Here is a 115,343-nt window from a genome sequence, read left to right on the forward strand (position 1 = left end):
CTACCTCGACCACCGAGCCGCCGATCACGACCACGACAGGGACCGAGACCGATCCGATCACGGGCACGAGCACCACCGAGACGGTCACGACGACCGACAGCGAGACCGACACCGAGACGACGACGACCGGCGGGCAGCTGGCCTGCACGAGCCACGGCGAGTGCGTGGCGGCCCTCGGCGGCGATCACGTGTGCGGCAAGACGGGCGTGTGCGTGTCGGCGCTGACGGCCGAGTGCCAGACGTTCCACTGGCCGGACGAACAGCCGACCGACAAGGTCGTGTTCATCGGCTCGATCATGGCGACCTCGCCGCCGTTCGACGCGCTGGTGCTGCCGCTGCAGAACGCGGTCCAGCTGGCGGTCGAGGACTTCAACGCCAACACCGACCTGCCCGGCGAGTTCAAGATCGCGTGGATCGGCTGCGACGACGCGGGCTCCGGCGCGAAGGCGACGGCCGCGCTGACGCACCTCGGCGAGACCATCGGCGCGCCGGTGGTGGTCGGGCCGATCTTCAGCGAGCTGGTGCTGCACCTGGCCGAGCAGGCCAAGGCCAGCGGGACGCTGCTGATCTCGCCGACGGCGTCGGCCAAGGAGATCACGGGGCTCGACGACGACGGCCTGGTGTGGCGCACCATCCCGAGCGACGTCTATCAGGCCAACGCGTTCGCCGATCGCATCCCGCAGCTGACGCCGAAGCCGGAGAAGGTCGCGCTGCTCTACAAAGACGACGCTTACGGCACCTCGATGCACGAGGACGCGGTCGACCGGCTGGAGCTCGACAACCCGGCCATCGAGGTCACGTCGCACGTGTACCCGAACCCGGTCGGCCTGACCGAGGCCCAGCTGCTGCAGCAGTATGGCACGGTGATCGCCAACGCGTGGGGCAGCCCCGGCGATCACCCGGACACGATCGGCATCATCGGCACGACCGAGGCCACCCGCATCATCCTCGGCTTCATGAACGCGTGGTCGGCCGAGAACCCCGATCCGCCGCTACCGCGCTTCGTCGTGTCGCACGGGGTCGTCGCGGCCTTGCCCGACCTCATCGCCGCCGCCCCGGGGCCGCTCAAGCCGGCGCTGCTGCAGATCACCGAGGGGGTCGCGCCGATCATCTTCGATGAGGCGAACTTCAACAACTTCAACATCCGCTACAAGATCCGCTTCAACGACCAGGCCCCGATCACGGCCGCGTCGCTCAGCTACGACGGCGCGATGGTGATGATGTTGGCGATGGCCGGCGTGCCCGAAGGCGAAACCGTGACCGGCAAGGGCGTCGCCGCTGCGATCGCCAAGCTGGTCGACAAGGAAGAGGGCACCGCGGTCAGCTTCGGCGAGGTGATGGGCCTGTCGCTCACCTTCATCAAGAAGGCCCGCGACATCCTCGTGACCGGGGGGACAGTGGACCTCAAGGGCGTCAGCGGTGCGCTCGACTTCGACCTCGCGACCGGCGAGGTGCGCGTGAACCTGCTCGGTTGGGGGATCGACGAGGACATGGGCATGCCCGGCTTCGGGGTGCTGGACCCCAAGCGCATGTACGTGCTGGCGCCCCCGCCGAGCACGGAGGGCATGTGGGTGGATCTACCGTAGTGGGCGCCGTCGCTCCCGCGGTCGCGCTATAGTCGGAAGCTGAGGCTTCCGTGGAACCCAGTCGCTTCCGCCATTCCCTCGATCCGGCCCCCAGGGCGCGGATCGGGGGCAAGTATGAGATCGATCGCCTGATCGCTCGCGGCGGCGTCGGGGTGCTCTATCTGGCACGCGACCTCGAGAAGCAGCGCGAGGTCGTGATCAAGTTCCTCGCAGGGCACCTGGCCGGCGAAGAAGAAGCGAGCGCCCGCTTCGATCGCGAGGTCGAGCGCCTCGGGGCGATCCAGCACCCCAACATCGTCGAGGTCCTGGATCACGGGCACGAGAACGGGGCGCCGTTCCTGGTCATGGAGTACCTGTCGGGCGAGCCGCTGCTGACGTACCTGAACCGCAGGGGCCACCTGCCGCTGGCGGAGTTCGTGCCGATCGCGGCGCAGATCCTGAAGGCTCTCGGCTACGCGCACGGACGCGGGCTGATGCACCGCGACATCAAGCCTGCCAACATCATGCTCATCACCCGCAAGGGTCGGGCCAACTTCGTCAAGCTGCTCGACTTCGGCATGGCCAAGCTGGTCGAGGGCGAACGCGACATCACGTCGGAGCAGGTGCTCGGCACGGCCAACTACATGGCGCCGGAGCAGGTCCGCGGCGAGCCGCTCGACGAGCGCGTCGACGTGTACGCGTGCGGCCTGCTGTTCTACCGCATGCTGGCGGGCGCGCTGCCGTTCGTGGCCGACAACAACTCGGCGCTGCTCTACAAGCAGGTCCACGAGCTGCCGCCGCCGCTGGCGGACAAGCTGCCGCCCGGCAGCGAGGTGCCGTCCGCGCTGGCGCAGCTGATCGATCGCTGCATCGCCAAGGACCCAGAGACGCGCCCGCTCGACGCCAACGTGCTGACCGAGGCGCTGGTCGCCTGCGTGCCGGCGCAGCTGTTCCGCCTGCCGCTGGCAGAGGGCGGCGATCCGAGCGCGACGGCGTCGACGCTGGCGATGACGCCGGAGCTGTCGCCGGCGATGAGCACGGCCGGGCGCGAGCTGCCGTCAGGGTCGATGCGGCCGATGTCCCGCAAGCGGCGACAGTCGGCGGTGGTGACCCGCAGCGTCAGCGGGGCCGACCTGACGCTCGACGGCGAGGGTCCTTCGATCACCGCGGCGATGCCGACGCAGTCGCCCAGCTCGGCGACGCGCTGGATCGCTATCGCAGCGGCGGTGCTGGCAGCCCTGGCGGTGGTGATCGTGATTCGGGGCGGCGGGGCAGGGGACGCGCCGAGCGCGGTCACCGACAAGATCGATCCGTCGCGGGTGGCGGCGCGCCTCGATCAGGTCGACGCGCGGATCCTCGACGGTGATTTCGGCAGGGCGCGCGAGCAGCTCGAGGCGGTCCGCGATCAGCTGCACGCGCTGCCGGGAGGCGAGAGCCGGGCGTCGGCGCAGGAGCGCAAGATCGCGGTGCTCATCGGCCTGCAGGTGGCGCGGCAGTTCGAGCAGGCGGGCGACCGCGGCGCGGCCGAGAAGGCGTACCGCGACGTGCTGGTGCTCGACGGCGGCAACGTCGACGCGCGGGCCGGGATGGCCCGCGTGCAGGCGGGGCCGAAGCTGGCCGAGGTCGTGGAGCTCGAGGAGCCGAAGCCGAAGCCGAAGCCGAAGCCAAAGGCCGGCGAGGCCAAGCCGGCGACCAAGACCGGGGCGGCGAAGGCCGACCCCAAGCCCGATCTGCCGGCGAAGAAATCGACGGACTCGATCTTCCTGCCGACCAGCAAGAAGTGACAGCGCCACTCAGCCGTGCAGGCTGAGCACGTAGACGTCGTAGAGCGCGTGGGTCCAGGCGGCCACGGCGAAGCCGCGCAGCTGATAGATGAGGGCGAAGAACAGGCCGGCGAGGGTGCGGTAGACGAAGGCGGCGTAGGTGAAGGGCTCGCCCGCGGGGCCGACGTGGTGCGCGAGGCTGAAGATCAGCGACGACAGCACGAGGGCGCCGAGCCAGGCCCGCCGCCGGCCGGTCAGGCCCGACAACAGAAAGCCGATGCCGCCCATGCCGATCACGCGGAAGATGAGCTCCTCGTGCAGGCCGGCGCCGGCGGAGATGACGGCGATGTCGGCGACGCTGGTGCGGGCCTGGATCGCCAGGCCGGGCACGAGCTCGGCGAAGCGGTGGATCACGAGCAGGATGAGGGTGCCCATGGTCGAGGCGTAGAAGCCCGACTCGACCAGCATCGGCACGAACCGCTGGGGACTGAAGCGGCCGTAGCTGCGCAGGATGACGAGGATCGCGGCGTAGCCGAGCAGCCCCGCCCCGAGCGCGGCCATGTAGTTGCCGAGGTCGCGGGCGCACAGCTCGATCAGCGACTTGGTGACGAAATCGACGCCGTTGAGCCCGAGACCGCCGGAGCCGAGGATCCCGAGCTGATAGACGAGCAACAGCGGGAACACGAGGACGGCGCTGGTGAACGGATCGATCCGCGCCGAGAAATGGTCCCAGAAGGCGCTCCGCGCGCGAGGCGGCGGCGGCCGAGGCGGCTGTGCACGGGCCATGTCCAGCCAAGCCTGCGCGAGCCAGCGTCAGCCGCCAAGCAATCGGCCAAAACGACCCGGCTGCGGGGAGAGAGCCCGGCGGACCCGGGGAGTGCGCCGGGGCGGCCAGGCGCGGCGGCGGGGCGGCGCGCATTTGCGCGGGAGCCGGGAGCGCGAAATCGGGCGGCGCGTGACGGCCAAGAGGCAGCGGGCCCTGGGGGCGCGGTTTGGAGCGTTGCGCGGGCTCGCGTGACGAGCGGCCGACGGGCGCGGTCTGGGGGCGCTGCACCGGCCAATGTGGCCGAGAGCGGCGAGCCCCGACGGGCAGGGCTCGGAGTTGCTGCGTGGACCAGTGTGGCGACCAAACGCAGCGAGCCCCGACGGGTTGGGCTCCGAACTGCTCGGTCAGCGTGGCGACCAACGCAGCGAGCCCCGACGGGCGGGGCTCGGAGCGCTGCATGGGTCAGCGTGGCGACCAGACGTAGGCGAGCCCTGAGGGGCGGGGCTCGGAGCGCTGCAGTGGTCAGCGTGGCGACCAAACGCAGCGAGCCCCGACGGGCGGGGCTCGGAGCGGGCGCGGGGAGCTACTTGCGCTTCCCGGGCTTTTTGACGGGCTTCTTGGCGGCCGGCTTCTTGGCAGCCGGCTTCTTCGCCGCGGGCTTCTTCGCCGCGGGCTTCTTGGCCACGGGCTTCTTGGCGGCCGGCTTCTTCTTCGCGGCGGCCTTCTTCGCGGCGGCCTTCTTGGCGATCGGCTTCTTCGGGGCCGGCTTCTTGGCGGCGGCCTTCTTGACGATCGGCTTCTTCGCCGCGGGCTTCTTGGCGACCGGCTTCTTCGCCGCGGGCTTCTTGGCGACTGGCTTCTTCGCCGGGGTCTTCTTGGCGACCGGCTTCTTCGCCGCCGGCTTCTTCGCGACCGGCTTCTGCTTCTTGGCCTTCTCGGCTTCCTTGACCTTCTTGGCCTTCTCGCCCTCTTTTTGCTTCTTGGCCTTCTCTTTGGCCTTTTCGGCGTCCTTGGCCTTCTTCGCCTTGTCGGCCTCCTTGGCCTTTCGGCCGGCCTCCTTCTCGGCGACCTTCTTGACCTTCTCGGCCTCCTGGGCCTTCTTGCGGTCCTCGGCCTCGCGCTTGGCGGACTCCTTGGCCTCGATGGCGTCTTGCTTCTTCTGCTCGGCGTCGAGGCGCTTCTGCTCGGCGGCGCGGGTGCGCTCCTCTTCCTTGCGGCGCTTCTCGTCTTCCTTGGCCTGCTTGGCGGCGTTGCGGGCCTGCTCTTTTTCGAGCTTCAGGCGCTCGCGGTCCTCTTCCTTGCGGCGCTTCTCGTCTTCCTTCTCCTTGCGCTTGCGGTCGCGCTCGGACTCGCGGCGGACGCGGTCTTCCTCGCGGCGCTGGGCCTCCAGGACCTTGCGCTGCTCGGCGGCGGCCCGCTTCTCGGCGTCTTCTTCGGCCTGGCGGCGCTCGCGCTGGGCGGCGATCTCCTCGGGCGAGGGGCCCATCTCGAGGCCCAGCAGCTGGCGGACTTCGTCGCCCGAGACCCGCTCGCCGCGGCGCTCGTCCGCCGTCTCGCCCCGGCCGTGGACCAGGAGTCGCGCGAGATCGCTGCGGAACATCAACTCCGCCTTGTTATCGCCCATCAGCTCGCTGACGTAGCCGACGCCGAACGTGGGATGGACGATGATCTGATGGAGCTGGAGAAGCGCCTTGGGGCTGTACCGAACGGCGTTATTCACGTCGTACGTGTGGACCCCGTCGAGCCAGGACAATTTCTTCATACTCTTGCGCCGGGACACGCTCAGCGGCTCCGGGCTCTCGTCGTCCCGGCCCCGCGGAGGCTTGAAGGAGTGGATATCGCCGCAGACGCCGCACTGAACGCGGCGAATTTCGTCGCCGTAGCTCTCGAGGATGACGTGCGTGGTATCGGCGCGACACTTGGGGCAGTAGGCCTCAGTTTCGCCGCCGTTCGAGCTCTGGTTGCCACCAAAGTGGCTCTCGAAGATCTGGTCCATGGCTTAATCTCCGGACCGAAGCCGCTGGGCCAGTGACGTAGCATGCCCGGATTTGGAAGTACAAGCCCAAACGAAAGGATTTTGCCGAACCGGACCTGTCCGACCGGGCAGGCCACGGCCGATGCTCATAAGGCCGTCCGCTCGCGCGATTGTCTGCAAGGGCCGCGAGTGCCCGCGATTCTCGGGTTTGGAGCGGGAGTCTCTTGGATCCGTGCCCATGGGACAGGTCCTCCGGGTCATACGGAAAGCGGCGGATCGCCCTCGCTGGTGCCCGCAGCGCCGCTCCCCCGCGCTCGCCCGAACTCTTCGCCGTGGCCCTCGCCAGGCTCGAGGCCCATCGTCTGCATCAGCTTGCGAACGTCGGTGACGGTGCCTTTGGCCCGATCGGCGAGCGTTCCGAGCTCGCGGCAGACGACGCGGAATGCGCGGCCGTACTCGCCCGCCTGCGCGGCGATGATGTTGCCGTTGAGCGCCAGCAGCTGCAGTCGGCGGGCGACGTCGTCGAGGAAATGGATCACGCCCTCCATGCCGTCGGCGGCCTCCTCCTGGGCCGCCGTGCGCTGCTCGACGCCGATCCGCGCCGCCGCGACCAGCGACTCGTAGAAGGACTGCTCCGACTGGAACGCCTCGATCATGCCGATCGGGGCCGTCTCGTCGGGCGAGGTGGTCGGGTAGAGCGGGCGCGCGGTGACCAGGTAGACGAGGCCGTTGCGCTTCAGCGAGCCCTTGAAGATCTCGCGCTTTCGCAGCACCACGTCGACAAGCTCGGCGTCGGCGTAACCGCCGATTTCACCGGGCTTGCCGACGCCGAGGGCCGACGTCGAGGCGATCCGGCGGTTGCCGTGGTAGAGCGTGATGCCGAGGCTCGTGGCGCGGGCGAGCAGCGGCAGCAGGGTGTTGTCCTGATCGAGGACGGTGTCGCCCGCGCGCAGGCGACCCTCGACGCGGTGCAGCCGACCGAGCCGCCGGATCACGTTGTCGCACAGCTCGGTGGCCGAGACCCCCCGGTCGAGGATGCGGCGCCGGATCACCGACCACACCGCGTTGAAGATCTGGGTCTCGGTCGTCATTTCGCTCACGTACCCGCAGTGTACTGGGCCCTGCGGCCCCGTGGTAGGAGCCCGTCATGACTGCACAAGACGGCGCGCGGCCGCCTGGGCGCCTGCCTCCGCGCGTGCGGATCGCCCCGAGCCCGACCGGCGACCCGCACGTCGGCACGGCCTACATCGCCCTGTTCAACTACGTGTTCGCCCGCAAGTACGGCGGCACCTTCATCCTCCGGATCGAGGACACCGATCAGGAGCGCTACACCGCCGGCAGCGAAGCGGCCATCTTCGAGGCGCTGCGCTGGCTCGGGCTCGAGTGGGACGAGGGCCCCGACGTCGGCGGCCCGCACGGCCCGTACCGCCAGTCGGAGCGGCTGCCGCTGTACCGGCGGGAGATCCAGAAGCTGGTCGAGAAGGGCGAGGCGTACCCGTGCTTCTGCACCAAGGACCGGCTCGATCAGCTGCGGCGCGAGCAAATCGCGGCCAAGCAGTCGACGCTCGGCTACGACGGCAAGTGTCGCTCGCTTTCGCCCGCCGAGGCCTCGGCGCGCATGGCCGCCGGCGAGGCCCACGTGGTCCGGCTGCGCGTGCCCGACGACGGTGAGACCGTGTTCGTCGACCACCTGCGCGGCGAGCTGCGGTTCGAGAACCGGCTCATCGACGATCAGGTGCTGTTCAAGTCGGACGGCTTCCCGACCTACCACCTGGCCAACGTGGTCGACGACCATCACATGGGCGTGACCCACGTGATCCGCGGCGAGGAGTGGATCACTTCGACGCCGAAGCACGTGCTGCTCTACCGGGCCTTCGGCTGGGACGCGCCCGAGTTCTTCCACCTCGGCCTGCTGCGCAACGAGGACAAGTCGAAGCTCTCGAAGCGCAAGAACCCGGTCTCGGTGTTCCACTACCGCGACCTCGGCTACCTGCCCGAGACCCTGCTGAACTTCATGGCCTGCCTCGGCTACAGCATGGGCGAGGACCGCGAGCGCTTCACGGTCGACGAGATGATCGCCCACTTCGACTGGTCGCGCGTCAGCGCCGGCGGGCCGGTGTTCGACCAGAAGAAGCTCGAGGCGTTCGACGGCGCCGACATCCGGGCGATGTCGGTCGACACGCTCTACGACCGGCTGATGGAGCGCACCCTGTCGCGCGAGCGCATGCTGCCGCTCCTGGCCCAGGCGCAGGAGCGGGTCAACCGGCTCGACGACTTCATCCCGTACCTGACCTTCTTCTTCGGCGGCAGCCTCGACTACGGGCCGGTGCTCGACAAGCTCAAGGTCAAGGACCGCACCCCGGCCGAGGTCGCGACCACGCTCGAGGCGTTCGCGCAGGACATCGAGCGCGACGCCGAGGCCCGCGCCTTCACGGCGACCGCCCTCGACGCGTTCGCGCGCGGGTTCTGCCAGCGGAGCGGGTGGAAGAACAAGGACCTGTTCATGCTGCTGCGGATCGCCATCACCGGCCGCACCGCCTCGCCGTCGCTGTTCGACACCATGGCGCTGTGCGGCAAGGACCGCTGCCGCCTGCGCCTGCGCGACGTCGTCACGCTGCTGCGGGCGCAGCCGGGCTGATAGCGCATGTCCGAGGGGGCATGTCCTCGCGGGCATGCTCCTCGGGACATGTTCTCGAGGGCATGCGCGAAGCGACATGGCCTCGTTCGTACGTGAACGAAGGCCATGGACTGCTGCGGGGCGCAGGAGGCTCGCCGCGCGCTGCCCGCGTCGGCCGGCTCAGGGCGTCAGCTCGATCGCCAACACGTCACCGAAACCCTTGGCATAGACCAGGCGGTCCTTGCAGGCGGACCCGAGGGACATGTTCTGCAGGAAGCCCGGCTGGGTCAGCAGGCGGCCGGGCGTGGCGGCGGCCTCGAGGCGGGCGGCGAGGTTGACCGTCTCGCCGATGACGGTGTGCTCGAGGCGGGCGGGCGAGCCCATGTTGCCGTGGATCAGCGGGCCTGCGGCGACGCCGATCCGCAGCTCGAGCGGGTCGCCGCCCTCGGCCGCGATGCCGGCGTTGCAGGCCGGCAGCTCGGCCAGCATCGCCAGGCCGCAGCGCACGGCCGCGACCGCCAGCTCGGCGACCGGCTGCAGGCCGCGCGGGTCGATGAAGACGACCATGATGCCGTCGCCGAGCCGCTTGTCGATGATGCCGCCGTGGGCGAGGATGACGGCGTCCATGTGCTCGAAGTAGCGGTTGAGCTGGCGGACGACCGCGCCGGGCCCGAGCTCGCTGCAGCGGCGCGTGAAGTCCTTGAGGTCGGCGAACAGCACCGCGCCCTCGGTCACCCGCCCGCCGACCCGCACCTCCTCCTCGGGGTTGATGCGGATGGCCTCGATGACGTGCGCCGGCAGGTAGTGGGCGAGCTTGCGCTGGGTCAGCTCGGCGTCGCGGCGCTCGAGCGCGGAGGCGTCGAGGCGGCGCAGCAGGTCGGGCAGGGTCGCGCGCACGTAGGCCCGCAGGCGCTGCAGCTCGGCGGCAGGGTCGTCGATGACCCGCTCGTCGTAGTAGATGTCGTAGGCGCAGTGGCGCACGCCCGGGTCGAGGTGGATGCACTCGCGGTGCTCGACCCGCGCCGGCGGCAGGCTCCAGATGGTCGGGATGGCCTCGAAGAAGCCGCGGCGGCTCCAGCAGGCGCCCGGGCGATCGGCGATCTCGTGCTCCATCACCGCGCGCACGCGGGCGACCCCGAACCGGCGATCGACGAGCTGCATGCGGGTGATGCGGTTGCCGCGGGTGTACATGCGCTCGATGTCGCCGAAGAACTCGCCGGGGCCCTGCATCGCCCACAGCAGCAGCCACATCGGGCCCATGTCCTGGCGCTGCATCATCGCCGCCGAGGCGTCGCGCCAGTGGTTCCACAGCGGGTGATCGTAGGCCGGGGAGCTGTCGAGGCCGCACAGGTGACGGGCGGCGGAGTCGCACAGGCGGCGGTCGAACTCGACGGAGGTCCACCGCTCCGGGTCTTGCAGGTACTCGCGGCTGAGGCCCGCGCCCTCGACGATCCGGTCGGCGACTTCTTCGCCGAAGCGCTCGCAGAAGTAGTGGACCAGCGTGAGCGCGAAGCGGTTGCTCAGGTGCGCCTTCGTCAACGCGGGGTCGTAGACGCGCTCCGGCACGCGACCCAGAGTACCGCGCCGTCGCGGCGCTGGCGAGGCTGGGCCCGCTGCAGGCGGCGCCGACGGCGAGCTGTCCCCGGGGACATGTGCGTACTCGCCCTGAATGTGGGCGTCAGGGGTTCTGCGCGGTCACCCAGGCGCCGATGAAGCCCTCGGGTGGGACGCCGCAGTTGGTGCCCGCGTAGTTGGGGCCGTTGAAGCCGACGCGGAACACGACGCCCGCAGGGTTGACGAGCTTGACGCGGTAGGAGCGACCCGCGATGTAGGTCTTCTCCTTGGCGAAGGCGAGGGTGACGAGGAAGCGCTTCGACGCGCCGGCGTTGACCTGGGCGAACGCGCTGCCGGCGGCCGGACCGAGCACGCCGTTTGCGGGGAACGAGAACGGGTTGGCGGTGAGGTGCACGTACTGGTCGCCGACGCTGAACTCGGCGCCGCCGCTGTCCTGGTAGATCTTGGCGGACGAGACGTCGAAGGCGCTGCCGCCACCCATGGTCTCGAGCGTGAGCGGGATCTTGTCGAGCCGCAGGGCGTCGCCGGTGTTGTTGGCGACGGTGAAGGCGAGGGTGGCGACCTCGCGGAAATCGACGCCGTCGGGCGGCAGGAACCGCTTGTCGACCGGTGGGTCGTCGGTCTGGGTGAACACGACGCCGGCGTTGCAACTACCGCCCTTGGTGACGCCGCAGTTGCTAAGCGCGTTGAGCTCGCAGGTCTTGCTCGGGTTGCAGAACCATTGCTGGCAGCCCTGGAACACCCCGCACTCGCTGTTCACGGCGCACGGCATGAACAGCGGGCAGCGCTGGCCGGTGGCGGGATCGGCGGGCGCGGAGATGCAGGCTGCCTGCGGCGCGACGCACAGGCCGGCCTCGCACTCGCCAGTCAGGCAGTCGGCGTCGATCTGGCAGTCGTCGCCAGCCTGGCACTTGGGACAGGTAGGGCCGCCGCAGTCGACGTCGGTCTCCTGGCCGTTCTCGAGGCCGTCGTTGCATTTCGGCGGCTGGCAGACCTGGCCGGTGCACACGCCGCTCGAGCAGTCGGCGCCGGTCTGGCAGCTTTCGCCGTCCTGGCACTTGGGACAGGTGGGGCCGCCGCAGTCGACGTCGGTCTCCTGGCCGTTGAGCTTGGCGTCGCCGCAGTTCGGGCTCTGACAGAGCTGGAGGGTGCAGACCTGGCTCTGGCAGTCGAGGTCGTCGTCGCAGCCGTCGCCGGCGCCGCACGGCGGGCAATCACCGCCGCAGTCGACGTCGGACTCGCTGCCGTTGGCGACCCCGTCGTCGCAGGCGGCGGCCTGACAGACCTGGCCGGTGCACACGCCGCTGGCGCAGTCGCCGTCGTCCTCACAGTCGCTATCGGGGGCGCACGGCGAGCACACCGGGCCGCCGCAGTCGAGGTCGGTCTCCATGCCGTTTTTGGCCCCGTCGTCGCAGGTCGGCGGGACGCAGTGCTGGGCGACGCAGAGCTGTCCCATGGGACAGTCGAGGGCCACGAGGCAGTCGACGCAGGTGCCCTCGCCGTCGCACACGCCGGCCGCACAGGTGGCGCCGGGTGGGAGGGAAACTTCGTCGCACACGCCGAGCTCGCAGGCGGGCGCGTGGCACTCGGAGGCCTCGTCAGGGCAGTCCGAGGCGTCCTGGCAGCCGCCCGGACCGGTGGTCGAGGTGGTGTCGAGCGTGGTGTCGCCGGAGGTCGTGTCGGAAGTGGTGGCGGTGCCGTCGGTGGCCGGGCCGGTCGTGGAGGTCGTGGTCTCGCCGCCGGTGGTCGGCGTGACGGTGTCGCTGGAGGTGCCGCTCAGCGAGTCCGAGGCGCCGGTGGCCGGGTCGGCGGCGTTGCTGGTCGTCGGGACATGTCCGGAAGTGCTGGTCGTCGTGGTGCCGGTGCCGCTCGCGGTGCCGCCGTCGGTGGAGGTGGAAGTGGCGTCGCCACAGGCGACGAGGAGGGCGAGGACGAGGGCAGGAGAGAGCCGGGGCGACATCGAGGTTCGACGCTACTGCCTGGACCCGCGGCCGCGGAGACCCGCGCATTTGTCCTGCATCACGCGCGGCGGCCCCGCGCCGATACGCGCCCACCCGCGCCCGCGCGCCGGGGTCGCGGCGGGGCGCGATCGTGCTCGCATCGGGCTGTCCTTCGGGACATGTCCGCGGCGGCGTGAGATCGACCGCGCGCGGCGGGGGAGGTCCGGATGGCCTTCAGGACATGTCGTGGCGGACAGCATGCGGAAGGGTCCCGGGGTCGGGCCGCGGCTGGCGTGGCGCATCGAGACCTGGACACAGAGACTCGCGGCAGTCCGTGGAATTTCCGAGGTGCGCCGGAGCCGCGAGCGCTCGCGGCCTTTCTGCGAGATGTCCTTCGGGACAGCCTCGAGGGCCGACCGGCGAGGGGCGCGAAACATCGCGGCGGACGCGCGGGACCTCGCTCGGACCACGATCGAGATCGGCTCCCCGTCGCCGACGTCGCTCGAGCTCTCACGTCGTGCGAGCGTGTGTGCGTCACGCATGTCGGCGGTCGACGCGTGGCGCTCTCGCATGTCGGCGCTCGCGCGACCCGCCGAGCTCACGAGGATGCGCGCCGATCGGCGCCGGCGTCCTCGATGGTGGGCCGACGCTAGACGCGTTCGGGCAGGGCCGCGGGGCTGCGCAGGGCCGAGACGGCCTGCAGCAGCCACACGAGGACGAAGCAGCTGCCGAGGCCGAGGCCGACGGCGGCGGGCCCGAGCGGCAGCAACAGCGCCAGGATCGCGGCGGCAGCGATCCACGCGTGCCGCAGGGCTCGCGCGGCGCGGGCGGTGCGGCCGAGGGCGCGGACCAGCGTCGCCAGCTGGGCCTCGTCCTCGGGCTGCAGCGGCGCCTGGGTGCGCGCGGGCAGCGAGCGATGGTTGTACCAGAGCAGGCGGGTGGCGATCTGATGCAGGCGGGCCAGCTCGACCACCGGCTCGGCCTCGCTGGCGGCGATGACCGAGGGCGTGTGGCTGAAGACGCCGGGCACGAACACGCGGGCGCGGTTGAGCGCGTTGACGGCCTCGGCGAGGAAGCTGCGGGCCTGGGCCGCGGCGCGCTCCGGGTTGTCCTCGGCGTCCTGACTCTCCAGGGTCAGCAGCGCGAGGTGGAGGGCGTCGCAGGCCTCCCCCAGCGGGCGCTGCGCGGCCGGAACCAGCGACTCCGCGTCGGGTTCGCAGCGGCGATACGCGCTCATCTGGGGCGGGGCCATCACCCTTTCAGCATAGCGGACGGCGGTGCGCGGGCCAGGGAGGGCGAGGGCGCGGCGGTCTCGGCTGTGATCGCGGCCGCCGGGCCTCAGCTGTCCTTCGGGACATCCGGCTCGCTGGCTCGGCCGGCGCGCGCGCGCGCCTTGGCCTCGTCCCACCAGCCGTCGAGGCGCTCGAGACCCGCGGCCTCGGGCTCGATGCCGGCGGCGTGGCAGCGCTCCATCACGAAGGCGAAGCGCGACTCGAACTTGGCGCAGGTGGCCCGCAGCGCGTCCTCGGCGGCGATGCCGAGCTTCTGGCCGTAGCGGACCAGGACGAACAGCAGGTCGCCGAACTCCTCCTCGATCGCCTTGGGCTCACCCTCGGCCCGCGCTCGCTCGAGCTCTTCCCACTCCTCGCGGATCTTGTCGACCGGGCCCTGGATGGTCGGCCAGTCGAAGCCGACGGCGGCGGCCTTGTCCTGCAGCCGCCACGCGCGCTGCAGCGCCGGCAACGAGCGGGGGACGCCGGCGAGCGGTCGAGCCGGGCCGCGTTCTGTCCCTTCGGACATGTTCTCGGCGCGCTTGAGCTGGGCCCACTGGCGCGCGACGTCGTCGGCGTCGAGCGGCGCATCATCCGCGGAGCCGGCCGCGGGCGCGAACACGTGCGGGTGGCGACGGATCATTTTGTCGCGGATGGCCGCGATCACGCCCTCGAGATCGAAGGCGCCTTCGCGCTCGCGCAGGGCCGACTGGAAGACGATCTGGAACAGGAGATCGCCGAGCTCGCGGCGGTGCGCCTCGGGGTCGTCCAGAGCGTCGAGGACCTCGTAGGCCTCTTCGATGAGGTAGGGCCGCAGGGTGTCGAGGGTCTGGGCGCGGTCCCATGGGCAGCCGCCCGGGTCGGCGAGCAGCCGGTCCATGAGGTCGCGCAGGCCGGCGAGGCCGTCGCGTAGGCCGTGGGCGCGGTGACCCTGCGCAGCGGGCTCGTCCGCGCCCGTCGGTGCGTCCGCCTTTGCCTCCGAAGAGTCGCGTGGTAGCTTCACGGGCAGCCCATTACCACGGGCGGCTCACGCCTGAACCCCCCAGTGACGATCCGACTCAGCTTCGAAGATCAGGTCCCGCTCCAGCTCGTCCTCGGCTCGGTCGGCGGTCAAGCGATGGAGGAATTGCAGCGAGCGGCGGGGGTGACGCTCCACGTCCGCGGCGGCGACGTCACCATCGAGGGAGACGACGGCTCGGCCGCGCTGGTCGAGCGCCTGCTCCGCCAGATGGTGGCGATGGCCCGCGCCGGCACGCCGATCCATCCGGGCGACTTGCCGCGCGCGCTCGAGGTCATGCGCAGCGAGCCGCGGGTCGACCTGCGCTCGCTGTTCGACGACACCCTGATCGCCCGCAGCGGCAGCGGCCGGCCGATCGCTCCGCGCAGCCTGGCGCAGAAGCAGTACGTCGACAGCCTGCGGCGCTTCGACCTGACCTTCGGCGTCGGGCCCGCCGGCACCGGTAAGACGTACCTCGCGGTGGCGATGGGCGTGCGCATGCTGCTCGACAAGCGGGTGCGCCGGATCATCCTCGCCCGCCCGGCGATCGAGGCCGGCGAGAGCCTCGGCTTCCTGCCCGGCACGTACGAGGAGAAGGTCAGCCCGTACATGCGGCCGCTCTACGACGCCCTGCACGACATGCTCGACGTGCAGAAGGTGATGCGGATGATGGAGCAGGGCATCATCGAGATCGCGCCGCTGGCGTACATGCGCGGGCGGACGCTCAGCGAGACGTTCGTGATCCTCGACGAGGCGCAGAACACCACGCCCGAGCAGATGAAGATGTTCCTGACGCGCATCGGCGCCGGCACGCGCGCGGTCGTCACCGGCGACCCGACCCAGAACGACCTGCCGTACGGCCGGCGCAGCGGCCTCGGTCACGCGCTGCGGGTGCTCCGCGGGGTCGAGGGCATCGCGTTCTGCAGCTTCTCGCACACCGACGTGATGCGCCACCAGCTGGTGCAGCGCATCATCCTCGCCTACGACCGCGAGGACCAGCGCCGCCGCGCGACGGGCCCGGGCAAGCCGACGCGGTCCGGCGACGGCCGCCGCGACGACGACCTCCGCCGCGACGGCGATTCCTTGCAGGACGAAGAAGGGCCCGGCGACGGCCGGGCCTGAGCGACGCCCGAGCTGACACGCCGGGGCCGTCGCACTCGCGGGGGCAGGCTCGGCGTGTCGCCGCCTGAACGAGTGACTCGGAAGGCGAGTGATTTGCGGATGCTCGCGCTCCGCGGCGCGAGGGTCGGGCGTCACGCCTGTGAGCCCAGTTCCGGGGATGCAGTCGCGTCGCCGTGCGCCCGGCTCTGGTTCTTTCGTCGCGGCCGCCTTCGCATCCGCGGCTGCCCCTCGCAGCCCGCGGCGCGAATGACCGGTCCGCGGCTGCCCCTCGCAGCCCGCGGCGCGAATGACCGGCCCGCGGGGCTGCCCCTCGCAGCCCGCGGCGCGAATGACCGGCCCGCAGCGCGAACGACCGGTCCGCGGCGAACGAGCTGCCCGCGGCGTGGACGACCGGTCCGCGGCGAGTGAGCTGTCCGCGGCGAGGACGACCGGCGCGTGAGCCAAGGGGCAAAGCGGCGGGCCTCGCATGACTTCGGCTTCATCCGGACAGTCGTCTCGCGCAGGAGGTGAGCGTGACGGTCGCTCCAGACCCCGGAGCGGGTCACGGACGCGTCGCGGTTTTGAGTGGATCGGCTCGCGGGCGTTCGAGTAGTGTGACGTGGTGAAGTACGCCTGTCGTCTCGCTGTCACATTGCCGCGGCCTGCGGGCCTCCTCGCCCTCCTCTTCGCCGTCGGTCTGCCGGCGTGTGGCGAGACCGAGGACGCCAGCGCGACCGCGCCGACCAGCGAGGGCAGCAGCAGCGACACGAGCGGCGGCACGATCGGCACCGGCGACCCCGATCCGACCACTACCGACGGGCAGGTCACCGAGACGGGCGGCAGCGAGGGCGCGACCGAGGGGTCGACGACCGCGCCGACCACCGGCGACGAGACGACGAGCACGACGGGCACGACGAGCACCACCAGCCCGGTGACCTCGACCGACGGCACGACCACGACGACCTCGACGACCACGGACACCACCGGCGAGGACACCACCGGCACCACCGGCGAGCCGTCCGACTCCGACTGTCTGCTCGCGGGCTTCGCCGACCCCGACAACGCGCTCAAGCTCGATTATGATCAGTTCGGCCCGGTCATCGGCTCGCACTGCAAGGGCACCAACCACCAGGACATCACCGACATCGAGCGCGTGGTGTTCCTCGGCGACTCGGTCACCGTCGGCACCCCGCCGGCGCTCGGCGACGACTACTACCGCTCCAAGCTGGCCGACGTGCTGGTCGACCGCTTCGGCCTGACCCCGCCGAATCCGCTGTGGAAGCAGGTCAACCCGATCGACGGCGTGGCTCTGGTCAAGGAGTCGGGCGACTTCGTGTCGTGCTCGAAGTGGGGCGCGCGCACCGATGACTTCCTGCCGCCCGGCAACCAGGTCAACGATTGCTTCCCGCCGGACATGTTCGACAAGCGCACGCTCGTCATCACCACGATGGGCGGCAACGACATCGCCGCGATCGCCAAGGACGGGGCCAACGGCACCCCGCTCGACGAGGTCAAGGCCAACGCCGCCGAGGCGGCCGACCTGCTGCGGCAGACGGCCCACTGGTTCGTCGACGACCCGGCCAAGTTCCCCAACGGCGTGTTCCTGGTGTTCGCCAACGCCTACGAGTTCACCGACGGCACCGCCGACCTCATGGCCTGCCCGGCGGCGGGGCTCGGCGGGTTCGACAAGCCGTGGGCGAACCCGGCCGACCTCATCGACGTGATGGTCGGCTTCAACGAGCAGTTCATGAGCGTCGCCGTCGAGACCGGCACCGACATGATCTTCATGCTCGAGACCTTCTGCGGCCACGGCTTCAAGGCCGGCGACCCGAGCGCCCCGTGTTACCGCGGCCCGGGCCAGCAGAACTGGTTCGACCTCACCTGCATCCACCCCACCGGGCAAGGCCACTCGGTCATCGCCGACCTCTTCACGGCCGTGATCGACGAGTAGCGCGTTCGCCGCAAATGTGCGCGGCGGACGACGCGCGAAGCCGCGCGCCGAGCGTTTTCGCGCCCGGCCGTGCCGACGCGTCCGGTCACGCGTACCGCCGCGCATCGCTCGCCGGGGCCGCCGGGAGGGTTTGCGGCGGGCCAGGCGGGGTTGCTTGCCTTGGGATCGGGGCACGGCTATGCGTGCAAAGCTCTTCCCCCGGACACCCCAATGACCGCCGTATCGCGTCTTTCGCCGCCCTACAACCCGAATCAACCCTTACCGGACCCCGAGGCCGTGCTCGAGGTGCTGCAGCGGGAGCTCAAGCGGTCGATGGGCGGGCTGGTGGTGCCCGGCTCGCCGCGGCCGTACTTCATGCAGTACTCGCTGCGCCGGGTCCACGCGCTGCGCCTGCGGGCGGCCCACGGGGCCCTGCTGCGCTCGCGCGAGACCACGGCCGGCCAGCTCTGGGCCGATGTCCGGGTCGGCAGCCACAAGTTCGACAACGTCATCGACGGCGGCCTCGGCGACCGCTCGGAGGAGCGGGAGAGCAGCGACTGGGTCGACGCCCCGGACGACCTCAACCTGCAGGCGCTCCAGATCGGGCTGTGGAAGCTGACCCAGATCAAGTTCGACGAGGCGCTGGAGGACTACTACGAGCACCGCAAGGCGACCGTCAGCGAGTACCTGCGCGACGAGATCAGCTCCTTTACGCGCGAGCGCCCGGTCGTCCACAAGGAAGAGCTGCACCACGACCCGTTCCCGCGGGCCCACTGGGAGAAGACGCTGGTCGAGCTGTCGCGGCGGTTCCTCGACCACCCGGAGGTGTTCGACCCGAGCATCACGCTGTCGGCCGAGCGGGTCCACCGCTGGCTGGTGACCAGCGAGGGGACAGCGGTCATCACCGAGGACGTGTTCGTCCAGCTCGGCATCGAGGGCTGGGTCCTGACCGAGGACGGCGTGTACGTCGAGGGCTCGCGCCAGCTGTACCTGCGGGCGGTCGACGAGGTGCCCGAGCGCGCGCACCTCGAGCGGCTGCTGGCCGACGTGCTCGAGGAGCTCGGGGCGCTGCGGGCGGCCGACAGCCCGGGGGCCTTCATCGGCCCGGCGCTGCTGTCGGGCCAGGCCGCGAGCACGCTGTTCCACGAGGCATTGGGCCACCGCCTCGAGGGCGAGCGGCTGACCGCCCGCGGCGAGAGCAAGACGTTCGCCCGCATGCGCGGCGAGCGGATCCTGCCCCGCGGGCTGCACGTGTTCGACGACCCGACCCTGACGCACTGCGGCCGCGAGCCGCTGTGGGGCCACTACCGCGTCGACGACGAGGGCGTGGCGGCCCGGCGCACGCTGCTGGTCGACGACGGGGTGCTGAAGGGCTTCTTGCAGAGCCGCAGCCCGATCCCCGGCAGCGACCACTCGAACGGCCACGGGCGCCACGACGGCAACGAGCGGCCGATGGCGCGCATGGGCACGCTGGTAGTCGAGGGCGCCCCGGGCTCGGGCGAGTCGTGGGACGCGCTGCGGACCCGCCTGATCGAGCTGGCGCGGGCCCAGGGCCGCCGCCACGGGGTCATCATCCAGCGCGTCCTGGCCGGCGAGACTTCGACCTCGGACTACGACTTCCAGGCCTTCAAGGGCAGCCTGGCCGAGGTCTATCTGGTCGACGCCCAGACCGGCAAGGTCCGCCGGATCCGCGACGTCGAGCTGATCGGCACGCCCCTGGCGGCCCTGCAGAAGATCACCGCGTTCGGCCGCGACCGCGAGACCGACCAGGGCTTCTGCTACGCCGAGAGCGGGTCGATCCCGGTCAGCGGGATCGCGCCGCCGATCCTGCTGTCGGAGCTGGAGCTGCAGCAGAGCAGCACGACCGGCTACCACGACCCGCTGCTGCCGCCGCCGTTCGCCGACGATGGCTCGCGCGGGCGCAAGGGCGGGCTGCGCGAGCGCGGCAAGCGGAAGAAGCCGCTGAACTGACGGGCCGGGCGCTCGGGCCGCCGGGAGCGCGGTAGCGACCGGGGCTCCGCTGCCGACCGCCCGGATCGTCAGGCCCGCGGCGGGCGGCGCAAGCGAGGCCGCTCGAGGATGCTCGGGGCGCTGTCGACGCCCGGATCGCCAGGTCCGCGGCGGGCTGCTTCAGGGGGCGCCCCGCTCGCGTGCTCGCGGGCGCGCCCCGTGACGGCGTCTGCCGGGCCCGGCAGGCCTTGACGAACTCCTGTTGCCGGCGGCGGCCGCCTCTGCGAGCCTCGAAGCGATGTGGACCCTCGTGTTCGCCGGGCTGTTCTTCGTCTGGAACCTCCAGGCGTCGCTGCGGAGGGCCCACGAGCGCGCCAGGGGGCGAGGCGGCGGTCCGGTGCTCGGGCCGCTGATCGCCAACTCGCTGATGCTGGCGACCGCCGTCGTCGGGGTGTTCGTGCGGGCGGAGGCCCTCGGCCGGGCCAGGCCGTGGGGGCTCCTGGTGATCACGGCGGCGGTGGCGGTCGGGCACTGGGCCGCGATCGTGGGGATCGACCGGCTGGGCACGCGCCGGCGCGAATGGAGCGGGGCATGAGCGAGCTTTACAGCGTGAGGGTCGAGGCCGTAGACGGCGTCGAGGTCGTCCTGCGGGTCACCACGGTGCATCCGGACGCGGGGCCTCCGCCCGACACCGCGACGTTCGCCGTCGAGGTGCTGGTGGAGCTGTGGTCGCTGCTCGACCGCGGGCTCGTCGGCCTGATCGAGGGCTGCGAACTGGACGGTGCCGCGGCTCAGCAACTGGCGCGCGACCCGGCCTGGGCGCCCCGCTGCAAGCGGCTGCGCGAGCTGGGGTTCGGCCGCCAGGTCGAGTGCACGGCCGAGGAGCACGCCGCGCTGGCGGCCGTGATGCAGGCCGGGCAGTCGACGCTGTTCCGCGGCGAGCCGGTCGGCGGGCTGCTCGGCTACGGCGAGCAGTCCTACGTGTTCATCCCGGCCGACCGGGTCGCGCTGGCCGCCGCGGTCGCGCCGCTGGTGGCCGCCCACGGCGTCGACGAGCGCGAGTTCGACGCGGCCTACGAGGACTGGCCGGACGAGCCGGAGCAGCTCCCGCGCGCCCGGGTGCACCTGCGGGTCCACGACGCCGGGTGGCTGGGCTTCGTCCGCCCGGGCTGGAGCTGGGACACCGGCGCCCACTGAGGGCTCAAAACCTCAGCGATCGCGCGGCGGATTCTCGGGCACGATCTCCGAGTAATCTCGCAGCTTTGCGTCGTAGGTTTTAAACTTCCACTCGAAGCCAGATCGCGCCGCCACGTAGCTCGGACCGAGCGGGATCTTGCCGTCGCCGCCGGGCAGGTCGAGCACGTAGTGGGGCAGGCAGAGGCCAGAGATGTGGCCGCGCAGGGCGGTCATCAGATCGAGGCCGCGGTCGATGGTGGTGCGGAAGTGCGACAGGCCGCGGGTCGAGTCGCAGTGGTGGAGGTAGTAGGGCCGGATCCCGAGCGCGTAGACCAGCTCACGGAACAGCGTCCGCAGGGCCTCGGCGTCGTCGTTGACGCCCTTCAGCAGGACGGTCTGGTTGAGCAACATGAAGCCGGCCTCGCGCAGGGTGCGGGCGGCGAGCACGGTGGTGTCGGTGATCTCGCGGGCATGGTTGAAGTGGGTGACCACGCAGACCATGAGCCGGCCCTTGAGCGCCCGGACCAGGCCGGCGTTGATGCGCTCGGGCAGGACGACCGGGATCCGGGTGTGGAGGCGCAGCAGGCGGACGTGGGCGATGGCCTCGATCCGCCGCCGCAGCTCCTCCAGACGCTCGTTGCCGAGGATCAGCGGGTCGCCGCCGGTGAGGATGACCTCGCGGATCTCGGGGTGCGCGGCGATGTAGGCCAGGGCCGGTTCGAGGGCCTCGATCGCGTAACCGGCGGCGTCGTCGGCGGCCAGCGACTCCTTGCGGAAGCAGTGCCTGCAGTACACGGCGCACTGATAGGTCGGGTAGAGCAGGACGCGGTCGGGGTAGCGGTGGGTCAGCCGCGGGGCCGGGCTGTGGGCCGCGTCGCCGATCGGGTCCTCGCGCTCGCGCGGGTCGACGACCAACTCGTCGGCGCTGGGGATGACCTGGCGCCGGATGGGGTCGCGCTCGTCGGCCCAGTCGATGAGGTCGAGGTAGCGCCGCGGGGCCTTGACGTTGAAGCTGGCGGCGGCAGCGGCGTCGCGCGCGAGGTCGGCCGGGGCGATGGGCAGGGCGGCCAGGTCGGCGGCGTGCTGGAGCTTCAAAGGCTTGCGGGGCTCGGAGACCGCGCCGCTGGGGGGGGCGACGGGCAAACTGGGGGGCGTCGCGTCGGCGGCCGCAGGCGGCGAGGGTGGCACGACGTGGGTCGCCTGGGCGGCCGCAGGCGGCGAGAGCGGCGGTGAGACGGGAAGAGGCGGGGCGACGGGCGGGGGCGCGGCGTGGGTCGCGTCGGCGGCCGCGGGCGGCGAGGACGGCGAGGGCGTCGCGGCGGGCTGCGCGGGCGAGCCGCGTCCGGCATGCGTGCGCCAGGAATCGCTGCCCTGCGCGTCGTCGTCCCGGTCGGCCACGATCGCGCGGAGGCTAGCCCTGGCGCCGGGGGGCGTCAACACGGGCCCGTCATGGGGTCGCTCGTGCGACGCGAGGGTCGCCTAGGGAGCGACGAGGGCCGACGCGAACCTGCCGCCGGGCGACCTCATGAACGCAGTCTTCGGACCGCCGGAGCGTGGGGGGCAGCGCCGGCCCCCTGGCGACGCGAGCTTTCGCTACCCTCGGCGTGGAAGTGCCTGTCGTGGAGGAGACCGACGGAGAGGCCGACGAGCAGCGCCGGATCGGCGTGATGCTCGACCGGATCTTCGTCGCTACCGCGGTGGCGATCGGCGCGGCGACGGTGTTCCAGGCGGCGAGCCAGGCGATCGACCCGCTGATGAGCTTCAACCTGGTCGTCATCGCCCTGTTCCTCGGGCTGCGCGTGGTGGTCCGTCGCGGCCACGTGCGCGCCGTCAGCGTCGGCATGGTGGTGACGCTGTGGATCCTCGTGACCGCGGCGGTGTGGTTCGACGGCGGGCTCAAGAGCCCGTCGCTCGCGGCCTACCTGACGATCCTGATGCTGGCTGCGCTGCTGCTGCGGGCGCGGGCGCTGTGGGTCTACCTGGCGCTGTCGGCCGCGGCTGCGCTGGGGTTCGTGCTGGCCGAGAGCATGGGCATGCTGCCGGCGCGGCAGTCGGTCGACACGCTGGTGCGGCCGTTCTTCGTCCACCTGATCCACCTGCTGGCGTCGGCGCTGTTCCTCTACATGGCGGTCGACAGCCTCGAGCGGGCGCGGGCGCGGGCGCGGGCCAATCAGGAGCGGGCGGCGATGCTGCTCCGCGAGCTCGAGCTCGAGAAGCAGCGCGCCGACGAGCTGCTGCACAACATCCTGCCCGAGCGGGTGGCCGAGCAGCTCAAGCGCAAGATGCACCCGATCGCGGAGCGCTTCGAGGCGGCGACGGTGCTGTTCGCCGACATCGCCGAGTTCACCCGCTTCGCCGCCGAGCGCCCGCCGGACGTGGTGGTCGAGCTGCTCAACGACATCTTCTCGCGCTTCGACGCGCTGGCCGGGGAGCTCGGGCTCGAGAAGATCAAGACCATCGGCGACGCCTACATGGTGGTGGCCGGGATCCCGACGCCGCGGGCCGATCACGCGCCGGCGATGGCCGAGATGGCGCTGGCGATGCGGGACGAGTTCGCGCGCTTCGTGGCCGCGCGCGAGCTCGCCCTCGGGCTGCGGATCGGGCTCCATTGCGGACCGGCGGTGGCGGGGGTCATCGGCCGCCGAAAGTTCATTTACGACCTCTGGGGCGACACGGTGAACACCGCCAGCCGCATGGAATCGCTCGGCCAGGTCGGCGAGATCCAGGTGACCGAACCGGTCGCCACGGCCCTTCAGGGGCTGTTTACGTGCATTCCGCGGGGCAGCATCGCGGTCAAGGGCAAGGGCGAGCTGCAGGTGTTCTGGCTGCAGGGCCCGGTGGAAAAGCCGGCAGTCGTGGGGTCTTGAGTCCTCACGCCGCCGGGGCGCCGGAAGGTGTGCATGGGGCTGCGCCGCGCGGGTGTACGCTGGGCCGGATGGACGAGGGGCTGCTGCGTTACCCCGACGTGCTCGCGTATCTCCGGCACCTGGCCAGAGATCCGGCGTTCGGGCGGGTGCAGTACGTCACCGACCTCGGCGGAACACTGCGCGCCGCGGTGGTCGGGCGCGGTCGGGCCCGGCTGGCGATCGTCGAGGCGCTCGGGTTCGTGCCGCAGGAGTTCGACGTGGTGCTGGTGGTCGGGCCCGAGCGCTCGCTGGCGGCGGCGCTGGGTCGGATGCCGGCCCACCGGGCGCACGCGCTGGCGCTGCCGACGTCGCCGCCGCGCCTGCGCCGGGCCATCGACGAGGCGCTGCTGGCCGTCGAGGCGATCCTGCAGAGCCGCGTGGCCGACCAGTTGGTCGAGGTCGGCCTGGCGCTCAACCGCGAGCGCGACCCCCGACGCGTGCTCGAGCTGATCGTCCGCCACGCGCGGGCGATCACCGGCGCCGACGCCGGCTCGATCTACGTGGTCGAGGAAGACGGGACCAAGTTGCGCTTCCGCGTGGCCCACAACGACTCGGTCGCGGCCGACCTCCGCGACCACACGCTGTCGGTGTCGGACGCCTCGGTGGTCGGGGCGTGCGTGCTGAGCGGGCAGATCATCAACCTCGAGGACATGTACTCGGAGACAGGTCGCACCGCGCTCGGCCGCACGTTCGCGCACGACCGCTCGTTCGACGAGCGGTTCGGCTACCAGACGCGCTCGCTGCTGACGGTGCCGATGCGCGCGCCGGAGGGCCAGGTGATCGGCGCGGTGCAGCTCATCAACGCCAAGGACGGGCGCCACCCGCTGGCGTGGCCGGCCGACTTCGGCCGCCGCACCCGGCCGTTCTCGGCCACCGACGAGCGGGTCTGCCTGGCACTGGCGACCCAGGGGGCCGTGGCGCTCGAGAACGCCAACCTGTACGCGGAGGTGCAGGCGCTGTTCGAGGGGTTCGTGCGCGCGAGCGTGACGGCGATCGAGCAGCGCGATCCGACGACGAGCGGGCACAGCCAGCGCGTGGCCGACCTGACGGTGGCGCTGGCGAAGGCGGTCGATCGCAGCGACGGGCCGCTGGCGGCGGTCAAGTTCTCGAGCGACGACCTGCGCGAGATCGAGGTCGCAGGGCTGCTCCACGACTTCGGCAAGGTCGGGGTGCGCGAGCACGTGCTGGTCAAGGCGAAGAAGCTGTTCGACTGGGAGCTGACGCTGGTCGAGGAGCGCCTCGACCACCTCCGCACCGCGGCGCGGCTGCGCCTGGCGGAGCGCGAGCTGGTGGCGCTGACGACCGGGACGATCGATCTCGAGGCGGCGCGACGAGCGTTCACGGCGGAGCTGCTGCAGATCGAGCGCTGGCGCGAGGTGGTGCGCCGGGCGAACGAGCCGGCGCTGCTGCCGGAGGCGGTCGAGGCCGAGATCCACGAGGTCGCGGCGGCCCGCAGCCAGACGCCCGACAAGGTGCTGCGGATCCTCGACGACGCCCACCTGACAGCGCTGAGGATCGCCCGCGGCAGCCTCACCGAGGACGAGCGCTCGGAGGTGCAGAACCACGTGCGCCACACGTTCGAGTTCCTGCGCCAGATCCCGTGGGGCCAGCGGCTGCGCCGGGTGCCGGAGATCGCAGGGATGCACCACGAGTATATGGACGGCAGCGGCTACCCCCGCGGTGCGGCCGCCGCGGCGATCCCGATCCAGGCCCGCATGATGACGGTGGCCGATATCTTCGACGCCTTGACCGCCGCCGACCGACCGTACAAAAAAGCCGTGCCCGTGCCCCTGGCGCTCGACATCCTCCACGCGGAAGCCCGCGCCGGCAAGCTCGACCCGGTGGTGCTCGAGGTGTTCGTCGGGGCGCGAGTGTTCGACCGGATCGACCTCTCGGGAGGTCGCAAGTGAGCCGCGTACGCAGGCAAGGGCCGGGCGCGCCGGGGCAGGGTGATGTGAGCGGCGACGAGGCGATCGGCGAGGACGATTTCGCCGCGGAGGACGACGCGGACGACGATGACGATTTCGCCGCGGAAGACGACGCGGACGATTTCGCCGCGGAGGATGACGCGGACGACGATGACGATTTCGCCGCGGAGGATGACGCGGACGACGATGACGATTTCGCCGCGGACGACGACGCGGACGACGGCGTGACGGACGCAGAGGAAGACGATGCGCTCGGTGACGAGCAGGGCGACGACGTGCCGGACGCGGAGGAAGACGACACGCTCGACGACGACGTGACGGATGCCGAGGAAGACGACGCGCTCGAGGATGACACGAGCGACTTGAACGACGCGGAAGACGAAGACACGCTCGACGACGACGCGACGGACGCAGAGGAAGACGACGCGCTCGAGGAAGACGTGGGCGACGACGCGGAAGATGAAGACGCCCTCGAAGACGACGCGAGCGACGCAGAGGAAGACGACGCGCTCGACGACGACGCGAGCGCCATGGACGAAGGTGACGCTGACGCCGATGTGAGCGACGCGGAGGAAGACGACGAGAGCGACGATGTGGGCGACGCGGACGAGGATGACGCGATGGACGAGGACGCCGGCGTCGCAGCGAGTGACGCTCATGAGGTGGCGGGCGACGCGGACGACGCGATGGACGAAGACGCGGGTGTCGACGATGAGATCGACGCTGACGACGACGAGCTCGCTGACGACGACGAGCTCGCTGACGACGACGCGTATGAGTCCGACGATGACGACGCGCACGGCCTCCCCGGTCTCGACGCTTTTGAAAACATGTCCCTCGCGCCAGGTCGCAGCCGGATCCGCTTCACCGTCGCGCCGCGGCGCAAGGCCCCGCGGTGGTTCGTGCAGGCGCTCGCGCGGCGGGTCGCTCGCGCCGCGCGGCGGCTCGGGATCGGCGGCGACGCGGCGGTGACCTGCCACCTCGTCGACGACCCTGCGATCGCCCGGCTCAACGCCGAGCACATGGGCAAGGTCGGCCCGACCGACGTGCTGTCGTTCCCGGCCGGGCCGCTCGGGCCGGGCGAGGGGGCAGGGACCGCGGGCGACATCGTGATCAGCGTCGACGCCGTACGACGCCAGGCGCGGGCCCGGCTCGGGATCTCGGACAGGTCCGAGAGGACAGGTGTCAAGCGCCAGGTCCTCTGGGGCCTGGTCATCGAGACCGGGCCGAAAGAGCCTGTCCTTCCGGACATGGTCGAAGGGTCTGCCGAGGCAGCGGCGGCGATCGACGAGGCGACCGTGCTCGCCGTCCACGGCCTGTGCCACCTGCTCGGCCACGACCACGGCGGGCGCGGGGAGGCGCGGGCGATGCACCGGGCCGAGCGGCGCGCGCTCAAAGCGGCCGCCACGCCCGACGTGCCGCGGCCCTACGGCATCGACGCGCGCCGCCAGCGGCGCGAGAGGAGGGCGCGGTGACGACACCTTTCATCGTGGTGCACGGCGGGGCCGGCACGGTGGCCGAGGACCTGCGCGACGGGGCGGTGACCGGCACCAAGGCGGCCGCGGCCGCGGGCCAGGCGGTGCTGCTCGCCGGCGGCAGCGCCGAGGCGGCCGTGATCGCGGCCGTGCGCGCGCTCGAGGACGACCCGGGCTTCAACGCGGGCCGCGGCGCGTGCATGAACGCCGACGGGGTGTTCGAGGCCGACGCGGCGATCATGCGCTCGCGCGACCTGCGTTCGGGCGCGGTCGCCGGGGTCCGCGAGGTCCGCGACACCATCCTGCTGGCGGCGCTGGTGATGAACGAGACCCGCCACTGCCTGCTGGTCGGCGACAACGCGGCCCGCTTCGCCCGCGAGCGCGGGGTCGGTCAATTCGGCCGCGAAGAGGTGTGGACCGCCAAGGCCGAGGCGCACTTCACGGCGATCCGCGCCGGCCAGCGGCTCGACAACCGCGCCGACACCGTCGGCGCCGTGGCCCTCGACGCGCGCGGCGAGCTGTGTGCGGGCGGCTCGACCGGAGGCGTGCTCTACAAGCTACCCGGCCGCGTCGGCGACACGCCGATGGTCGGCTCCGGCCTCTACGCGCACCCCGAGCTCGGCGCCTGCGCGACGACCGGGCTCGGCGAGGCCATCCTGACCCACGTGCTCGCCTACGCGGCGCTGCAGCGGGTCCGCGGCGCTGCGAGCGACGCGGTGACGCCGCTGGCCGCGAGCCTGGTGGGCGATGTCTCGGCGCGCTGGGAGGGCGCGGCGGTCGGGCTGGTCCTGCTGCGGCCCGACGGCACGCCGGCGATCGTGCACGCGAGCGAGCACATGAGCTGGGCGCTCGCGCGAGGCGACGCGCCCGTCACGGGCGGGCTGTCGGCCTGACGCGACCGCGTCCGGACGGCGTCCTCCGCGAGGGCATGCAGCAGGGGGCGCGTCGCTTGCTCAGCCGGAGCCGCCATTCGCCCGTCTGCGGCGGACGGGCGGTGATCTGGGCACTGGACGCCGGGGCCCGGGGGCGCCTATAACCGGCCTGTGCTTCGCTGCGCGCTGATCGTCGCCCTGGCCGCACCGCCGGCCGCCGCCGGTCAGGGCGCGTCGCCGGTCGCCTGGGGCCCGCTGCCGGGGCAGGGGGCGCCGGCCGGCGAAGGTGTGAAGGGACAGGCCCCTTCGGACATGTCGCCCGAGACAGGTTCTTCGGGACATGTCGAAACGGACAGTCCCGTGGCCGCCGGGCCCGAACCTGCGCCCGCGCCGGTCGAGCCGCTGGGTCCGACTGGTCCAGCGCCGTCGCTGGTCCCGCCGCCCGAGCCCGGCGAGGCGACGCTCGAGCTGTCCGGCGCGGGGCAGGGCGGGCAGGTCGTCGTGACCTCCCCGCGCGGCAAGCTGCTCGGCGCCTACGCCGTCGGCCCCGGGCAGACGATCCTGCTGCGCGGGGCGCCCGGCGAGTATGTGGTGCGCAGCCCGGACGCGCCGCACGGGTTGGTGGTGCCGGTGGTCGAGCGCACGCACGTGCAGATCGGGCCGTCGGGGCTCGCGGTGGTGCGTGACGAGGGCCCGACGCCAGGGCCCGTGGTGCGGATCGGGCGGACCGCGGCCGCGCGCGACGGCAACTGGCGCCGACCGGTCTCGCCGATCCTGTCCGCGCTGGTGCCGGGCCTCGGGCAGATGGTCAACCGCGAGTACGCGCGCGGGGCCGGGTTCTTGCTCGGGGCCGTGTCGCTCGGCGCGGGCGCTCTCGGGCTCGCGCTCACCCGCGACCGGTCCGACGCCGCGACCGCGGGCGCCCACGGCCGCACGTTCGCCGCCGACGTGGTCGGTGCGGCCGGGCTCGGGCTTTTGACCGGCGGGCTGCACCTCCTCTACATGGCGCAGGTGATGGACGCCTACGCCGGCGCGATCGGCAAGCGCTCGCCGCGGCCGCACAGCCGCCACAAGGTCTCGCTCGAGCTGCGCCGCATGGCGACCGTGGGCATGCGCGCCGGCGATCCGGCCGCGCAGCTGTACGCCGACTGGAACGTCGGCGTGCTCGGTCAGGTCGCGCCGCGCCTGAGCGTCGGCCTGACCGACCTCGGCCTCAAGTTCGGCCCCGGGCGCGCGGCGCTGCAGGGCGGGCCGCGGCTGCAGTACCGCGTGCTCGAGCGCGGCCGCGTGTGGCTGTCGCTGGCCGCCGGCGCGATCGTCCAGGGCGCGTTCGCCAGCGGCTCGCCGCCGGTCGTGCCCGAGGGCGACAAGCAGCCGCGCACGGCGGTGGTCGCCGCCGTGCCGTACGGCCAGCTCGACCTGCGGCTGTTCATCCTCGATCGCTGGTCGATCGACATCGTCCCGCGGATCAGCGCCCCGCTCGGCGCCGCCCGCTACTACCGGGGCGACGGCGCGATCCCCAAGCAAGCGGTCACGCTCGAGCTCGGCACCGGCGTGGGGGTGTATTTCTAATGCTGGCCTTCGGGACATGTCGTTCGGGACACTGGCTCAGGGGACATGCCCTCAAGGCCATGTCACTGACGCTCGCGCTGGCGGCCGGCTGCGTGTTCGGCTACCGCAGCGAGGCCGAGGTCGAGGCGACCTGGCCGCTGACCGAGGTGCAGGCGGTGCGGGTCGCCCTGCCGGACACGCCGCTGACGGTGGTCGGCGACCCGATGGCGACCGGCCTCGAGCTGCGCGGCGAGTGGCGGGCGGCCGGCGGCAGCAAGAAGGTGGCCAGGGCCAACGCCCGCACGCCGCAGCTGGTGTTCGACGTGACCGGCGGGTTCGCCCGGCTCGGCGCGGTGGTGCCGCTGGCGGTCGATGACCAGGTCGATCTCGAGGTCGAGGAGATCCGGCTGCCGCCCACGCTCGACCTCGAGCTGCAGACGGGGCTCGGCGACGTCGACGTCGTCGGTGTGCGCGGCAACATCGGCGTCGACGTCGACATCGGCGACGTCGACATCGAGGGTGGCGACGGCGGGGTGGCGGTGCGCACCGGCGAGGGCCGCGTGCGCGTCGAGTCGGCCGGCAACCTGGACCTGCGCACCCGCCACGGCACCGTCGAGGTGTGGCAGGCGGGCGCGGGCGGCAACGACGTGGTCGTCCGCGCCACCGGCGACGTGCGCGTGTGGCTGCGCTCCGACGCCGACCTGGACCTCGACCTCGCGGGCGATCAGATCCGCGTGCAGACAGGCACCGTGTCGACGATCACCAGCGGCTCGTTCCGCCGCGCGGTCGGCGGCGGGCACGTGAAGATCTGGCTCGACGCCGGCCCGGGCCGGATCGAGGTCCGCCTCGGCGAGCCCGAGACGCCGTGACGCGCCCCGGCGACGCCGGCCGCACGGACGAGCCGCGCGAGCGGGCTCGTCGTCAGCGGGCGTCAGAGGCGGCGCACGGCGCGAGCGGGTTCGCCGCGAGCCGGACACGCCGGTCGTGAAGACGCAGCGAAGTCCACGGCGAACCCTCGGGCTCGGCGTCCGTCGGTGGGTCACACTCCGAGGCTTGCGAGCAGCCCGGCGCCCGTGCTAAACGCATCGCCGCTCCTCGCGCCAGAGTGGCGAAATCGGTAGACGCGGCGGACTCAAAATCCGTTGAGGTAGCCCCTCGTGTCGGTTCGAGTCCGACCTCTGGCACTCCCCCGGGCTTCGTGCCAAAACGATGCCCGTGACTATCGATGTCGTGCGATCGCCGGCTGAACGCTCCCTCGCTGGAGACGCCGGTCTCTCGCGGCATCTGCTGTGCGCGGTGCCGCAGCTCATCGATCCCAACTTCGTGCGCTCGGTGGTCCTCATCATCGATCACTCGGAGCGCGGCGCGTTCGGCCTCGTCATCAACCACCGCCTGCCGACGACGATCGCCGAGTTCGCCGACGCCGTGACGATGCAGTGGGAGGGCCCCGCCGACCAGGGGCTGCGCCTCGGCGGCCCGGTCGAGCCGGTGCGCGCGTTCCTCCTCCACGACCAGTCGGAGTGGGACCCGCTCGCCGAGGGCGTCGCGCCCGGGGCGTTCCTCACCGCCTCGCTCGAGGGCGTGCGCCGCGTCCACGACAACCGCTTCGGCGGCGACGGCCGTAACTACCTGGTGTTCCTCGGCTACGCCGGCTGGGGCCCCGGCCAGCTCGAGTCCGAGATGGCGCAGGGCAGCTGGTTGGCGGTGCCGCTGCGCGAGCCGGTCAGCGATGTCCCCGGCGTGCCGGTGCCGTGGCTGTTCCACACCGCGCCGGAGATGATGTGGCACGACGCGCTCGCGGCCGTCGGCATCGACCCGGCGCGGCTCATCGGCGCAGGCGTCGGCTCGGGCCGCGCGCCCCAGGCGTGAGCCAGGCGGGTCGCCCTCGCAGCCCGCGCCTGCCTCGCGTCCGCGAGGCGCCCGGGACGACGAGCGCGCTGCATCGAGCATGTTCAATAGGACATGCTCTCATGAGCATGTCCTTCGAGTCATGTCCCAAGGATAATGATCTTTCGAGCATGTTCGAGAGGACATGCCTGCGCCGGTCCACGCGCCCGACGATCGTGCAGCGAACGCCGCCTCAGCGATCGTGCAGGCGCGTGCCGAGCGGCCGCTTCGCCTCGTCGCGCAGGCCGACGAGCACGCTGTCGCCGGCCTCGGCCAGGGCCAGCTCGCCGTAGCGGGCCGCCTCGAGCGTCGTGGCCTCGCCCTCGGGGAACAGGAACGTCTCCGCCCCGAGGCTCACTTCGTCGCCGCGCTTGTGGTAGCGCAGGCGCAGCTCGCCGGGCCGCAGCGCGCGGCCGTCGTCGACGCGGACGAACTGGGCCACGTCGTCGGCGTCGCGGGTGACGACCAGCGCCCCGCGCGAGGCCATCGCCTGCACGTCGTCCAGCTCGGACACCAGCGCGTAGCGCAGCTCCATGTAGTCGCCCTGCATCAGCGAGCGCGGATCGACCGGGGCAAGGCGCAGCAGCACTCGCTCGCCCGCCGCCAGCACGCGCTCCTTCTCGAACACCACCCACCCGGGGATCGCCAGCCCGAGCGCCAGCGCCAGCGACAACCACCGCAGGTCGCCGCCCCGCGTCGCCAGCCGGCCCGCCTCCGTCTCGCGCGGGCGCGCGGCCGTGCGCCGCAGCAAGCCGGCCAACAGCAGGAACATCAGGCCGTGGCTGACGGCCACGAGCGACTTGGCCAGCAGCGTCGTGCCGTGCTCGTAGTACCAGAAGCCGAGGAAGCCGCCGATCGCGCTCAGGCCGAGCAGGCGCAGGTTGAAGCTCGCGCGCAGCTGCCCGAGGATCAGCAGCGTCAGCCCGGCGCTGAGGCCCGGGGTGTCGAGGCCGAGCAGGGCGGTCAGCCAGATCCCCACACACGCGGCCGCCTGGGCCCGCCCGCGCAGCTCCGGCCGCTCGCGCCCCGCCTGTACGATCAGCCAGGTCGACAGCGCCGCCCAGCCCGCCGACAGCGCCATCGCTTCGAGCGCCCACGCGTCGCCGAGGAACATCGGCAGCCCGTCGGTCGCCCCGTCGCCGGCCCCGACCGTGATCGGCCCCAACAGCGCGAGCGGGAGGGTATACGCCAGCGGCTGCCACAGCCGGCCCAGCCGCGGCAGCAGCTGCGCCTGCAGCACCCACAGTCCGCACAGACATGTCCCCATGAACAGGGCCAAAAGACCATGTCCGAAGGGACCTACGTCGAGCTCGGCGGCCAGCACCAGCAGCGCCCAGGCGCCGACCAGGACCGCGGCGCAGCCGATGCTGAGGTCGCGGATCAGCCCCAGCGTGATCGCTTGCAGGATCATCGTGGCGACGCACATGGCCTCGTCGTCGCCGATGACCTCGGCCAGGCTGACGAGCAGCAGGATCTGGCCGCCGATGGCGGCGATCCACCGCAGCTGCAGCTCGAGCAGGGTGGTCGCGCCGCGCGCGAGCACGGCCGCCAGCCCGAGGCCCGCGGCGCCGAGCGTGAGGCCGAGCGGCGCCACCTCGGTGACATCCATCTCCACCAGGAAGACCGCCAGCAGCAGCGCCCCGAGCCACACCGAGACCGAGGCGCCCGCCTGCTGCAGCCGCAAGCCCTCGCCGGTGAGCCCGGTCAAGGCGTCGCGGGTCCGCTGCCCGAGCGGCGTGTCGGCGTCGAGCGCCGCGGGGTCGACGTGGCCCTCGCGGGCCAGCTGCTCGAGCAGCGCCCGGGTGCTCACGCCTCGTCCTCCTCGGGCTCGGCCGGGCGGCGGGCGCGGAACCACTCGCCGCCGACGTAGCCCTGCGCGCCGAGCAACATGCTCATGATGAACAGGCCGCTGACCCCGGCGTCGAGCACGTCGAACACCAGCTTGCCCTCGGCGATGGCGAGCAGGCCGAACAGGTGGGCCACCGCCACGCGCTCGAGCTTGAAGTCGCCGAGCTCGCGCCCGAAGTGCAGCAGCGCGGCCGGCTGCGCCAGGGCCACCAGCAGCGCGAGCGCCTGTCCTTCGGGCCAGCCGTTCATGACGATCGCCGCCGCGCCGTGGGCGAAGCCGATGCACCAGCCGAGCATCAACGCCGTCGCCGCGGGGCCCTCGAGCGCGCCGCGGCGGATCCGGAGGAGCAGCGCCAGGGCGGTCAGGGCGGCCGTCACGGCCAGGCTGACCCAAAGACCAGGTGTCTCGAACGGGTTGCTGCCGAGCGCCTGATCGATCCACAGGTAGGCGGTCGTCACCGCCAGCAGCAGCGCCGTGATCCACGCGCCGCTGAACCGGGTCGCCAGCGCGTAGCCGGCCAGCACCACCGACCAGGCGAGGAACAGCTCGAACGCGTCGGCGCCGGTCTGGTAGACCTGGCCGACCAGGGCCAGCAGCGGCCCGAACAGCAGCCCGCCGGCCAGCGCCGCGGCCCGCCCGCTGAGCTTGTCGAGCCCGAGCCTGCCGCCCGCGAGGGTGGCGACGGCCATCGCCGCGGCCGCCATGCCGATCCGCGCCTGCGGCGAGAACATGTCCCAGTTGGCGGCGACGAAGAAGATCGCGCCGGCGACCGCGAGCACGGTGCCGAGGATGATCAGGTGGAAGCGCGCGAACCGGTACCAGCTCTCGGCGGTCGGCTTGTGGCCGATCAGCTCGAGCGCGCGCTCGAGGGCCGCGGGCTCGAGCACGCCGGCGGCCGCGAGCGCATGCACGCGGACTGCCAGCGGCGCCCCTGCCAGCGGGTCGTTCACGCGGCGACGGTAGCACGCCGGCCCGGAGCCCGCGACGCCGGCGGCCATCCTGCGCCAGGGCGTCGGTCGACGCGGCGACGCGCGAGACCGCGAGACGAAGATGGGCACGGCAGGACAGGCCAGGTATCGACCGCAAAGGCGGATGCACGGGTACGCCGGCAGGATGAGGGGACCGTCGCACCGCCGACCGCGCACCGGGAGCGCATGCCTCGGGCGACAGGACATGGCGCGAGGGACAGGTCGCGTATTCGACCGCGAAGCCTGGCGTCCTGGCTGGCCCGCGGTCGCGAGCGCCCCCGGCTGCCGCGCTCGGGTATCGTGGCGGCATGCGACGGACTCGTTCTTCCTTACCGCTGGCCCTCACGCTGGCCGGGTGCAGCGTCGAGATCGGGCAGCCCACCGACACCTCGACGAGCGAGGGCTCCGCGACCACCGAGTCTCAGGGCGAGAGCACGACGGGCACGTCGACCGTCGATCCGACCGGGGCCCCGACGACCTCGACCGCTTCCACCTCGAGCACGAGCACGGGCACGACCGAGGCCGCGACCACTGACGTGCCGGCCGAGACCGACGGGCCGGTCCTGCCGGGCTGCGGGGATGAGTCTCATTTCGCCACGTTCAAGCAGCCGACCACGCTGATCCACGTGGCGACCGACGGCGCCGACGGGCCCGACTGCGGCGGCGAGGCGACGCCGTGTCAGACCCTCGCCGCGGCCGCGGCCAAGGCCACGCCGGGCACCGGCATTCGCCTGCTCGGCGAGACCTTCGGCCCCGACATCTTCCTCACCGACCTCGCCGGCACCGAAGATGCGCCGATCTGGATCGGCGGCGAACCGAATGGCACGCGCCCGCTCATCAGCGGCGGCGGCGAGGGCCTGCACCTGTCGCGTGTCCGCCACCTGGTCCTGCACGACCTCGAGATCACCGGCGCCACCAGCAACGGTATCAACGTCGACGACGGCGGCGACGTCGACGATCCGGAGGCGACCCGCTTCGTCGCGTTCGAACGCCTCTACATCCACGACATCGGCCAGGGCGGCAACCAGGACTGCCTCAAGCTGTCGGGCGTGCACGATTTCTGGGTGCTGGGCAGCCAGTTCGAGCGCTGCGGGGCCGGCGGCAGCGGCATCGATCACGTCGGCTGTCACCGCGGCCTGCTGGTCGGCAACTGGTTCCACGACAACGGCGGCAACGCGATCCAGACCAAGGGCGGCAGCGAGGACATCGAGATCCGCGGCAACACCATGGTCGACTGCGGGCAGCGGGCGGTGAACATGGGCGGCTCGACCGGGTTCGAGTTCTTCCGCCCGCCGCTGACCCCCGACGGCGTCAACGCGGAGGCGCGAAACATCCGCGTGGTCAGCAACGTGATCGAGGGCGGGGAGGTGCCGCTGGCGTTCGTCGGCTGCGTCGACTGCCTGGCGGCCCACAACACGATCATCCGCCCGCAGCAGTGGCTGCTGCGGATCCTGCAAGAGACGGTGACGGACCAGCAGTTCACGTTCGCGCCGGCGAGCGGCGGCCGTTTCTTCAACAACCTGGTGCTGTTCGACCGCGCCGAGATCTCGACGCACGTGAACATCGGCGGCGACACGGCGCCCGAGACGTTCAGCTTCGCCAGCAACCTGTGGTTTGCCGCCGACGCGCCCGATCAGTCGAGCCCCGCCGGCGATCTGCCGGTCGTCGAGACCGATCCGCTGACCGGCGTCGATCCGCTGCTGGTCAACCTCACCGACGACTACCGCCTCACGCCCGCCAGCCCGGCGCTCGGCACGGGCACGCCGCTGCCGGAGGTGGTCGCCGACCGCGACGGGCTGTGCTGGCGCGATCCGCCGAGCCGCGGCGCCTACGAGCTGCACTGAGCGCGGCGGCCGGGCCGCCGCGCACCTCGGGACATGTCCGTCAGCACATGTCCGTCAGAGCATGTCCCGCAGCACATGCCCTGCAGGCCAGCTCATACGCACGCCGCCGCGGTCTTGAGCAGCTCGCTGTAGGCCTCGGCATCCAACAAAGTGGTGAACTCGCTGAGGTCGGGGGGGCGCACCGCGATCATCCAGCCCTCGCCGTAGCAGTCGTCGCTGATGGTCGCGGGCGTCAGGTCGAGGCCCTCGTGCACGCGGACTACCGAGCCGCTCAGCGGCGTGAACAGCTCGATCTCCGCCTTGGCGCTCTCGAGCACCGCGAAGCACTGGCCGGGCGCGAGCTCGTCGCCGGGCTGGACGCGGAGGGCGAAATCGGTGATCTCGCCGAGCTGATCGAGGGCGCGAGCGCTGAGCCCGACGAGCACGCTGTCGCCGTCGAGTTCGGCCCAGACATGATTGCGCGCGTACCGGCGGGAGTGAACGGGGGGCATCGGTTTCGCGTTATCCCACGCGAACCTGGCGCCAGCAACGGCCCCACTGCGCCGCAGCAGAACCGCGTTCGGGGGTCAGCGGCGGCCGGTGGTGGCCAGCTGCACGGCGATCCCGAGCAGCGCCAGCGCGGCCCACGCGACGACCTCGGGGACCGCGTCGGGCAGGCCACCGGTCCACGGCAGGGCCGTCAGGTCGGTCAGCCACCGGATCGGGCTCTCGGCCATCACCTCGGCGCTGCGCACCACCAGCGCCGCGCCGGTGATCGCGGTGGCGACGATCAGCACCACCCGCGTCACCACTACGCTGGCGCTGCCGGCCACGCAGGCCAGCAGCAGCTGGACCTGCCACGAGACGCCGCCGACGGCCGGCGCGGCGGCCCAGGTCAGCAGCAGCGCCGCGACCGCGCCGATGGCGAAGACGCCGATCCGGAAGTACGCCAGCACCGTGCCGAGGCCGAGCAGGCCGGCGCCGATCTGCATCAAGCTGGCCGTGAGGACCTGTCCCGGAAACCAGATCGCGGCCAGAGCGGCGCCGGCGCCGACGCCGAACACCAGGCCGTAGATGCCGAGCACCAGCGGGAACAACCTGTATCCGGCGATGCAGTGCACGAGCCCCACCAGGAGCGCGACGACGGGGGGCAGACCGAGCGGCACGCCGGGACCCTAGCGACCGCGACCGCACAGGGCAAAATAACGGCCGGCCCGGCCGGGGGCAGAGGGCCGGCTCGCCGGTCGCGGCCGTCGCGGAGGCCAGCTCCGGCAGCGCGCCGGCGAACCCATCCTGGGGGCTGCGAGATCGCGAACGGCCCGTCACGCTCCGCGAAGCCGCGGTCGCGGGTCCGGATGTTTCACCGTTCGCTGCGAGGACGGACACATGAGGGGTTCCCCCTCGTGACAGGCGATCGTGGTATGGCAGGTCGAACGCGCCATGCGCACCGTCCTGCTCCTCGCACTCCTGGCCGTGACTCCGCTCGCCTGCGGCGGTGAAGCTGGCGCGGGTGGTCCGGGCGGCCCCGGCGGTCCCGGAGGCAAGGGTCGCCGCGGCGGTGAGGCCGAGCCGCTGGCCGTCGCCGTCACCACCCTGACCCCGGCCACCATCGAGCGGCACTACCGCGGCGCCGGCACCCTGCGGGCCCTGCGAGCCGCCGACCTGGTCGCGCTGCAGCCCGGCGTCGTGCTCGATCTCAAGGCCGAAGAGGGCGACCTCGTGGCCGAGGGCCAGCTGCTGGCTCGCCTCGACGGCCGCGCGTATCAGCTGCAGGCCGCGCGCGACCGCCTCAGCGCCCAGAACGCGGCCAAGGAGCTCGGGCGGCTCGAGCAGTTGACCGGCGTGCTGTCGCGCGAAGAGCTCGACAAGCAGCGCTACGCCGCCGAATCGGCGCTGGCCAGCGCCCAGGTGTCGCGCCACCAGGCCTCGCAGACGACCGTCTCGGCCCCGTTCGCCGGCACCATCACCCGCCGCCACATCGACGTCGGCAACCTCGCCACCACCTCCAAGTCGCTCTTCACGATCGCCGACCTCAGCGCCCTCGACCTCGAGCTGCACGTGCCCGAGCGCGAGGCCAGCGCGGTCCAGGCCGGGGCGCCGGCCGTCGTCGAGCTGCAGGACGGCAGCACGTTCGAGGCCCGGGTCGAGCGCCGGGCGCCGGTCGTCGACCCGCTGACCGGGACCGTGAAGTTCGTGGTCCGGGCCCGCAGCTTCCCCGCGGGCGCGGTGCCCGGGGCGTTCGCGCGCGCGACCCTGCGCGTGGCAGTGCGCGAGGCGGCGCCGAGCGTGCCGCGCAGCGCGATCGTCGAGGTCGAGGGCAAGCCGCACGTGTACGTGGTCGAGGAGGGCCGGGCTCGCCGGCGTCCGGTCGAGCTCGGGCTGGTCGGCGAGGACCGGGCGGAGATCCGCGGCGGCGTGGCCGAGGGCGCCTCGATCGTGCTCGACGCCGGCACCGGCATCGCCGAGGGCATGCCCGTGCGCGCGGTCGCCGAGGGCGAGGCCAAGGGAGCCACCAAGGCGACGGGCGAGGGCAAGGCCGACGCTGCCGCGGGCGGCGAGGGCAAGGCCGCGGCGGGCCAGGCAGGCGCCGCGGCTGCGGGCCTGTCCGCCGAGGCAGGTCCGAAGGGACAGGTCCCCGAGGCCAGGTCCGAAGGGGCAGGTCCCGAGGGCCAGGTTCCCGCGGCCAGGGCGCAAGAGACAGGTCCGAAGGGGCAGGCGGCCGCGGCGCCGCCAGGGGTCCGGTGACGGGCGAGGCGCGGCCGCGCGGCATGGTCGCGGGCGCGGTCGGGCGGCCGGTCACGACCACCATGGTGCTGGTCGCTCTGGTCGTGTTCGGGCTGGTCGCGCTGACGCGGCTGCCGCTGGCGCTGCTGCCCGACCTCAGCTACCCGAGCGTCACCGTCCGCACCGAGATGCCGGACGCGGCCCCGCAGGAGGTCGAGGAGCTGCTGACGCGGCCGGTCGAGGAGCTGGTCAGCGCGGTCCCGGGGGTGGTGCAGGTCGAGTCGGTCTCGCGCGAGGGCATCAGCGAGGTCGTGCTCGATTTCGGCTGGGGCACCGACATGGACCGCGGGCTCGACGACGTGCGCGAGAAGCTCGACCGCGTGGCCCTGCCGACCGGCGTGCAGCGGCCGGTGGTGCTGCGCTACGACCCGTCGCAGGAGCCGATCCTGCGCCTGGCTCTGGTCTCGCGCGACAACATGCGCCCGGCCGAGCTGTGGGAGCTGGCCGATCGCCGGGTCAAGCGCGCGCTCGAGAAGATCCCCGGCGTCGCGGCGGTGCAGATCCACGGCGGCGACAAGGAGGAGGTCCGGGTCGAGCTCGACCCGCAGCGGCTGTCGGCCCTGCGCGTGACCGCCGACGAGGTCGCCCAGGCGATCCGCCGCGACAACGTCAACCGCCCCGGCGGCGCGCTGTCGGAGCAGAAGAGCCGCTACCTGCTGCGCACCGTCCACGAGGCGCGCGAGCCGGCCGAGCTGGCCGAGGTCGTGGTCCGCAGCCAGAGCGGCGCCGAGCTGCGCCTGCGCGACGTCGCCGTGGTCGCGCGGGTGCCGGTCGAGCGCGAGGAGCTGGCCCTGGTCGCCGGCCGCGAGGCGGTCGAGCTGGCGGTCTACCGCGAGGGCGACGCCAACACGGTGGCGGTGTCGCGGGCGGTCCAGACGGCGCTGCCCGAGCTGCCCCTCGGGACAGGTCAGAGCGTGGTCGTGCTCAGCGACCAGGCCGCCTTCATCGAGTCGGCGATCGCCGAGGTCCAGAGCAACACCCTGCTCGGCGGGGCGCTGGCGGTGCTGGTCCTGCTGTTCTTCCTCCGCGACCTGCGGGCCACCCTGGTCATCGCCGCGGCCATCCCGATCTCGCTGCTGGTCACCTTCGTGCCGCTGCAGATGCTCGGCGTCAGCCTCAACCTCATGAGCCTCGGCGGCCTGGCGCTCGGCGTCGGCATGCTGGTCGACAACAGCATCGTCGTGCTCGAGTCGATCGCCCGCGTGCGGGAGCGCGACCCGCACGGCGGCGCCGCGGCCACGGCGGTGCGCGGGGCCACCGAGGTCGCCGCGTCGGTCGTGGCGTCGACGCTGACCACGGTGGCGGTGTTCCTGCCGATGGCGTTCGTCGAGGGCGTGGCCGGGCGGCTGATCCGCGACCTCGCGTACACGGTGTCGCTCAGCATCCTGTCGTCGATGTTCGTCAGCCTGACCCTGGTGCCGGTGCTGCAGAGCCTCGGCGGCGGGGCCGGCGAGGGCGAGGGCGAGCCGGCGCCGCGCTCGCTGATCGCCTGGCTGCTGGCCCCGCTCGCCCTGGCGTTTCGCGGCCTGCGCGTTGCGACATGGTCGATGGGGAAGGTGCTCCGCGTGCTCACGGCCCCGTTCACGGCCGCCTACGCCGCGGTCGAGGATGCCTATCCGCGGCTCCTGCGGGCCGCGCTGCGCTGGCGGTTCACGGTGGTGGCGCTGGCGGTGGCGCTGTGCGTGCTGGCGTTCCAGCAGCTGCAGGGCCTCGGCAGCACGCTGCTGCCGGAGATCCAGCAGGGCGAGTTCTTCGTCCAGATCTCGCTGCCGCAGGGCAGCTCGCTCGACCGCACGGCCCACGTCGCCCGCCGGGTCGCCGCCGCGGTCGAGCAGGACGAGGCGGTCGCCCAGGTGTTCGCGCGCGTCGGCAGCATGACCGCCGGCGACAGCGCCACCGGCACGGTCGCCGGCACCCACCTGGCCCAGGTCAACGTCCGCCTGCAGCCGGGCCTGCTGGCGCCGGAGGAGGCCGCGCTCGAGGAGGCGCTGATGCTGGCGATGGCCGGCGCGGCCGCCGATCCGGAGGCGACGCTGCGGCTCGGCCGACCGGCGCTGTTCTCGTTCGACGCCCCGATCGAGGTCCGCATCTTCAGCGAGGAGCCCGAGCGCGCGATCGGCCACGCGCTGGCGCTGCTGCCCGACCTGCGCGCGATCGAGGGCCTCGCCGACGTCGCCCCGGACGACCTCGCCGGCCGCCCCGAGGTCCGCGTCGACTTCGATCGCGAGCGCCTCAGCCGCCTCAACCTCGGCGTCGACGCGGCCGCGCTCGCGGTCCAGCGCGCGGTCCAGGGCGAAATCGCGACCAAGATGCACGCGGCCGACCGGCAGCTCGACGTCCGCGTTCAGCTGCCGCAGGTCGACCGCACCCGCGCGGCCGATGTCGGCAAGATCGCCGTGGCCGTGATCGGCGACATCCCGGTCACCGTGGCCGCCGTGGCCGACCTGGTCGAAGGGACAGGCCCCGCCGAGATCCGCCACCTCGACGGCCGCCGCGGCCTGCGGATCCGCGCCCGCCTCACCGGTGAGGACCTCGGCACCGTTGCAGCCCGCGTCGAGGACGTGCTCGCCGCCCACGACCCTGGCGACGGCCGCGTCCAGGCCGAGCTCGGCGGTCAGGCCGAGTCCCTCGGCGGGTCGATGAAAAGCATGATGTTCGCGGCACTTATCGCCGTGTTCCTCATCTACGTGGTGATGGCGTCGAGCTTCGAGAGCCTGCATCACCCGCTGCTGATCATGTTCACCGTCCCGCTGGCGGTGGTCGGGGTCGCGTGGGGCTGTGTGCTGACCGGCACCCCGATCTCGGCGATGGTCGGCATGGGGGCGATCATCCTCGGCGGCATCGTCGTGAACAACGCGATCGTGCTGGTCAACACCGTCAACTACCGTCGCGGCCAGGGCATGGCGGTCGGCCCGGCGCTGGTCGAGGCCGGCCGGTTGCGGCTGCGGCCGATCATCATGACCACGGCGACGACCGTGCTCGGCCTGTTGCCGATGGCGTACGGGGTCGGCGACGGCGCGGCCCTGCGCCAGCCGCTCGCGGTCACCGTCATCGGCGGCCTGACCGCGGCGACCCTGCTGACCCTGGTCGTGATCCCGTGCCTCTACAGCCTGCTGCCCGGCAAGCGCCAGGACGCCTGGGCCGACATGGCGGGGGAGGACTGACGTGAGCGACCATCGACCTGGCGAAGGGGACATGTCCCCGAACGCAGGTCCGATCGGACCTGGCCCCGAGGACATGTCCTCGAAGGCAGGCCCGCAGGTCAGCGGTCGAGCCAGCCTCAGCGACCTCGCGCTCGACCGCCCGGTGATGATCGGGATGCTGCTGCTGGCGATCCTGGTCCTCGGCGCGATCGCCACCGCCCGCCTGCCGCTGGCGTTCCTGCCGGCCGGCGGGACCGCGCGCGTGTCGCTGCGCATCAACCTCCAGCGCACCAGCCCGGAGCTGGTCGAGCGCGAGATCATCCGCCCGGTCGAGGAGGCGATGGCCGGGCTGCGCGGGCTGCAGCGGATCCAGGTCGGCAGCGGCGGCTGGGGCGTGCGCGTCAACCTCGAGTTCGTCGCCGGCACCGACATCGCGGCGCGCAAGGCCGAGATCCGCGAGCGCTTCGACCGCATCCGCGGGACCCTGCCGGACGCGATCACGCGGGTCACGCTCGACTCGTGGGGCCGCTCCGACGACGCGGTGGTCAAGCTGCGCCTCGCCAGCGACAGCGACCTGACGCGCTCGTACGACCTGATCGAGCGCTACGTGGTGCGGCCGATCGAGCGCATCCCGGGGGTCTCGCGGGTCGAGCTCGAGGGCGTCGAGCCGCGCGAGCTCGAGGTGGCGCTCGACCTCGAGGCCCTGCGCCGCGCCGGTGTGTCGGCCCAGGCCGTCAGCACCGCCGTGCGCGAGGCCAGGCAGGGCCGCAGCCTCGGCGTCCTGCGCGAGGACGCGACCCAGCCCGGCGTGCGCGCGCCGCCGATCGACGCCGACCCGCAAGCGTTCGCGGCCCTGCCGGTGGCCCGCAGCCGCGGGGCCGCGGCGTCGACGACCTCCGCGGCCACCACGGCGCCGCGCACGACCGCGACGCCTGCCTCTTCGGGCATGTCCTCGGGGACAGCTTCCGCCGGGACCACGCCAGCGGTCTCGGCCACCGCGCCCCTGACGGCCCAGGGCCCGCAAGGCGTCGGCGCGCGCAGCAACACCGCCAGCGTCGGCCCGGGCGTCTACACCAGCACGCCGATCGGGTCCGGGGTCGCGCCGGCCACGGCGGCGGCGGCCGGGCAGACCAGCGCGGCCGTGCCGGCGCGGGTCGGCGAGGTCGCGCGGGTCGAGGTCCACCCGCGAGAGAACCGCAACTTCCGCAGCCTCGACGGCCGCCTCGGCGTCGACCTCTCGGTCTACGCCGACGCCGGGGCCAGCCCGGTCGACGTCGCCCAAGCCGTCAACGGGGTGGTCGAGGAGCTGCAAGCCAGCCCGCGGCTCGGCGGCATCTCGGCGGTCGTCTACCACGACCAGGGCAAGATCATCCTCAAGACGCTGGCCGACCTGCGCGACACCGGCATCTACGGCGGCGTGCTCGGGGTGGCCATGCTGTGGCTGTTCCTGCGCCGCTGGGGCGTGACGATGGTGGCCGCGCTGTGCATCCCGCTGACGATCCTGGCGACCTGCGGGGTCCTGCTGATCCGCGGCGAGGAGCTCAACTGCATCGTCCTGCTCGGCCTCGTGCTCGGCGTCGGCATGCTGGTCGACAACGCGGTCGTCATCACCGAGGCGATCGAGCTCCAGGCCCAGCGCGGGCTGCCGGCGCGCCTGGCGGTGCGGGCCGGCGGGCGCGAGGTCGGCCTGGCGACCGTGGCGTCGACGCTGTCGAGCGTGATCGTGTTCCTGCCGCTGGTGTTCGGCGACCCGGCCAACCCGATGAGCGCGCTGCTGGCCCCGCTCGGCCTGACCTTCGCCACGGTCCTTTTGTGCAGCCTGTTCGTCAGCCAGACGCTGGTGCCGCTGATCATGCCGACGGTGCTGCGGCGCGGCGGGGTGGCCGAAGGGACAGGTCGCGGCGGACGCCTGCTCGGCCCGCTGATCGCCGGCTACGGGCGCCTGATCGCGTTCACGCTGCGGTTCCGCCGGACCGCGCTGGTGCTCGGCCTCGGCCTCGCGGCCAGCGCCGTCATCCCGGTCCGGCTGCTGGGCTACAACCTCACCGACATCGACCCGAAGCCCGACTGGGTCGAGGTCAGCATGCAGTTCGTCGGCAGCCCCGGCTACAAGGAGATCGGCGAGCGCGTGCGCGTGGTCGAGGAGGCGATCCTGGCCAAGAAGGACGCGCTCCAGGTCACCCACGTGTCGTGCGCCTACTCCGACTTCTGGGGCCGCTGCGACGTCCACCCGATCGCCCGCGCCGCCTCCGAGGCCGACGTCGAGGCGTTCACCACCACCGTCAAGCAGGCGCTGCCCGAGCAGCCGGGCGTGCGCTACCTGGTCGGCGAGAACAACCGCGGGCACATGCGCGGCAACTCCGATCGCCACGAGGTCGAGCTGGCGATCAAGGGCGAGGACATGGGCGTGCTCATGGACCTGTCCGAAAGGGCAGCTTCGCACCTGCGCGCGACGCTGCCGCGCGGCAGCGCCGACAACCCCGAGTCGGGCGGCGTCGACACCGTGATCGGCCCCTACGACGAGGGCTCGCGCGAGCTCCACGTCCGCCTCGACGGCGCCCTGCTGCGCCGCTACGGCCTGCGCGCCGACGACGTCGCGCGCCTGATCCAGACCGCGTTCCAGGGCACGCCGCTCGGCCAGGTGCGCAGCCCCGAGGGGCAGATCGAGCTGCGCCTGTCGGCCGGCAACGCCAGCGGCAGGGCAGGGGACGGGCCGACGCTCGAGCAGCTGCGCGACCTGCCGATCCCGCTGGCCGACGGCGGCGAGGTCACCGTCGGCAGCATCGCCTCGCTCGAGCCGACGCGCAGCCCGTTCTACATCCAGCGGCTCGACCGCGAGACCCAGGTCAAGGTCAAGGCCCGCTTCTTCACCCCCGACCCGGAGAAGAACCGCGCCGCCGTCAACAAGGCGATGGAGAGCTTCGTGTTCCCGACCGGCTACAGCAGCGGCGAGTGGTCGCGCTGGGGCCGGACGCAGCGGTCGAGCATGGAGGTCCTGATCGACCTCGGCCTGTGCCTGCTGCTCGTCTACGCGGTGATGGCCTCGCTGTTCGAGAGCTTCCTGCAGCCGTTCGCCATCCTCGCGACGTGCCTGCTCGGCTGCGTCGGCGCCCCGTGGCTGATGTGGTGGACCGGCACCACCGTCGACACCACGGCGATGATCGGCCTCTTTATCCTCATCGGCATCGCCGTCAACAACGGCATCATGCTGATCGACCGCGCCATCCAGCTGCGCGCCGTCGGCATGACCCGCGACCAGGCGCTCGCGGCCGCCGGCTCCGACCGCCTGCGCCCGATCTTGATGACCGCGGGTACGACGGTGCTCGGCCTGGTGCCGATGCTGATCCACCACCCCACACTCGCAGGCGTCTACTACCACGCCATCGCGCTGATCCTCGTCGGCGGACTGGCGTCGAGTACGGTCATGACGCTGGTCTTCCTGCCGGCCACGTACAGCTTGCTCGACGACCTGGCCCGCTCGGCCCGCTCGGTGTGGCGGCGCGTGGCCAGATGAGCGAACGCGAGACCGCGCCCTGCGTGTGACCGCCAACGTCCGCCGGCGCGCGAAAAGCCACCCCTGACCGCGGCTCCCGCGGGATGATGGCCAGGTCCATGTCCGCCTCCAGCCCCGAACCCTCGCCCGAGCTGGCCACGCTCCTCGCCGAGAACGCCGCGCTGCGCGAGCGCAACGAGCTGCTCACGGCCGTCATCCGCCACTGCCCAGCGGTGATCTTCGTCAAGGACACCGAGGGTCGGCTGTTGGTGTGCAACCAGACCTACGAGCTGCTGACCGGGGCCGGGCCCGGGGGCCTGATCGGCAAGACCGACGCCGACATCTTCGGCCCCGAGGCCGGGGCGCAGAACCGCAGCAACGACCTCCGGGTGTGCGAGAGCGGCGTGCCGCAGGAGGTCGAGGAGCTCATCCCGCAGAGCGACGGGGTCCACGTCTATCTCTCGGTCAAGTTCCCGATCTACGACGCCCGCGGCCAGCTGTGCGGCCTCGGCGGGATCGCCACCGACATCAGCGAGCGGCGCCGGGCCGAGGAGGAGCGCAACGCGCTTCAGCAGGAGGTCATCGCCGTCCAGCGCTCGGTGCTCGCCGAGCTGTCGACCCCGATCGTGCCGATCGCCGACAACGTGATCGCGCTGCCCTTGATCGGCACCATCGACCGCGACCGCGGCCGCGCCATCATGGAGGCGCTGCTCGAGGGCGTGGCCGAGTACCGGGCCCGCGCGGCCATCCTCGACGTCACCGGCGTGCGCTCGATCGACGCCCAGATCGCCGCCGGTCTGCTGCAGGCGGTCCACGCGGCCCGCCTGCTCGGGACCCGCGTGATCGTCACCGGCATCCGCCCGGAGGTCGCGCAGGCGATGGTCGGCCTCGACGCCGACTGGCGCAGCGTCGAGATCTTCGCCACCATGCGCGAGGCCGTCGCCTGGGCCCTCGGCCGCGCACGGCGCTGACGACGATGGCATGTCCCGAAGGCCATGCTCTTCGGGACATGTACTGCAGGACATGAGCATTGCGCCATGCCCTGAAGCACATGCGTTCGAGGCCATGCTCCCGAGAACATGTGCATCGAGACATGTCCATGAGGACATGGCCTGATGGCCATGCCCTGAGGGACATGCCACGCACCTCAGTCGCGCGCGCGCGAGCGGGTGAACAGCCCGCCGAGGCCGAGCAGCAGCGACAGCCCGCCCACCGCCAGACCTGTCCCATAGGCCAGGCGCGAGCGGAGCTCGGCCGCGGCCGTCTCCGGGCGCTCGACGCTGGCGGTCAGGCGCGCCTGCAGCTGCGGGTCTTCGGGCGCCAGCTCGGCCGCGGTCGCCAGCAGCATGCGCCGGCCGTCCTCGGTGGCGGCCAGGTCGGCCTCGGCCAGCAGCGCCTGGACCCGCAGCGCGTCGGCGCGGCCCGGATCGGCCTCGTCGAGCAGCGCCGCGCTCTTGCGCCACAGGCGAGCGCCCTGCGCCAGATCGCCGGCGGCGGCGGCCTCGCTGGCGGCCTGCTCGTAGGTCGGCACCAGCTCGGCGCGGGCGCTGAGCTGCGGATCGTCGGCGAGCAGGCGATCGAGGATCGCGATCGCGGCCGCGCGATCGGGCTCGCCGAGCGCCGCCGCGATCTCGGCCCGCTCGCGCTCGCGGCGGCCGTCGTCGAGCCGCTCGAAATACGCCCGCGCCAGCCGCTCCGGCTGGGCCTCGCACACCCCGGCGAACACGCTGTCCTTCGGCGCCGAGCGGCAGTCGGGTTCGGCCAGCTCGGGCTGATGGCTGGCGATCCGACTCATGATCGCGATCCGGGCCAGGTCGCGGTACGTCAGCTGCGCCGCCGACTCGCCGGTGCCGCCGCCGACGAAGCGCAGCAGCTTGCGCTCGGCCCGCGGCGCCGGCCCGGTCACGAACGCCAGGAACGCCTCGCGCGCGGCCTCACGCACCCGCGGGATCGCGGCGTCGACGAAATCGAGCAGCGGCCCGGCCGCGTCGCCCGGGCGGACCACGGCGTAGGCCGCGATCAGATCGGCGAGCCGCGCCGGATCGTCGCCGACCGCCTGCAGCGCCTTGCGCGGGTGGGCCCGGTCCATGCGGTCGACCTGGTAGCCGGCGTACTCCGCCGTGCGATAGGCGACCGAGTCCTTCACCACCTGCGCCTCGCCCTCGTCGGCGGGCAGGGGCGGGCGGACCGAGCGCCGCAGCAGCCCGGGCAGCGCCGGATCGCCGAGGCGGCGGATCGCTCGCCCGACCTCGTCGCGGAACGTGCTCTCGTGCAGGTACGCGGCCGCCAGCAGCGCCTCGACGACCTCGTCGGTGTGCGCCGGCACGGCCCCGATCGAGGCCGCCGCGCGCAGCAGCGCCGCCTGGATCACGCAGTCGCGGTAGATCGGCCGCAGCACCTTCGACACCTGGCGCGACGGCAGGGCCAGCAGGTCGGTGAACCAGTCCTCCGACAGCTTGATCCCTTGGTGGCCGTGGGCCTTCTTCCACGCCAGCTCGAAGTGCCCGTAGCGGTTCGGCACGTCGCCGCCGATCACAGCCAGCAGCGCTTTGTAGTCGGCCTTGCGGGCGCTGCGCGGCGCCAGCAGCTCGGCCCGGACCGCCGGCCACAGCTCCGGGGGCGCCGCCGCCAGCGCTCGCGCCAGCGGCCCGAGGTCGCGGTGCGGCCCGTCGCGCATCGCCGCGATCAGCCCCGCGAGCTCGTCCGCGGCCGTCGGCGGCGCGACCGGCTGGCCTTCGATACCTGGCGCATCGACCCTGTCGGAAGGTTCCTGTTCTTCGGGACCTGTCCCTTCGGACTCGCGCGGCGGCCCGGTCTTGGCCTTGGCCTTGCGCTTCGCCGGGCGGGCGGGCTCGGCGTCGTCGGCGGGCAGCTCCGCGACCGCGGCGTCGAGCTCGCGGTCGCCCAGGGCCGCGGCCTGGGCGAACCAGAGCTCGTAGCGGTCGGCCCAGGCCTGGGCCTGCAGCGTGTCGGCCGACGAGCGGGTCAGGACCACGACCTGCGGCTCACCGGCGCAGGCGGCGACCAGGGTCGAAAGGAGCAGGGCGCGCCGTGGCATGCGGCCTGGGTACCAAGGGCAGGGGAGATCCCCAAATTAGTCACGCCTGCCCGCGGCTCAGTGGAGCCGGTCTTCGGGGACAGGTGCGCCGATCTCGGGCACGAAGCGGAGGAAGCGCAGACCGGCGCCGCTGAGGGCGCGCAGGCCGTCGCTGCCGGCGTACTGGAGATAGTAGTGGTTCTGAATGCGCGCGATCGCACAGATCGCGGCTTCGTCGCCCGGCATTTGGAAGCGGATGATCACCTTCGTCCGCAGCGGCAGCGGCTCGGGCATCTCGATGAACATGCCGGACTCCGAGATGTTGCGGGCGACGCACCACTGCTCCCCCACCTCCTCCGAGAAGACCAGCACGGGGAAAACTTTGTCGATCCGCGAAGAGCCACGGCGATCCTGGGCGACACGCATGATCAGAGCATCGCCGGGTCGGTGCATGAACACAAATATCCTACATGTGCGCCAGGGTGAGTCAATAAATACGGTGCTGGAGTGTGCTTTCTGCGCGCGTGCGCGAGGTCTGGCTGGCGGACGCCCCGCGCGCTTGATTCGGCCTGCGCCATCCCCCATAAAGCCCGGACTTTTGGCCATGGAAACCGATCCCACGCCGGAGCAGCGCGACGATGTGTCCTTTCGGGCAGGTACCGTCGCGCTGTGCGGGCGGCCCAACGTCGGCAAGTCGACCCTCCTGAACGCCCTCGTGGGCAGCGACCTGGCGGTCGCTACCCGGTTCCCGCAGACCACCCGCGAGCGCTTGCTGGGCGTGTGGTCGGAGGACGGGTTTCAGGCCGTGCTGGTCGACACCCCCGGCATCCACCGCGCCAAGTCGGCGCTCAACAAATTCATGGTCGACGAGGCGCTGCGCGGGGCGAAGGCGGTCGACCTGGTGCTGATGCTCGCCGAGGCGCCGCTGCTCGCCGACACCGCCGCCGCCGAGGAGTGGGAGCCGGGCCCGTCGGCCGCCGCCGCGCTCGCCTCGCTCGCCACCGCCGGGCGGCCGATCGCGCTGGTGCTCACCAAGTGCGACCGCATCGAGGACAAGGGGCTGCTGCTGCCGATCCTCCACAAGTGGTCGACGCTGCACCCCTTCACCGCGCTCATCCCGATCAGCGCCACCGCCGGCGAGGGCCTGAAGCAGCTGCGCGACCACGTCGTCGCCGCTCTTCCGGTCGCCGAACCGCTGTTCCCCGAGGATCAGCTGAGCGACCGCGCGATCCGCTGGCACGCCGGCGAGCGCGTGCGCGCGGCCCTGTTCGACCACCTGCGCGACGAGCTGCCGTACTGCTGCGCCGTCACCGTCGAGTCCTTCAAGGAGCAGCGCAAGCCGCCCCGGGACATCGTCCACGCCAGCGTCCACGTCGAGCGCGACAGCCAGAAGCCGATGGTCATCGGCCGCGGCGCCGAGACGATCAAGGCCATCTCGATGTCGGCCCGGCGGGCGATCGCCGAGCTGACCGGACGGCCATGTGAACTCTACCTCGAGGTCAAGGTGACCCCGAATTGGACCCGCGACCCGGCGCTGATGCAGCGCCTCGGCCTGCACGTGCCCGTGGGGGGCCTGTCATGAGCGAGCACGACGACGATCTGGCCGAAGAGCCAGGCGAAGACATCTCCGAGGACGGCCCGGCGCCGAGCGCCGACGTCAACCGTCGCACCAGCGTGGTAGCGATCGTCGGCCGCCCGAACGTCGGCAAGTCGACCCTCTTCAACCGCCTGATCGGCTCGCGTCGGGCGATCGTCGAGGATCGCCCGGGCGTCACCCGCGACCGCCTCTACGGCGTCGTCACCCACGACGGCAAGAGCTACGTGATCGTCGACACCGGCGGCCTCGACTTCGAGGACGAGTCGCTCGGCAGCCAGATCCGCGTCCAGGCCGAGATCGCGATCGAAGAGAGCGACCTGATCCTGTTCGTCGTCGACGCCTTCGACGGCATCATGGCCGACGACCGCGACATCGCCGACATCCTGCGCCGCTCGGGCCGGCCGGTGCTGGTGGTCGTCAACAAGTGCGACAACCCCGAGCGCGAGCTCGCGGCCCAGGCCGCGCACGAGCTCGGCTTCCCGATCCTCGCCGTGTCCGCGGCGCACGGTCGCAACGCCGCCGAGCTGCACGATCACGTGCTCGGGCAGGTCCAGCAGCCCGCGCTCGAAGGCGTGCTCGCCAACACCCTCGAGGGCACCCGCGTCGCCTTCATGGGCCGCCCCAACGCCGGCAAGTCGAGCCTCATCAACGCGCTGCTCCGCGAGCCGCGGGTGATCGTCAACGCCGAGGCGGGCACCACCCGCGACCCGATCGACCTGCCGTTCGAGTTCAACAAGCAGCCGATCGTCCTCATCGACACCGCGGGGCTGCGGCGGCGCAAGCAGATCGAGCGGGCCATGGAGAAGCTGGCCGCGATCAAGGCGATCCGGACGATGGAGCGGACCCAGGTGGTCGCGCTCATCGTCGACGCCACCATGGGCGTCACCGACCAGGACCAGCGGCTGGCCCGCATGGCCCACGAGCGCGGCAAGGGCGTCGTCGTCTGCCTCAACAAGTGGGATCTCGTCGCGCGCGACAAAAAAGCCGCGCACGCCGTGCAGGTCCAGGCCGAAGAGGAACTGCAGTTCCTCGAGAAGCCCTACATCATCAAGACCTCGATCACCGGCGCCGGGCGCGACCGGGGGCAGGGCCACGCCCGCGGCCTCGGCGAGCTGATGGAGGCGTGCCTGCTCACCGCGCGCGCGCTCGGCAAGCACATCTCGACCGCGGATCTCAACGCCGAGCTCGCAGCCGCGGTCGCCGAGCACTCGCCGCCGATGTTCGGGCCCAAGCCGGTAAAACTGTTGTTCGCTACCCAGGCCGAGAGCGATCCCCCGCTGATCGTCATCTCTGCCAACCACGGACGCTGTCTTCCGGCGTCCTACGAGCGCTACTTGCTGCGTCGCTTTCGGACTCGCTGGAACCTGCGCGGCATCCCCGTGCGGCTCGTCGTGCGCGCCCGTGGCCGCACCAACAGCGAGCGGGGCCGGGGCGCGAACAAGTCGGCCGAGTGATTGGCGGCGCCTCGCCGCGGAGGCGCCGTCTCAAATGGATGACGGTCGAACCCGGATGTGAGGGAGCGCCGGGCGCTCGCGCGCCACTGCGCAGCCGAGCGCGGCCCCAGCGCTCCTGACATCTGGAGTGTTCGCGGACTTTACAAGCCGGGGCCACCTTTGCGATGGTAGGGCACACCGCCCACTCCGGCCTCCCTGGAGAACCTTCATGTCGCGCGTTACTTCCCTGAGTCGCTTCTCGCTCACCGCCGGCGCTGCCCTGGCGCTCACCGCCTGCCTCGAGCACCCGATCAAGAAGGTGCTCTACGACAAGAGCTCCGAGGCGCAAGAGAACGTCGCCATCGCGATCAACAAGGACGTCGACATCCTCTTCGTCATCGACAACTCCGGGTCGATGGCCGATGAGCAGGCCCTCCTCGCCAAGAACTTCGCCGCGTTCATCAACGTGCTCGAGGCCGAGGACGTGAACGCGAACTACCGCATCGGCATCACGACCACCGACAGCGGCAACCCGCGCTGTCCGGCGGCCCAGACCACCCCCGAGGGCGGCAAGCTGGTGTTGTCGAGCTGCCTCGGCCGCGTGGATCTCGGCGACTTCTCGTTCGACATGGACGACTACGCCTACGCCTGCACGGACGTCTGCAACCTCACCGACGATCAACTGCAGATCAAGCCCACCGAGACGGCGTACTCGAACGGTGAGAAGGCCCCGCGCAACTGGATCGAGCGCATCGAGACGGTCACCAACCTCCCCGACGACGTTACGACCGTGCAAGCGTTCCAGTGCTTCGGTCCGCAGGGCGTGTCGGGCTGCGGCTTCGAGCAGCACCTCGAGTCGATGTACAGGGCGCTGGCGCTGGCCGGCCAGGAGTCGTCGGGGAGCAACTACGGCTTCATCCGCGACACCGCGATCCTCTCGATCGTGTTCATCACGGACGAGGTCGACTGCTCGCACAACGACAAGTTCAAAGAGATCTTCACGACCAACAAGCAGTTCTGGGAGGACCCGGATCGCCCCGACGCCACCAGCGCCGTGTGCTTCAACGCCGGCGTGAAGTGCGACGGCGCAGGCCCGACCTTCGCCCGCTGTGAGTCGGCCAACTACGGCATCGACGGTTCGGTCGACGTCGCCGACGCCGACGCCGTGCTGCAGCCGCTGTCGAAGTACATCAACTTCGTCCAGAACCTCGAGACCCAGAAGCAGACCTTCGACCTCAACCAGGAGGTCCTGGTCGCGCTGATCGCCGGCGTGCCGCCCGGCTACGAGGACGGCGACAAGGACATCGTCTACGAGGACGATCCCGACCCGGACCAGCAGGATCTTTTCGGCATCGGCAAGGGCTGCACCCTGCCGAACATGATGGATCCGGACGCCCCGCAGACGGCTCTCCCGCCGGTGCGCGAGCGCGAGTTCGCCGAGGCGTTCCAGGTCGGCGACGATCGCAACCTGTTCTCGATCTGCCAGGACGACTACTCCGGCGCGCTCAAGGCGATCGCGAACAAGATCCGCGACCAGATCAAGCCGGCGTGCATGACCAAGTGCGTCAAGGACGTCGATCCCTCGGATGCGATCCTGCAGCCGAACTGCCAGATCTTCGAGGACAACCTCGCGGCCATGACTCGCAACGAGATCCAGCCGTGCGAGGAAGTCGCGGGCGAGTGGATCGCCCCGGCCGGTGAGACCGCGTGCTTCGCCGAGCTCATCGACCCGGGCACCGAGACCCCGAGCGAGATCGACAACATGTCGGAGGAGTGCGTGCTCGAGGGCTACAACCTCGAGTTCCTGCTCATCCGCACCGGCGCCGCTGCGGCCGGCACGACCATCTCGGCCGCGTGCGAGCTGTCGCCGAACCCGGGCAACGACTGCCCGATGCTCTGAGCCTGGTTCGCTCGACGTGAAGGCGCTCCCGCCGCGAGGCGAGGGGCGCCTTTCGCTTTGGGTCCGCGCCGCGCGGTCGGCGTGCCAACTCGGTTGGCGAACCACTCGCAACGGCGCAACCCCGTTGCGGCGGTCTCCCGTCTCAACGACGCGAGATGTCAGCGTTTTCCTGCTGGCCTGCGAGGCGCATGGACCCCGGCGGAGGTCCCGATGTCGCTGCGCTCCACCCTTATCGTCTCGCTTCCCCTCGTCACTGGTCTCCTCGCCGGCTGTCTCGACCACCCGGTCAAGAAGGTCACCTACGACAAGACCCAGGTCGACGACATCACCGTCGACGTCCAGCTCAACAAGGACGTCGACATCCTGTTCGTCATCGACAACTCGGGCTCGATGGCGGACGAGCAAGCGACGCTGTCGAAGAACTTCGAGGCCTTCATCGGCGTGCTCGAGCGCAAGGACGTCGACGCCAACTATCGCATCGGCATCACCACCACCGACGCCGGCAACCCGCTGTGCAAGCAGGCCCAGACCACCCCGGAGGGCGGCAAGCTGGTGCTCTCGAGCTGCCTCGATCGCATGGCGCTCGGCGACTTCACCTTCAACATGGACGACTACGGCTATGCCTGCAGCGACTACTGCAAGCTCGACGACGCGGCGCTGACCGACCGCATGAAGCCGACCGAGACCCAGTACTCCGACGGCGAGGTGGCGCCGCGGCGGTGGATCGAGCGCATCGAGGGGAAGACCAACCTGCCCGACGACGTGAGCTCGGTGGAGGCGTTCCAGTGCTTCGGCCCGCAGGGCGTGTCCGGTTGCGGTATGGAGTCGCACCTCGAGTCGATGTACCTCGCGCTGGCCCAGGCGAGCCGCGCCGACTCGCCGACCAACTACGGCTTCCTGCGCGACCAGGCGATCCTCTCGGTGGTGTTCATCACCGACGAGCTCGACTGCTCGTACAACCCCGAGTTCGGCGAGATCTTCACCACCGACAAGACCTTCTGGTCCAACCCGGACGACCCGCAGGCGACCAGCGCGGTGTGCTTCAACGCCGGCGTGAAGTGTGACGGCGACGGCCCGACGTACACCAACTGCCGCTCCGCCAACTTCGGCGTCGACGGCACCGAGGGCGTGTCCGACGACCAGGCCGTGCTGCGGCCGCTCTCGAAGTACGTCAACTTCCTGCAGACGATCGAGGACGCGAAGAAGGTCACCCAGCCTGATCAGGAGGTGCTCGTCGCGCTGATCGCCGGCGTGCCTCCGGGCTACGAGACGAAGGACGCCGACGTCATCTACGAAGACTCGAGCGACCCCGAGTTCCAGGACAGCTTCGGCATCGGCGCCGGCTGCACGTTGGCCAATGCGATGGACCCGGACAAACCGCAGACCGCGGTCCCGCCGGTGCGCGAGCGCGAGTTCGCCGAGGCGTTCCAGGTCGGCGAGGACCGCAACCTGTTCTCGATCTGTCAGGACGACTACTCCGAGGCGCTGCGCGCGATCGCCAAGACGCTCGAGGCGCAGCTCAAGCCGGCGTGCATGACCGAGTGCGTCAAGGACATCGATCCGACCACGCCGGTGGTCGACCCCTCGTGCGTGCTGACCGCGATCAACGCCCGCGAGGGCACCCGCGAGGACATCCCGTCCTGCGAGGAGGTGGGCGGCGAGTGGGTCGCGCCCGCGGGCTCCACCGCCTGCTTCGCCGAGCTGATCGACGCGGACGACGAGACCCCGAGCGCGATCGACAACATGGACGCGGCCTGCGTCGCCGAGGGCTTCAACCTCGAGTTCAAGCTCATCCGCACCGCACCGGCCCCGGCCGGCACCACCTTCGAGGCCACCTGCGAGCTGTCGCCGAACCCGAGCCAGGACTGCCCGATGCTGTGAGCCGGCCTCGCCGCTTCGACGGAGGCGCTCTCGCGCGTGCGAGGGCGCCTCACGCCTTTCTGGCCTGAGCGCATGACCTGAAAGGCGAGCCACGGATGGTGTGGCCACCCACGCCGGCCGGCCACAGGCGCCCTCGACCCAATCGAAGTTTAAAGCGCTCTCGGGGCCTCCAGGATCCCGGCGGCCGATAGCGATTGCTGACAGCTCCCCGCGAGCCCGCCATTGGCTCGCCTTGGGACGCCGTCGTCGCAGATCCCGGCTCGCCCGGCGCCTGGTCTCGTGAATGCGCGAGCCGGCAAGGGTCTGCAGTTATCATTCTTGTATGATGAGAATCAGTCTACGATAATAGAACGCAAGCAGACGTAAGTGCGATTTGCCGGCGCTCGACGGGCTACTCCGGCGACAGGCGTCGGTGCATTCGCGGGCAGGGCATTCCCTCGGCGCGGGAGCAGCTTCTCGGCCCAGAGATGCGCCATTTGCTGCCGGGCGGGTGAGCGCTCTGGGATTTAATCATCATCCGTGCCCGATGAAATGGTGTGGCTCGGACACCCCGTATAGCGGGGTTCGATTCGGCGCGACAGCGAACTCATACTATTCGAGTTTGGTTATTTGCGCGGTTACGCATCGGGGCGCTCTGCGGATAAAAAATGCCCCGTTAACGGATTCGTCGATCGCACGAGAATCGATAGGGATTACTTTTCCCCTGACCACGATGGAGGACTTCTCCATTATTTGATGGTAGGAGCCGCTCGCGGGCACCGGATCGAGCGGCCATGGGTGCGCTTTGGCGCACGCGGCTCGCGCTTACGGGCGCGAGCCGCGAGAGGGTTGTCCCGAGCTTCGCTCCGATTGCGTCAGTACGCCTTGGCCATCAGCACCCGCTGCGCGCTCGGGTTGCCGGAGAACACGCAGCGGCCGGCCTCGGGCGCCGGGCCCTGGCCGGGCAGGGGGATGCAGCGGATCGTGACGCGCGTCTGCTCCTTGATCTTGGCCTCGGTCTCGCGGGTGCCGTCCCAGTGGCACCAGGCGAACGTGCTCTTGTCGCCAGCGAACGCGGCCAGGAACTCGTCCCAGGTGTCGATGGTGCGCGCGCGCTCGCGCACGCGGTCCTGGGCGATGCGCAGCAGCTCGTCCTGGAAGCGATCGAGCCGCTCTTTGATGGTGGCGACGAACTCGTTCTGCGGGATGAACTCCTTGCCGCGCCCGGCCGCGGTGTCGACCCGCATCTTGACGCAGACCTGACCCTTGGCGAGGTCCTTGGGCCCGAGCTCGACGCGCACCGGCACGCCCTTGCGCTCCCAGATGTAGAACTTGTTGCCGGGCCGCAGGTCGCGGTCGTCGACCACGACCTCGACGAAATCGCGGTGGCGGCTGCGCGGCAGGGAGAGGTCGACGTCGGCCAGTTGGGCGCGGATCGACTCGGCCGCCGCCAGCACCTGCGAGCGCTCCTCGTCGGTCTTGTAGATCGGGACGATGACGACGTGGATCGGGGCCACGCGCGGCGGGAGCACCAGGCCGCTGTCGTCGGCGTGGGTCATGATGACGCCGCCGACCAGGCGCGTGCTGACGCCCCACGACGTCTGCCACACGTAGTCGCGGCCGCCGGCCTCGGTCTGGAACATGACGTTGAACGCCTTGCCGAAGTTCTGCCCGAGGTCGTGGCTGGTGCCGGCCTGCAGCGCCTTGCCGTCCTGCATCATCGCCTCGATGCAGGTGGTCTGGACCGCGCCGGCGAACCGCTCAGCGTCGGTCTTGATGCCGCGAATCACCGGCATCGCCATGATCTGCTCGGCGAAGTCGCCGTAGACGTCGAGCATGCGCTTGACCTCGGCCTGGGCCTCCTCATGGCTCGAGTGGGCCGTGTGGCCCTCCTGCCACAGGAACTCGGTGGTGCGCAGGAACATCCGGGTGCGCTTCTCCCAGCGCATCACGTTGGCCCACTGGTTCACCAGCAGCGGCAGGTCGCGGTAGCTCTCGATCCAGCGCGAGAAGAAGTAGCCGATGATCGTCTCGCTGGTCGGGCGGATGACGTATGGCTCCTCGAGCTTCTCGCCGCCGGCGTGAGTGACGACCGCGAGCTCGGGCGAGAAGCCCTCGACGTGCTCGGCCTCCTTGGTGATGAAGCTCTGCGGCACGAGCAGCGGGAAGTAGGCGTTCTGGTGGCCGGTGGCCTTGAAGCGGGCGTCGAGGTCGCGCTGCAGCTTCTCCCAGATGGCGTAGCCGTGCGGCTTGATGACCATGCAGCCCTTGACGACCTTGGCCGGCTCGGCCAGCTCGGCCTCGCGGATGACGTCCTGGTACCACTGCGGGTAGTCGGTCTCGCGCGGGGTGATCTTCCCGCCTGCCTTGCCTACCTGATCCTCTTGCTGCTCCGCTCGGGCGCCCTGTTTCATGCGCGGAGGATGCCGAGGGGGCGACGAGGTGGCAAGTCCGCGCCCTCACGCCCTGGCGCACGGGCGCGGCGCCGGGGTAGGGGCCCGGCCGCGGCTCAGGTGCCGGTCAGCGGCGTGATCTGGTGGCGCAGCGCCACGATCTCGGCCCGCACCTGCTCCTTGAGCGCCTGCAGGTCGTCGAGCGTCAGGCCGCGGGTCGAGATCGGGGTCCCGACGGCCACAAAGGCGCGCGCCTGGCCGAAGCGCCAGTCGTGCTTGCGCAGCGCCGCGGCGGTGCCGGCGACCGCCACCGGCAGGATGTCGGCGCCGGTCTCGATCGCCAGGTGGAAGGCGCCGTCCTTGAACGGCCCCATCTCGTCGCCGAGCGCGCGCGTGCCCTCGGGGAAGATCATCACCGGCGTGTCGCGCATCAAGTACCGCCGGCACCGCGCCATCGCCCCCTTGGCCGAGCCGCGGTCGCCTCGCACGACCGGGATGTCGCCGGCGAGGAACATCGCCCAGCCGAGGATCGGCACCTTGAACAGCGACGCCTTGCCGAGCCACTTCATCTCCCACGGCAGATGCGAGATGAGGAACGGGTCGGTCTGCGAGCAGTGATTGCTGACGACGACGGTGCGCCGCGGCCGGTACGGCGGCAGCGGCCGGAGCACGCGGAAGTCCCACAGCGGATTGAACTTGGTGACGCCGATCGCCGCCAGGCGGAACAGCCGCCCGGTGACCCTTCGACCATGGTCGAAAGGCCAGGTCAGCGGCACGAGCACGCATTGCAGGCAGAACGCGAGGCCGCCGAGCCCGAAGATGAGCAAGTATGTCCAAACGGACAGGATGATCGTGCGCGAAGCGGACATGCGCGGCATGCAGGCGTGCCCCTGAAGATGGGCCACAGCCGTCATGCCACGGCGCTTGCGACGTGCCAAGCGCCGCGGGCCGCGCAGGCCGATCGTGCGCGGCGCGGCAGCGTGAACGGCGGGCGAGCACGCGCGGGGGAGAAACCACCTGGCACCATCCGTGGCACCGTCAACCCAAGCCGATTTCAACGCGGGGTCGGGCGCGCGCGGCCGGACCGTTGGCCCATCTTCCCGCGGCCCAGCGCACGCACTCCCGACTCCCATCCATGTCAGTGGCCCTGGCGCCCTGGTTCCGTTGGCGGTCGACGCATGAGCTGTCGCACGACGAGCACCCGCCCGCAGGGACGACGGATCGACGCAGGGAGGACACGCGAGGCGCGAAGCCGTCACGGCCGCACGAGACCTCGCGGACCGCGACCGCCACGACGCTCTTCCGTCGGCTCGACGCTGTCATGCCGCGGCGCGGAGCCGTCCCGAAGCCCTCGGCCGCAGCGCGACGCGTCGACCTCTTGCCGCGGCGCGGAGCCGCCATTACGGACCTCGAGGTCCTCGGCCGCCAGCGCGACGCGTCGACCCGACCTCATGCCACGGCGCGGAGCCGCCACTACGGACCTCGAGGTCCTCGGCCGACAGCGCGACGCTCGGCCTCAATGACGCAGCGCGGCGGCGTCGAGCAGCGACCCGCAGCGGCGGGCCGCGTCGTCGAGCGTGAACAGGCCGACGAGGTGACCGCGGTCGCTGATGACCACGGCCTCGGAGCGGTGCGTCAGCATCAATCGCAGCACCGCGTCGACGCTGCGCCACGGGGGTGCGACGGTGGGGTCGCCGCACATCACGTCGCGCACGAGCCGACGCGCGAGCAGGTCGCCGCGGAGCCTGGCGAGGTCGCGCTCGTACACGAGGCCGAGCAGCTCGCCGTAGTCGAGCACGGGCAGCAGCGCGACGCCCTCGTCGCGCATGCGCTGGAGCGCCGAAGCGGCCACCTCGTCGGGCAGGACCGAAGAGGGCAGGGCGCGCATGAGCTCGCAGACCGGGCGAGAAGCCATCGCCGATCACTTTAGCCGAGACCGCGGACGGATCCACCGCGCCCGGCCCACATCGGCCCCGCGATGTGATGCCGCCCGGCTGCCTGACGCTACGTCACCGGTCGGGGCGCGCACGCCCGTCGAGACCTGTTTGGGCGTACAGCAATTCGAGCGAGAACAGCACGGCGGCCACCCACAACGCCGTACCGAGGCCGAGGTGCAGGACCTGCATCCAGCCGGGGGCGGACAACATCACATTGAGGACGCCCGCCGCCAGCTGAGCGAACACCAGGATCATCACCCACGCGCTCGCGCGACGGACGGCCGGCGCCGCGGTGTTGCCGAGGTGATGGGCGATCACCGCGGTGAAGAAACCGAGGCCGCAGGCGAGCACCGGGTGCATCAGTCGCAGGCGCTGGAGGAAGTGCGCGCCGGCCCCGAGGTCGCGCTGCAATCGTTCGGCCAACGCGCCGGCCTCGACGGGGTAGAGCGTGTCGCCGAGGGCCGTGACGGCCCCGCTGAGGCCGACGAGCACCAGCCCCCCGAGGCTGGCACCGAGCAGCCAGCGGACACGACGGGACGCGCCGCTCCGCGTGACCGCGCCGGGATCGCGGCCCGCGGCCCACGCCGTCAGCGCGATCGCGCCGGTGAGCAGCGAGGTGTTGAGGAGGTGCGCGGCCATGACGACGGCGCGCGCGACCGAGTCGTTGTGGCCGACCAGACCGAAGCGCACCAGCCCGGCGCCGATCAGCGCCTCGGTGATCGTGAAAACCAGCGCCAGCCAGGCCCCGACCCGCGCCGTGTGCCCGCGCGGGAAGCCCCGCAGCGCCGCGATCAGCAGGGCGAGCACGATGATGCCGCACAGCCCCGAGGTGACGCGGTGCGAGAACTCGATGATCGTCTCGATCGTGGGGCTGATCGGCACGATCTCGCCGTGACAGGTCGGCCAGTGCTGCCCGCAGCCCGCGCCGGAGCCGGTGATCCGCACCACCGCGCCGAACAGGATCACGAGGACGGTGTACGCGAGAGTGCCCCAGGCGAGGCTGCGAAAGCGTGCGCGAGCGGCGGCCACGGGCCCTCCATACTCGCTTTTTCCGGCGCCGAAAAGCCCTGCGACGGGCTGCCACGGCCCGCAGCACGTGCGCTGGGCGACGCGACGTCAGCTCGGCCGGCCGCGCCGGCGCCGCCTCGACCGCACACCGGAGCGTCGCCACGTGCGCACGCAGACGGGCGCGGCTGCCTCGCACGACGCGAGCTCGCCGCAGCCGCGACGCGAGTTCGCCGCGGCCCCGACGCGCGATGACTCCAGCACGCCCCAGCCGCCGCCTGCTCGATGGCGCGTGCCTCGAGACGGTAGCTCGGGTCTGCATGTACTCCTGAACATGCCTCGCGGGACATGCTCATACAGACATAAACAAATCGTCATGTCCAAAGGGCCATGACCAGATGTACATGGCCGATCGATCAGATACATATGTCTGATACAACATGCCCGATAGACCATGCCCAAAGGGACATGTCCTCTAAAACATCATCGCATGCCCTATGCGACATGCCCGATCGAACATGGCTATATGGACATGTCCTCTAGAACATCCTCGCATGTCCGATGCGACATGCCCGATCGACCATGCTCACATGGACATGTCCTATGGAACATTCTCGCATGTCCGATGCGACATGCCCGATCGACCATGTCCTCTCGAACTTCGTCAACCTTGCTGCTGCACCCGGCGCCGCCGCAGCCGGCGCACGAGCCCGGCCGGCATCCCCCACAGCTGCACGCCGCCCGGGTACCGCCCCGCGCGGACGATCGCCGCGAACGCCACGAACCCGAGCGCGACTACCAGTCCGAGCGCGCCGGCGCCCAGCAGCGCGCGCAGCGGGCGGGGCAGGGCGGCCAGCGGACCGGCGAGCAGGTGCGCGGCGCCGGCCCAGGCGGCCCACACGACCACGGCGAGGCCGGCGTTGGCGGCCGCGAGCACCCCCACCTCGCGCCAGCGGCCGGGGCGGGCCAGGCCGCCGATCTCATGCCGGTAGAACGCGCGCAGCAGGCTCAGGTTGACGACCGCGCCGAGTGATGTCCCGAGGGCCAGGCCGGGCGCGCCGAGGCGCTCGTAGGTCGCCGCGTTGAAGCCGATGTTGACCGCCACCGAGGCCACCGACGCGATCAGCGGCACCCGCGGGCGATCGATCGAGTAGAACGCCGGCGCCACGATCTTGACCATGCTGTAGGGCGCGAGCCCGATCGCGTAGGCCTGCAAGATCAGCGCGACCGCGGCCGACTCCGCGGGGCTGAAGCGGCCGCCCTCGTAGATCAGCGCCACGATCGGGTGGGCCAGCAGGATCAGGCCGACCGTGCTCGCCGACGTCAGCAGCCAGGCCGCCGACAGGCCCTCGCCGGTGCGGGCGATCAGGCGCGAGCGGTCGCCGCGGGCCGCCTCCTCCGACACCTGCGTGGCCGTCACCGTCGCCAGCGCCACTCCGAACACCCCGATCGGCAGGAAGAAGATCCGGAACGCGTACTCGATCTGCGCCACCGCGCCGTCGCCGAGGCTGGCGGCGAAGCGCGTATTGACGAACACGTTGAGCTGGACCGCGGCCACGCCGACGATCGCCGGCAGCATCAGCGAGACGATCCGGCGCACGCCCGGGTGCTGCAGCAGGCCGCGCAGCTGCGGGCGGGCGCGGTAGCCGAGCCGGCGCAGGTACGGCAGCAGCACGGCCGCCTGGGCGACGCTGGCGACCAGCGTGCCGACGCTCCAGGCCATCACGGCGGCCGGTCCGCCGAGCCCGGCCAGCCACATGCCGAGGCCCGCGGCGATGCTGACCAGGTTGAACAGCACGGGCGCCAGCGCGAACGGCAAGAAATTGCGCTGGGCGTTCAGGATCCCGCCCCACACCGCGCCGACGCTCACGAACGCGAGGATCGGCATCATGATGCGCGTCAGCGCGGCGGTCTCGGCGATCTTCTCGGCGCTCCATCCCGACGTGATCGCGGCCACGAGCGGCCCGGCGAACACCACCCCGAGCAGCGTCAGCGCGCCGGTGACGAGCAAAATCCCGGCCAGCGCGAGGTTGGCGAGCTGGTACGCGCGCTCGCGATCCTCCTGCACCAGGGCCGCGGTGAAGGTCGGGACGAACGCGCTCGACAGGGCGCCCTCGGCGAGCAAGTCGCGCAGGAGGTTGGGGATCCGGAAGGCCACGGAAAACGTGTCCGCGAGCGCGCCGGCGCCGATGAGGCGCGACTGCAGCGACATGCGCACGAGCCCGAGGACGCGCGAAGCGGCGACCGCGGCGCTGATCGAACCCGACGACTGGAGGGCGGACGGCACGTGGCGCGGCAGTAGAACACGCGCCGGGGCCGTGCGATAGTCCCGGCCCCGTGCTCCTCGCGCTCATCAAGACGCTCCGGCCGCGTCAGTGGATCAAGAACCTCTTCGTCGCCGTGCCGCTGATGTACGGCCAACGGCTCACCGATCCGTCGAGCCTGCTCATCACCGCCGGCGCCGTCGCGCTGTTCTGTCTGATCTCCGGCTGCGTCTACATCCTCAACGACCTCGTCGACGTCGAGAAGGACCGCGCCCACCCGAAGAAGCGCAACCGACCGATCCCGTCGGGCAAGCTGCCCGAGGTCGTCGCCCGCCGCTTCGCCGTGATCTGCGTGCCGGTCTGCCTCGCGCTCGGCTACTGGCTGCAGCCGCTCTACGCCGCCGCGCTCGGCGGGTACTTCGCGCTCAACCTGGCCTACAGCTTCAAGCTCAAGCAGATCGCCTACGTCGACGTGCTGTCGATCGCCGCCGGCTTCATCCTCCGCGTGCTGGCCGGGGCGCTCGCGCTGGGGATCCCGGCCTCGCCGTGGCTGCTCGGCTGCACGGGCCTCCTGGCCATGTTCCTCGGCTTCGGCAAGCGGGCCCACGAGCTCGCCGGCGCCGAGGACCCGCAGAAGCAGCGCGCCGCGCTCGCGGCCTACAACCTCACCACGCTGCGGATCATCCTCTACGCGCTGGGCGTCGCCACCGTCGGCCTCTACGTCGCCTACACCCTCAGCGACCACGTGCTCGAGCTGTTCGGCACCAACCGCCTGGCGTGGACGGCCGTGTTCGGGGTGGTGGGCATCGCCCGCTTCATCTTCCTCTCGACCACCCGGCGCGAGGCCGAGTCGCCGACCGAGGAGATGCTGAAGGACCCGCTGTTCATGCTCAACTTCGTGGTCTGGATCGCCCTGACCGCCGCGCTCCTCTACGGTTGGATCTGAGGCGCGGATGTTGACGGTCATCCAGCGGGTCTCGCGGGCGGCGGTGCGGGTCGACGGCGAGGTCGTCGGCGCCATCGAGCGCGGCGCCATGTTGCTGGTCGCGGTCGAGCGCGGCGACGTCGACGCCGACGCGATCGCCACCGCCAAGAAGATCGCCTCGCTGCGGTTCTTCCCCGGCGCCACGCCCATGGATCGCACCCTCGCCGAGGTCGGCGGCGGCGTCCTCGTCGTCTCGCAGTTCACCCTCGCCGGCTCGCTGCGCAAGGGCCGGCGGCCCAGCTTCGAGGGCGCGGAGCTGCCCGAGCGGGCCCGCGCGCTGTACGAGGCGGTCGCCGCGGCGCTGCGGGCCGAGGGCCTCGAGGTGGCCACCGGGCGCTTCGCCGCGCACATGGAGGTCGACCTCGTCAACGACGGCCCCGTCACCTTCCTGCTGCGCAGCGTCGCCGGCCAGGTCCAGTGAGCCGTTCACTGGCGCGGGCGCCCGCGGAGCGCTAACGTCGCCGCGTATGCGCACCAGCTTGCTCGTGCTCGTCGCCCTCGCCACCTCGGCCTGCGCCTCGATGCAGGTCGGCGAGAGCCGCCGCAACGTCACGGCCTTCTGCGTCGGCGCCGACGGCAGCGCCTACGCCATCGCCACGCAGGTCAGCACCGGTGACCGCAAGAGCGACCGCGTCTGTCGCCGCGCCGTCGCCGGCATGGAGCACCCGCCCGGCGCCGACCTGCCGTGCCGGATGATGGAGTTCACGGTCGTGCGCGACAAGTAGGGCGCTCGCCGGCATGGCTGCGAGGACATGTCGCCGAGAGCATGTCCGTGCGGGCATGTCTTCTTGCACATGCCCGATCGCACATGTCCTCAAAGCCAGCGCACGAACATGAACGCGGCCAGCACCGCCGGCGGGGCCAGCAGCAGGCCCTCGAGCCCGCGTAGGCGGCCGCTGCGTTCGGGCGCGGGCACCGGCAGGGCGGCCAGCAGGGCGGCGTTGCGCCGGCGCTCGCGCGCCAGGATCTGCAACGGGCTCAGCCACAGCGCCGCCATGGCGCACCACAGCGCGATCCTCGGCGCGTCGGGCGGCTGAGCGCGCGACACCAGCCAGCCGCTCACGAGCAGGAGGGCGACCAGGCGCAGGCGCAGCAGCGGGCACAGGCGCAGCAGCTGGGTGGTGCCGAGCTGCAGGATCGGGTTGTGCATTCGCGCGACGAAGCCCGGGCGCGGGGCGGGCACGCCGGTGCCCGCCAGCCGCCGCGTCGCCTCGCTGAGCCACGGCACCGCCTCCCACAGCCCCGCCGCGTAGAGCCGACCGGCCGTCACGCGCACGACGAGCGCCGCCAGCATCGGCGCCGCCAGCAGCGTCCAGTGCTGCGTGCTGGCGGTCCCGCGCTCGGCCAGGCGGGCCAGCGTCAATTGCCCAGGCATGGCGATCAGCGTCGCCAGCCCGACCCCGAGCGCCGGCGCGTAAAGGTGCACGGCCGCCTCCTCGGCCGTCCAGCCGCCCGCGCCGAAGCGCTGCGCCTCGCCGATCCAGTGCTCGGGCGGGAACCGGCGCCCGGCGTAGGCCGCGAGCCCGGCGATGCCCGGCTCGATCAAGCTGGCCGCCAGCGCCAGCCACAGGAAATCACCGAGCAGCCAGGCGCAGCGCGTGAGGTCGGGCAGGGTCGCGGCCGCGATGGCGCCGGCCCCGGCGACGACGGTCAGCGCCAGGCCGCGGCGGTGCGCCGGGAGGGCCGATCGGAAGTGGCGCGCCGGCTCGATCGGCAGCGGCAGCAAGCGCTCGCGCTCGGGCGCGTGGAGGTAACCGCCGAGGCGCGCGTGCAGGCCGGCGAGCAGGAGGAACGGACCGCCGGCGAACACGAGGCCGCGCTGCGCGGTCAACTCGGGCTCGTTGGCCAGCGCGATAGACCAGGCGGCAGCCAGCACCAGCGGTGCGACCCACGCATTGGGCCAGGTCGCCGGCCAGCGGGGCAGGGGAGGGGCACGCACGCGGCGAACATAACCGCACTCGAGCGCCGGGGCGAGCGCATCCCGTCGCGGCTCACGGGGCTCGGACAGCTCGACGTAGGTCTCGCCCGCGCCACGTGCGTCGGCTGGAGGCCGTCAGTTCTTCGCGCTGTAGATCGTGAACAGCTCGACGTCGGTCACCGCCACCAGGCGGTACGCGTGTTCGCCCTCGGCGACCGCGATCGGCGTCGCCGGCAGCAGCTCCACCCGATCGACGCTGTCGTCGGCACGGGTCTCGAGCAGGGCGCGGCCGCCGGTCAGCATCACCGTCATGTCGCGGCGGCCCTTCGTCGAGATCGCCACCACCTCGCCGGCGCGGACCCGGAGCACCTTGGCCGTGTAGCCCTGGCCCTGGGCCCACACGAACTCGCCGCCGAAGCTGCGGCGCTCGAACGGCGGGCCATAGTCGTCGTCACCGGGGTCGACGGCGTTCTCGTCCAGAACGGCCTCCGGCTCCTCCGAACCTGCGCGATCCCTGTGCTCCATCGCCGCGATGATAGCCCGGAGCCGCGCAGCACGCGAGGGGGGGACCCGGACCCCGGGACTCTTGCCGTGACGTTGCGTGCCCATGCGCGTCCTCGCCGACCTCGTAAAGGCGTCCGGGGCGTCGACGAAGGGCGACGCGAACCACGTCTGCGTGGGGGTAGTGGCCGGTTCCTGGGCGGACGCAGGCAGCGCGAGGTCGAGGAGTCTGCGAGGCGATCCGGCGGGCATTTCGGACGCTGACGGCGCGAACGATCGCCATCGGCGTGGGCGATCCGTCGTGCAGATAATCGGCGGCGGCGCGAACGCTCGTGTTCGCGGAGAGCGATTTGTCGAGCGCGGCGGTCGACGGCGGCGCGCACGCTCGCGGTCGACGAGGGCGATTTGTCATGCCTCTCGATCCCAGCGGCGTGCACGCTCACGGCATGTCGCTCATCCGGCGCAAGGGCGTGCGTCCGCGGCGCGCACCAGCGGCGCAGAGGAGCTCTCTTCGTATCTCGACGCGGCGCGTCCGACTTCTGGGCGTCCAGCTGCTGGGCTGTCGGGCTTGTGACGTCCGGGGGCAGGAGAAAGACAGCGAGCAAGGTGCAGGCGAAGAGCACCGTGAAACCGAGCGACGCGGCGAGGACCCACGGCCTGGGCGGCGCGGGCGTGCTTGGTGGCGGTAGGACGGGCGGCCGAGCCGTCGTCGCCGATGACCGGGCGAGAGCGGGAGAGGGGCCCATCGGGACATGGAGACCAGTGACCGGCGTGAGCGCTGGCGCTGGCGGCGTCGGTTCGGGCGCGCGAGCGGTCGGCACCAGGGCCTTGCGGGCCGAGGGCTCGAGGAGTCGCCGAAGTTGCCGCCCGAGTTCGGCCGCGGAGGCCGGCCTCTGTGCCGGGTCTCCGCCGATAGCTCGCATCACCAGGTTCTCGAGGTCCGTCGGCAGCCGCACTTCAAACTCCGACGGACGTGCCGGAGCGACGCCGAGTGCAATCTCCACCTGCTGCGCTTGTGCCGTGGTTCCACGCCACGGCATCCGGGCGGTGAGCAACTTGAACAGCGTGACGCCGAGGGCGAGCCGGGGGCGGTATGTCTGAAGGGACATGTTCATCGAGGATCATCCGGCAATCACCGCAGCGCGTCGCGTGCATCGACCTGCGCTCGAAGCGGCCGCGCCGAGGCCAGGCGAGGCCCGATATCGCCACGGGGGAGGCGCGGCTACGATGGATTGGATGGTCTCCAGAAGAGCTCGTGCCGGGGTCCTCGCGGCCGGGCTCCTGGCCTGCGCGCCCGAGCCGTGCACCGAGGTCGAGGGGCTCGAGCTGTGGGACGCCGGCGTCTCGGGGCCGTTGTGTGTGCTCGGCGACGTCGTCGTGAACGAGCGGACGGCCGCCGAGCTCGCCCGCCTCGAGGGCATCGAATCGATCGCCGGCTCGCTCATCGTATTCGCCAACCCCGAATGGACCGAGCTGCCGCGCTTCGCTTCCCTGCGGGAGATCGGCGGCGCCCTGTCGATCTCCGACAACCCCGCGCTCACCACGATCGACGCCTTCCCGGCGCTCGAGCGGATCGGCGGGACGCTCTACGTCGGCGAGCACCCGCGCCTCGTGTCCGTCGCGCTCGGCGATCGCCTGGTCGAGATCGGCGGCCTCCAGCTCGCGCTCAACCCCGAGCTCGCCTCGATCGCCGGCCTGCAACGCATCGAGTCCGTGGCCGGCGACTTCATCGTCCAGGAGAGCGGGCGGCTCGCCACGCTCGAGTTCCCCGCGTTGACGCGGGTCGACGGGGGGCTCCGTCTCGTCGCGCTGCCGAGCCTGCGCAGCGTCGATTTCTCCGGGCTCGTGCGGAGCGGGGGCTTGAGTTTCGCGTCCACGGGCCTCGACGGGCTGGCCGGGTTCTCCGCGCTCGAGAGCGTCGGGTCGGTCATCCTCGAGGACAACTCGCGGATGACCGAGATCGAGCTCACCGGCTGGGCCCTCGGTTCCCTCAGTGTCCGCGGTAACGCGGGCCTGCGACGCCTGGCCGCGGTCCTCACCCCGGTCCCGGAGACGACCGCCTCGGTCTTCATCACCGACAACGCCGCGCTCACGCGGATCGACTGCGCCATCGACGGCGAGGAGCTCCAGTGGCTGGTCCTCACCGACAACGCCGCGCTCGCGCAGATCGCCCCCTGGACGGGCCTCGCGCGCTTGAGCGGCCTGCGCATCCAGCACAACGCGAGCCTCACCGAGCTCCGCTCGTGGCTGCCCACGCTGTCCCGCGCCGACCAGGTGTGGATCTTCGGCAACGCCGCGCTCCCTCCCGCGGCCGTCGACGCGTTGCTCGCCGAAGTCGATCACGACCGCGAACCTCGCGTCGGCGACAACGAGGGCCAGGTGACCTTGCTCGATCCGTGCCCGTGGCCCGACGACTACGTCTGCGACGCCGAGCAAGACGCGGACGGGGAGCCGGGCACCGGCCTGTGCCTCGTCGATCCGGACGGCTGCGGAGGTTGAATGCGCGCTCCTCTTCTCGTCCTCGCTGTCCTCGTCGCTTGCGCGCCTCCGGTGTCCGACGCCGAGGAGCCGCGTCCTGCGTGGGTCGGTGAGCACTTCACCATCGACACCACTGTCGAGACGGAGCAGCTGTGCGCCGGCAGCGTGCAGAGCCTCGATCGTTCATCGAGCGCACCTTCGCCTTCCTCGGCGAGCCGGTCCCCGACGACTTCGTCGCGCTCGTGGAGGTTGGCGACATCTCCCTGTGCCCGCCGACGGCGCAGGCGTGTTACCTGGGGGACCCGAACACGTCGTACCTCCAATCGCTCGCCAATTTCGGTCTGCCGCTGACGACGCTGCGTCACGAGCTCGTCCACGCAATGACGTGGGAGGCGTGGGGGCCCAGCATCTCGTTCTTCGCCGAGGGCATCGCCGCCGCGCTGCAGGGGCCCGTACTCGTGGGCGCGCCCCTTCCCGTCGGCGATCAACTCACCCTCACGACGGGGACGCTCGATTACGGCGCGGTGGCGCAGTTCACCCGCTTCCTGATCGACACACGCGGCGTGGACGCCTTCCGGCGGATGTATCAGGGCGCGCAGACGTGGTCCGAGGACGACATCCGCGCGCTCTTCCTCGAGGTCTACGGTGAGTCGCTGGCCGAGCTCGAGGCGGAATACCTGGCCACGCCGCTCGGCTGCACGTACGCGGTCGACCTCTGCGACGCCGGCAGCGCCGAACGGGTCGCGGACGTCTGGGCGCACAGCTTCGTCGTCTCGTGCGACGACCCCGGCTACGTCGGCGTCCGCGACTCGTCGCAAGTGTTCTTCACGGGGATGTGGACCGCCATGACGCTCCGGGTCGAGCGCGCCGGCCGCTATCGCCTCCGCTCCTCCGACTATGTCGAGCTGGGGGGATGCGGCGCCTGTGTCGGCCCGTGGAGCGGGATCCCGGCTCTCGACACCGACATCGAGCTCGACCTCGACGCCGGGCTTTACACCCTGCTCGCGCCGGCCGCCGCCGCCACCCGCACGGTTCAGGACGTCGAGCTGCGGCTCGTCGAGCCCGCGCCCTGACGGCCGGCCGCCGACCGCCACGTGCTCGCCCGAGCTCCGGCGTGGTACACGTCGGGCGTGCGCGGTCAGCTCGCGATCCTGGGAGCGCTCGCCCTGTTCCACGCGCTGTCGGTGCGCGCGAGGTCGCGGACCCGGCTCTCGAGCGCAGCGTTGTCGACGTACTCGAAGGCGCAGGACACGAACACCACGACGCTGTGGTGACGCGCGGTCGCTTGCGCGTGACGGGGCGAATCGCCGGTCGCTCCCCCGTTTTTCGGGCGCCGAGGTCGGGAGGATGAGCGGTCTGAACTTCGGTTCAGGTCGATGGAATGTCTCTTCGAACAGGTTCTGGGATGCGCGTGAGGGAATACGAGCGACACCGGCGTGGTTCCGCCACAGCCGCGCGTTCGAGGCCGTCCTGCACGAAGGTGGGTCCATGAGAGGCCATCCGGGCCGGTGGCACGTTCGCCCGACTCCGCGAGTCGACATGCCCAGCCTGTCCCGGCGATCCGCCCATCGCTCTCTCATTGTTTGGACCGCAGGTCTGACGCTGCTCCTGAGCGGTGCCGCGGGCTGCGAGCGGCGCGGCGGGCCGGTGATCCTCGCCAGGGCGAAGGCGCTGGCGCCCGTGGAAGATCGGGCCGCGACGGCCGCGCTCGAGCAGGTGCGCCGCGGGTACATGGGTCGCGACTGGTGGGGGTGCGCGCACGAGGGGGCGGCCCTGCGGGAGAAGCACCCCGACGACGCGCGGCTGCAGGCGTGGACGATCCTGTGCGCGGGCCGCTCGGGGGGCAACGCGCTCGCGCAGGCGGAGGCGATGCTGGCTGAAAGGCCAGGTGACCCGTGGGCCCTGTTCGCTCGCGCCGGCGCGCTGCTCGACGACCCGTCGCGCGGCCAGCAGGAGAGCATCCCGGCGGCGCGGGCGGCACTGGCGGCCCTGGACGGGCACCCGGACGCGCTGTGGCAGCTCGGCCGGGCGCTCGTGGTCCACGCGCCGCGGATCGAGACGGTACAATTCTTCGCCGAGCACGGCGGCGCGACGCCCGATCTGCTGGCGCTCGAGCTCGCGTTCGCGATCCAGTCGATCGGGTCGACCGAGGCGCAGGTGCTCGAGCTGGCGGCGAGGACCAGGGCCGCCGACCCGAACAACGTCGACGCGGAGTTCGCGACGGCGACGTGGCTGCTGAACCACCGCCGCCCGGACGAGGCGGGCCCGCTGCTGGTCCGCGCGCTCGAGCTGTCGCCGCACTCGTCGTCGCTCCACGCGCAGCTGTGGGAGGCGCTGCTGCAGGCGAGCGATTCAGCCGCGGGCGGGGCGGGCGGGGCGATGGTGGAGGCACCGCTCGCGCGCGAGCACGACGACGCGGACCGGTCGACGTGGGAGGCGATGGTGCAGGCGGCCCGGCGCGGGCCGGAGGGTCGGCGGGCGGTGATCGACGCGGGGGTGGCGTCGCTGCTGCGCGCACGCCCGGACTCGCCTGGGACGTTGAAGACGGCGGCCGACGTGTACGCGACGCTGGCCCCCGAGGTGCAGGCGAAGTACGAGGCCGAGCTCCTCGAGCGTTTCCCCGCCAGCGGCTCGGCGGACTGGGTCCGGGTCGGCCAGCTCCGCAAGCTGACGCAGGCGCGGTACGAACGCGAGACGAAGAAGACGCCGGACGTCGCCGCCGACGCGCAGCTGCGGGCGCAGATCGAGACGCTGCTGCGCGAGCGACCGCCGGCGCTGCCGGGGCTGCGCGCCGAGCAGTACATGGAGCTGTACTTCCTGCTGCGCGACGACGAGCAGGCCGCGCCGGAGGTGCTGCTGTCGACGCTGCAGGCGTGGGTCGAGGTCGAGCCGCGCAACTTCATCGTGCTGGCTGACGCGGCGGTCGTGCTCGCCGAGCGCACGCCGTACCGGCGTGAGGCCGAGGTGATCCTCCGCGAGGCGATCCGGCGCAGCGAGGCGATGCTGGCCGCGGGCCGGGCCCAGGAGGACGATTCGAAGATCTTCGACGAGCAGGACAGCTACTTCGCGGGCCGGATGAACAGCGCACTGGGCTCGGTGCTGCTGGCGCAGGGCCGGCGCGACGAGGCACGCGAGGCGTTCGCGCGGGTCCAGGCGCTGGCGAACAAATCACCCGAGATGGTGCTGCCGCTGGCCGCCTTCGCCGAGTCCGAGGGGCGGATCGCGGAGGCCGAGCAGCTGCTGGTCGAGGGGCTGGCGCTGTGGGGCGGCGAGAAGTCGTGCGAGGAGGCGCTGCGCGGGCTGTACCGCCGCCAGCACGGCAGCGACCGCGGCTACGCCCGCCACCGGGCCCGGCTCGAGGACGACGTGCGGGCCAAGCGGCGCGCGCAGGTGCTGGCGGGCGCGATCGCCGAGCCGAAGCCGCTGCCGCCCTTCGCGCTGCCGCGCCTGAACGACGAGGAGCTGCGCAGCGAGGCGCTGCGCGGCCGCGTGGCGGTGATCAACCTGTGGACGACGTGGTGCGGCCCGTGCGCGGCCGAGATGCCGGCGCTGCAGCAGCTGGCCGACGCGTACGCGAAGGACCCCGACGTGGCCGTGCTGACGATCAACGGCGAGCCGCACACCGACGAGCTGCGGGGCTGGCTGGCCGAGCGGAAGATCCGGCTCGAGGTGCTGCTCGGGGCCCGCTGGACCAGCGACAACGGGTTCACCACGCTGCCGACGACGCTGTTCGTCGATCGCGCGGGGCGGGTCGTGTTCTCGCACGAGGGGGCGACGGAGCGGCTGGTCGAGGAATTCACGTGGCGCATCGAGGCGCTCCGCGAGGCGGGCCGGGCCGACGCCGCAGGTTGACCGGGGGCGCCGATTCATGACAGTCCGGCTCGCGGTCGTCGTGGACCTCGCATTCGTGCAGGCCCACGAATCGTCGGATTTCCGCGGCGTCGTCGATGCACATGTGAGCCGTGCGCCCGGGCCTCGGCAGTGCGCGAGCCGGGGACCTGCGCGGCGGAGATAGCCGCGCCGGCGGGGTGCCCAGCGCTCTTCCCGTCAGCCCGCGCTCAGCGGCGCGGGAACACGGGATCAGCCCAAGTCACTGGTGAAGGCGCACCGCGGTGGCGCGCTGGATGGCGTTTGACGTGACGTAGCCGCCCCAGACCGCCTGGTCAAACGCGCCCGTGGCCACCGCGTGTGCCGCGGAGCGCCAGCGCACGACCGCGCACGACCTCGGCAATTCTGACCTCCGAAGCGAACGCGTTGCCCAGGAGCGAGTCGTCCGACTCGCCGACACTCAATAGATGGCGGCGACGAGTCGTAAGCACCTGTTCGCGACCGAGCTGTACGCTCCGGTGGCGACGGTCCAGTTCTCCTTCGAGGGAGACACCACCGGGCTCGTGGATTCCGGGAGCCTCGCACGCAGCAGCTACACCGTCATCTGGACCGGCAAGCCCTTCTCGCAAGTGTGGCTCGCCGCCAAGCCCGCCTTCGCCCCCACCCACGACGTATTTCTCGGCTACCACCCGCCCGAGACGGCGACGGCCACCTTGGCGGCGCAGTTCATCGCGGACGCGCTTCAGCGCGACGTGACGGTCGAAGGACGCGTCGTGACGCCGAGGCCGCTCTCGGCCTCGCCACTCGTCGATCGGCTACTCGACCCCGATCGCCTACGAGGAGAGCTTCTACGCCGAACAGGCGCAGACTCAAGCGGCATAAGCAAAGTGTCCACTTTTTCGGGGCAATCCCAACCTGTTCCTGGCTGGCGAATTGGGCAGAAACCTGTACATGCGCGCAGTATCACAGAAACACGGTATGTGCCAAGGACGCCAAGCCCGCCTCCGCCGCCTCACGTTCGCGGGTGCCGTTCCTGCCGAGGAAGAGGGGCGGGACTGGCGCGTTGAGCAACTGGCGGCGCACCTCGAGGTACTGCTGCACCACTGCCGTGTCGAGGCTGAACGAAGTGAAGGCCCTCCTCGAGGCGGCCGCGAGCAACACGGGGCGGCGTCGGGCCGGGTGACGTAGGCCGCGTCGACTCATGCACCGACCCTTCCGTCGCGCGAGCGCGCGGGTGGTATCTCAGAGCGCAGATCGCCGACCCGCGCAACGCGTACGAGCCTATGATGCCTCGCTCCCGAGCTGTCAGAACGACCATGTGCCTGGCGCTCGCGCTGACGCCGGTCGGTTGTTCCCGCGCCGCTCCCTCTCACTCTCACGGGCAGCTCACCTCCGAAGTCGTCGATCCCGCGGACGCGGCCGCGGACGGGTTGCGCGCTCGCCTCACCGCCGACGACGCTTTCGGATGCGCCCGCGACGGCGAGGCGCTCGTGCGGCAGCACCCCGCGAGCCGACGCCTGCGCGCGTGGTGGATCGGCTGCGTCTCCGCGGCCGGGCGCCGGACCGAGGCCGCAGCCATGTCTGCGGCGATGCTGTCCGCACCGCGAGGTGACCCGTGGGCCCGGCTGGCGGAGGTGCTCGCGGCCGTCGGCGGCGGCACGATCGTCGATCCGGCGCTGCTCGGCCGCTCCGAGGCGCTGCTCACCGACCTGCCGAACCACGCGGACGCCGTCGTCGCCCGCGCGTGGCTGCTGCTGGCGATGCACCGCGCCGCCGACATCCTCGCGCTGGCGGCGGCCGAGTCGGGCACGCCGGCGTCGGCGCGGGTCTACGCCCTCCTCGACGCCGCCCGCAGCGACCCCACCCGCCTGCCGGAGGCCCTGTCGGTGGCAGGCGGCGTGGCGCAGGACGACCCGGAATTCGTCGCGGTGGCGGTGACGGCTGCCGGGCTGCTCAGCCAGCAGGAGCGGTCGGTCGAGGCGCTCGAATGGGTCGAGGCCGCGCTCGCGCACGCTCCGGGCGCGCCGTCGCTGCTGCGCCGGCGCTGGCACTTGATGCAGGAACGAGCGGACGTCGGCGACATCGCCGACGCAGTGTTTGCGGACATCGACGACGTCGTCGCCAGCTGGCCCGATCGGCCCGACGTACTCCTCGCCGCCGTCGACGGCGCACGGGCCGTCGGTCGGGCCGGCCACGCCGGGCTGCTCGAGCAGCGGCTCCTCGCCGAGTACCCCGACAGCCCCGAGGCCGAGTCGGTGTTGTACCGCCGCCTCGACCTGCGCGACGCCGCCGGCACGCGCCTCGACGTCGAGGCCTCGCTGCTGCGCGACACTATGCTCGCGGCCTTCCTCGCGCGGCCGATCCACCACGACCCGCGCAAGCTCGCCACGGTCGCCCGGTGGCGCTTCGAAGCAAAAATGGCCGTTCCTTCGGCCACCCCCGAATCGATCCTCGCCGCCGTCGAGGACATGATCGCACACGAGCCGGTGGTGCCGTCGCCGAAGCTCGTCGGTGCGCGCGCGCTGTTCGACCGCACCCCCTTCCACGACCGCGCCGGCGAGCTCGCGCGCGCGGGGATCGAGGCGAGCGAGAGCTACGCCCGCGCGTGGCGTGAGGCCGGCTCGCTCCACGTCGACATGCTGCGGCGCGATCACGTGACCGTCGGCAGCACGATACTCGGCAACCTAGCTTTGAAGTCTGGTGACCTCGACGCCGCCCAGGCTGCGTTTCGGCGGGCCGAGAGCAACAGCCTCGGCCCGTTCGCCGACCTCCAGCTCGGCCTCGCCGAGGTCGCCCGCCGCCGCGGCGACCGCGACGCCGCCGAGCTCCACCTCGTCGCGGGGCTCTCCCTCCCCGGCGACGGCGGCGAGCGCTGCCGCGGCGCCCTCGTCGAGCTCTACCGCGCCCGCACCGGCAGCACCCAGGGTCTATCGCAATACATGGAGGGCCTCGAGGCTGGCTCGGCCGAGCGCCGCAAGCGGCAGGCCCTGGCCTCCTACGACGAATCCGCCGCGCCGCTGCCCGACTTCTCGCTGCGCAGCACTGACCACCGCGAGGTCACCCTCGCGTCGCTGCGCGGCAAGATTGTCGTGCTGCACTTCTGGTTCAAGACCTGCGCCGGCTGCCTGCTGGAGATGCCCGAGTTATCCGCGTTCGCCGCGGCCCACGCCGGCGACCCGGACGTCGCGGTGGTCAGCATTCATTACGGCGGCAGCCTCGGCGCCGTCGCCGAGTGGGTACGCGCGCAGAGGCTCCCGTTCACCGTGCTGATGGATGACGGCTACGCCGAGCGCATCGGCGTCCACAGCTATCCCACCACCTGGTTCCTCGACCCCGAGGGCCGGCGCCGCTTCGACGAAGGCTTCGGCTACACCCGACACTTGCGCGAGGAGTTCGAGTGGCGAATCGAGGCCCTGCGCGCCCGCGCCGCCCCGCCCGCGAACTCCGGCTAGTAGCCGCTGTCGGCGGGCTCGTCGAATCCGCGGCCTCACGTTCGCGGATGGGCTCGGTAGTACTCGGCCGCGAGCCAGCCAAGGTCGAGCTTCGTGTAGCGCTGCGTGCTGCTCAGGCTTGCGTGGCCCAGCATCTCCTGGATGCTTCGCAGGTCGCAGCCCCGCAGCAACAGGTGCGTGGCGAAGCTGTGGCGGATCCCATGAGGCCCCACGCGGACCTTGGCCTCGACCGCCTTGCAGCGGCGATACACCAGCTCTCGAACAGTGCGGTCGCTGAGGCGGGTGCCGTTCCTGCCGAGGAAGAGGGACGGGGCGGGGGCGATGAGCAACTGGTGACGCACCTCGAGGTACCGCTGCACCGCTGCCGCGCCGAGGGTTCCAATGGGAACAATGCGGTCCTTGTCCCCCTTGCCGCGCACCACCCGGATCGTTAGCTCGTCGCAATCCCAACGAAGATCATCAACATCGAGCGCAACGCACTCGGTGACGCGTAGACCGGCCCCGTAGAGCACCTCGAGGACCGCGCGGTCACGGAGGCCGCGAGCGCCCTGCGCATGGCCTGGCCCTTCAATCATGTTCTCAAGGTCGCTGAGCGCGGCGGGCCGGCCGTGTCGGCGCTCAACTCCGTTCGCAAACCCGTGGAGGTCGCCTGAGTAGGCGCGGGCGGTGTGCGGCGAGAGCCGCCGCACGCACGTGATGAACCGAGGAAGCGCTTTATAGCGTTGCGCAGCACACGCTCGATCTACCGCCACAGCCTGTGGGCAACTTAGCCTGAGTGGAGCATGTCTCGTGAGAGATATCTGTTTTTGGTTTGCCTGAAAGGGACTTCGCTTGATGTCCGTGCTGCCACGCAACGGCCGCCACCATCGCGCCGCTACCTTGCGGGCGAGGGGCGAGAAGGTGGCCATCGCCAGGTTGGGGGATGCCCTCGAGGAGGGCACAGGCAACCACAGCTTGCGCCGCCGCTCGGCCGCGAATCGCTCGACCACGGACGCGCAGTCCCAGTGCTCGACCCTGGACAGCGCGGGACCCCGCGACCACGCCATGTCCCAATGCGCGACCGCCTGCCCCAAATGCCCCGTCACAATCGTCGCCGACATCACCGAGCGAGCGAGCTCGTGGTATCGTCGGTGCGTGAGCCAGGGAAGGCTGATGGCAGCGATCCTGACGCTCGGTACCGTGGGGGCCGCGGTGTGGCTGTCGGCATCGCGCGGCGAACTGCAGACCGCGACGGACACTCCGCCTCTGACTGAGGCATCAAAGGCGCCCCGGGTCTCGTGGCGGCTCGACCCGCTTATCACCGAGGCGCTCGCGCGCCACCCGAAGCTGCGGGCGTACTTCGCTACGATGAGCTACGACGAGTCGTTCCGCGTCGGCGGCGATCTGGCACAACGCGGCATGTGCAGCCTGGCCGACGAGCAGCTGTTACGCGTGGTCGCGCTGCAGCTCCGGCAGACGGAGCTGCTGGGCGACCGCGCGTGCGAGATGCTGCTGGCGGGCGACGGGTTGGTGGCGGTGGCGGCGATGGAGCTGCTGCCCGACACCGAGCTGCGCGAGTTCATCACCTACAAGACGCTGGCGCAGCTGCTGGCCCTCGAGGGCGCCGAGATATCGCTGACGCCGCAAGAGGCGGCGGCCGAGCGCGAACGCCGGCTCGCGGAGGTGCGAGGGTCGCTGTCGGCGGAGGCACGGGCGGCGTTCGAGACGCAGGCGTGTTTCTCGGAGGAGACGATGTTCCGCTCCGCGCTGGCGCTGGCGCCCGCGGAGGGCGGCCGGATGATCCGCGCGTTCCTCGAACCGTCGTGTCGGGCGCTCCCGCCACCCGCTGCGGCGAAGCGCTGAGGCCCTGCGACGTCGTTCCGAGCGGCCTGAAAGGGATTTCGCTGGACCGATCTGCTGGTTCGCTCCTGGCGCACATCCTCAGCGACAAGTTCTGCCACGGCCTGCCGTTCCATGGCCAGGAGTGTACGGCTTAGACTCGCCGCATGGGACTCTTGACCTTCAGCATCAACGTCACCCTGGACGGCTGCGTCGACCACCAGGAGGGAATCGCCGACGATGAGACACACGCCTTCTTCACCCGCCTCATGGACGAGGGCGGGGCGATGCTGTGGGGCCGCGTCACCTACGAGATGATGGAGAGCTACTGGCCGGCGGTCGCCCGCGGCGACGAGGAGGCGGCGCCGCCGATGCGCGAATGGGCGGTCAAGCTGGAGGCCAAGCCGAAGTACGTGGTGTCGTCGACGCGAAAGGACTTCCCGTGGACCAACAGCCACCACATCGCTGGCGACCTGCGCACGGGCGTGCAGAAGCTCAAGGACGCGACCCCGGCCGGCGTGCTCCTCGGTAGCGGGAAGCTCGCGACCGAGCTGGACCGGCTGGATCTGATCGACGAGTACAATTTCCTCGTCCACCCCAGGATCGCTGGCCACGGCCCGACCCTGTACCAGAGCGGGCTGCCCAGCACGCGACGGCTCGAGCTGGTCTCGGCGAAGCCGCTCCGCAGCGGCGCGGTCGCCATGCACTACCGGCGCGCGCGCTGACTCAGAGCACACACCAGCCGAGGATCTCGATCGATTGGGCAATGGCCCGTGACGCTCGTCGAAAGTCAGCGCCTGAAGCGGATGGTGACCGAAGCGACCGCCGCGGCTGAGTTCGTGCCGGTGAAGCGGGCGATGATAGCGTCTCCTTGGGCGACCGTCGCGGGCGGGGGCACGGCCCCCCTCGGGGTGAACGCGGCGGTTCCGTTGGCCAACGTAACGAGGCTGCCCGGAACCAGGACTCCGCCCGCGAGCTCGAGGGACACCGACAGGGGGCCGCCTGCGATGTTCGCGTTGGCGATGAGGCTCAAGAAGTCGATGGCGCCGCTGATCGGCGCGACGCCGGCGACTGCTGCGGGGAGCACCGAAGCGTTGGCGAGCTGGAGGGTGATGGCAGCGGAGTCCGCGACCGTGACGTCGACCCGATCGTTGACCGCGTTGTCCGCGACGCTGACGGCGCCGATGAAGTTGAGCCTGGGCCGCGATCCTTGGAGCACGCCGCCGCCCTGGACCTCGACGTTGACCCGGTGTCGATGGTCGGCTCGCGCGACGAAGGTGGAGACGCCGGCGTCGTTCGTGACGCCTCCCGCGGTCGCCGGCGCCGGCGAGGCGGGCAGGGGATGTTGGTGGTCCGCGCGGGCGGCCTCTGGCATCGCGCCGACCTGAGCTGCATCGCCGACGTCGATCTGGGTCGGCGGCTGGTTCGTCAGCACCCGGCAAGGACGACGGCCCTCGGCCGGACTCTCTTTTGCCGATAATAGTTATTATGTTAAGTTAAAGAGGACAGGCAGCCAGGGGCGCCGGGCGGACGTTCTGGCTCGTCGGCGCCTGGCAAACCCTGGCTCGTCGGCGTCTTCTTGCAAGCCAGCCTTCGGCACTCGAAGTTCCGGTGAGAACCTTTGGGCTCCACGCATGCGAGTGACCAGGATCCTCGAACCCTATTCTGCGACGAGAGCTCAACAACTTCGGTCCCCGTTGTCCGGCTCTGCTCGATGGTCGGTCGTCAGCGCAGCCGATGTCCGCTCGACGACGGTCGTCATCACGCCGGTTATCCGCTCCACGACGGTCGTCCATCGCAGCGATCACTGCGCGAAATGTTCCGGCGCGCACTCATGCCCGTGCGCCGCCGCGCGCCGCACCGCCGGCATGTCTCGATGCCCGGAGCCGGTCAGCGGATCGGCAGCCAGAAACGGCTCATCGGCAGCCAGATCCGCTCCGCGCGGCCCTTTACGTTGCCGCGCGGCACATACGGCTGCGGGCGTTCGGCCGCCGGATCGACGAAGTTGCTGGCGTCGTGGGCCTTTTGGTACGCGCGCTTGGCCAGGTCGCGGGCGACCTCCGGCGTCGGGCACAGGCCCACGCTGCACTGCATCCGGATCACGACCTCCGTCGCGGGCACCGCAAACGCGTACTGCGTGCCGTTGCCCGAAACCGCGTCGCCGGTGATCGCGCCGCTGGCCACGCTGTCGTCGACCTTGGCGTTCGGGATGTCGGCTTGCAGCGCGGCCAGCTTCTCCGCCAGGCCCTCGGTCGGCCGCAGCCACACCCACACCCCGAGGCTGTACGCCACGTCGCGGACCGTCGCGTCGAGGCGGATCCGGTCGTACTCGTAGCGCTCGCTGACCGGAAGCTGCGGCATCTCCTTGTAGCCCGGGATGTCGCCCGGCGGCAGCAGCTCGGGCAAGCGCGTGCGATCCTTGCTGACCGAAGGGACATGTCCTTCGACGCTGCGGACCAGCGCCAGCAGCTCACGGTCGCTCGCGCAGCGCTGGCGCCCGCACTCGAGGCTGAACGCGACCAGGCTCTTGGCGTCGGCGCGCACGTATGTGAATTTTTGCTCGTCCTCGACCAGCCAGCCGTCGTCGCCGGCCTCGTTGACGACCTGCCGGGCCAGCGAGCGCGAGCTGCCCGCGGCCGCCAGCGCCGTGTCGCGGACGAAATCGACGCTCTCGTCGGGCGCACGCCAGGCGCGTAGCCGGACCAGGCCCGCGGGGCTCGCCGGCTCGGCGCCGGTCTTGCTGTAGCGGCGCTCGAGGAACGTCTCGGCGGTGGCGCTGCGGCTGGTCCAGTGCTGCGAGTAACGGGCGGTGTTGTCGCCGTCGAGGATCTGGCGCGCGTCCTGGCCGCGGTCACGGCCCCAGCGCTCGACCACCTCGGCGACCTTCTCGGCCACGCGACCGGGCGTGCGGCACACCGCGTTGCCGCAGCGCAGGCGCATCACCGCGTCGGGGTCGACGCGGAACACCGCGTCCTGGGCCACCTCGCCCGCGCTGAGCGTGATGGCCGGGATGTCGGCGCCGACCCGCAGCAGGCGCTCGCGCAGCTTGGCGTTGCCCTTGCTGCCGAGCCGCTCGTCGCCCTCGATCAGGGCCGCGAAGGTCGTCGCCCTCCCCTCGCCTGCCGTCAGCGCCTTGTACACCGCCTCGCTGCCGAGCACCGGCTGCCGCCAGATCTCGAGCTCGAGCCCGTGCGCGTCGCTGGCGTGGTCGGCGATGTAGAGGATGTGATCGAAGCTGGCGTCACCGCGGGCCGAGACGTCGTCGGGGCGCGTCAGCGAGAACAGCTTCTCGTCGGTCAGGTCGCGCAGGTCCTTGACGCTGAGCAAGCCGTCGGCCGCCACGGCCTCGACCTGGCGCGTCCACGCCAGGCTGTCGTGGCTCTCGTTGCGGTTGTCGCCCATGACCAGCAGGTGGCCCTCGGGCACCGTCCACTCGCCCACCCTGCGGGCGCCGGCGCGTGGGTCGAGGTTGGTCTTGTAGCGGACCACGTACGTGTGGCCGTCGAGCGTCTCCTCGAACAGCTCGCAGTGCGGGACCTGCTGCGTGCCGCTGTCGTCGCGGCACTTCTCGGGCAGCTTGTTTCGCTTCAGCTCCTCGAACTCGGCGTCGTCGCTGCGGCGGATGCTGACCTTGTTGCCGTCGACGCGGATGGTGTCGCCGGCCAGGCCGATGACGCGCTTGATGAAGTCTTCGGACTCGTCGATCGGGTAGCGGAAGACGACGACGTCGCCGCGCGCGATGTGACCCCAGCGCTCGCCGACGACGGTGGTCGTGAACGGGACCTGGATGCCGTAGATGAACTTGTTGACGAAGATGTGATCGCCGGCGACGAGCGTCGGCATCATGCTGCCGCTCGGGATCTTGAACGGCTCGTACAGGCACGAGCGCAGGCCCAGCGCCACGAGGACCGCGACGCCGACGTTCTCGATCGTCTCGCGCAGCGGGCTCTTGCGGGCGAAGCTGGCGTGCTGGTGCAGCAGCTCGTCGAGCCGCTCGGCCTCGTCCTCGGCCTGGTGCCACTGCTTGGCCTCGCGGTGGCGGGCCAGCGCGTCGACGCTGGCCCGGATCGCCTGCGCGGGCTCGGGCGCGATGCGCCCGCCGTACTTCTTGAGGATCCGGTTGGCTTCCTTGACCAAAAGCCCGGCGGCGGCCTTGACGCTACCGGTCGAGCGGCGCCCCTCGGGTTTGGCGGGGCGCGGCTCCTGCGCTTGCTGCGGCGTGGTCACGGAGACTCTCTAGTCTAGCTTCAGGATCGCGTGGAAGGCACCTTGCGGGATTTCAACGTTGCCGACCGCCTTTAGACGCCGCTTGCCGCGCTTCTGCTTCTCCAACAGCTTGCGCTTGCGCGAAATGTCGCCGCCGTAGCACTTGGCGAGCACGTTCTTGCGCAGCGCCTTGACTGTGGTCCGGGCGATGACGCGGCTGCCGATCGCGGCCTGGATCGCCACCTCGAACTGCTGCTGCGGGATCTCGTCCTTCATTTTGATGCAGAGGTCGCGGCCGCGGTTGTAGGCGTTGTCGCGGTGGCTGATGAGCGAGAGCGCGTCGACGCGCTCGCCGTTGACCAGCAGGTCGACGCGCACCAGCTCGGCGCGGCGGTACTCGCCCTGCTCGTAGTCGAGGCTGGCGTAGCCGCGCGACAGGCTCTTGAGGTGGTCGTAGAAGCCGAACACGACCTCGGCGAGCGGCATCTCGTAGGTCAGCTGGACCCGCTTCGAGGTCTGGTACTTGATGTCGAGCTGGATGCCGCGGCGGTCCTGGCACAGCTTGATGATCGCGCCGAGGTACTCCTCCGGCAGCTGGATCCGCGCGGTGATCATCGGCTCCTCGATCGCCTCGTAGTCGCCGATGTCCGGCATCTTGGCCGGGTTGTCGATCACCGACTCGGTGCCGTCCTTGAGGTACACGTTGTACTTCACGCTCGGCGCGGTGGTGATGATGTCGAGGTCGTACTCGCGCTCGAGCCGCTCCTGGATGATCTCCATGTGCAAGAGGCCGAGGAAGCCGAGGCGGAAGCCGAAGCCCAGCGCGACCGAGGTCTCGGGCTCCCACGTGACGCTGGCGTCGTTGAGCGTCAGCTTGGCCAGCGCGTCGCGCAGCTCGGAGTAGTCGGCGTTGTCGGTCGGGAACACGCCGGCGAACACCATCGGCTGCACGACCTTGAAGCCCGGCAGCGCCTCGGCCTTGGGGTCGTCGGCGGCCGCGACGGTGTCGCCCACCTTGGAGTCGACGACCTCCTTGACGTTGGCGACCAGGTAGCCGACCTCGCCCGCCGACAGCTCGGCCATACTCGTGATCTCGGGCGCGTAGGCGCCGACGTCGATGACGTCGTAGCCCTTGCCGGTCGCCATCATGCGGATCTTGTCGCCGGCGCGCAGGCGGCCGGAGAACACCCGCACCATCGAGATGACGCCCTTGTAGCTGTCCCACCACGAGTCGATGATGAGCGCCCGCACCGGCCGCGCGACGTCGCCGCGCGGCGGGGGGATCCGGAGCACGATCGCCTCGAGCAGGTCGGCCACGCCGAGGCCGGTCTTGGCCGAGACCAACAGCGCGTCGCTGGCGTCGAGCCCGACCGCCTCCTCGATCTGCCGCTTCACGCCCTCGACGTCGGCGCTCGGCAGGTCGATCTTGTTGATCACCGGGATGATCTCGAGGTTGGCGTCGAGCGCCATGTAGACGTTGGCCAGCGTCTGCGCCTCGACGCCCTGGGTGGCGTCGACGACCAGCAGCGCGCCCTCGCAGGCGGCCAGGCTGCGCGAGACCTCGTAGCCGAAGTCGACGTGCCCGGGCGTGTCGATCAGGTTCAGCGCGTACGTGACGCCGTCGTACTTGTACGACATGCGCACGGCCTGGGCCTTGATCGTGATGCCGCGCTCGCGCTCGATGTCCATGCGATCGAGGTACTGCGCCGTCTTGTCGCGGTCGGTCAGCAGACCGGTGGCCTCCATCAGACGATCGGCGAGCGTGCTCTTGCCGTGGTCGATGTGGGCGATGATGCAGAAGCTACGGATCGTGGGCCGCTCGGGAGCGGTCGGATCGACCATACGTGGGACGGACTTGCTCATGTCGGATGGCGGAGCGGTGAGCGGAGGTGCGGCGCGGAGGTCGTGGAGCGAAACCAGAGGCCGCGTCGGCTGCGGGAGTTCGGGGGCCGCGGAGCCGCGCGGAGGGCCCGGGAGCGCCGCGCGAGGAGAAAGGCGGTCGCCCGCGGCGATCGTCAGCCGCGGCTAGTAGCACAAGACGCGCCGCCGCGCCTGCGCCGGGGCCGCGGGAGGGGTCACATTTTGCCCTCGGCTTGCGAGAGGCGCCTGCCGTCCCCTAAAGTGTGTCCGGTGATCCCCGTCCTCGCTCGCCCGGCCGCGCTGCTCCTGCTCCTCGGGCTGGCCGGCTGTGCAGCCAAGGCCAAGGCCACCGCCGCCCCCACCGCCGCGTCGACGCCCGACAACGAGCCGCCACACAAGATCGAGCCGATCCTGCCAGTGCGCCAGGTCGCGCTGATCCCGCTGGCGATCGACGGCCAGCACTGCGACGCGACCGGCAAGCGTGTGCAACAGCAAGACTCGAACTACGACGGCCGCGCAGACATCGTCACGCTGATCGGCGGCCGCGCGCCCGACGAGGGCCGCACGCGCTGCCAGCAGGCCGACTTCAATTTCGACGGCCGCCTCGACGCGTTCCTCCACTTCGACGCGTCCGGCGAGCTGGTCCGCGAGCAGTACGACCAGGACTTCGACGGCCGCATCGACCTCGGTCGCCACTACGAAGCCGGCAAGCCGACGCTCGACGAGCAAGACACGGACTACGACGGCTACGTCGACGCCTGGCGCCGCTACGACAAGGGCCGCCTGGTCCGCATCGACGCCGACCGCGACCGCGACGGCAAGCCCGACGTGTTCACGTTCTTCGTCCAGGGCACGATCGACCGCGTCGGCTACGACACCGACGGCGACGGCAACGTCGACGCGTGGGACCAGGACGTGGCCCGCCGGGCCAAGCTGGCGCTCGAGCGCCGACGCAAGGCCGACCGCGAGCTCGGCAGCGAAGAATTCGTGGACGCGCCCAAGGCCGAAGAAACCAAGCCGGAGGCGGCAGCAGAGGCGGACAAGAAGGGCGCGAAGGGCAAAAAGTCCGAGGCGAGCAAGCCCGAGGCGAACGCGAAGAAGACCGAGGCGAGCAAGCCCGACGCGACCAAGCCGGCCGACGCGAAGCCGGCCGAGGCGAGCAAGCCCGAGACGAAGCCGAGCGAGGCGAGCAAGCCCGAGACGAAGCCGAGCGAGGCGAGCAAGCCCGCCGCGGGCGCGAAGGATGCCAAGGACGCGAAGCCGGCCGAGGCCGACAAGAAGCCGGCCGCGCCGACGACCTACAAGAAGCGCGGCTGAGCACGCGCCGCCGCTGGACGCGTTCGAGCCGGTCCCTACGAACTTGCGGAAGGCGCCACCGTCACCTCGGTGCGGTCGAGCCAGAAGGCGTCGACGTGGTAGGTCTTGCGGTCCTCGGAGTAGACCGTATCACCGCCGGCGATGAAGACCATTCCCGGCTCGCTTGCGCAGTCCTGCGGCGTGGTCGGGGCCGGGGCCTCGCTCGGAGGCACCGCCGCTGCGGGGGCCGCCTGAGCCTGAGCCGGCGCGTCGGTCGCCCTCGGCGCCGACCCGCAGGCGAACGGCGTGATGAAAGAAAGCGTTAGATATACGGCCTGTCGCATCGTCATGAGCGTCGCAGCGCGGAGGCTTCCTTGATGTGTTTGATGACGGTCTCGTTGCTGGACTTGAGGTCGCCGACGACGTCGAGGAGGTCGACGAGCGAGCTGAACGCCTGCTCCCCTTTCTCAGCTAGCGGATGCGCACGTGCAGCCATGAACATGGGAGCTGCGACCGCGCTTCCACGTGCGCATGCACGGCGGCGACCAGAGCGGCCTTGTCCGTGCCTGCGGCCTTGGCCACCGCCTCGGCGGCGGCGGCGATCGTGGTCTTGCCGTTCATCTTGCGCGGCACTTCCGCCACGTTCGGATCCACCGGGCCCGGTTCCTCGCGGAAGAGTCTCCGATATCGTCGTCTCTGCGCCGATCAGCACAGGGCAGATCGCCCTCCATTTGGGGGGCGCTGCTCACCGTGATACACATGACCGCATGGCACGCCAGAGATCTCTGATGGTCATCGCCGCCGTCGCCGCCCTCTTGGCGCTCCCCCCGTCACGCGGCGACGCTTGCGAAAACGCCGTGCTAGCGACGGACAAGAGCGTCGCCTCCGTGAAGGAGGCCGAGGTGATCCTCAACGGCGGCGACCCGAAGGAGGCGCGCCGCAGGATCCAGGAGATCCTCGGGGGCGCGGATGAGTTCGACGAACGGACGCCGAGCGCCAAGGGCCTCACCAAGCGTGCCAAACGCATCATCGCGCTCGCTGACGTCCGGCTCGACGACCTCCGGAGCGAACACCGCAAGGTCTTCCTCGACAACGCCGTCTCGGTGCTCTCGTGGCTCGCCGCCGACAGCCCGAGCGACGCTGCCAAGAAGGCCGACCTCGCCGAGGCGCTCGCCAAGACCAACGCCGGCAAGGCCAAGAAGATCCTCGAGGACCTCGCCAAGCACGATGTCGTTGCGACCCCCTACGCCTACGCCGCCCTCGCCCGTCTGCGCGCCTCGGACGGCGACGAGAAGGGCCGCGACGAGGCGATGGCCAGGTGCAAGCAGATGGCGAAGCCCGAGAAGGTCAGGTCGATCTGCAAGCTCACGCAGGGGGCGCGCTAGCGCCTGCCCCACCACCCCCTGGACCTTCAACCGTCTCGCCGCAGCACCACCCCCTGGAAGTACAGCGGCACCGGATCGGTCGGGTTCGGACAGTCGCCGGCCATCTGGTGGAGGTCGTGGTGGCGGCGGGCGTAGTTCACGATCGCCCGGTAATCGCCGACATCGGCGCGGGTCCGATCCGGCACCAGGACCACGTCCCCCGCTTCGGCGAACTCGAGCAGCAGGCGCTCGTACGAGTCGTTGTCGTGGCAGTCGACCGGCACGCCGCAGCTGTCCTCGTTGAAGCTGATCGAGATCGGCGCCAGGAAATCGGGCAGCCCGGCGGGCAGCGCCGTGTCGGCCTCGTGGGCGGCGAGCAGCAACGGTGGGTCGAGGGTCTCGTCGCGCAGCGCCAGCCACTGATTGGTCCAGAAGATCCCGCCCCGGGCCAGCCAGTCGAGTTCCAGCGCCTGTCCTGGCTGCAGCGACAGGGTGAACTCGGCCGGCGCGACCGCGACCTCGACGATCGCCGTACGGTCGCCGCAGTCGAGCGAAATTTCGAAAAGGTCGGGCTGCGTGACCTCGACGACCGTGCACACGCCGGTGAATTTCTGCTCGTTGCCCTCGATCTCGGGCCACACGTCGAACAGCACCCGCGCGTAGTCTTCGGGCCCGGCTTGGCCGTCGGTGCATACCGGATCTGGCCCGCCCGTGCTCGCGGTCTCGCCGGTCTCGCCGGTCTCCACGGCGGTCGTCTCGCCCGGGCCGGTCGTGGTGCCTTCCGTCGTCGTGGTCGTCGCGGTGGCCTCCGTGGTCTCCGTGGTCTCGCTGTCGGCCGTCGAAGCCTCGCTGGTACCCGTCGGCCCGTTCGCGGTGGTCGTCAGCGCTGGCTCGTCGCCGGTGACGCTCGAGCTCATGGTCGCGGTATCCGGGGTCGTGTCCGTCCCCGTGCCCGACTCCGGCCCCGGGTTCGAATCGGTGTACTGCCCCAGGTCGCCCTGCAGTGGACAGCCCGTGGCTCCCACGAGCGAGGTGATGAGGACGACATGGAACGGGAGCTCCGGAGCGCGCATGGATGGCATCGAACGGTACTTTCCCGGTCGCCGCGATTTCCGTGACGGACCCTCGCGCGCGCCCGAGAGTTTTTTTGGGCGCGCCCCGAAGGTCAGCTCGAGCGACGCGGCCCGGAGATCCTCGCGAGCGCCCGAGAGTTTTTGGGGCGCGCCCCGGAGGTCAGCTCGAACGACGCGGCCCGGTGCACCCCGGTGACGCGGAGCCGACCTCTCCTGGCGACGAAGCGGTGCGAATGCCCGTGAGCGCGAGGCGCAGCAGCCGGCTCGTGGTGGCCGGATCGTTCTCGGTGGCGACGGCCACCGCGTTCGCCAGGACCATCAGGTCTCGCGACGTGGCGCCCGCTTGCAGCGCGCCCGCCGACGACGCCCGGGCTACCAGGACTTCCAGCACGCCGAGCAGCATGTCGGTGCAGCAGACCTCTTCGGTCGACAGACCGTCCGGGCCGGCCAGCAGCGCCGTGGCCAGCCCGCGATGGGTCGCTGCGTAGACCGTCATCTCCTCGAGCCACGCGGCCAACTCGGCGCCCGGGTCCTCCCCCGGCTGCGCCGCTGCGCGCTCGCACAGCTGCGCGACGCCGGCGCGGAAGACCGCCTCCAGCAGCGCTTGCCGCGACGAGAAATGCCGGTGCAGCGTCGCCGAGCCGACCCCTGCCCGCTGCGCGACCTCCTCCAGCGACGCCTGGGCGCCGTCCCGGGCGACCAGCTCCGCGGCGGCCGCGACGATGCGCTCCCGGTTGCGTTGCCCGTCAGCTCGCAGTTTTTTAGCGCGCTCCATGGGCGATTTTGCTCCTCGACAAACGGGGTGGCACCCCATATCTTGCCTGCGAGGCATAAACGGTGGGCAACCCCATTTGTGAACAGGAGCATAGCATGAGCAGCAACAAGCCCGTTCTCGTCACCGCCGCCACGGGGCGCCAGGGCGGCGCCACCGCCAGGGCGCTGCTGGCCGAAGGCGGAACCTTGGTTCGTGTGATGGTGCGCAACCCGGATGCGCCGAACGCGAGGGCCCTCGCGGCTGCTGGCGCCGAGGTGGTCGTCGGCGACCTCGACGACCCGGCGTCTCTGCGCGCCGCCTGCGTCGGGGCCCGGGCCGTGTTCTCGATGCAGTCGCCGATCATGACCGCGAGCGGCGTCGACTTCAGCAAGGAGCGCGCGCAGGGGCGCAACCTCGTCGAGGCCGCGCTGGCCGAGGGCGTCGGGACGATCGTGCACACCGCCACGTCGGGCGTCGGCGACCACCGCGACGTCGAGGGTTGGGCCGAGGGTCGGTGGAAGGACCGCGAGGAGTACTGGGAGAACAAGCTCGCCACCTGCGAGCTCGTGCGCAACGCGGGCTTCGAGCACTGGACCATCCTTCTGCCTGCCACCTTCATGGACCATCCCATGCTCGATCCGGCCGGGTTCGCCGACGGGCATCGCCTGGTCACCGTGTTCAAGCCCGACCTGCCCATGGGGCTGATCGCCCCGGAGGACATCGGCAAGGCGGCGGCGGCGGCGATCCTCGACCCGGCCAGGTTCGACGGTGTCACGCTGCAACTCGCCGGCGACCTGCTCACGCTGCCACAGATCGCCGAGGTCCTGTCGCGCGTCGACGGCAAGCAGTACGTGGTGGAGTCGGGCACGGTCGAGGAGGCGGTCGCGGCCGGTCTGCATCCCGCCGTCGCGGGAGGACTGATGTACATGAACGTCGCCCCGGTGCTGGCACGGCCGGAGATCGCCCGCTCCTTCGGCCTCTCGCTGATGAGCTTCGAGACGTGGGCCCGTCAGCAGCGCGGCATGGCCTGATCGTCGTCCGCGACGATTGATTCGGTCGACCGGGTTCGCGTCGGCTCACGACCCGCGGGTTCTCCCGCGACCGCATGCCAGGCCTCTCCGCCATCCTGGCGACTGACGGGCCGCGGGTCTCGGTGGTTCGGGCCGCGGATTCGTGATGCCCCGAGCCCTGGCCCGGGCCTCGTCCCCTCTCCCATCCGACTTCGTTATGCTCGAACGCCATGGGTAGCGACTACCAGCGCATCAAGATCACCGAGGTCCGCGAGGGCCTCGTCGTCCTCGAGGTCACCGAGTGTCACCCCGACATGGCGGCCATCGATCGGCTGTTGATCGGCAGCCCTCGCGCGGGCGATCCGGCCCCGCGGACCGAGCTTGCGATCTCGACGAGCATGGGCTCGCGCGCCCGCACCTTCGCCGCCCAGCTGCTCACGGAGTACGGCGACAGCGACCTCAAGGCCGCCGCGGAGCGCCAGGCGGACGAGGACGACGGCCTCCAGGCCGACGCGTTCGTCGCCGACGTCGCCGTTCGTGCCCTCGAGCCGCTCGTTCGCGCCAACGAGGCCGCCTGGCTGTACCGCGCGACGCTGGCGATCGAGCTGCGAGACCCGGCGCTGTCTCGCGGCTTCGTGGTCGGCGAACAGTACGTCGCCCGCGCCTGCCCCAACGGCGAATGGTACCTCGATTGAGCGCGCTTCGATTCGCGGTACTGTCATTCGCCTATTGCGAGTAGCGCGATGGGATCACGCGGACGGTCGCCATGACGGTTGCGGACGAGCTCGCTTGCATCATCGCGTCTGCAGCGGGTCGCACAAGTCACCGCGCCCAGACGCGCACAATCGATTCGTGTCCGCCTACGTACCGGACGCATCGCCACGGGGCGTGCACGCTAGGTCACCGGGCTGGTCGGGTCGTTCGCCGACCGCGGGCACTGGGCGCTGTCGTAGGGATGGTCGCGCAGGACGATGCTGCGCACTGGCCCGCTCCGGTCGTCCTCGACGACCTCGTCCCACGAGAAGAACACGCGCTCGGGCTGCGGACGCCGCGGCACGACCAGCGCGCCCCAGCGCGACAGCGTCGGCAGCGGCTCTTCCGTCGCTTGCGGGGCCAGGACGACGGCGATGCCGGTCGGGTCCTCCGAGGCGACGACGCCGCGGCGGAGCGCTTCACGGCCCTTGTAGATGTTGACGGGTGCTCCAATGGACTGCATGGGGGTGCCGCCTGGAAGTTAGGTCTTCCACACGCGAGGGGGCCCCGAGGCAGGCTCGGCGCGCCACAGTCGCATGTCAGTGATAGCCCATCGTCGAGCATCGTCCAGCCGACTTTGTTCAGACCGGCCATCGGCTCGCTGGACCGTATCCTGGCGGGGCGCGTCCACCCGAGCCTGCTTGCAGCCGCGGTAGCGCCGCCCGGAACTGATTCCAAACCGACAACGCGGGGCGCTGGTGGCAGTATCCGACACTGCGAATCGCGGACAGGTGTCTGGTCGTCCTCGCTTCGCGCTGGACCGGGTTTGGTTTCACGGGCAGGCACGAAATCGTCGAATTCACCGGAAGGCGCGCCACGGGGCCTTGAGAGCCGGTTTCGCGGTCCTTCTCCTGCCCTTGCATGGCGCGGTGGCACGAGCGCAATTCGGACATCTGTCCGAGAAGCTCTTTGAGGCACCCGGTATGGTCATACCCGTCCGCCCCCATTCGTCGGACCTGACGCAAAGTACGACCACGCCCTGCCCCCCGGCGACGAACCTGGAGCGACGCCGATACTGCGTTGCAGGACGACGCTCGGACCGGCGACCGGCACGTGCTCGAGGCGGCGCCTGACCCATCGGCGGCGTACCCCTGCGGGCCGTGACGCGCTCGCGCGCATCGGTTGGCCCGGCGGCGCAGGACATGGGACCATCACGGCGTGAGGCGGCACGGGGCGAATCGTTGGCTGCTCGGTCTCGGCGCGCTCGCGCTGCACTCGATGGCGTGCGCGGGCGAGGTGGCGCAGGCCGAGGAGGCGCGACGAACGATCGCCGTGCCGCAGTTGCAGGCGCAGCTCGAGGTGCCGGCGTCGGCGCTCGTCGAGGTGCGCGGGCGCTGGGTGCGGGTGGTGATCGGGCCAGGACGACGTGCGCCGGAGCTGCTCGAGTTCGGGGGGCCTGGGCCGAAGCGAGATCGGGGCCTGGCGCTCGCGGGCGACCCCGGGGTGCGCCTCGACGCCGCGCTCGGCAAGGCCGTGTTGCGGGGCCGCATCGAGCACCGCGACGGCGGCAGCGGCGGGCCGGAGGCAGCATTGACGGGGCAGATCGCGGTCGGCCCTCACGAGGTCGAGGTGTTCTGCAGCGCGCAGGACGAGGACCATCCGTCGCTGCGCTGGTGCCTGCGCTTGCTGCAGACGCTGCGGCCGCTGGGATGAGCCCGGCTCGAGCCTCACCTCACGCGGGGTAGGATGACGACCTGATGTCGCCCCCTGCTGCTGGCCCCGATCCGACTGACCACGCGAGCAACGTGGTGGCGGCGCTGTACTTCGCGCCGGCGGTCGAGCCGGCGGTCGAGCCGGCCTGCGCGACAGCCTCGTGCCGCTCGCAGCAGCGCTCGGAGGTCCCGTCGAACCCGATGAAGCCATCGACGCGGCCATCCTCGCCGGTGACCTGGCGCAGTTCGAAGCAGCTGGCGAGATGGTCTATCTGCGGTGCCCCGCTCGTGCGGAGACCGACAGCTTCGGTGTGATGTTCGGCCGCACGCGATCGGCGTCGCGGCTCTACTTCTCGGTCCGCGCGGGCCTTTTCGGACCCGACGAGGTCCGCGAGATCTGGACGCGGACCGTGGCTGTTATGACCGCGCTGATCCCGACGCTGCGGCCGTCGTTCGCGCTGGCCAACGGCACGGCCGACGAGGAACCGACGCCGGCCCTCGTGCCGCTCGACGAGGTCCGCCGCGGCCGCCTGCCGTCGTTCGTCACGCCCTACACCTACGTCCACGAGGCGCTGCTCGCTGAGGCGCCGCGCCAGCAGCTCGCCGACGCCGGCGCCCAGGTCGAGCGCCGCGCGGACGGCTGGCAGATCATGTTCGTCCCCGACCTCAAAATCGTGCCCTCGCGCGGCCTGCTCCAAGCCGTGGCCTCCTGGCTCGGCGCCCCAGGCGGCTACGTCCAGCGCCGGCTGCCGGCCGGGAAAGGGCGCCGGCAGCGAAGCACGAAGGTCCGCGCGAGAAGCTGAACTTGCCCACCCGGGCAGACGGTCGGATTGCGTGAGAGCGACCCCCATCTCGCGGAGCGACGATCGGCAGGTCCGCGATCGAGCCAGCGGGACGTCCTCGCAGCACCGCAACTCGGGCCGGAGCTTGCTGCGGCACCACGTCTCCGCCGCGAGCGCGCCTCCATGTCATGAGGCTGTCCAGCCCCCTCGAGGGGGACTGGACGCTAGCGCCCACAGCAGGGATCGAACCTGCGACCTACAGTTTAGGAAACCGTCGGTCAATCCAACGCCGGCCTCGGCCGGCGCGTCGATCGGCTGCATGTTTTGCCCTCCGGCCCGCTGGGGCGGGCACCGATCGGGGCTAGCAGGGCGCTCCGGCCGCGTCAACAGTTAATCTCAGGACTCGCTCCTGCGAACTGCCCGCCGGGCATGTGGGCGGAGCGAGTCTTCTATCCTCTCAGAGCCCATGTCCCAGCGTGTACAGCTGCACCACGAAGCGCGACCCAACAAGCTCGGGCGGCGGTCGCCAAAGCGCACAGAGCGGCGACGAAGCGGTCGCGCCGCCCGCCTCACCGCCTCGGAGTTTTACAGTTCCTCCGATGCGCGTGAAATCTCCTCGGCGCGCCGGTATCGCTGACTCAGGTTCCCGCTTTTCGTGACGATTCCGAGCGACTTCAAGAGCTTCACTTTCTCCTTGAGCGAGCCCTTTTGAACCGCCGCAATCATTTCCTGGGGAGTCAAAGCGTGCTCAACCGCTTTCTGTTTCGAAGCCCGGGTCTTCGTCTCGGCCATAGCGTCCGTCTCGTTTCATCGACCAGATTGCCACGATATTCGGCGCGCGTCGCACGCAAAGTTGGATGTGCGCGTTCTTAAAAATTCCACTTCCCTTCCAGGCGCGCTCCAGACCACCCGCCGACGAGCTACCGGGCACGAAGGCCGCCCGAATACTTTCAAAGTCTTGCCCATCTTGCACCATCTTGCCGCAGAAGTAGTTGAAAACGGCACAGTCTAAGCGCTTATTTTTCTTGACATTCTCTGGAAGGGGAGCACCGGTCGCTCGCATGGCCAGAACGAAGTCAGCGTGCGCGGCCTGTAGCACAGGGACGTTTTCCGGGTCCAAAAGGTCAAAACAACGCCCGAGCCGAATAAGCGCGCCCACCACGGCGGCCTCCTTGCCATGGCGCTGTCTCGCCCAGCGCCATGCTTGCTGAGGGGCATACTCCCAAAAGTAAATCCCGTGTCCCAGCCAATCGTCATCGTTCTCGCTCTTGCCGACCGCCGTACCATCAACTAAGCGAGCGGCCGTCTCACCCCTCGTTCCATGGAAACCGACCACTGTACGGTCGTAGTTGTACAAAGTCCGCGCGGATGACATGCATGCACCCCTTCATGCGGAGCGTACCAGGCCCATCAGGGGTCTTCTACTGAGTCATCCAAGGACAGACGGCGCGAAAATGCTCTGCCCTACTGGGACGCCACCGCCGGAGTGGCCTTCTCCCTCCTCAATGCAGTGTATTGCCGCTCACGAGTCTGGTACCTTGAGTAAATGGAAAGTGAACCATCCAAGACTGACAAAGCAGAGTTTGCGGCAGAGATTGAAGCGTTGGCGGCAGCGCTAAATGCGGATATCCTCGTTTACAGCGGGGATATCGAGCCCGGCAACGAAGACACGGTGATCGAGCTTTGCAACAGGCGGGCACGTCGGCCTAATATCTTGCTCCTTCTGGCAACGTACGGCGGCGATGCACACACAGCCTACCGGATTTCAAGGTGTCTTCAGCAGAAATACACCCAATTCTTCGTTTTGGTCACAGGGCGGTGCAAGAGCGCTGGCACCCTTCTTGCCACAGGAGCAAATGAGCTCATCATGGGCGACCTCGCAGAGTTGGGGCCCCTGGATGTGCAGATGCGGAAGACGGATGAGATCGACGAGCGAAGCTCGGGTCTGACTCCTTCGCAGGCCATGATGTCGTTGGATGCGCAGACTGTTGTAGCTTTCCAACAACACTTTCTGAGTCTGAAAGAGATCTCACTGACAACGCGCACGGCGGCGGAAATCGCCTCGTCGCTCGTGACCGGCCTTTACAGTGGCATCTACTCCCAGATTGAACCCATGAAAGTGGGCGAAATGCAGCGCGCGCTCACCGTCGCGCGCGTTTACGGAATGCGCTTGCAGCGCAACGTCAAGGCGAACCCACGGGCTGACGTGTTGTCTCTCCTGGTCAGCGCGTTCCCCGATCACGGGTACGTGATCGACCGGGAAGAGGCCAGGACCCTCTTCGAGCGGGTGCGCGAGCCGTCAAATGAAGAAATGAAGATCGTCAAGAGGTTGTTTGGTATTCTGCGTGAGCCAGCCGAACCGACCCAGATCTGCTTTTTGAATCCCCAACATCAACCAGAGCTAGAAGAGTCTCAAGATGCGAAGCAAAAATCAGACGCTACAGACGCCGGCGGAAGTGGCGAAGACTTTGAGAGCGACGGAGCAACTGCGGAGGGATCAGGCGCAACAGGCGCTCCGAACTCTGCAACAGGCCGTCCGGGAGCAGGGCAAGCCGACCCCGTCGCCGCTCCCGCGCCGCTAGCATCCTCGGACGACGAGGAGCCAGCGAACGAGGTGTAGTTCGCTCGAACCGTGAAACAGCGAAGCCCTGGCGACCTGGTCGCCAGGGCTTCGCCATTTCCAGGTCCTGAAAAGCTCTTGGGCTCCCGCAACCCCGAGTCTCTCGACCTCGCATGCCGCAGCGTGCTCCGAGCGCACGCTCACCCCGCCGGCGCGGGAGCCTCGCTATAAATAAAACGACGGGCCCGCCTGGAGGTAACCAGGCGGGACCGTCGTCGGTCGAGGGTCCCTACTTCCCCGGCCTCGCACCGCGCTCCGAGGGCGGGACGCTGCGCGTACCACATCCCTCGCCGAGCGGCCCCGCCGCGCCCACATAAAGACCGGGATGCGATCCGCCGGGCGGAGACAATTCTCCGCCCGGATCGCACGGCGGGGGGCCCTTCGCGTCCCCGCCTGGCGCCCGCCGCGAGTGCGCGAACTCCCGCGACGTGGGTCTCGGATCAGGTGGGCGGCCCGGGCGCGGTCGGCGGGGTGCTCGCCGGCCGGGGTCCGCTCACACGCCGAACCGAAGCAGGCGCACGCCGAGGTAGCGCCAGCGCACACCAACGTCCGCGTCAGGCACGAGCATCGCGTAGGCGTTGAGCTCGGCCGTGTAGGAACCCTCGCCGAGGGTGATGGTCCCGTGTGCCGACAGCGACAGCTCGGTGTAGGTCGGATCGACCGACGACGTGATCAACTGCCGAGTCGTCAGCGGCGTCTCGCCCGCGACTTCGAGGTTAAAAACACCCCCGACAGCCTCGGCGCCCGGCGTACCCGGATGCGAGATTGCGACGGTGGCGCTCGCGTAGAGCTCGACCTCCCAGATTCCCGGCGGCACCGCAAACGGCGTGGCGAGGCACGGTGCGGAGACCGGGGTGAGCGTGACGGTACCAGCCGCGTTCGCCGTGCCGAGGCCGTCGGCGGCTGTCGTAACGGTCACGACGTCCAGGTCGGGATCGTCCGACACGACGAGACCGGGGCCGACGAATGACAGCCCGGGCCGTGCGCCGACCAGGGTGCCGCCCTGGTAGACCATCAGCTCCAGGCGGTGGGCGTGGTCGGACCGTGCGAGGCTGTCCGCGGTGCCCTCCGCGTTGCCGGGGCCGCTCACCGCGACCGGCGCGGCGGTGTCGGTGTCGTGCTTGTGATCCTCCCGGCTGGCGCGCGGGGCCATACCGACCGAGGCCGGCGCGGCGTTGACGTTCCTCGGCTTCTTGGAGCCGAGGCCGACGCCGCCGCCTTTTCCGCCGAGCCCGTCGAAGGGCAGCAGTTGCCAGAGGCCGGTGTCGTGATCGAGATAGAGAGCGAACGGACCGATCATGGCTACTTACTCGCCGGTCTCGCGGCGGGGGCACTTCTCGTGCCCTCACGCCGGGCCCACTTCCAGAGGTCGAACAAGACTTCCTCAAGGAAGAACCCGCCGCCGAGCGCGATGCAGCCCTTCAGGAGAATCTCCGCCACGTCCCCTACTCGCCGCTCGCGTCGCCGGTGCACAGTCCGGCCGCCTCGCTCACAGGCCCGAGCGCCAGCTGGCGCCCCCGCCCCTGGCTGAATCCGGTCTCGGCCTCGGCCAGGTTCCGCGCCGCCAGCGCTGCGTGTTCGTCGACGCGCTCGATCCCGACGATGCGGCGCCCCGAGTTGATGGCGGCGACGCCGGTCGTGCCCGAGCCGAGGAACGGATCGAGCACGAGCCCACCCGGAGGCGCGGCCGCCACGAGCATGTCGAGGAGGTCGAGCGGCTTCTGCGTGATGTGCTCCCGGTTGTCGCGGGCGTGCGGCGCCATCCCGATGTGATAGCCCGGGTGGCAGGGTCCATCCGCCGCCATCGGGCCGGCGCTCCCCCACACGATGAACTCGGACGCCGACGCGAACCGCCCTCGCTGGGGACGGGCCGCCGGCTTGATCCACGGAATCACCCCCCTCCAGATCCAGCCCGCCGCCTGGACGGCGTCCGTCGTCGTAGGCAGTTGTCGCCAGTCCGTGAACACGCAGAGGATCGCCCCCGGCGCGGCGAGGTCGAGGCAGGCCGAGAGCCAGAGCGCCGACCACGTCAAGAAGGCGCGCCCGTCCCGGTTGTCGCCCGCGAACTGCGGCAAGTAGTCGCCACCTGTCCCAAGGTACTTACGCGATGGTGCTCGCGTCCTGTCGCCCCGCATGGCGCCGCCGCTGCTGTAGGGCGGATCGGTGATCACCGCGTCCACGCGGTCGAGCATCGGCAGCACGCGCAAGCTATCGCCGCGAAACACCGTCCACCGCTCGCCGGCGGCATACAGCGCACTGGTCCGGCTCAGCGACCGCTCGCCAGCGTCGGCCCCCTTCTCGCTCTCCGAGCTCGGGCAACAAGTCATGGCGCGGCCCACCCCACTTTCAGATCTTCGAGAGCTTCGACCCCGACATCGCCGCGCAGGATCGACACCACCACGGCGGCCGTTTGGCCCTCCGGGGTCGCGTTGTGCAGCGCGGCCCAGCGGGTGACGGCCTCCGCCGCGTTGCGGAATTGGGCGCCGGTGACGAGCGTCGCGGCGAGCACGTCGGACGGGCTCATGTCCGGAAGGTCCATCCACTTGGCGACCTTCGCGGCCACGACCGCGTTTAGCTGCATGCCCGCGATCTTGCCCATGTCGGAGTCGAAGACGCTCCCGAGCACGTCGCGCACCCCGGTAAACAGCTCGGACCACGAATCGCGCAGCATGAACCCATCGAGGACTTCGCGCGCCTGGCGGACCGCAGCCGCCCCGACGGCGTACTGCTCCAGGCTCAGCGCGCGCTGCTGCTGCTGCATCGTGTCCAACTCGAACGTCCTCCGCATGCTCGCCTCGACGTGCTGATCGGCGAGCGTGGCGACGCGGATCGCGTGGCCGGTCGTGTGTTCGACCATGGCCTGCAGCGTGCCGACTTCCTTGTCGCGGCGAGCTCGTGCGCGCTCCGCCTCCGTGTTGAGGTCCTCGATCCGCCGCTGAAGCAGCTGCGCCTGCTCGCGCAGCATCCCGACGTGACGCTGATGCACGTCCAGGTCGCGGCGGTCGTCGCTGTCCGAAGAGACAGGCACGCTCTCCACGCTGACGTCGTCCTCGTCGCCGCGGGGCGGCACGATCTCGCGCTCGTTGCGATAGACGCGCGGGCGGCCGTGGCGCACGTCCGCGGCCACCCGCTCGAGCTTTCCCTCGAACTCGTCCGCGCAGGCGCGCGACACGCGGGCCACCAGGGTCACCACGCCGCGGAATGGACCGCGCGCCGGGTGCCCGGCCTTTGGCGCGGTGATCCGGAGCGTTTCCAATTCGGCAAACTCGGTATCTCGCGGTTCCTCGGGCTCCACGCGGGGCTACTCGCCGGCGTTATGCAGTAGCGCCAAGTAAATTCCGCAACGTGCAGGCGGCGCCCCTCCAAAGGGGCCGCCTGCTCTTCGAGAGTCTTGGGACTCTCAGATCTAGAGAATCCCGTAAGAAGTACGCGCGCGCGCGCGAGGCAGTCGCCGGATCCGGTCGCCGAGCCCGCCGGCGCGCGCGGATCGCCGATCTGCTGTCGCACGCGTGCGGCGAAGTTGGGCCCGGCGGGCACGGACAGGCAAACCGATGTCGCAGCGCAAAGCGTGCGCTCTCCCGCGGGGGAAAATGGGCGCGTTGCGGGCGCTACGCGATACGCGGCGGGCGCCGATGCATCCGGAGCGCCGCGGCCACCGCCGGATCCGGCTCGGGCAGCTCGACCACGATGTCGAGCACGAGGTCGCCGTCGGGCTCGCCGCGCCGGCGGATACCGCGGCCGCGCAAGCGCAGCGGGCGACGGTCACGCGTCATCCGGAGCCGCACGTCCCCCCACGGCGTCGGCACGTCGAGCGGCTCGCCGGTGACCACGTGGTACGCCGACACGATCAGGGTGCCGCGAAGGTCACGGCCCTCGCGTCGCCATGGCCAGTAGTCGACCTCGCCGATCACGACCTCGCAGGCGACGGGCCCGAGCATGCCGAGCAACACGTCGCCGGGCTCGACGCCGACGGGCAGCCGAACACGCAACGCCAGACCCTCGACGTCGACCTCCAGGGGACCGCCGCTCCAAGCTCGCTCGCCGGCGATGCGCAGCCGCAGCGAGGGTGACGTGGGACGCGGGGGTGAGCGCGGCGGCGGTCTCGGCGGCGGCGGAGGTGGAGGGGGCGGCGGGGGCGTGGCAACCGGGGGCTCGAGCAGCAGCTCATACGCCGCGGTGATCCTCGCGTAGAGGCTGGCGTCGCCGCCGGGGCGCTCGGGATGCCAGCGGAGGGTGAGCTTGCGAAAGGCCCTCTTGATGTCGCGCACCGGAGCGTCCGGGGGCACGCCGAGAAGGTCGGCCGCGTCGGCGACATCGTCACCGCGAGCCATACGCACCCCGGAAGATCGCGGCGAGACGCTCGCCGCGGGCGAGTTGCCGATCGCGTAGTGCATCGAGCGGCGCGTCGCGGTCGAGCGCGAGCGCGAGCGCGAGGCAAACCTCGAGCACGAGGCCGCGAGGTCGGCGGGCGCCCCGCTCGATGCGGTGAACTGCGCTCGGCCCGAGCCCGAGCAGCTCGCCGAGCTCGGCCTGGGTCGCGCCGAGACGCGCGCGAGCCCGGATGATCTTGTGACGGTCCATGCCATGTCACTCGCCTTTTTGCTGGCGAGCAAATGGTCCGCGCGCTCTGGGCGGCGAGGTCTCTTGCAATGGCCGCCGCCGCCGCAAAGCTCTCGAATAGCCTCCCCGTGCTGCACCAGCAGATCGCCCAACAGGGCCGTCAGCTGGTGGAGGCCCGCGCCGACGCGCGCGAGCAGAAGCAACGCGCAAGCGCAGTCGTCGCCGAGGCGAGCCGCCAGCAGCGTTTTTTCGCTCGGTACACGCTGCCGACGATCGGCATCTACGGGGGCCTCGGTGTCGGTGTCGGCGCCGGTCTGGCCTGGCTCGGCTACGGCTATCTGCAGGACTGGTTCGGCGCGACCAGTTACATCCCCGCGATCGCGACGCTGGGGATCGGCGTCACGCTCTTTCTCTTCACGCCGCAGCTCGTGAGGGTCTCGGGTAAGGCCCTCGACAAGACGGCGCCGGTCGCCGTCGGTCTGTACGGCGCTTCGCTCGGCATGGCTGGTTACGCCCTCTACGAGGGTTATCGCGTGTACTCAGCGCCCGCGGCTCCCTGACGCGCGCGCGAGTGACAGTTGAAAACATGTCCCAAAGGACAGGTTGAAAAATGGATATTCTCAGCACGATCGCTCAGTCGCTCGATCAACAGGGACTCACGGACGCGGCCGCGTTCCTCCGCCGGCTCGTCATCGAGAAGTCCCGCGTTTGCGCGACGCTCGGCAATCCGGACGTGACGGCCTACATCGTGGGCCAGCTCTCCGCGGCCGGCTTCACCGCTGCCGCGCAGCTGGCCCAGCGTGTGGGCGCCGCCGCCGCGGGCATCTGTCAGGTGCTGTCGACGAATGCGGCGCTGCCCCCGATGGCACAGTCGAATGTGCCAGCGCTGAACCCGGCCGGCGGCCCCGTGCCCGGCGGCCCCGGCGTGCCCTCGCCCGGCTGGCCGACTCCGGCGCCCGCTCCGGGCTGGCCGGCTCCGGCTCCGGCCGGGGCGTGCTGCGGCAGCTGTGCCAGCGGCGGGGCGTGCTCGCTGAAGCACAACACCGCGGTCGAGACCTGCCCGCCGGCCATGGCGCCCGCCATGCCCGGGGCCCCGATCCCGATGTCCACCGACATCGGCCGCTGGAACTGCCAGCAGGTCCAGCTGGATCTGGCGCCGTGTGACATCCGTCGGATCACGCGCGAGCAGAAGCTCGTCTCCTTCACCGGCACCGCCGCCGGCGCCATCGCGGCGAACTCCACGATCGACGTGCTGTTCGGCGAGATCGGCGTCTCGCATACCCTCTGCATCGAGCACCTGCTCGTCGAGAACGTGACGAACGGGACCGGGGTCGCGCTCCCGATCAGCCAGATCACGCTGCAGGGCGAGCGCATCGCCCAGGAAAGCGGCGGCTCCTACGTCCACGTCTGGGACTTCGCGGAGCCCGAGCGCCCCGAGTACCTCGGGATCACGGACGGCCGCTGCGAGTGCAAGCAGCTGTGCACGGGCGTGCCCTCGCAGGCGAAGGCCCGGATCCAGTTTCAGCTGCCGTCCGCCATCGCCGGCGGCAGTTCTCTGCGCGTGACCCTCTGGGGCCGGCGCTCGGATTGGACGCGCGTGGTGGGGCCGTGCCCGCCGTGCGACGCGTGCGACATGATCGAGCTCTCGACCGCCGAGAAGGCCGCCCATACCAACGCGATGATCGTCACCGCGCCGTGATCTGAGACCGGCCGCCACGTCGCCAGGAGCGCCAGCCAGCCATGAACAAGTTGATCATACCGGCGGTGATCGTGGCGCTCGTAGTCGCGGCCGTGGGCATGGGCAAGGCGAACGCCGCCAGCCCGCCGCCCGAGCCCGAGCCCGAGCCGGACCCGCAGCCGGAGCCGGCTCCGGATCTTCCGCCTCCGCCTCCGCCTCCGCCTCCGCCTCCGCCCGCGCCCGGGCCGTTGGTGCCCAACGTGGCCGCCGAGCAGGCCGCGTGCGCGTCGGCGGTTGCGGACAAGCCGGAGACCGAGGGCGGCGCGAGCCGGAACGGCGCCCCGCTCGACACGTGGCTCACGTGGGTTGCGTTCGTCCGGGCGTACGGGCGAGCCCCGTCAACGCCCGCTGACTCGGCGCGCGTGATGATCCTTCTTGCCTGCGTCCGCGAGCGTCTGCTCGCGGAGCAGCCGAAGATCACGGCCAAGCCGACGCCCGGCGCCTACTACCAGATCAAGACGGGCGACACGCTCTTCGAGGTCACGAAGGCTGCATATCCCGGCGGCGTCTCCCTCAACGGCAAGCCGCCGACCAACATGCAGGCCGCGCAGGCCGTCAACGCGTCGCCCGAAAATCTCCGGTTCGTCCGCATGGTCGCCGCAGAAAAGAACCTGTTCCCGTCCGGTCGCGTCACGTTCATGCCCATTTTCGGAACCTTCGCCCAGCAGCGCGCCGACGCGACGAAGGGCAGCGAGGGCGCGGGCAAGAATTACGCCGTGATCTGGATCCCGACGCCGCCGGGGGTGTGACCGATGGCCGCGATCGGACGCTGGGGGCCGGTGCAGGCTCCGGGGGGACGAACCGAGGGTGCTCCGTGCACCTTCGGTCTCGGGCTGTGCGACGACAACGACGTGACCGTGTGGCACAAGGAGGCAAAGAACTGGAAGAGCTTTGCCGCGAACCTCCGCGCGGTGGTCGTGGACCAGTGGGGCAACGACACGCAGACGTGGCCGGACCTGGCCCGATACGGCGAGCTCAGTTGGAAGGATGCCGACGCGAAGCTCGCCGGCGATCTCGGCTTCTTCGACGGCGCCAAGGTCGGCACCCTCTCGCAGATCCAGCGCCAGCTGAAACTGGCGATGGAAGCCTGGGCGGTCGCCCTCGACCAGGTGCTGCCCAAGCCCGTTGAACCGGGCCCGCTCGTTGGCTACGACGCATCCGAGAACCCCGACGACGTGCCGCCGGTGGTGCCGTTGCCCGACCTCCCGAACCCGCTCGCGGGCGTCAGCTCGGCGCTCAAGATCGCGGCGGTCGGCCTCGTGCTCGTCGTCGCCGTCGTCGCGCTGCGGAGGAAGTGATGAGCCGCGGCCTCGGCCTCGGCCTCGGCCTTGGCGCCGTCCTGGTCCTCGCCGCTCTCGCACGGCGCAAGGGCCCCGGGCCAGCGCCGCCGAACCCGGCCCCGCCCGAGCCGGCGCCGCCGAACCCAGCCCCGCCCGAGCCGGCGCCGCCGAACCCAGCCCCGCCCGAGCCGGCGCCGCCGAACCCGGCCCCGCCCGAGCCGGCGCCGCTGAACCCGGCCCCGCCCGAGCCGGCGCCGCCGAACCCAGCCCCGCCGAACCCGGCCCCGCCTGTGCCGGCGCCGCTGGTGCCCACGGACCTGCCGCCCGACGCGGATCCGACTCTGTGGGTCCAGCTGGTGGACGAGCCGGGACTCGAGATCCGGAACCCCTCACGGGCCTGGACGACCGCAGCAGCGCGCGCCGTGCTCCGCAAGGGGGCGACCGCTGCGCTCGCGTTGGGAGGCAAGCTGATGGTCGCCGACGGCGGCCCCGCTGCAGGTCCCGGCAACGTTTACCCGCCGCACAAGAGCCACCGCTGGGGGCGGGACTTCGACATGGCTTATACCGCCGACGGCGTCTATCCGACGCCGGGGGCGGTCGCTGTGGATCCGCGGGTGCCCGCGATCCTGGAAGCCATGGCCCCGTGGATCGAAGTCGTCGGCACGACCGCGCCGCGAAACCTCGCTTTCCTGGAGCGGCCCTATAAGGTCACAGGAACGTGGCCGGGGCACACGGGCCACCTACACCTCCGGCTCCGCAAGGACTTGACCACGGAGCCGTGAGCGTGCCCAGGACAGGCCCTCCCGATCTCGGCGTGGTCCTGGCGCTCGCGTCAACGGTCGTCGGCTTCGGTGGGCCGGCCCTCCTCGCCCGCGTCGCGCTTGGCGGCGTCGCGCTTGCGGAAGGGGCGGCCGCGGTCCGGCGGTTCCGTGAGAGGGCGGAGGGCTTCAAGGCCGCGGCAGCTCGGGCCGCCGCGACCGGGCGCCCGCTCGTCGTCATCGGCGATCCCGACGCGGGCCTGCACACGCGAATGGCGCGCGCGTACGACTGCGGCGATATCTGCGTCGACCTCACCGGGTGTCCCGCCTGCCCTGTCGGCATCGCGGCGGACATCACGAAGGGCCCGATCGACCTCGCCAGCGACTCGGCCGTGGTTTACGTGTCGTGCGTCCTGGAGTACGTGGACGATGTGGGCGCGGCCGTGCAGGAGATCCGCCGGATCGCGGGGTCCCCGGAGAATGTCTTTATCGTGACGGTGCACCCGTGGAGCCTCACCTCGCGGCTCTACCCCGGGGCCCAGTGGGCCGGGAGCGCCACCGCGGACGGCGGGGTCGCCATGCGGCCGGTCAGCAGCACCGAGAAGGCCGCCATCGTCGGCGCCCTGGCGGCGCTCGTGCTGGCCGCATTCTGGCGGAGGTAACGGCCCCTCGTGCCCGAGCAGAGCGACCGGAGCACCGCAGCGGCACGCCCCGCCGGGTCGCGCAGGCAAACGAAGACAAGCGACGCGTGTGCGTCCGGGCGCCGTGTACCTGGCGACCTGGCGCCGATCTGGCGGCGGTAGCCCGACTCTCCGAGCGGCGCGAGCTACCGCTCGGAGTCGTCCGGGGCAGCGAGGCCGAGCTCGCGGAGATGGGCCTCGGCCGCGGCGACGAGAACGTCGAGCGGGACGCGGGCCCGGCCGTGGTGGGCGGCGTACCAGGGGTGCGGGGGGTAGCTGCACACCAGACAGGTGCCGTCGTCGTCGGCGATGGCGGCGGGGGCCTCGGGGTTACGGCTGGTGCCTCGGCAAACGGGGCACGGGACCAGGACGGTGGAAGGTAGGGGGCTCACATCCCTAGGTTAGCGGCGTGTCCTGTAGCGCCTTCGGCGCGCCGAATATCGGTGGGCGCTGGCGTCTACCTCAGCGAGGTGGGAGTGATGCGCGTGCGGTACCGGGGAAGCGGGGCGCAATGGGGCGACGGGGGAGAATTCCACGGCTGGCAGGTCTGGCGCCCAGGGGAGCAGTTTTGGAGGGCGCCGCGAGCGGACGACGAACGGGCAGCGCTGCGGCGCTGCTTGGCGCTGGCGTCCCCGGCGGCCTTCCGCGGGCCTCGCGGGGCCGAGGTCGACGTCGAGCCAGCGCCGTGAGCCGCTGGGCGGTGGCCGGCTTATCGGCGAGGTGCATCCATGGCCGACCAGATCGACCGGATCATCGCCTCGGCGCGCGACGCGGCCCTCGACATCCGCAAGAGCTACACCGCCAACGACGCGCTGGCTCTCCTCGGGATCCGAGCGGCAAGCGACCGTGACGCCGAGTCGCTGTGGAGCGCCGTCTACGACGCCACGCGGATCTGGTTGAACGACAGGCCGAACGCCACCCGCGGGTCGCCCGCTTGGGACGACCTCCGACGCGCAGCCCGCGAGGCGGCGCGGGCCGGGGAGCCGAGGACCGACGAGGCCGCGCGCGCCGCGGCCGAGCGCTTCAAGTTGAAGGGTCGCGCGCCCCTGCGCCTGTGGTTCGCGGCGTATCGCGCCGAAGAGCAGGAGCGGAGGCTGCGGGCGAGGCCGGAGCGGATAGCCGAGGAGGCGAGCGCGCTCGCCGACGACGCGGTCGAACGCGCCGCGCAGCTGGGGCGCGACTGGGCAGCCGAGGAGCGCGAGCGCCGGCTCGCCCGCTATCAGCGATGGCTCGAGGCGCTCACGCCGTTGGAGCTGATCGACTTCGTGACGCTGCTCGGGCGGAGCCCAGCGGCGGCGCGGAGCAAGGTCGGCGTCGTGGTGCCCGAGGGCGGCTCGTGGATCTTGGACGAGGCCGTCCGCGCCGAGTATGCGCGCCGACGCGTTGGGTTCCCCGGATCGCCGGAGTCCCGCCACGCTCTGCTCGCACAAGACCCCAGGCGCAAGGGCGTTGTTCTCTCGCCCGAGAAGCGGGCCGCGCTCGCCGAGGCGGAGGTCTTGCGCCGCCGGATCGACGAACTCCGCACGCGCGTGCAACGGGCACCGATGCCGGGCGGCCCGGGGCTGATGTTCGATCCGGCCGGAGCGCTCGCCGGCTATGCCGAAGAGTTGCCGGACGAGGTCATGGCCTACGGCCATCGCACGTCCGAGGACTTGCGCGACCTCGTCGCGCAAGTCACCGAGGATGTCGACGACATCGAGCGGCGGTATGCCAAGCCCGCACCGACACCACCGCCGACTGCCCGGATCGAACCGCCAGCACCAGCGAACGAGCCTGCCGAGGCCGCCCTGCTCGACAAGCCGATCCTCGTGCCGGGCGAAGCGTGGCGGTACGAGGAAGGCGCCGACGGCTGGGATACGCCCTGGCGGCCGGTGACGCTGCGGCCAGGCGAAGGCGACGGCGCCCTCTATCAGGGGCTTACCAGCGTTAGCGGCGGAGGCGAAGGGCCCAAGGGCAGCTTCCACCTGTTCGAGTGGCCAGACGGCCAGCGGGCAGCGCAACGGGCCGGCATGAGCCCGCCGAGCCGGGACTACCGCGATCGCTCGTGGCGGGTCGCGCAGCGCAAGGAGAAGAACGTGGCAAAAGAGGGTTTCTCGCTCGATGTGCAGGACGGCCGGCGCCGCCGCGGCGCCGAACAACCGGGGTTGCAAGGGCTCGACGTGCCGGTCGACACGCGCGACCTGTACGAGCGGAAGGTGCGCGGGATGGCGGCCAAGGCGGGGCAGCGGCTGGGGATCAAGGGGTACAACGAACGCATGCGGGCCGCCGGGCTGCCGCCGGTGCGTACCCAGGGCGACGCCGAACGCGAGCAGCCCGCGCCCGCCGCTCCAACGCTAGCGACACCTGCGATACCTGCGACACCTGCGACACCGGCGATCGCGTCGAGAGGAAAGCGCGGGGCGAAGAAGCCGACCCCCGCGAGCGAGGCCGCGGCCAAGGCGAAGACCGCCCCGATGCCCGCGACGGCGTCGACGGCGTCGACGGCATCGAGGGGGAAGCGAGGGGCGAAGAAGCCGACGACACCGCCCGCGCTCAAGCCGACGCCCGCGAGGGCGAAGCGGGCTCCGAAGCTACGGGCGGAGGTGGTGGCGGCCATGCCTGCCCTGCTAGCTCAGGAGGACGCCGCCGCGTTCGGGCCGGTCGACTGGTCGGGGGTGGGGATCACCGATCGCGTACGGGAGCACGCGGTGAAAATCGGGTTCGCGCACCTGGTCGACGACCCGCACCACTTCGGGCCCCGCTACCAAAGCACCCCGCTCGGGCGCGAGGCTGTGGGAGCGGGCCGGGGCGTCGAGGTCACGGCTTGCTGCGGCAACTGTGCCAGCGGCGCGGCGTGTTCGCTGGAGACCCCCTCCTCTGCCCCGGCCGCCGGGCAGGCCGCGAAGAAGAAGACCGCGAAGAAGAAGGCCGCGAAGAAGAAGACCGCGAAGAAGAAGGCCGCGAAGAAGAAGACCGCGAAGAAGTTGCCCAGGCCCGCCGCGACGAGGTCTGCGGGCGATGCGTGCCCGAGGAAGCCCGGCGCGATCGGGCGGCTCGTGGACCGCTACACGCGGATCCTGCTGCGTCGTTCGAGCGCCCTCAAGACGCGGCAGGCGAACCGGCGCGACACCCTGGTCGCCAAACAACAGGCACGCGAGCGCGACCTGGCGGGCCGGCAGACCGGCGGGCCAGCGACCCGGGCGAAAGCCGAGCGGCGCCTGAAGGTCGCGGAGAGGAAGCACGCGCAGCAGCGGCGCGCGCTCGAAGCACGTGACCGCGCCGAGCTCGACGCGCTCAAGGCCGGGGTGGAATGCCAAGTCCTCGGCAAAGCTCGCGTCGCGAACATCGTCCGACAGGGATGCGAGGACCTGTGCACGCTGAACATCGACGGGGGCATCGGCGGGGACAAGACCGCCGTCGCCCTCCCCTCCTCGCGCAGCGCGCCGCGGACGTTGCCCGCGCGATACGTCCTGGTGTCGGCCGCGTCTCTGATCGCCAGCCACGACCCGATCACCTTCGACCCCCGCGCTGATTACCCGAGCAAGGTGCAAGAACGACGCTACGACCGCGACAATCTGGAAAAGGGGAAGGTGATCCAGGTCGCGCAGAACATGATCCCTGCCCTCCTGCAGAACACCGACATCGGCGCAGCCAACGGTACGCCGGTGGTGACGCCGAGGCGTCTCGTGCTCAGCGGCAACGGGCGCACCATGGGGACCCAGCGGCACTATCTGAGCGGCCGCCGCGTGCTGGCGGACTGGCTCGAACGCCACGCGGCGCAGTTCGGGATCGATCCCCGGGCCGTGAAGGCGATCAAGGACCCGATCGTCGTCCGCGTGATCGATGTGCCGCAAGCGGATTTCGGTCGGCTCGTGCGCGACGCCAACGTCTCGCTGACTCAGAGCATGGCCGCCGATGTCGAGGCGGCCGCGCTCGCGCGGCAGCTGCCCGCCGACGTGCCGCGCCTGCTCCGTGACGGAGGGGCCGACGACGGGCTCGCCGAGTATCTCGGCAGTCGGGCCAGCCTCCCCCTGGTCGGGGCGCTCGAACGTAGCGGCTATCTCACCAGCTCGAACCGCGGGCGCCTGCTCGGCGCGGACGGACTCTTGAGCAGCGACGGTCGCGCGGACCTCGAGCGAATGCTCGTCGCGGCGGTGCTGCCCGTCGAGGTCGTCGAGCGGTCGCCCGAGCTCGCCAAGGCCCTCGATCGCTCCGCGGTCTCATGGCTCGCAGCGGCCGGGGCGGGTCCGGATTGGGACGTGCGCGCCGACCTGGCCGCCGCCGCGGAGGACTATCTCTCCCTCCGCTCGAGCCGCTCCTGCCTCGCACAGTGGCAAGAGCAGGGGGCGCTAGTGCAGCGCGCGACCGAGGGGCGGCCCATGGCCCGGGCGATGTTAGAAGTCCTCGACCTGGCCGCGGCCCGGCCCGTGGTGTTCGGCCGGATCGCGCAAGCGTTCGCCGCGGCCAGCCGTGAGGGCGGCGGCTTGTTCGCCAGCGTCGACCCGCTCGAAGCGCTCAAGGCCGCCGCAGCCGCGAACAACGCACCGACCGAACGCGCGTCGTCGCGGCGGCGCTGCCGAAAGGCTGCGTGAGCATGGTCGGGTGAGTGGGCGCGCGAGTAGCGAGCGGCGAGGGAGGTTCATGCGTCCCTGCCGCAAACTCATCCCTTCCGCCGTCACGCTCGCCGGCCTGGGCGCTGGCCTCGCCGGCGCCTGGCTCATCGCTCACGGCCAGCCCGTCGCCGCGCTGTTCGTGCTCGGGCTCGGGCAGATCTTCGACCTCCTCGACGGGTGGCTCGCGCGCCGGTTCGGCGCCGTGAGCGACATCGGGGCCCGGCTGGACTGGTCGTGCGACTGCGCAGTCGCCGTCGCTGTTTACGTCGCGCTCGGGTGCTGGGCCGGCGTCGTCCTCGCCGCGCTCCTGCAAGCGCTCACCTGGAGCGGGGTCACCAGCTCGCCCTCGCGGATCTCGGGCCGCTCCGGTGCCGTCGTCCTCGCACTCGCGTTCGTGGCGCTCGGCCTGGTGCCCGCGTCCGGCCCCCTCGACTTCTCGCTGCGCTGCAGCCTGGGGGCCCCGTGAGCGACGGTGAAGGGCCGATCGAAGCCGCGGGCCTGATGCTCATCACGGCCGCGTCGGTAGCGACGCTGATCGTCTTGGCGGTCTTATACGCGTACGCGTACGCGGCCTGTGCGCCGTGTACGTAATCCCGTCGCCGGTCCGGGTCCCGCTTGCGCCGGTCGCCGTCCTACTGGCGCTTGCGGCGTTCGGCGGCGTGTTCGCGCTTGATCAGCCGGCGCTGTCGACAGACGATCCGGGCATGCGTCACCACCAGCTGGCCGCCGCCGCGTTCCTGCTCCTGCCGTCCTGCAACGACACGCCCCAGGAGGCTGCGCCGGGCTCCGCACAGGAGGGCGAAGCGTGCGACGACCAGGTGCCCCCCGAAAAACAGCTCTGCGGCGCTGGCCTCGTCTGTTACAGCGTCGGCGCGCTCGACTTCCAAGGCTATTGCGCGCCCGCCTGCCCAGCGACCGGCTGCGACCCGGTAGAGGGCCTGTCAACTGTCTGCGACGCCGGCGCCTGCGTTCTGCAGTGCGAAGGGCCCGAAGCCCCCTGCCCGGCCGTATACGACGTCGCGCTGTTCTGCTTCGGCTCTACCTGCTCGCTCGACATGAGCGAGGACAACCCGACGGCGAGTTAGTGGGCGCTGGGCCGCTCGGCGGCGAGGTGAAGGGGTGAAACTCGACCCCGGATCGATGCTTCTGGAAGCCTGCCCGGAGCGCTTCGAGTCGTTCTTCCCGACCGAGGACATCGCCTTCGATAGTCAGTTGACGGCGCTCCTGGAGGTGGCCGGCGGGCAAGACGCGTTTGCGACGATCGGGCAGGAGCTTCTCGCGCGAGCGGGCGCGCTCGCGTGGCGCGACGCCCAGGCGCTCATCAACCGAGCGAAGGCAACTGTCCTCGGGGACATCCCGCAGGACTGGATGCCCGCCGTCGCGTGGATGCAGCAGAGCGGCGTGGACCGGATCGCTCGCGGGCTTTGGGCGGCTGTCGCGTTCCCGAGCTCGGAGAATACGACGGCGCTCGTCGACGCGGCGATCGGCGTCGGGCTCGACATGGCGACCCGCGCCCTCGGGGCCGTGCCGATCGTGGGGATCATCGCTCAGGCCGCGGTGGCGTTCGGGCGGGCGCTCTTCCGGGCGTGGACTGACAAGGACGTAACGCCCGCGGAGCGTCGCTATCAACTGCCGTGGGCCCGCTACATGCGAGGCAACGACGAGGAGATCGTCCAGAAGTTCCTGATCGATATCTACGGCGAGCGCGTCGACTGGACCCCGATCTGGGCGCCCCCGACCGAGGTGGATGTGCCGTGGGTGCTCGCTGACGGCGTCGACCAGGGCAAGGTGATCGGCAAGATGTTCGCGCCGCTCAAGAAGGGCGAGGTCGCTTGGAACGGCTCGGGGCTCGGGGCAGTGCCAAACACCCTGCGCGTCGTCGGCTTGATTCAGAGTCGCCCTGCCCCCCCCCACGCGCCTAAGCTGCTCCGCTTCTGGAATCACGGGGGCGTCATGCAGTGGGGCCCCAGCCTCACGCAGACCGGAGATTTTCGGCCCGCGCAGTCCCAGGCATCCGGCCAGCTGTGGCAGCAGGCCGCGGCCGTCGGTAACCCGGACATGTACAAGATCGACGCGAAGAGCCTGGAGACCAGTTGGAAAGACTGGTTTGACGGGTTCTTCGCGTCGGTGTGGAAGCTTGCCGAGGGCGACGAATGGCTGGGCGACCTCGCCGCGCCGTACATCGTGAGCGAGCGCTTCGGGCAGCTGCGGCTCGGGATGTCCTGGCGTGCGCGCCCCCAGCCGGCGCCGCTCGTGTGGCCGGGCATCGTCACTGAGGGGCCGGCGCGGCCGAGCGCCCGGAACATCTGCCTATGGGCGGAGGAGGATGTCCCAAAGGACATCCGCGCTGGCGAGTCGTCCGATACGTTCTGGTGGCCCTGGAGGTCCGAGCCCGAGCAGACGCTCATCGGCCAAGACTACAAGATCGTTGACGGCCACCTCGCGTCAAGCGGCCCCGTGCGGTTGCCGAACCAGCTCCCGAAAGGGTGGCGCTGCCACGGGTGGCCCTCGGGTGAAGAACTCCTTACGCCCTATCACTGGCCCTACGAGTCGATCGTGGGCCCCGCGCTCGCGCACCTGCGGAAGCTGCAGCGCGAGTGCCTGTTCCGTACGTTCGTCGCCGCGTACGTGCGGCCGCTCGATCTGCCCGGCAGGCCGCGCCATGGGGCGTTCAAGGATAAGGATCTGCAGGCGCGGTGCATCGAGGCCCGGGCCGCGTTGCTCAAGTCGCCGCAGCGGTTCCTGGTCAGCTACACCGACGCCAAGCTGGCCGATCCGGAGTACGCCGAGCTCTTGGCGGCTGCCGGTGTGCCGACAACGGAGGTCGCTCGCCAGGCCGCGCTGCGGCAATTCGCAGCGAAGGGGGGCGCAGGCGGGGCCATCGATCCGAACCCCGCGCCGCTGCCTCCCCCGCTCGCGCCGCAGGGCGGGGTCGCTTTCGGCGCTGACGAACCCGGCGGCGTCGAGCCGAACCAGCCGGGCCCAGGCCCAGGCGGCAAGGGCTCGGGCGGCTCGGGCGGCTCGGGCGGCGGCTCGGGCCGTTCGGGCGCCGCGGGCCTCTTGGTGGCCGCGCCGCTCGCCATGATGGTCTTGAACAAGATGGCCGCGCGTCGAAAGGGAGGGTGACTCGTGTTCGACCTGGACCCCGGCCGTAGGCTCGCGGAGACCGTCCCACCAGCTCGGATGACCCCAGCGCGAGCCAGCCCCGCGGCCCTCGTGGCGCTCCTTTGCGGCGCCGTGGTGCTGGTCCGGCTGGTGCGGTCCGCCCGACGGTGATCAGAGGCCAAACTCGGCGAGAGCCCGCTCGACGGCCTACCGCCGCCAGCTTTTGCGTTGGCGTCACCGACAGCCGCTGTGGCGGCGACGCAGACGCCGGCTCATGCCGACGGCCATAACGAGGTCCTCGATCAGCCCGACCTCGTCGAGCTCTTCGGGTTCGGAGGCGAACAGATGGAAGGCCACCCTCAGCAGGCGCCAGGTGCTGCGGAGGCGGTGGAAAACTGGGCTCTCGGGGCGCTGCCGCCCACGGCGATTGGTTGGTTCAGGCACGACCGAGATACCGACCGGGCCCCCCTCTCGCGCCGTCGACCAGCGGCCTTCCGGGATATACCGACCGGGCCCCCCTTCGCGCCGATGACCAGCGGGCCCTCCGGTCACTTGGGGGGGCGGCCAGTCTGAGCTTGGTCATGCGGCGCCGCATTGCGTGCCGAGTGACCCCCAGCAATGCGGCGGCGCCGACGACAGAACCCGCACGCTTGAGCGCGAGCTCGCAGAGCCGGCGCTCGGCCGCCCGGAGGTTGAGATTGTCCAGTTGGATCGGTGCGGGCGGCGAGGTCTCGTCCATGCTCGGTGGACTCGGCCTCGCTGGCCGCCGATTCTCACTTGGGCCGGGGCTTCTCCAGCTCCAGCTTGACCATCAGGCGCCTCAGCGCGTGACGGGTGATGCCCAGGAGAGCCGCGGCGCCGACCAGCGAGCCCGCGCGCTCGAGGGCCTCCTGGCAGAGGCGACGCTCGGCGGCGCCGAGGTCGAAGCCGTCCAGCTCGACCCGGACCGGCTCAGGCTCAGGCGCGGGCTCGGCGGTCGCGTCGTCCAAGATCGGCGGCGAGGGAACGCCGAAGCCATGGCGCACGAGCTCGGCGATCGCCCCCAGCGAGGCCCCCTGTTCGAGTTGCGCGCGAATCCAGCGGGCGCGCTCGATAGCCCAAGGCGACCAGCGGTTGCGGTTGGCACCTCGGTCGCGGGGGTCGGGCATGAGCCCGAGCGCGACCCAGCAGTGCAGATCGGCGTCGTCGTCCGTCCTGGCTGCCTCGCGGATCTCGGTTTGAGTGGCGAAACTGGCAGAATGCTGCACGAATGTGCAGTGCCACGGCGGCAGGATGGCGATCCAGCGCTGCGTCGGCGCGGAAGCTGTTCCCGCCCACGCGCCGGAGGCGCAAGGCGTGACATCGCGCAGCGCGACACGCGACCTTCGAGGATGACGCGGCGCGGCGTCCGCCCGTATCCTCGGGACCTATGAAGCACGCGATCCTGATCCTCACCTCGGTGGTGCTCGGCGCCTGTGACCCCGAGATCGAGCCCGGCCTCGAGGCCGAGATCGTCGATGTCGACGCCTCGCTACCCCTAGCGGCTCGTCCGTCTGACGATTTTATCGCCCTGGAGTGGTCGCTCGCGGCGAAGATCGACGCCCAGCTCGGCCGCGATGCCTTCGTCGGAATCGGCGAGCCTCCGCGCCCGATCGAGAAATTCCGCCTCCCGGAATACGAGGATGAGACGGAACTGGTCCACTGCGAGGACAACGGCAAGGCGTCGTGCTTCTGTTTCGGGGTTACGAGCTGTAAGAGCGCGCGGTGGGCCTCGGTCTGTGCGCCTGGCACGGAGGACTGCGGCATCGTCTCCTGCACGTGCGACTGGAAGCCTCCGCAGAAGTGAGCGAGCCGCGTCCACGGGGCGCCCCGCAGAGCAAAGACCGTCGCGCCGCGCGTCGAGCGCGAAGATGCGTGACATCGCGCGCCGCGCCGCGCTACCCTCGGAGGATGACGCGTCGTCTCGCCCTGGCTGCTGCCCTCGCCGCCCTCGGCTGCGGTAACGACGGCTCGCCGGCCTTCACGACCGGCCCGGGCGTGACCTCCGTGGCGCACACGTCGACCAGCTCGGACAGCACGTCGACGTCGACGTCGAGCTCGACCAGCGGCGGCGCCGAGGACAGCGCCGCGGCGAGCAGCTCGGGCGCGGCGTCGACGTTCGACATGGCCCCGCCGCCCGACCTCGGCGACCCGACGCCCGCGGGCTGCAAGGGCAAGATCGATTTCGTGTTCGCCATCTCGGCGCTCGGGACGATGGCGACCGAGCAGGACCAGCTGATCGCCAGCCTGCCCGGCTTCATGGAGACGATCGCCAACGACTTCGCCGACTTCGACGCGCACGTCATCTCGATCAACACGGACGGCTCATGGCGCGGCGAATACTGCGAGTCACCCGCCTGGTGCTTGAACAAGGGCAACTGCGGCCCGTACGCCGTCGACTACGAATGCGGGAAGCACGTTGACCAGGTCTGGACCTGCGACAAGACCCTGGGCGCGGGCCTCATCTTCAACGCCGGGGCTAACGCGTACAACAAGCCCTGCGACCTCTACGGCGGGAACCGCTACATCATCGCGGGGCAGTCGGATCCGGTCGAAGCGTTCAAGTGCATCTCGCAGGTGGGCACCTTCGGCGAGGATCCGCCCCTCGCCGACTCGCTCGTCGCGTCGCTCTCGCCCGAGCTCAACGGGCCCGAGGGCTGCAACGCGGGCTTTCTGCGACCCGACGCGCTCCTGGTGTTCGTGTTCATCATGGACAATGAGGACCAGAAGTCGATCCTGAGCCCGAAGAAGGTCTACGACGCCATCGTTGCGGCGAAGGGCGGCGACGAGGACGCCGTCGTCGCGCTCGCCATCATCCCGCAGTTGCTTGAGGGCGAGCCCAAACCGTTCTGCACCTACAACGACCCCCCCATCGTGCAGCACCTCGCCGAGGTGATCGAGCGGTTCCCGTATCACGAGGCGGGCGACGTGTGCGCGGACGAGTATGCGACGTTCTTCAACGGCGCCGCCGCGAACCTCGTCTACCAGGCGTGTAACAGCTTCATCCCGCAGTGAGCAGCGCCACCGGACGACGCGCGACCGCAGCGAGCAGCGCTCACCGGGCGACGCGCGACGCCCGGGCCTGGCGCACGCCGCCAAGCGTTCGCTCGCCGACCAGATACACCTGCTCGTAAGCGTCGAGGGCGAGCCCGTTCGCGGCCGAGGGCTCGGTCCCGATGATGAAGTGATCGAAGTTGAGGCCAGGGAGCTCGCGGCCGTAGAGCGCGCCGCGAAGGCCATCGCCGTTATGCACGACGCCAGAGAACAGGAGGGCGCCGTGGGCGGTCCATGCGACGCCCGTCCCGTACGCGACCGATGCCGGCAGCTCGCTCGTGTAGTGCGTCCTCTTGCTGCCGTCGAACGCCTGCACGGTGATCCTCTGCATGGTGCCGTCTTCCGTCGTCTCGTTCCCGACGGCGGCGACGCCGTCGGGGTGGTGCCCCGCGGCGAGGAACATGCTACGGCGCCACCCCGCGTTCACAGGCTCGGCGACGAGCGCCGGTCCGAGCGCGGCGCCGGTGTTCACGTCCA

General features: G+C 71.1%; 95 protein-coding genes and 1 tRNA gene (2 of these 96 only partly in view). 54 read left to right on the top strand and 42 right to left on the bottom strand.

Annotated features, from left to right (window positions below):
• Positions 1-1,586: the 3' portion of an ABC transporter substrate-binding protein gene (locus POL25_RS23300; protein ID WP_272088346.1), read on the top strand. It extends 205 nt beyond the left edge of the window; 1,586 of the gene's 1,791 nt are visible here — the last part of the coding sequence; the start codon falls outside the window, past its left edge; the stop codon is at positions 1,584-1,586.
• A gap of 50 nt (positions 1,587-1,636) precedes the next feature.
• Positions 1,637-3,349 carry a serine/threonine protein kinase gene (locus POL25_RS23305; RefSeq protein ID WP_272088347.1) on the top strand — a complete coding sequence of 571 codons (1,713 nt, stop codon included), beginning with the start codon at positions 1,637-1,639 and terminating at the stop codon, positions 3,347-3,349.
• A gap of 9 nt (positions 3,350-3,358) precedes the next feature.
• Here the strand turns inward: POL25_RS23305 and POL25_RS23310 are convergent, their stop codons facing one another.
• The 3 genes from POL25_RS23310 to POL25_RS23320 all read right to left on the bottom strand — a co-directional run bounded on the left by POL25_RS23310 (position 3,359) and on the right by POL25_RS23320 (position 7,160).
• The gene (locus tag POL25_RS23310; RefSeq protein ID WP_272088348.1) at positions 3,359-4,114 is read right to left on the bottom strand and encodes a CPBP family intramembrane glutamic endopeptidase; all 756 of its coding nucleotides are present in this window, start codon (positions 4,112-4,114) and stop codon (positions 3,359-3,361) included.
• A 563-nt stretch (positions 4,115-4,677) separates the two neighbouring features.
• Entirely contained in the window at positions 4,678-6,090 is a 1,413-nt protein-coding gene (locus POL25_RS23315) for a histone H1-like repetitive region-containing protein (RefSeq protein WP_272088349.1), read from the bottom strand.
• A gap of 236 nt (positions 6,091-6,326) precedes the next feature.
• Positions 6,327-7,160: a methyl-accepting chemotaxis protein gene (locus tag POL25_RS23320; protein ID WP_269041115.1), complete on the bottom strand. Its 834-nt coding sequence runs from the start codon at positions 7,158-7,160 to the stop codon at positions 6,327-6,329.
• A gap of 56 nt (positions 7,161-7,216) precedes the next feature.
• Between POL25_RS23320 and gltX the strand changes: the two genes are divergently transcribed.
• Positions 7,217-8,707, top strand: a complete 1,491-nt coding sequence (gltX, locus tag POL25_RS23325) for a glutamate--tRNA ligase (protein WP_272088350.1) — start codon at positions 7,217-7,219, stop codon at positions 8,705-8,707.
• 159 nt (positions 8,708-8,866) lie between these two features.
• Here gltX and POL25_RS23330 read toward each other — a convergent pair whose 3' ends face one another.
• From POL25_RS23330 to mazG, 4 genes are all read right to left on the bottom strand, one after another.
• Entirely contained in the window at positions 8,867-10,252 is a 1,386-nt protein-coding gene (locus POL25_RS23330; RefSeq protein ID WP_272088351.1) for an adenylate/guanylate cyclase domain-containing protein, read from the bottom strand.
• 112 nt (positions 10,253-10,364) lie between these two features.
• Entirely contained in the window at positions 10,365-12,221 is a 1,857-nt protein-coding gene (locus POL25_RS23335; RefSeq protein WP_272088352.1) for a hypothetical protein, read from the bottom strand.
• Positions 12,222-12,850: 629 nt separating this feature from the next.
• Positions 12,851-13,453, bottom strand: coding sequence for a hypothetical protein (locus POL25_RS23340; RefSeq protein WP_272088353.1), 603 nt, complete (start codon positions 13,451-13,453; stop codon positions 12,851-12,853).
• Positions 13,454-13,539: 86 nt separating this feature from the next.
• Entirely contained in the window at positions 13,540-14,475 is a 936-nt protein-coding gene (mazG, locus tag POL25_RS23345) for a nucleoside triphosphate pyrophosphohydrolase (RefSeq protein ID WP_272088354.1), read from the bottom strand.
• Between the two features lie 42 nt (positions 14,476-14,517).
• Here mazG and POL25_RS23350 point away from each other — a divergent pair, with 42 nt between their 5' ends.
• The 5 genes from POL25_RS23350 (at position 14,518) to POL25_RS23370 (ending at position 20,647) form a co-directional block, all read left to right on the top strand.
• On the top strand, positions 14,518-15,591 hold the full coding sequence (locus tag POL25_RS23350) for a PhoH family protein (protein WP_272088355.1): 1,074 nt from the start codon (positions 14,518-14,520) through the stop codon (positions 15,589-15,591).
• Positions 15,592-16,222: 631 nt separating this feature from the next.
• Positions 16,223-17,521 (top strand): SGNH/GDSL hydrolase family protein, encoded by a 1,299-nt coding sequence (locus tag POL25_RS23355; protein ID WP_272088356.1) that lies wholly within the window; start codon positions 16,223-16,225, stop codon positions 17,519-17,521.
• Positions 17,522-17,731: 210 nt separating this feature from the next.
• Positions 17,732-19,471 (top strand): TldD/PmbA family protein, encoded by a 1,740-nt coding sequence (locus POL25_RS23360; RefSeq protein WP_272088357.1) that lies wholly within the window; start codon positions 17,732-17,734, stop codon positions 19,469-19,471.
• Positions 19,472-19,748: 277 nt separating this feature from the next.
• The gene (locus POL25_RS23365) at positions 19,749-20,045 is read left to right on the top strand and encodes a hypothetical protein (protein WP_272088358.1); all 297 of its coding nucleotides are present in this window, start codon (positions 19,749-19,751) and stop codon (positions 20,043-20,045) included.
• On the top strand, positions 20,042-20,647 hold the full coding sequence (locus POL25_RS23370) for a hypothetical protein (protein WP_272088359.1): 606 nt from the start codon (positions 20,042-20,044) through the stop codon (positions 20,645-20,647). Before POL25_RS23365 ends, POL25_RS23370 begins: the two co-directional genes overlap by 4 nt.
• 12 nt (positions 20,648-20,659) lie before the next feature.
• Here POL25_RS23370 and POL25_RS23375 read toward each other — a convergent pair whose 3' ends face one another.
• Positions 20,660-21,721: a KamA family radical SAM protein gene (locus POL25_RS23375; protein ID WP_272088360.1), complete on the bottom strand. Its 1,062-nt coding sequence runs from the start codon at positions 21,719-21,721 to the stop codon at positions 20,660-20,662.
• Between the two features lie 509 nt (positions 21,722-22,230).
• Here POL25_RS23375 and POL25_RS44490 point away from each other — a divergent pair.
• The 8 genes from POL25_RS44490 to POL25_RS23415 all read left to right on the top strand — a co-directional run bounded on the left by POL25_RS44490 (position 22,231) and on the right by POL25_RS23415 (position 31,227).
• Positions 22,231-23,493: an adenylate/guanylate cyclase domain-containing protein gene (locus POL25_RS44490; protein WP_272088361.1), complete on the top strand. Its 1,263-nt coding sequence runs from the start codon at positions 22,231-22,233 to the stop codon at positions 23,491-23,493.
• Between the two features lie 68 nt (positions 23,494-23,561).
• On the top strand, positions 23,562-25,442 hold the full coding sequence (locus tag POL25_RS23385) for an HD family phosphohydrolase (protein ID WP_272088362.1): 1,881 nt from the start codon (positions 23,562-23,564) through the stop codon (positions 25,440-25,442).
• Complete coding sequence (ybeY, locus tag POL25_RS44495) at positions 25,439-26,935, top strand: rRNA maturation RNase YbeY (protein ID WP_272088363.1); 1,497 nt, start codon at positions 25,439-25,441, stop codon at positions 26,933-26,935. The genes POL25_RS23385 and ybeY overlap by 4 nt, the downstream gene beginning before the upstream one ends.
• Complete coding sequence (locus POL25_RS23395) at positions 26,932-27,828, top strand: isoaspartyl peptidase/L-asparaginase (protein ID WP_272088364.1); 897 nt, start codon at positions 26,932-26,934, stop codon at positions 27,826-27,828. The genes ybeY and POL25_RS23395 overlap by 4 nt, the downstream gene beginning before the upstream one ends.
• Positions 27,829-27,978: 150 nt before the next feature.
• Complete coding sequence (locus tag POL25_RS23400; RefSeq protein WP_272088365.1) at positions 27,979-29,379, top strand: hypothetical protein; 1,401 nt, start codon at positions 27,979-27,981, stop codon at positions 29,377-29,379.
• A gap of 59 nt (positions 29,380-29,438) precedes the next feature.
• Positions 29,439-30,227, top strand: a complete 789-nt coding sequence (locus POL25_RS23405) for a DUF4097 family beta strand repeat-containing protein (RefSeq protein WP_272088366.1) — start codon at positions 29,439-29,441, stop codon at positions 30,225-30,227.
• 230 nt (positions 30,228-30,457) lie between these two features.
• Positions 30,458-30,542 (top strand) — tRNA-Leu (locus tag POL25_RS23410).
• A gap of 112 nt (positions 30,543-30,654) precedes the next feature.
• Positions 30,655-31,227 (top strand): YqgE/AlgH family protein, encoded by a 573-nt coding sequence (locus POL25_RS23415; RefSeq protein WP_272088367.1) that lies wholly within the window; start codon positions 30,655-30,657, stop codon positions 31,225-31,227.
• A gap of 211 nt (positions 31,228-31,438) precedes the next feature.
• Here POL25_RS23415 and POL25_RS23420 read toward each other — a convergent pair whose 3' ends face one another.
• Complete coding sequence (locus POL25_RS23420; RefSeq protein ID WP_272088368.1) at positions 31,439-33,055, bottom strand: GDYXXLXY domain-containing protein; 1,617 nt, start codon at positions 33,053-33,055, stop codon at positions 31,439-31,441.
• Positions 33,052-34,044: a DUF2157 domain-containing protein gene (locus POL25_RS23425; protein WP_272088369.1), complete on the bottom strand. Its 993-nt coding sequence runs from the start codon at positions 34,042-34,044 to the stop codon at positions 33,052-33,054. Before POL25_RS23425 ends, POL25_RS23420 begins: the two co-directional genes overlap by 4 nt.
• A 326-nt stretch (positions 34,045-34,370) precedes the next feature.
• Here POL25_RS23425 and POL25_RS23430 point away from each other — a divergent pair, with 326 nt between their 5' ends.
• Positions 34,371-35,906, top strand: coding sequence for a right-handed parallel beta-helix repeat-containing protein (locus tag POL25_RS23430; RefSeq protein ID WP_272088370.1), 1,536 nt, complete (start codon positions 34,371-34,373; stop codon positions 35,904-35,906).
• A 92-nt stretch (positions 35,907-35,998) separates the two neighbouring features.
• Here the strand turns inward: POL25_RS23430 and POL25_RS23435 are convergent, their stop codons facing one another.
• Both POL25_RS23435 and POL25_RS23440 read right to left on the bottom strand, forming a co-directional pair.
• Positions 35,999-36,397, bottom strand: a complete 399-nt coding sequence (locus tag POL25_RS23435; protein WP_272088371.1) for a glycine cleavage system protein H — start codon at positions 36,395-36,397, stop codon at positions 35,999-36,001.
• Positions 36,398-36,472: 75 nt separating this feature from the next.
• The gene (locus POL25_RS23440) at positions 36,473-37,051 is read right to left on the bottom strand and encodes a TM7S3/TM198-like domain-containing protein (RefSeq protein WP_272088372.1); all 579 of its coding nucleotides are present in this window, start codon (positions 37,049-37,051) and stop codon (positions 36,473-36,475) included.
• Positions 37,052-37,325: 274 nt separating this feature from the next.
• On the opposite strand from POL25_RS23440, the gene POL25_RS23445 reads away from it, so the two are divergent.
• The 4 genes from POL25_RS23445 to POL25_RS23460 all read left to right on the top strand — a co-directional run bounded on the left by POL25_RS23445 (position 37,326) and on the right by POL25_RS23460 (position 46,276).
• Complete coding sequence (locus POL25_RS23445) at positions 37,326-38,630, top strand: efflux RND transporter periplasmic adaptor subunit (RefSeq protein WP_272088373.1); 1,305 nt, start codon at positions 37,326-37,328, stop codon at positions 38,628-38,630.
• Positions 38,631-38,653: 23 nt separating this feature from the next.
• On the top strand, positions 38,654-41,833 hold the full coding sequence (locus tag POL25_RS23450; RefSeq protein ID WP_272088787.1) for an efflux RND transporter permease subunit: 3,180 nt from the start codon (positions 38,654-38,656) through the stop codon (positions 41,831-41,833).
• 73 nt (positions 41,834-41,906) lie between these two features.
• Positions 41,907-45,326, top strand: a complete 3,420-nt coding sequence (locus tag POL25_RS23455) for an efflux RND transporter permease subunit (protein ID WP_272088374.1) — start codon at positions 41,907-41,909, stop codon at positions 45,324-45,326.
• 98 nt (positions 45,327-45,424) lie between these two features.
• Positions 45,425-46,276: a PAS domain-containing protein gene (locus POL25_RS23460; protein ID WP_272088375.1), complete on the top strand. Its 852-nt coding sequence runs from the start codon at positions 45,425-45,427 to the stop codon at positions 46,274-46,276.
• Positions 46,277-46,452: 176 nt separating this feature from the next.
• Here POL25_RS23460 and POL25_RS23465 read toward each other — a convergent pair whose 3' ends face one another.
• Together POL25_RS23465 and POL25_RS23470 are read right to left on the bottom strand one after the other, a co-directional pair.
• Positions 46,453-48,363 carry a hypothetical protein gene (locus POL25_RS23465; RefSeq protein ID WP_272088376.1) on the bottom strand — a complete coding sequence of 637 codons (1,911 nt, stop codon included), beginning with the start codon at positions 48,361-48,363 and terminating at the stop codon, positions 46,453-46,455.
• A gap of 57 nt (positions 48,364-48,420) precedes the next feature.
• Positions 48,421-48,948, bottom strand: a complete 528-nt coding sequence (locus tag POL25_RS23470) for a PilZ domain-containing protein (RefSeq protein ID WP_308477899.1) — start codon at positions 48,946-48,948, stop codon at positions 48,421-48,423.
• Between POL25_RS23470 and era the strand changes: the two genes are divergently transcribed.
• The 4 genes from era to POL25_RS23490 all read left to right on the top strand — a co-directional run bounded on the left by era (position 48,947) and on the right by POL25_RS23490 (position 55,153).
• A complete protein-coding gene (era, locus tag POL25_RS23475; RefSeq protein ID WP_272088378.1) occupies positions 48,947-49,924 on the top strand; it encodes a GTPase Era in 978 nt (325 codons plus the stop codon). The genes POL25_RS23470 and era overlap by 2 nt on opposite strands.
• Positions 49,921-51,393, top strand: coding sequence for a ribosome biogenesis GTPase Der (gene der / locus POL25_RS23480; protein ID WP_272088379.1), 1,473 nt, complete (start codon positions 49,921-49,923; stop codon positions 51,391-51,393). The genes era and der overlap by 4 nt, the downstream gene beginning before the upstream one ends.
• 208 nt (positions 51,394-51,601) lie before the next feature.
• Positions 51,602-53,272 carry a vWA domain-containing protein gene (locus POL25_RS23485; RefSeq protein WP_272088380.1) on the top strand — a complete coding sequence of 557 codons (1,671 nt, stop codon included), beginning with the start codon at positions 51,602-51,604 and terminating at the stop codon, positions 53,270-53,272.
• 210 nt (positions 53,273-53,482) lie between these two features.
• Positions 53,483-55,153: a vWA domain-containing protein gene (locus tag POL25_RS23490; RefSeq protein ID WP_272088381.1), complete on the top strand. Its 1,671-nt coding sequence runs from the start codon at positions 53,483-53,485 to the stop codon at positions 55,151-55,153.
• An 854-nt stretch (positions 55,154-56,007) separates the two neighbouring features.
• Here POL25_RS23490 and proS read toward each other — a convergent pair.
• The 5 genes from proS to murJ form a co-directional block, all read right to left on the bottom strand.
• Positions 56,008-57,546 carry a proline--tRNA ligase gene (proS, locus tag POL25_RS23495; protein WP_272088382.1) on the bottom strand — a complete coding sequence of 513 codons (1,539 nt, stop codon included), beginning with the start codon at positions 57,544-57,546 and terminating at the stop codon, positions 56,008-56,010.
• 95 nt (positions 57,547-57,641) lie between these two features.
• Complete coding sequence (locus tag POL25_RS23500; protein WP_272088383.1) at positions 57,642-58,394, bottom strand: lysophospholipid acyltransferase family protein; 753 nt, start codon at positions 58,392-58,394, stop codon at positions 57,642-57,644.
• 647 nt (positions 58,395-59,041) lie between these two features.
• A complete protein-coding gene (locus POL25_RS23505) occupies positions 59,042-59,440 on the bottom strand; it encodes a CBS domain-containing protein (protein ID WP_272088384.1) in 399 nt (132 codons plus the stop codon).
• A 94-nt stretch (positions 59,441-59,534) separates the two neighbouring features.
• A complete protein-coding gene (locus POL25_RS23510; protein WP_272088385.1) occupies positions 59,535-60,491 on the bottom strand; it encodes a COX15/CtaA family protein in 957 nt (318 codons plus the stop codon).
• A gap of 640 nt (positions 60,492-61,131) precedes the next feature.
• Positions 61,132-62,754 carry a murein biosynthesis integral membrane protein MurJ gene (murJ, locus tag POL25_RS23515; RefSeq protein ID WP_272088386.1) on the bottom strand — a complete coding sequence of 541 codons (1,623 nt, stop codon included), beginning with the start codon at positions 62,752-62,754 and terminating at the stop codon, positions 61,132-61,134.
• A gap of 50 nt (positions 62,755-62,804) precedes the next feature.
• On the opposite strand from murJ, the gene POL25_RS23520 reads away from it, so the two are divergent.
• From POL25_RS23520 to POL25_RS23530, 3 genes are read left to right on the top strand one after another with little or no spacing between them, the layout of a single operon-like run.
• On the top strand, positions 62,805-63,677 hold the full coding sequence (locus POL25_RS23520) for a UbiA prenyltransferase family protein (RefSeq protein ID WP_272088387.1): 873 nt from the start codon (positions 62,805-62,807) through the stop codon (positions 63,675-63,677).
• Positions 63,678-63,684: 7 nt separating this feature from the next.
• On the top strand, positions 63,685-64,137 hold the full coding sequence (gene dtd, locus POL25_RS23525; RefSeq protein ID WP_272088388.1) for a D-aminoacyl-tRNA deacylase: 453 nt from the start codon (positions 63,685-63,687) through the stop codon (positions 64,135-64,137).
• 46 nt (positions 64,138-64,183) lie between these two features.
• Positions 64,184-64,441 (top strand): hypothetical protein, encoded by a 258-nt coding sequence (locus tag POL25_RS23530; protein ID WP_272088389.1) that lies wholly within the window; start codon positions 64,184-64,186, stop codon positions 64,439-64,441.
• A gap of 89 nt (positions 64,442-64,530) precedes the next feature.
• Here POL25_RS23530 and POL25_RS23535 read toward each other — a convergent pair whose 3' ends face one another.
• Together POL25_RS23535 and POL25_RS23540 are read right to left on the bottom strand one after the other, a co-directional pair.
• A complete protein-coding gene (locus POL25_RS23535; RefSeq protein WP_272088390.1) occupies positions 64,531-65,655 on the bottom strand; it encodes a hypothetical protein in 1,125 nt (374 codons plus the stop codon).
• A 114-nt stretch (positions 65,656-65,769) separates the two neighbouring features.
• Entirely contained in the window at positions 65,770-66,159 is a 390-nt protein-coding gene (locus POL25_RS23540; protein ID WP_272088391.1) for a hypothetical protein, read from the bottom strand.
• Positions 66,160-67,371: 1,212 nt separating this feature from the next.
• Between POL25_RS23540 and POL25_RS23545 the strand changes: the two genes are divergently transcribed.
• The 4 genes from POL25_RS23545 (at position 67,372) to POL25_RS44500 (ending at position 72,465) form a co-directional block, all read left to right on the top strand.
• Positions 67,372-68,634: a receptor L domain-containing protein gene (locus POL25_RS23545; protein WP_272088392.1), complete on the top strand. Its 1,263-nt coding sequence runs from the start codon at positions 67,372-67,374 to the stop codon at positions 68,632-68,634.
• Between the two features lie 131 nt (positions 68,635-68,765).
• Positions 68,766-69,686: a hypothetical protein gene (locus tag POL25_RS23550; RefSeq protein ID WP_272088393.1), complete on the top strand. Its 921-nt coding sequence runs from the start codon at positions 68,766-68,768 to the stop codon at positions 69,684-69,686.
• A gap of 57 nt (positions 69,687-69,743) precedes the next feature.
• On the top strand, positions 69,744-69,887 hold the full coding sequence (locus POL25_RS23555; protein WP_272088394.1) for a hypothetical protein: 144 nt from the start codon (positions 69,744-69,746) through the stop codon (positions 69,885-69,887).
• Between the two features lie 406 nt (positions 69,888-70,293).
• Entirely contained in the window at positions 70,294-72,465 is a 2,172-nt protein-coding gene (locus POL25_RS44500; protein ID WP_272088395.1) for a redoxin domain-containing protein, read from the top strand.
• Between the two features lie 939 nt (positions 72,466-73,404).
• Here the strand turns inward: POL25_RS44500 and POL25_RS23565 are convergent.
• Positions 73,405-73,602, bottom strand: coding sequence for a hypothetical protein (locus POL25_RS23565; RefSeq protein WP_272088396.1), 198 nt, complete (start codon positions 73,600-73,602; stop codon positions 73,405-73,407).
• Between the two features lie 155 nt (positions 73,603-73,757).
• On the opposite strand from POL25_RS23565, the gene POL25_RS23570 reads away from it, so the two are divergent.
• Positions 73,758-75,893 carry a redoxin domain-containing protein gene (locus POL25_RS23570; protein WP_272088397.1) on the top strand — a complete coding sequence of 712 codons (2,136 nt, stop codon included), beginning with the start codon at positions 73,758-73,760 and terminating at the stop codon, positions 75,891-75,893.
• 35 nt (positions 75,894-75,928) lie between these two features.
• Here the strand turns inward: POL25_RS23570 and POL25_RS23575 are convergent, their stop codons facing one another.
• Positions 75,929-76,468: a tyrosine-type recombinase/integrase gene (locus POL25_RS23575; protein ID WP_272088398.1), complete on the bottom strand. Its 540-nt coding sequence runs from the start codon at positions 76,466-76,468 to the stop codon at positions 75,929-75,931.
• A 256-nt stretch (positions 76,469-76,724) separates the two neighbouring features.
• Between POL25_RS23575 and POL25_RS23580 the strand changes: the two genes are divergently transcribed.
• Entirely contained in the window at positions 76,725-77,735 is a 1,011-nt protein-coding gene (locus POL25_RS23580; protein WP_272088399.1) for a hypothetical protein, read from the top strand.
• Between the two features lie 143 nt (positions 77,736-77,878).
• Positions 77,879-78,436 (top strand): dihydrofolate reductase family protein, encoded by a 558-nt coding sequence (locus POL25_RS23585; protein ID WP_272088400.1) that lies wholly within the window; start codon positions 77,879-77,881, stop codon positions 78,434-78,436.
• A gap of 65 nt (positions 78,437-78,501) precedes the next feature.
• Here the strand turns inward: POL25_RS23585 and POL25_RS23590 are convergent, their stop codons facing one another.
• The 3 genes from POL25_RS23590 to lepA form a co-directional block, all read right to left on the bottom strand.
• Positions 78,502-79,146, bottom strand: a complete 645-nt coding sequence (locus POL25_RS23590) for a hypothetical protein (RefSeq protein ID WP_272088401.1) — start codon at positions 79,144-79,146, stop codon at positions 78,502-78,504.
• A gap of 455 nt (positions 79,147-79,601) precedes the next feature.
• A complete protein-coding gene (gene lepB, locus POL25_RS23595) occupies positions 79,602-81,938 on the bottom strand; it encodes a signal peptidase I (protein WP_272088402.1) in 2,337 nt (778 codons plus the stop codon).
• A 9-nt stretch (positions 81,939-81,947) separates the two neighbouring features.
• Positions 81,948-83,759, bottom strand: coding sequence for a translation elongation factor 4 (lepA, locus tag POL25_RS23600; protein WP_272088788.1), 1,812 nt, complete (start codon positions 83,757-83,759; stop codon positions 81,948-81,950).
• A gap of 288 nt (positions 83,760-84,047) precedes the next feature.
• Here lepA and POL25_RS23605 point away from each other — a divergent pair, with 288 nt between their 5' ends.
• A complete protein-coding gene (locus POL25_RS23605) occupies positions 84,048-85,094 on the top strand; it encodes a hypothetical protein (RefSeq protein ID WP_272088403.1) in 1,047 nt (348 codons plus the stop codon).
• A gap of 35 nt (positions 85,095-85,129) precedes the next feature.
• On the opposite strand, the gene POL25_RS23610 is transcribed toward POL25_RS23605, so the two are convergent.
• The 3 genes from POL25_RS23610 to POL25_RS23620 are packed head-to-tail and all read right to left on the bottom strand — an operon-like array spanning position 85,130 to position 85,727.
• On the bottom strand, positions 85,130-85,417 hold the full coding sequence (locus POL25_RS23610; protein ID WP_272088404.1) for a hypothetical protein: 288 nt from the start codon (positions 85,415-85,417) through the stop codon (positions 85,130-85,132).
• Between the two features lie 2 nt (positions 85,418-85,419).
• Complete coding sequence (locus tag POL25_RS23615) at positions 85,420-85,569, bottom strand: hypothetical protein (protein ID WP_272088405.1); 150 nt, start codon at positions 85,567-85,569, stop codon at positions 85,420-85,422.
• Complete coding sequence (locus tag POL25_RS23620) at positions 85,545-85,727, bottom strand: hypothetical protein (RefSeq protein WP_272088406.1); 183 nt, start codon at positions 85,725-85,727, stop codon at positions 85,545-85,547. The genes POL25_RS23615 and POL25_RS23620 overlap by 25 nt, the downstream gene beginning before the upstream one ends.
• A gap of 113 nt (positions 85,728-85,840) precedes the next feature.
• Between POL25_RS23620 and POL25_RS23625 the strand changes: the two genes are divergently transcribed.
• Entirely contained in the window at positions 85,841-86,458 is a 618-nt protein-coding gene (locus POL25_RS23625) for a hypothetical protein (RefSeq protein WP_272088407.1), read from the top strand.
• A 26-nt stretch (positions 86,459-86,484) separates the two neighbouring features.
• Here the strand turns inward: POL25_RS23625 and POL25_RS23630 are convergent, their stop codons facing one another.
• Positions 86,485-87,510: a hypothetical protein gene (locus POL25_RS23630; RefSeq protein WP_272088408.1), complete on the bottom strand. Its 1,026-nt coding sequence runs from the start codon at positions 87,508-87,510 to the stop codon at positions 86,485-86,487.
• A gap of 160 nt (positions 87,511-87,670) precedes the next feature.
• Positions 87,671-88,285 carry a TetR/AcrR family transcriptional regulator gene (locus POL25_RS23635; RefSeq protein ID WP_272088409.1) on the bottom strand — a complete coding sequence of 205 codons (615 nt, stop codon included), beginning with the start codon at positions 88,283-88,285 and terminating at the stop codon, positions 87,671-87,673.
• 95 nt (positions 88,286-88,380) lie between these two features.
• Here POL25_RS23635 and POL25_RS23640 point away from each other — a divergent pair, with 95 nt between their 5' ends.
• Together POL25_RS23640 and POL25_RS23645 are read left to right on the top strand one after the other, a co-directional pair.
• On the top strand, positions 88,381-89,295 hold the full coding sequence (locus tag POL25_RS23640; protein WP_272088410.1) for an NmrA family NAD(P)-binding protein: 915 nt from the start codon (positions 88,381-88,383) through the stop codon (positions 89,293-89,295).
• Between the two features lie 209 nt (positions 89,296-89,504).
• Positions 89,505-89,969 carry a hypothetical protein gene (locus tag POL25_RS23645; protein WP_272088411.1) on the top strand — a complete coding sequence of 155 codons (465 nt, stop codon included), beginning with the start codon at positions 89,505-89,507 and terminating at the stop codon, positions 89,967-89,969.
• Between the two features lie 200 nt (positions 89,970-90,169).
• On the opposite strand, the gene POL25_RS23650 is transcribed toward POL25_RS23645, so the two are convergent.
• The gene (locus POL25_RS23650) at positions 90,170-90,490 is read right to left on the bottom strand and encodes a hypothetical protein (protein ID WP_272088412.1); all 321 of its coding nucleotides are present in this window, start codon (positions 90,488-90,490) and stop codon (positions 90,170-90,172) included.
• A 695-nt stretch (positions 90,491-91,185) separates the two neighbouring features.
• Between POL25_RS23650 and POL25_RS23655 the strand changes: the two genes are divergently transcribed.
• Together POL25_RS23655 and POL25_RS23660 are read left to right on the top strand one after the other, a co-directional pair.
• A complete protein-coding gene (locus POL25_RS23655) occupies positions 91,186-91,680 on the top strand; it encodes a hypothetical protein (protein ID WP_272088413.1) in 495 nt (164 codons plus the stop codon).
• A gap of 160 nt (positions 91,681-91,840) precedes the next feature.
• Positions 91,841-92,482, top strand: a complete 642-nt coding sequence (locus POL25_RS23660) for a hypothetical protein (RefSeq protein WP_272088414.1) — start codon at positions 91,841-91,843, stop codon at positions 92,480-92,482.
• Positions 92,483-93,209: 727 nt separating this feature from the next.
• On the opposite strand, the gene POL25_RS23665 is transcribed toward POL25_RS23660, so the two are convergent.
• Positions 93,210-93,818 (bottom strand): hypothetical protein, encoded by a 609-nt coding sequence (locus tag POL25_RS23665; RefSeq protein ID WP_272088415.1) that lies wholly within the window; start codon positions 93,816-93,818, stop codon positions 93,210-93,212.
• 189 nt (positions 93,819-94,007) lie between these two features.
• Here POL25_RS23665 and POL25_RS23670 point away from each other — a divergent pair, with 189 nt between their 5' ends.
• Positions 94,008-95,081: a S49 family peptidase domain-containing protein gene (locus tag POL25_RS23670; protein ID WP_272088416.1), complete on the top strand. Its 1,074-nt coding sequence runs from the start codon at positions 94,008-94,010 to the stop codon at positions 95,079-95,081.
• A 493-nt stretch (positions 95,082-95,574) separates the two neighbouring features.
• Here the strand turns inward: POL25_RS23670 and POL25_RS23675 are convergent, their stop codons facing one another.
• The 5 genes from POL25_RS23675 to POL25_RS44955 all read right to left on the bottom strand — a co-directional run bounded on the left by POL25_RS23675 (position 95,575) and on the right by POL25_RS44955 (position 99,662).
• The gene (locus POL25_RS23675; protein WP_272088417.1) at positions 95,575-96,381 is read right to left on the bottom strand and encodes a hypothetical protein; all 807 of its coding nucleotides are present in this window, start codon (positions 96,379-96,381) and stop codon (positions 95,575-95,577) included.
• Between the two features lie 145 nt (positions 96,382-96,526).
• Positions 96,527-97,408, bottom strand: coding sequence for a DNA-methyltransferase (locus POL25_RS23680; RefSeq protein ID WP_272088418.1), 882 nt, complete (start codon positions 97,406-97,408; stop codon positions 96,527-96,529).
• Complete coding sequence (locus POL25_RS23685) at positions 97,405-98,376, bottom strand: hypothetical protein (RefSeq protein WP_272088419.1); 972 nt, start codon at positions 98,374-98,376, stop codon at positions 97,405-97,407. The genes POL25_RS23680 and POL25_RS23685 overlap by 4 nt, the downstream gene beginning before the upstream one ends.
• A gap of 313 nt (positions 98,377-98,689) precedes the next feature.
• Positions 98,690-99,475, bottom strand: a complete 786-nt coding sequence (locus tag POL25_RS23690) for a DnaJ C-terminal domain-containing protein (protein ID WP_373372101.1) — start codon at positions 99,473-99,475, stop codon at positions 98,690-98,692.
• A complete protein-coding gene (locus POL25_RS44955) occupies positions 99,399-99,662 on the bottom strand; it encodes a helix-turn-helix transcriptional regulator (RefSeq protein WP_373372102.1) in 264 nt (87 codons plus the stop codon). Before POL25_RS44955 ends, POL25_RS23690 begins: the two co-directional genes overlap by 77 nt.
• A gap of 68 nt (positions 99,663-99,730) precedes the next feature.
• On the opposite strand from POL25_RS44955, the gene POL25_RS23695 reads away from it, so the two are divergent.
• The 6 genes from POL25_RS23695 (at position 99,731) to POL25_RS23720 (ending at position 104,079) form a co-directional block, all read left to right on the top strand.
• Entirely contained in the window at positions 99,731-100,201 is a 471-nt protein-coding gene (locus tag POL25_RS23695; protein WP_272088421.1) for a hypothetical protein, read from the top strand.
• Between the two features lie 50 nt (positions 100,202-100,251).
• The gene (locus tag POL25_RS23700; RefSeq protein ID WP_272088422.1) at positions 100,252-101,340 is read left to right on the top strand and encodes a hypothetical protein; all 1,089 of its coding nucleotides are present in this window, start codon (positions 100,252-100,254) and stop codon (positions 101,338-101,340) included.
• Between the two features lie 239 nt (positions 101,341-101,579).
• Positions 101,580-102,128, top strand: a complete 549-nt coding sequence (locus tag POL25_RS23705; protein WP_272088423.1) for a hypothetical protein — start codon at positions 101,580-101,582, stop codon at positions 102,126-102,128.
• Between the two features lie 3 nt (positions 102,129-102,131).
• Positions 102,132-102,677 (top strand): hypothetical protein, encoded by a 546-nt coding sequence (locus POL25_RS23710; RefSeq protein WP_272088424.1) that lies wholly within the window; start codon positions 102,132-102,134, stop codon positions 102,675-102,677.
• Entirely contained in the window at positions 102,677-103,441 is a 765-nt protein-coding gene (locus POL25_RS23715) for a hypothetical protein (protein ID WP_272088425.1), read from the top strand. The genes POL25_RS23710 and POL25_RS23715 overlap by 1 nt, the downstream gene beginning before the upstream one ends.
• Before the next feature lie 32 nt (positions 103,442-103,473).
• On the top strand, positions 103,474-104,079 hold the full coding sequence (locus POL25_RS23720) for a hypothetical protein (RefSeq protein ID WP_272088426.1): 606 nt from the start codon (positions 103,474-103,476) through the stop codon (positions 104,077-104,079).
• Positions 104,080-104,243: 164 nt separating this feature from the next.
• Here the strand turns inward: POL25_RS23720 and POL25_RS23725 are convergent, their stop codons facing one another.
• Positions 104,244-104,489, bottom strand: a complete 246-nt coding sequence (locus tag POL25_RS23725) for a hypothetical protein (protein WP_272088427.1) — start codon at positions 104,487-104,489, stop codon at positions 104,244-104,246.
• Between the two features lie 336 nt (positions 104,490-104,825).
• Here POL25_RS23725 and POL25_RS44960 point away from each other — a divergent pair, with 336 nt between their 5' ends.
• From POL25_RS44960 to POL25_RS23750, 4 genes are all read left to right on the top strand, one after another.
• Entirely contained in the window at positions 104,826-108,668 is a 3,843-nt protein-coding gene (locus tag POL25_RS44960; protein ID WP_373372103.1) for a hypothetical protein, read from the top strand.
• A gap of 49 nt (positions 108,669-108,717) precedes the next feature.
• A complete protein-coding gene (locus POL25_RS23740; RefSeq protein ID WP_272088428.1) occupies positions 108,718-109,155 on the top strand; it encodes a CDP-alcohol phosphatidyltransferase family protein in 438 nt (145 codons plus the stop codon).
• A gap of 115 nt (positions 109,156-109,270) precedes the next feature.
• Positions 109,271-109,774, top strand: coding sequence for a hypothetical protein (locus POL25_RS23745; protein WP_272088429.1), 504 nt, complete (start codon positions 109,271-109,273; stop codon positions 109,772-109,774).
• A 34-nt stretch (positions 109,775-109,808) separates the two neighbouring features.
• Positions 109,809-111,815 (top strand): hypothetical protein, encoded by a 2,007-nt coding sequence (locus POL25_RS23750; RefSeq protein WP_272088430.1) that lies wholly within the window; start codon positions 109,809-109,811, stop codon positions 111,813-111,815.
• Between the two features lie 415 nt (positions 111,816-112,230).
• On the opposite strand, the gene POL25_RS44965 is transcribed toward POL25_RS23750, so the two are convergent.
• On the bottom strand, positions 112,231-112,533 hold the full coding sequence (locus POL25_RS44965) for a helix-turn-helix domain-containing protein (protein ID WP_373372104.1): 303 nt from the start codon (positions 112,531-112,533) through the stop codon (positions 112,231-112,233).
• A 34-nt stretch (positions 112,534-112,567) separates the two neighbouring features.
• A complete protein-coding gene (locus POL25_RS23755) occupies positions 112,568-113,041 on the bottom strand; it encodes a MerR family transcriptional regulator (RefSeq protein ID WP_272088431.1) in 474 nt (157 codons plus the stop codon).
• Between the two features lie 161 nt (positions 113,042-113,202).
• On the opposite strand from POL25_RS23755, the gene POL25_RS23760 reads away from it, so the two are divergent.
• Entirely contained in the window at positions 113,203-113,619 is a 417-nt protein-coding gene (locus POL25_RS23760) for a hypothetical protein (RefSeq protein WP_272088432.1), read from the top strand.
• Between the two features lie 104 nt (positions 113,620-113,723).
• Positions 113,724-114,827: a hypothetical protein gene (locus POL25_RS23765; protein ID WP_272088433.1), complete on the top strand. Its 1,104-nt coding sequence runs from the start codon at positions 113,724-113,726 to the stop codon at positions 114,825-114,827.
• Positions 114,828-114,867: 40 nt separating this feature from the next.
• On the opposite strand, the gene POL25_RS23770 is transcribed toward POL25_RS23765, so the two are convergent.
• Positions 114,868-115,343 carry the 3' end of a hypothetical protein gene (locus tag POL25_RS23770; protein ID WP_272088434.1) on the bottom strand. The gene runs 1,213 nt beyond the window's last position, so only the last 476 of its 1,689 coding nucleotides appear in the window; its start codon lies beyond the right edge, outside the window; its stop codon occupies positions 114,868-114,870.

The organism is Nannocystis bainbridge (assembly GCF_028368995.1).
Classification (GTDB): Bacteria; Myxococcota_A; Polyangia; order Nannocystales; family Nannocystaceae; genus Nannocystis; species Nannocystis bainbridge.

Bases quoted from the DNA above. Each gene is read 5' to 3' on its own strand.
- POL25_RS23310 (WP_272088348.1), bottom strand. From the start codon at position 4,114: ATGGCCCGTGCACAGCCGCCTCGGCCGCCGCCGCCTCGCGCGCGGAGC.
- POL25_RS23315 (WP_272088349.1), bottom strand. From the start codon at position 6,090: ATGGACCAGATCTTCGAGAGCCACTTTGGTGGCAACCAGAGCTCGAAC.
- POL25_RS23320 (WP_269041115.1), bottom strand. From the start codon at position 7,160: ATGACGACCGAGACCCAGATCTTCAACGCGGTGTGGTCGGTGATCCGG.
- gltX (WP_272088350.1), top strand. From the start codon at position 7,217: ATGACTGCACAAGACGGCGCGCGGCCGCCTGGGCGCCTGCCTCCGCGC.
- POL25_RS23335 (WP_272088352.1), bottom strand. From the start codon at position 12,221: ATGTCGCCCCGGCTCTCTCCTGCCCTCGTCCTCGCCCTCCTCGTCGCC.
- POL25_RS23340 (WP_272088353.1), bottom strand. From the start codon at position 13,453: ATGGCCCCGCCCCAGATGAGCGCGTATCGCCGCTGCGAACCCGACGCG.
- POL25_RS23360 (WP_272088357.1), top strand. From the start codon at position 17,732: ATGACCGCCGTATCGCGTCTTTCGCCGCCCTACAACCCGAATCAACCC.
- POL25_RS23365 (WP_272088358.1), top strand. From the start codon at position 19,749: ATGTGGACCCTCGTGTTCGCCGGGCTGTTCTTCGTCTGGAACCTCCAG.
- POL25_RS23370 (WP_272088359.1), top strand. From the start codon at position 20,042: ATGAGCGAGCTTTACAGCGTGAGGGTCGAGGCCGTAGACGGCGTCGAG.
- POL25_RS23385 (WP_272088362.1), top strand. From the start codon at position 23,562: ATGGACGAGGGGCTGCTGCGTTACCCCGACGTGCTCGCGTATCTCCGG.
- POL25_RS23405 (WP_272088366.1), top strand. From the start codon at position 29,439: ATGTCACTGACGCTCGCGCTGGCGGCCGGCTGCGTGTTCGGCTACCGC.
- POL25_RS23430 (WP_272088370.1), top strand. From the start codon at position 34,371: ATGCGACGGACTCGTTCTTCCTTACCGCTGGCCCTCACGCTGGCCGGG.
- POL25_RS23435 (WP_272088371.1), bottom strand. From the start codon at position 36,397: ATGCCCCCCGTTCACTCCCGCCGGTACGCGCGCAATCATGTCTGGGCC.
- POL25_RS23445 (WP_272088373.1), top strand. From the start codon at position 37,326: ATGCGCACCGTCCTGCTCCTCGCACTCCTGGCCGTGACTCCGCTCGCC.
- POL25_RS23450 (WP_272088787.1), top strand. From the start codon at position 38,654: ATGGTCGCGGGCGCGGTCGGGCGGCCGGTCACGACCACCATGGTGCTG.
- POL25_RS23455 (WP_272088374.1), top strand. From the start codon at position 41,907: ATGTCCTCGAAGGCAGGCCCGCAGGTCAGCGGTCGAGCCAGCCTCAGC.
- POL25_RS23460 (WP_272088375.1), top strand. From the start codon at position 45,425: ATGTCCGCCTCCAGCCCCGAACCCTCGCCCGAGCTGGCCACGCTCCTC.
- POL25_RS23465 (WP_272088376.1), bottom strand. From the start codon at position 48,363: ATGCCACGGCGCGCCCTGCTCCTTTCGACCCTGGTCGCCGCCTGCGCC.
- era (WP_272088378.1), top strand. From the start codon at position 48,947: ATGGAAACCGATCCCACGCCGGAGCAGCGCGACGATGTGTCCTTTCGG.
- POL25_RS23470 (WP_308477899.1), bottom strand. From the start codon at position 48,948: ATGGCCAAAAGTCCGGGCTTTATGGGGGATGGCGCAGGCCGAATCAAG.
- der (WP_272088379.1), top strand. From the start codon at position 49,921: ATGAGCGAGCACGACGACGATCTGGCCGAAGAGCCAGGCGAAGACATC.
- POL25_RS23485 (WP_272088380.1), top strand. From the start codon at position 51,602: ATGTCGCGCGTTACTTCCCTGAGTCGCTTCTCGCTCACCGCCGGCGCT.
- POL25_RS23490 (WP_272088381.1), top strand. From the start codon at position 53,483: ATGTCGCTGCGCTCCACCCTTATCGTCTCGCTTCCCCTCGTCACTGGT.
- proS (WP_272088382.1), bottom strand. From the start codon at position 57,546: ATGAAACAGGGCGCCCGAGCGGAGCAGCAAGAGGATCAGGTAGGCAAG.
- POL25_RS23500 (WP_272088383.1), bottom strand. From the start codon at position 58,394: ATGTCCGCTTCGCGCACGATCATCCTGTCCGTTTGGACATACTTGCTC.
- POL25_RS23505 (WP_272088384.1), bottom strand. From the start codon at position 59,440: ATGGCTTCTCGCCCGGTCTGCGAGCTCATGCGCGCCCTGCCCTCTTCG.
- dtd (WP_272088388.1), top strand. From the start codon at position 63,685: ATGTTGACGGTCATCCAGCGGGTCTCGCGGGCGGCGGTGCGGGTCGAC.
- POL25_RS23530 (WP_272088389.1), top strand. From the start codon at position 64,184: ATGCGCACCAGCTTGCTCGTGCTCGTCGCCCTCGCCACCTCGGCCTGC.
- POL25_RS23540 (WP_272088391.1), bottom strand. From the start codon at position 66,159: ATGGAGCACAGGGATCGCGCAGGTTCGGAGGAGCCGGAGGCCGTTCTG.
- POL25_RS23545 (WP_272088392.1), top strand. From the start codon at position 67,372: ATGGTCTCCAGAAGAGCTCGTGCCGGGGTCCTCGCGGCCGGGCTCCTG.
- POL25_RS23570 (WP_272088397.1), top strand. From the start codon at position 73,758: ATGTGCCTGGCGCTCGCGCTGACGCCGGTCGGTTGTTCCCGCGCCGCT.
- POL25_RS23575 (WP_272088398.1), bottom strand. From the start codon at position 76,468: ATGATTGAAGGGCCAGGCCATGCGCAGGGCGCTCGCGGCCTCCGTGAC.
- POL25_RS23585 (WP_272088400.1), top strand. From the start codon at position 77,879: ATGGGACTCTTGACCTTCAGCATCAACGTCACCCTGGACGGCTGCGTC.
- lepA (WP_272088788.1), bottom strand. From the start codon at position 83,759: ATGGTCGATCCGACCGCTCCCGAGCGGCCCACGATCCGTAGCTTCTGC.
- POL25_RS23610 (WP_272088404.1), bottom strand. From the start codon at position 85,417: ATGCGACAGGCCGTATATCTAACGCTTTCTTTCATCACGCCGTTCGCC.
- POL25_RS23615 (WP_272088405.1), bottom strand. From the start codon at position 85,569: ATGGCTGCACGTGCGCATCCGCTAGCTGAGAAAGGGGAGCAGGCGTTC.
- POL25_RS23625 (WP_272088407.1), top strand. From the start codon at position 85,841: ATGGCACGCCAGAGATCTCTGATGGTCATCGCCGCCGTCGCCGCCCTC.
- POL25_RS23630 (WP_272088408.1), bottom strand. From the start codon at position 87,510: ATGCGCGCTCCGGAGCTCCCGTTCCATGTCGTCCTCATCACCTCGCTC.
- POL25_RS23635 (WP_272088409.1), bottom strand. From the start codon at position 88,285: ATGGAGCGCGCTAAAAAACTGCGAGCTGACGGGCAACGCAACCGGGAG.
- POL25_RS23640 (WP_272088410.1), top strand. From the start codon at position 88,381: ATGAGCAGCAACAAGCCCGTTCTCGTCACCGCCGCCACGGGGCGCCAG.
- POL25_RS23645 (WP_272088411.1), top strand. From the start codon at position 89,505: ATGGGTAGCGACTACCAGCGCATCAAGATCACCGAGGTCCGCGAGGGC.
- POL25_RS23650 (WP_272088412.1), bottom strand. From the start codon at position 90,490: ATGCAGTCCATTGGAGCACCCGTCAACATCTACAAGGGCCGTGAAGCG.
- POL25_RS23670 (WP_272088416.1), top strand. From the start codon at position 94,008: ATGGAAAGTGAACCATCCAAGACTGACAAAGCAGAGTTTGCGGCAGAG.
- POL25_RS23675 (WP_272088417.1), bottom strand. From the start codon at position 96,381: ATGATCGGTCCGTTCGCTCTCTATCTCGATCACGACACCGGCCTCTGG.
- POL25_RS23680 (WP_272088418.1), bottom strand. From the start codon at position 97,408: ATGACTTGTTGCCCGAGCTCGGAGAGCGAGAAGGGGGCCGACGCTGGC.
- POL25_RS23690 (WP_373372101.1), bottom strand. From the start codon at position 99,475: ATGCACTACGCGATCGGCAACTCGCCCGCGGCGAGCGTCTCGCCGCGA.
- POL25_RS44955 (WP_373372102.1), bottom strand. From the start codon at position 99,662: ATGGACCGTCACAAGATCATCCGGGCTCGCGCGCGTCTCGGCGCGACC.
- POL25_RS23695 (WP_272088421.1), top strand. From the start codon at position 99,731: ATGGCCGCCGCCGCCGCAAAGCTCTCGAATAGCCTCCCCGTGCTGCAC.
- POL25_RS23700 (WP_272088422.1), top strand. From the start codon at position 100,252: ATGGATATTCTCAGCACGATCGCTCAGTCGCTCGATCAACAGGGACTC.
- POL25_RS23710 (WP_272088424.1), top strand. From the start codon at position 102,132: ATGGCCGCGATCGGACGCTGGGGGCCGGTGCAGGCTCCGGGGGGACGA.
- POL25_RS23715 (WP_272088425.1), top strand. From the start codon at position 102,677: ATGAGCCGCGGCCTCGGCCTCGGCCTCGGCCTTGGCGCCGTCCTGGTC.
- POL25_RS44960 (WP_373372103.1), top strand. From the start codon at position 104,826: ATGGCCGACCAGATCGACCGGATCATCGCCTCGGCGCGCGACGCGGCC.
- POL25_RS23740 (WP_272088428.1), top strand. From the start codon at position 108,718: ATGCGTCCCTGCCGCAAACTCATCCCTTCCGCCGTCACGCTCGCCGGC.
- POL25_RS44965 (WP_373372104.1), bottom strand. From the start codon at position 112,533: ATGGACGAGACCTCGCCGCCCGCACCGATCCAACTGGACAATCTCAAC.
- POL25_RS23760 (WP_272088432.1), top strand. From the start codon at position 113,203: ATGAAGCACGCGATCCTGATCCTCACCTCGGTGGTGCTCGGCGCCTGT.
- POL25_RS23765 (WP_272088433.1), top strand. From the start codon at position 113,724: ATGACGCGTCGTCTCGCCCTGGCTGCTGCCCTCGCCGCCCTCGGCTGC.